Annotated in this window: 96 protein-coding genes, 1 other RNA gene, 1 pseudogene and 1 CRISPR repeat array (1 of these 99 running past the window's edge); of the genes and pseudogenes, 54 read left to right on the forward strand and 44 right to left on the reverse strand. The window is 34.7% G+C overall.

Translation table 11 applies throughout. The features are described 5' to 3' along the window. Positions 1 to 330: 330 nt before the first annotated feature. From H6F32_RS05825 to H6F32_RS05840, 4 genes are all read left to right on the forward strand, one after another. On the forward strand, positions 331 to 1,620 hold the full coding sequence (locus H6F32_RS05825; RefSeq protein WP_190368394.1) for a glucose-1-phosphate adenylyltransferase: 1,290 nt from the start codon (positions 331 to 333) through the stop codon (positions 1,618 to 1,620). A gap of 512 nt (positions 1,621 to 2,132) precedes the next feature. Then, positions 2,133 to 2,588, forward strand: a complete 456-nt coding sequence (locus H6F32_RS05830; protein WP_190368395.1) for an AAA family ATPase — start codon at positions 2,133 to 2,135, stop codon at positions 2,586 to 2,588. Between the two features lie 67 nt (positions 2,589 to 2,655). Next, the gene (locus H6F32_RS05835) at positions 2,656 to 3,879 is read left to right on the forward strand and encodes a bifunctional sterol desaturase/short chain dehydrogenase (RefSeq protein WP_190368396.1); all 1,224 of its coding nucleotides are present in this window, start codon (positions 2,656 to 2,658) and stop codon (positions 3,877 to 3,879) included. Between the two features lie 173 nt (positions 3,880 to 4,052). Then, positions 4,053 to 5,396 (forward strand): DNA methyltransferase, encoded by a 1,344-nt coding sequence (locus H6F32_RS05840; RefSeq protein ID WP_190368397.1) that lies wholly within the window; start codon positions 4,053 to 4,055, stop codon positions 5,394 to 5,396. Here the strand turns inward: H6F32_RS05840 and H6F32_RS05845 are convergent. Both H6F32_RS05845 and H6F32_RS05850 read right to left on the reverse strand, forming a co-directional pair. Beyond that, positions 5,386 to 6,084 (reverse strand): type I restriction endonuclease, encoded by a 699-nt coding sequence (locus H6F32_RS05845; RefSeq protein WP_190368398.1) that lies wholly within the window; start codon positions 6,082 to 6,084, stop codon positions 5,386 to 5,388. The two genes, H6F32_RS05840 and H6F32_RS05845, sit on opposite strands and share 11 nt — an antisense overlap. A 226-nt stretch (positions 6,085 to 6,310) precedes the next feature. Then, on the reverse strand, positions 6,311 to 6,943 hold the full coding sequence (locus H6F32_RS05850; protein ID WP_190368399.1) for a class I SAM-dependent methyltransferase: 633 nt from the start codon (positions 6,941 to 6,943) through the stop codon (positions 6,311 to 6,313). A 357-nt stretch (positions 6,944 to 7,300) separates the two neighbouring features. On the opposite strand from H6F32_RS05850, the gene H6F32_RS05855 reads away from it, so the two are divergent. Beyond that, a complete protein-coding gene (locus H6F32_RS05855) occupies positions 7,301 to 8,035 on the forward strand; it encodes a dienelactone hydrolase family protein (protein WP_190368400.1) in 735 nt (244 codons plus the stop codon). 100 nt (positions 8,036 to 8,135) lie between these two features. Next, on the forward strand, positions 8,136 to 9,041 hold the full coding sequence (locus tag H6F32_RS05860) for a S1 RNA-binding domain-containing protein (RefSeq protein WP_190368401.1): 906 nt from the start codon (positions 8,136 to 8,138) through the stop codon (positions 9,039 to 9,041). A 23-nt stretch (positions 9,042 to 9,064) separates the two neighbouring features. On the opposite strand, the gene H6F32_RS05865 is transcribed toward H6F32_RS05860, so the two are convergent. After that, positions 9,065 to 9,205, reverse strand: coding sequence for a hypothetical protein (locus H6F32_RS05865; RefSeq protein ID WP_190368402.1), 141 nt, complete (start codon positions 9,203 to 9,205; stop codon positions 9,065 to 9,067). A 706-nt stretch (positions 9,206 to 9,911) separates the two neighbouring features. Between H6F32_RS05865 and H6F32_RS05870 the strand changes: the two genes are divergently transcribed. After that, positions 9,912 to 10,838: a cobalamin-binding protein gene (locus H6F32_RS05870; RefSeq protein WP_190368511.1), complete on the forward strand. Its 927-nt coding sequence runs from the start codon at positions 9,912 to 9,914 to the stop codon at positions 10,836 to 10,838. 166 nt (positions 10,839 to 11,004) lie between these two features. On the opposite strand, the gene H6F32_RS05875 is transcribed toward H6F32_RS05870, so the two are convergent. The 5 genes from H6F32_RS05875 to H6F32_RS05895 all read right to left on the reverse strand — a co-directional run bounded on the left by H6F32_RS05875 (position 11,005) and on the right by H6F32_RS05895 (position 19,470). Then, entirely contained in the window at positions 11,005 to 12,204 is a 1,200-nt protein-coding gene (locus tag H6F32_RS05875; protein WP_190368403.1) for an argininosuccinate synthase, read from the reverse strand. 311 nt (positions 12,205 to 12,515) lie between these two features. Then, positions 12,516 to 14,861, reverse strand: coding sequence for a PhoX family phosphatase (locus tag H6F32_RS05880; RefSeq protein WP_190368404.1), 2,346 nt, complete (start codon positions 14,859 to 14,861; stop codon positions 12,516 to 12,518). Between the two features lie 367 nt (positions 14,862 to 15,228). Then, positions 15,229 to 16,767, reverse strand: coding sequence for a DUF1802 family protein (locus H6F32_RS05885; RefSeq protein ID WP_190368405.1), 1,539 nt, complete (start codon positions 16,765 to 16,767; stop codon positions 15,229 to 15,231). 6 nt (positions 16,768 to 16,773) lie between these two features. After that, positions 16,774 to 18,729 carry a P-loop NTPase fold protein gene (locus tag H6F32_RS05890; protein WP_190368406.1) on the reverse strand — a complete coding sequence of 652 codons (1,956 nt, stop codon included), beginning with the start codon at positions 18,727 to 18,729 and terminating at the stop codon, positions 16,774 to 16,776. Positions 18,730 to 18,789: 60 nt separating this feature from the next. Continuing rightward, on the reverse strand, positions 18,790 to 19,470 hold the full coding sequence (locus H6F32_RS05895; RefSeq protein ID WP_190368407.1) for a hypothetical protein: 681 nt from the start codon (positions 19,468 to 19,470) through the stop codon (positions 18,790 to 18,792). 512 nt (positions 19,471 to 19,982) lie between these two features. Here H6F32_RS05895 and H6F32_RS05900 point away from each other — a divergent pair. Further along, on the forward strand, positions 19,983 to 20,897 hold the full coding sequence (locus H6F32_RS05900; protein ID WP_190368408.1) for a glycosyltransferase family 2 protein: 915 nt from the start codon (positions 19,983 to 19,985) through the stop codon (positions 20,895 to 20,897). Between the two features lie 174 nt (positions 20,898 to 21,071). Here H6F32_RS05900 and H6F32_RS05905 read toward each other — a convergent pair whose 3' ends face one another. Then, positions 21,072 to 22,490 (reverse strand): 1-acyl-sn-glycerol-3-phosphate acyltransferase, encoded by a 1,419-nt coding sequence (locus H6F32_RS05905; protein ID WP_190368409.1) that lies wholly within the window; start codon positions 22,488 to 22,490, stop codon positions 21,072 to 21,074. 332 nt (positions 22,491 to 22,822) lie between these two features. Between H6F32_RS05905 and H6F32_RS05910 the strand changes: the two genes are divergently transcribed. After that, entirely contained in the window at positions 22,823 to 23,455 is a 633-nt protein-coding gene (locus H6F32_RS05910) for a DUF938 domain-containing protein (RefSeq protein ID WP_190368410.1), read from the forward strand. A 259-nt stretch (positions 23,456 to 23,714) separates the two neighbouring features. Beyond that, positions 23,715 to 23,978 (forward strand): DUF3146 family protein, encoded by a 264-nt coding sequence (locus H6F32_RS05915; protein WP_190368411.1) that lies wholly within the window; start codon positions 23,715 to 23,717, stop codon positions 23,976 to 23,978. 203 nt (positions 23,979 to 24,181) lie between these two features. Here the strand turns inward: H6F32_RS05915 and H6F32_RS05920 are convergent, their stop codons facing one another. From H6F32_RS05920 to ntcA, 3 genes are all read right to left on the reverse strand, one after another. Continuing rightward, complete coding sequence (locus tag H6F32_RS05920) at positions 24,182 to 24,607, reverse strand: pre-16S rRNA-processing nuclease YqgF (RefSeq protein WP_190368412.1); 426 nt, start codon at positions 24,605 to 24,607, stop codon at positions 24,182 to 24,184. A 61-nt stretch (positions 24,608 to 24,668) separates the two neighbouring features. Beyond that, the gene (locus H6F32_RS05925; protein ID WP_190368413.1) at positions 24,669 to 26,117 is read right to left on the reverse strand and encodes a DUF3084 domain-containing protein; all 1,449 of its coding nucleotides are present in this window, start codon (positions 26,115 to 26,117) and stop codon (positions 24,669 to 24,671) included. A 19-nt stretch (positions 26,118 to 26,136) separates the two neighbouring features. Then, a complete protein-coding gene (gene ntcA / locus H6F32_RS05930; protein WP_190368414.1) occupies positions 26,137 to 26,808 on the reverse strand; it encodes a global nitrogen regulator NtcA in 672 nt (223 codons plus the stop codon). Between the two features lie 408 nt (positions 26,809 to 27,216). Between ntcA and fabI the strand changes: the two genes are divergently transcribed. The 13 genes from fabI (at position 27,217) to H6F32_RS05995 (ending at position 43,308) form a co-directional block, all read left to right on the forward strand. Further along, positions 27,217 to 27,993 (forward strand): enoyl-ACP reductase FabI, encoded by a 777-nt coding sequence (gene fabI, locus H6F32_RS05935; RefSeq protein WP_190368415.1) that lies wholly within the window; start codon positions 27,217 to 27,219, stop codon positions 27,991 to 27,993. 188 nt (positions 27,994 to 28,181) lie between these two features. Then, positions 28,182 to 28,778 carry an imidazoleglycerol-phosphate dehydratase HisB gene (hisB, locus tag H6F32_RS05940; protein WP_190368416.1) on the forward strand — a complete coding sequence of 199 codons (597 nt, stop codon included), beginning with the start codon at positions 28,182 to 28,184 and terminating at the stop codon, positions 28,776 to 28,778. Positions 28,779 to 28,895: 117 nt separating this feature from the next. Continuing rightward, the gene (locus H6F32_RS05945; RefSeq protein ID WP_190368417.1) at positions 28,896 to 29,879 is read left to right on the forward strand and encodes an ABC transporter ATP-binding protein; all 984 of its coding nucleotides are present in this window, start codon (positions 28,896 to 28,898) and stop codon (positions 29,877 to 29,879) included. Positions 29,880 to 30,555: 676 nt separating this feature from the next. Continuing rightward, a CRISPR array of direct repeats spans positions 30,556 to 32,725; the repeat unit is 37 nt; unit sequence GTTAAAACGCGCCTTAATCCCTATTAGGGATTGAAAC. Between the two features lie 272 nt (positions 32,726 to 32,997). Beyond that, positions 32,998 to 34,431 carry a polysaccharide biosynthesis/export family protein gene (locus H6F32_RS05950; protein WP_190368418.1) on the forward strand — a complete coding sequence of 478 codons (1,434 nt, stop codon included), beginning with the start codon at positions 32,998 to 33,000 and terminating at the stop codon, positions 34,429 to 34,431. A gap of 234 nt (positions 34,432 to 34,665) precedes the next feature. After that, a complete protein-coding gene (locus tag H6F32_RS05955) occupies positions 34,666 to 35,256 on the forward strand; it encodes a TetR/AcrR family transcriptional regulator (protein ID WP_190368419.1) in 591 nt (196 codons plus the stop codon). Between the two features lies 1 nt (position 35,257). Continuing rightward, positions 35,258 to 36,547, forward strand: a complete 1,290-nt coding sequence (locus tag H6F32_RS05960) for an ABC exporter membrane fusion protein (protein WP_190368420.1) — start codon at positions 35,258 to 35,260, stop codon at positions 36,545 to 36,547. A 68-nt stretch (positions 36,548 to 36,615) separates the two neighbouring features. After that, the gene (gene devC / locus H6F32_RS05965) at positions 36,616 to 37,794 is read left to right on the forward strand and encodes an ABC transporter permease DevC (protein ID WP_190368421.1); all 1,179 of its coding nucleotides are present in this window, start codon (positions 36,616 to 36,618) and stop codon (positions 37,792 to 37,794) included. A gap of 125 nt (positions 37,795 to 37,919) precedes the next feature. Next, entirely contained in the window at positions 37,920 to 38,636 is a 717-nt protein-coding gene (locus H6F32_RS05970; RefSeq protein WP_190368422.1) for a DevA family ABC transporter ATP-binding protein, read from the forward strand. A gap of 58 nt (positions 38,637 to 38,694) precedes the next feature. Further along, entirely contained in the window at positions 38,695 to 40,053 is a 1,359-nt protein-coding gene (locus H6F32_RS05975; protein ID WP_190368423.1) for an OB-fold nucleic acid binding domain-containing protein, read from the forward strand. 481 nt (positions 40,054 to 40,534) lie between these two features. Further along, a complete protein-coding gene (locus tag H6F32_RS05980; protein ID WP_190368424.1) occupies positions 40,535 to 41,200 on the forward strand; it encodes a methylmalonic aciduria and homocystinuria type D protein in 666 nt (221 codons plus the stop codon). Between the two features lie 50 nt (positions 41,201 to 41,250). After that, positions 41,251 to 41,589, forward strand: coding sequence for a phasin family protein (locus H6F32_RS05985; RefSeq protein WP_190368425.1), 339 nt, complete (start codon positions 41,251 to 41,253; stop codon positions 41,587 to 41,589). A gap of 87 nt (positions 41,590 to 41,676) precedes the next feature. Then, a complete protein-coding gene (locus H6F32_RS05990) occupies positions 41,677 to 42,198 on the forward strand; it encodes an FKBP-type peptidyl-prolyl cis-trans isomerase (protein WP_190368426.1) in 522 nt (173 codons plus the stop codon). Between the two features lie 366 nt (positions 42,199 to 42,564). After that, positions 42,565 to 43,308: a TIGR00297 family protein gene (locus H6F32_RS05995; protein WP_190368427.1), complete on the forward strand. Its 744-nt coding sequence runs from the start codon at positions 42,565 to 42,567 to the stop codon at positions 43,306 to 43,308. Positions 43,309 to 43,482: 174 nt separating this feature from the next. Here the strand turns inward: H6F32_RS05995 and mutS are convergent, their stop codons facing one another. From mutS to H6F32_RS06010, 3 genes are all read right to left on the reverse strand, one after another. Next, entirely contained in the window at positions 43,483 to 46,032 is a 2,550-nt protein-coding gene (gene mutS / locus H6F32_RS06000; RefSeq protein WP_190368428.1) for a DNA mismatch repair protein MutS, read from the reverse strand. A 241-nt stretch (positions 46,033 to 46,273) separates the two neighbouring features. Then, the gene (locus tag H6F32_RS06005; RefSeq protein WP_190368429.1) at positions 46,274 to 46,435 is read right to left on the reverse strand and encodes a hypothetical protein; all 162 of its coding nucleotides are present in this window, start codon (positions 46,433 to 46,435) and stop codon (positions 46,274 to 46,276) included. Positions 46,436 to 46,659: 224 nt separating this feature from the next. Beyond that, complete coding sequence (locus tag H6F32_RS06010; protein ID WP_190368519.1) at positions 46,660 to 46,824, reverse strand: hypothetical protein; 165 nt, start codon at positions 46,822 to 46,824, stop codon at positions 46,660 to 46,662. A 34-nt stretch (positions 46,825 to 46,858) separates the two neighbouring features. Between H6F32_RS06010 and H6F32_RS06015 the strand changes: the two genes are divergently transcribed. Genes H6F32_RS06015 through H6F32_RS06025 form a run of 3 tightly spaced genes read left to right on the forward strand, consistent with a single transcriptional unit; the run spans position 46,859 to position 48,794 of the window. Further along, positions 46,859 to 47,218, forward strand: coding sequence for a hypothetical protein (locus tag H6F32_RS06015; protein ID WP_190368430.1), 360 nt, complete (start codon positions 46,859 to 46,861; stop codon positions 47,216 to 47,218). A gap of 3 nt (positions 47,219 to 47,221) precedes the next feature. After that, a complete protein-coding gene (locus tag H6F32_RS06020) occupies positions 47,222 to 47,692 on the forward strand; it encodes an NUDIX hydrolase (protein ID WP_242031064.1) in 471 nt (156 codons plus the stop codon). A 43-nt stretch (positions 47,693 to 47,735) separates the two neighbouring features. Beyond that, a complete protein-coding gene (locus tag H6F32_RS06025; RefSeq protein WP_199294491.1) occupies positions 47,736 to 48,794 on the forward strand; it encodes an AI-2E family transporter in 1,059 nt (352 codons plus the stop codon). A gap of 61 nt (positions 48,795 to 48,855) precedes the next feature. Here the strand turns inward: H6F32_RS06025 and sbcC are convergent, their stop codons facing one another. The 4 genes from sbcC to H6F32_RS06045 all read right to left on the reverse strand — a co-directional run bounded on the left by sbcC (position 48,856) and on the right by H6F32_RS06045 (position 54,801). Further along, positions 48,856 to 51,882, reverse strand: coding sequence for an exonuclease subunit SbcC (gene sbcC, locus H6F32_RS06030; RefSeq protein ID WP_190368431.1), 3,027 nt, complete (start codon positions 51,880 to 51,882; stop codon positions 48,856 to 48,858). 673 nt (positions 51,883 to 52,555) lie between these two features. Then, a complete protein-coding gene (gene gmk / locus H6F32_RS06035) occupies positions 52,556 to 53,164 on the reverse strand; it encodes a guanylate kinase (protein ID WP_190368432.1) in 609 nt (202 codons plus the stop codon). Positions 53,165 to 53,333: 169 nt separating this feature from the next. Continuing rightward, positions 53,334 to 53,600, reverse strand: a complete 267-nt coding sequence (remA, locus tag H6F32_RS06040; protein ID WP_190368433.1) for an extracellular matrix/biofilm regulator RemA — start codon at positions 53,598 to 53,600, stop codon at positions 53,334 to 53,336. A 406-nt stretch (positions 53,601 to 54,006) separates the two neighbouring features. Then, positions 54,007 to 54,801: an ABC transporter permease gene (locus H6F32_RS06045; protein WP_190368434.1), complete on the reverse strand. Its 795-nt coding sequence runs from the start codon at positions 54,799 to 54,801 to the stop codon at positions 54,007 to 54,009. Between the two features lie 192 nt (positions 54,802 to 54,993). Between H6F32_RS06045 and H6F32_RS06050 the strand changes: the two genes are divergently transcribed. Then, entirely contained in the window at positions 54,994 to 56,721 is a 1,728-nt protein-coding gene (locus H6F32_RS06050) for an ABC transporter ATP-binding protein (RefSeq protein WP_190368435.1), read from the forward strand. A 206-nt stretch (positions 56,722 to 56,927) separates the two neighbouring features. Here the strand turns inward: H6F32_RS06050 and rnpB are convergent. From rnpB to H6F32_RS06095, 10 genes are all read right to left on the reverse strand, one after another. Continuing rightward, positions 56,928 to 57,305, reverse strand: an RNA gene (gene rnpB, locus H6F32_RS06055) — RNase P RNA component class A. A 120-nt stretch (positions 57,306 to 57,425) separates the two neighbouring features. Then, on the reverse strand, positions 57,426 to 58,130 hold the full coding sequence (locus H6F32_RS06060; RefSeq protein ID WP_190368436.1) for a hypothetical protein: 705 nt from the start codon (positions 58,128 to 58,130) through the stop codon (positions 57,426 to 57,428). A 242-nt stretch (positions 58,131 to 58,372) separates the two neighbouring features. Then, positions 58,373 to 60,367, reverse strand: coding sequence for an NAD(P)/FAD-dependent oxidoreductase (locus H6F32_RS06065; RefSeq protein ID WP_190368437.1), 1,995 nt, complete (start codon positions 60,365 to 60,367; stop codon positions 58,373 to 58,375). A 221-nt stretch (positions 60,368 to 60,588) separates the two neighbouring features. After that, positions 60,589 to 60,927: a cell division topological specificity factor MinE gene (minE, locus tag H6F32_RS06070; protein WP_190368438.1), complete on the reverse strand. Its 339-nt coding sequence runs from the start codon at positions 60,925 to 60,927 to the stop codon at positions 60,589 to 60,591. Positions 60,928 to 61,081: 154 nt separating this feature from the next. Beyond that, positions 61,082 to 61,888 carry a septum site-determining protein MinD gene (minD, locus tag H6F32_RS06075; protein ID WP_190368439.1) on the reverse strand — a complete coding sequence of 269 codons (807 nt, stop codon included), beginning with the start codon at positions 61,886 to 61,888 and terminating at the stop codon, positions 61,082 to 61,084. Positions 61,889 to 61,927: 39 nt separating this feature from the next. Beyond that, a complete protein-coding gene (minC, locus tag H6F32_RS06080; RefSeq protein WP_190368440.1) occupies positions 61,928 to 62,896 on the reverse strand; it encodes a septum site-determining protein MinC in 969 nt (322 codons plus the stop codon). A gap of 157 nt (positions 62,897 to 63,053) precedes the next feature. Further along, positions 63,054 to 64,406: a four-carbon acid sugar kinase family protein gene (locus H6F32_RS06085; RefSeq protein ID WP_190368441.1), complete on the reverse strand. Its 1,353-nt coding sequence runs from the start codon at positions 64,404 to 64,406 to the stop codon at positions 63,054 to 63,056. A gap of 459 nt (positions 64,407 to 64,865) precedes the next feature. Then, positions 64,866 to 65,048: a zinc ribbon domain-containing protein gene (locus tag H6F32_RS20445; protein ID WP_313926474.1), complete on the reverse strand. Its 183-nt coding sequence runs from the start codon at positions 65,046 to 65,048 to the stop codon at positions 64,866 to 64,868. 24 nt (positions 65,049 to 65,072) lie between these two features. Next, positions 65,073 to 65,525: a helix-turn-helix domain-containing protein gene (locus H6F32_RS06090; protein WP_242031065.1), complete on the reverse strand. Its 453-nt coding sequence runs from the start codon at positions 65,523 to 65,525 to the stop codon at positions 65,073 to 65,075. A gap of 150 nt (positions 65,526 to 65,675) precedes the next feature. After that, positions 65,676 to 65,813: a hypothetical protein gene (locus tag H6F32_RS06095; RefSeq protein WP_395939577.1), complete on the reverse strand. Its 138-nt coding sequence runs from the start codon at positions 65,811 to 65,813 to the stop codon at positions 65,676 to 65,678. 693 nt (positions 65,814 to 66,506) lie between these two features. On the opposite strand from H6F32_RS06095, the gene H6F32_RS06100 reads away from it, so the two are divergent. After that, the gene (locus H6F32_RS06100) at positions 66,507 to 67,691 is read left to right on the forward strand and encodes a hypothetical protein (protein WP_190368442.1); all 1,185 of its coding nucleotides are present in this window, start codon (positions 66,507 to 66,509) and stop codon (positions 67,689 to 67,691) included. A gap of 368 nt (positions 67,692 to 68,059) precedes the next feature. On the opposite strand, the gene H6F32_RS06105 is transcribed toward H6F32_RS06100, so the two are convergent. The 3 genes from H6F32_RS06105 to H6F32_RS06115 form a co-directional block, all read right to left on the reverse strand. Beyond that, positions 68,060 to 69,544: a carotenoid oxygenase family protein gene (locus H6F32_RS06105; RefSeq protein ID WP_190368443.1), complete on the reverse strand. Its 1,485-nt coding sequence runs from the start codon at positions 69,542 to 69,544 to the stop codon at positions 68,060 to 68,062. 78 nt (positions 69,545 to 69,622) lie between these two features. Then, a complete protein-coding gene (locus H6F32_RS06110) occupies positions 69,623 to 70,444 on the reverse strand; it encodes a class I SAM-dependent methyltransferase (RefSeq protein WP_190368444.1) in 822 nt (273 codons plus the stop codon). Between the two features lie 25 nt (positions 70,445 to 70,469). Further along, a complete protein-coding gene (locus tag H6F32_RS06115) occupies positions 70,470 to 71,834 on the reverse strand; it encodes a folate/biopterin family MFS transporter (protein ID WP_190368445.1) in 1,365 nt (454 codons plus the stop codon). Positions 71,835 to 72,394: 560 nt separating this feature from the next. On the opposite strand from H6F32_RS06115, the gene H6F32_RS06120 reads away from it, so the two are divergent. From H6F32_RS06120 to H6F32_RS20450, 4 genes and pseudogenes are all read left to right on the forward strand, one after another. Further along, complete coding sequence (locus H6F32_RS06120) at positions 72,395 to 72,658, forward strand: hypothetical protein (RefSeq protein ID WP_190368446.1); 264 nt, start codon at positions 72,395 to 72,397, stop codon at positions 72,656 to 72,658. A 91-nt stretch (positions 72,659 to 72,749) separates the two neighbouring features. Then, positions 72,750 to 74,477 (forward strand): succinate dehydrogenase/fumarate reductase flavoprotein subunit, encoded by a 1,728-nt coding sequence (locus H6F32_RS06125; protein ID WP_190368447.1) that lies wholly within the window; start codon positions 72,750 to 72,752, stop codon positions 74,475 to 74,477. Between the two features lie 104 nt (positions 74,478 to 74,581). Beyond that, the gene (rnc, locus tag H6F32_RS06130) at positions 74,582 to 75,328 is read left to right on the forward strand and encodes a ribonuclease III (RefSeq protein WP_190368448.1); all 747 of its coding nucleotides are present in this window, start codon (positions 74,582 to 74,584) and stop codon (positions 75,326 to 75,328) included. Positions 75,329 to 75,364: 36 nt separating this feature from the next. Further along, positions 75,365 to 75,526, forward strand: a pseudogene (locus H6F32_RS20450) (gfo/Idh/MocA family oxidoreductase); the annotation flags it as partial. A 233-nt stretch (positions 75,527 to 75,759) separates the two neighbouring features. On the opposite strand, the gene H6F32_RS06135 reads toward H6F32_RS20450, so the two are convergent. Both H6F32_RS06135 and H6F32_RS06140 read right to left on the reverse strand, forming a co-directional pair. Continuing rightward, entirely contained in the window at positions 75,760 to 76,686 is a 927-nt protein-coding gene (locus tag H6F32_RS06135; RefSeq protein ID WP_190368449.1) for a hypothetical protein, read from the reverse strand. Between the two features lie 75 nt (positions 76,687 to 76,761). Then, positions 76,762 to 78,678 carry an ATP-binding protein gene (locus H6F32_RS06140; RefSeq protein WP_190368450.1) on the reverse strand — a complete coding sequence of 639 codons (1,917 nt, stop codon included), beginning with the start codon at positions 78,676 to 78,678 and terminating at the stop codon, positions 76,762 to 76,764. Positions 78,679 to 78,999: 321 nt separating this feature from the next. On the opposite strand from H6F32_RS06140, the gene H6F32_RS06145 reads away from it, so the two are divergent. From H6F32_RS06145 to H6F32_RS06155, 3 genes are all read left to right on the forward strand, one after another. Continuing rightward, complete coding sequence (locus tag H6F32_RS06145) at positions 79,000 to 79,725, forward strand: RibD family protein (RefSeq protein WP_190368514.1); 726 nt, start codon at positions 79,000 to 79,002, stop codon at positions 79,723 to 79,725. Then, positions 79,718 to 80,893 (forward strand): GNAT family N-acetyltransferase, encoded by a 1,176-nt coding sequence (locus H6F32_RS06150; protein WP_190368451.1) that lies wholly within the window; start codon positions 79,718 to 79,720, stop codon positions 80,891 to 80,893. The genes H6F32_RS06145 and H6F32_RS06150 overlap by 8 nt, the downstream gene beginning before the upstream one ends. A 132-nt stretch (positions 80,894 to 81,025) precedes the next feature. Next, a complete protein-coding gene (locus H6F32_RS06155) occupies positions 81,026 to 81,409 on the forward strand; it encodes a DUF4346 domain-containing protein (protein ID WP_190368452.1) in 384 nt (127 codons plus the stop codon). A 201-nt stretch (positions 81,410 to 81,610) separates the two neighbouring features. Here the strand turns inward: H6F32_RS06155 and H6F32_RS06160 are convergent, their stop codons facing one another. Both H6F32_RS06160 and H6F32_RS06165 read right to left on the reverse strand, forming a co-directional pair. Next, positions 81,611 to 82,630, reverse strand: a complete 1,020-nt coding sequence (locus tag H6F32_RS06160) for an ABC transporter ATP-binding protein (RefSeq protein WP_190368453.1) — start codon at positions 82,628 to 82,630, stop codon at positions 81,611 to 81,613. A gap of 320 nt (positions 82,631 to 82,950) precedes the next feature. Continuing rightward, positions 82,951 to 83,898 carry an NAD-dependent epimerase/dehydratase family protein gene (locus H6F32_RS06165; RefSeq protein ID WP_190368454.1) on the reverse strand — a complete coding sequence of 316 codons (948 nt, stop codon included), beginning with the start codon at positions 83,896 to 83,898 and terminating at the stop codon, positions 82,951 to 82,953. 176 nt (positions 83,899 to 84,074) lie between these two features. Between H6F32_RS06165 and purD the strand changes: the two genes are divergently transcribed. Next, a complete protein-coding gene (gene purD / locus H6F32_RS06170; RefSeq protein WP_190368455.1) occupies positions 84,075 to 85,355 on the forward strand; it encodes a phosphoribosylamine--glycine ligase in 1,281 nt (426 codons plus the stop codon). A 206-nt stretch (positions 85,356 to 85,561) separates the two neighbouring features. Here purD and trpB read toward each other — a convergent pair whose 3' ends face one another. After that, complete coding sequence (trpB, locus tag H6F32_RS06175; RefSeq protein ID WP_190368456.1) at positions 85,562 to 86,797, reverse strand: tryptophan synthase subunit beta; 1,236 nt, start codon at positions 86,795 to 86,797, stop codon at positions 85,562 to 85,564. A 388-nt stretch (positions 86,798 to 87,185) separates the two neighbouring features. Here trpB and H6F32_RS06180 point away from each other — a divergent pair, with 388 nt between their 5' ends. From H6F32_RS06180 to H6F32_RS06215, 8 genes are all read left to right on the forward strand, one after another. After that, entirely contained in the window at positions 87,186 to 87,506 is a 321-nt protein-coding gene (locus H6F32_RS06180) for a helix-turn-helix transcriptional regulator (protein WP_190368457.1), read from the forward strand. A gap of 263 nt (positions 87,507 to 87,769) precedes the next feature. Then, positions 87,770 to 88,828, forward strand: a complete 1,059-nt coding sequence (locus H6F32_RS06185; protein ID WP_190368458.1) for a PstS family phosphate ABC transporter substrate-binding protein — start codon at positions 87,770 to 87,772, stop codon at positions 88,826 to 88,828. Between the two features lie 13 nt (positions 88,829 to 88,841). Next, a complete protein-coding gene (locus H6F32_RS06190) occupies positions 88,842 to 89,852 on the forward strand; it encodes an ArsJ-associated glyceraldehyde-3-phosphate dehydrogenase (RefSeq protein ID WP_190368459.1) in 1,011 nt (336 codons plus the stop codon). Between the two features lie 152 nt (positions 89,853 to 90,004). Then, positions 90,005 to 91,261 (forward strand): organoarsenical effux MFS transporter ArsJ, encoded by a 1,257-nt coding sequence (gene arsJ, locus H6F32_RS06195; RefSeq protein WP_190368460.1) that lies wholly within the window; start codon positions 90,005 to 90,007, stop codon positions 91,259 to 91,261. A gap of 544 nt (positions 91,262 to 91,805) precedes the next feature. After that, the gene (hpsA, locus tag H6F32_RS06200) at positions 91,806 to 95,459 is read left to right on the forward strand and encodes a hormogonium polysaccharide biosynthesis protein HpsA (RefSeq protein WP_190368461.1); all 3,654 of its coding nucleotides are present in this window, start codon (positions 91,806 to 91,808) and stop codon (positions 95,457 to 95,459) included. 95 nt (positions 95,460 to 95,554) lie between these two features. Continuing rightward, entirely contained in the window at positions 95,555 to 96,262 is a 708-nt protein-coding gene (gene hpsB / locus H6F32_RS06205; protein WP_199294493.1) for a hormogonium polysaccharide secretion pseudopilin HpsB, read from the forward strand. 25 nt (positions 96,263 to 96,287) lie between these two features. Beyond that, entirely contained in the window at positions 96,288 to 97,277 is a 990-nt protein-coding gene (gene hpsC / locus H6F32_RS06210; RefSeq protein ID WP_190368462.1) for a hormogonium polysaccharide secretion pseudopilin HpsC, read from the forward strand. 21 nt (positions 97,278 to 97,298) lie between these two features. Then, complete coding sequence (locus H6F32_RS06215; RefSeq protein ID WP_190368463.1) at positions 97,299 to 97,847, forward strand: Tfp pilus assembly protein FimT/FimU; 549 nt, start codon at positions 97,299 to 97,301, stop codon at positions 97,845 to 97,847. Positions 97,848 to 97,986: 139 nt separating this feature from the next. On the opposite strand, the gene H6F32_RS06220 is transcribed toward H6F32_RS06215, so the two are convergent. Further along, positions 97,987 to 98,370 carry a hypothetical protein gene (locus H6F32_RS06220; RefSeq protein WP_190368464.1) on the reverse strand — a complete coding sequence of 128 codons (384 nt, stop codon included), beginning with the start codon at positions 98,368 to 98,370 and terminating at the stop codon, positions 97,987 to 97,989. Between the two features lie 519 nt (positions 98,371 to 98,889). On the opposite strand from H6F32_RS06220, the gene H6F32_RS06225 reads away from it, so the two are divergent. After that, positions 98,890 to 99,483 (forward strand): triacylglycerol lipase, encoded by a 594-nt coding sequence (locus tag H6F32_RS06225; RefSeq protein WP_190368465.1) that lies wholly within the window; start codon positions 98,890 to 98,892, stop codon positions 99,481 to 99,483. 68 nt (positions 99,484 to 99,551) lie between these two features. Here the strand turns inward: H6F32_RS06225 and H6F32_RS06230 are convergent, their stop codons facing one another. Then, positions 99,552 to 99,983, reverse strand: coding sequence for a VOC family protein (locus H6F32_RS06230; protein ID WP_190368466.1), 432 nt, complete (start codon positions 99,981 to 99,983; stop codon positions 99,552 to 99,554). Positions 99,984 to 100,585: 602 nt separating this feature from the next. Here H6F32_RS06230 and H6F32_RS06235 point away from each other — a divergent pair. From H6F32_RS06235 to H6F32_RS06265, 7 genes are all read left to right on the forward strand, one after another. After that, the gene (locus H6F32_RS06235) at positions 100,586 to 101,242 is read left to right on the forward strand and encodes a phosphoribosyltransferase (RefSeq protein ID WP_190368467.1); all 657 of its coding nucleotides are present in this window, start codon (positions 100,586 to 100,588) and stop codon (positions 101,240 to 101,242) included. Between the two features lie 110 nt (positions 101,243 to 101,352). After that, entirely contained in the window at positions 101,353 to 102,888 is a 1,536-nt protein-coding gene (purH, locus tag H6F32_RS06240) for a bifunctional phosphoribosylaminoimidazolecarboxamide formyltransferase/IMP cyclohydrolase (protein ID WP_190368468.1), read from the forward strand. 611 nt (positions 102,889 to 103,499) lie between these two features. Beyond that, a complete protein-coding gene (psbX, locus tag H6F32_RS06245) occupies positions 103,500 to 103,619 on the forward strand; it encodes a photosystem II reaction center X protein (protein ID WP_190368469.1) in 120 nt (39 codons plus the stop codon). Between the two features lie 285 nt (positions 103,620 to 103,904). After that, entirely contained in the window at positions 103,905 to 104,807 is a 903-nt protein-coding gene (locus H6F32_RS06250) for a Ycf66 family protein (RefSeq protein ID WP_190368470.1), read from the forward strand. A 179-nt stretch (positions 104,808 to 104,986) separates the two neighbouring features. Beyond that, a complete protein-coding gene (locus tag H6F32_RS06255; protein ID WP_190368471.1) occupies positions 104,987 to 105,541 on the forward strand; it encodes a PD40 domain-containing protein in 555 nt (184 codons plus the stop codon). A 104-nt stretch (positions 105,542 to 105,645) separates the two neighbouring features. Beyond that, entirely contained in the window at positions 105,646 to 106,167 is a 522-nt protein-coding gene (locus H6F32_RS06260; protein WP_190368472.1) for a PD40 domain-containing protein, read from the forward strand. 142 nt (positions 106,168 to 106,309) lie between these two features. After that, positions 106,310 to 106,453, forward strand: a complete 144-nt coding sequence (locus H6F32_RS06265; RefSeq protein ID WP_190368473.1) for a hypothetical protein — start codon at positions 106,310 to 106,312, stop codon at positions 106,451 to 106,453. On the opposite strand, the gene H6F32_RS06270 is transcribed toward H6F32_RS06265, so the two are convergent. After that, on the reverse strand, positions 106,434 to 107,462 hold the full coding sequence (locus H6F32_RS06270) for a succinate dehydrogenase/fumarate reductase iron-sulfur subunit (RefSeq protein ID WP_190368474.1): 1,029 nt from the start codon (positions 107,460 to 107,462) through the stop codon (positions 106,434 to 106,436). The two genes, H6F32_RS06265 and H6F32_RS06270, sit on opposite strands and share 20 nt — an antisense overlap. A 1,125-nt stretch (positions 107,463 to 108,587) precedes the next feature. On the opposite strand from H6F32_RS06270, the gene H6F32_RS06275 reads away from it, so the two are divergent. Continuing rightward, positions 108,588 to 109,007, forward strand: coding sequence for an AbrB family transcriptional regulator (locus tag H6F32_RS06275; RefSeq protein WP_190368475.1), 420 nt, complete (start codon positions 108,588 to 108,590; stop codon positions 109,005 to 109,007). A gap of 211 nt (positions 109,008 to 109,218) precedes the next feature. Next, a complete protein-coding gene (locus H6F32_RS06280) occupies positions 109,219 to 110,079 on the forward strand; it encodes a CPBP family intramembrane glutamic endopeptidase (protein WP_190368476.1) in 861 nt (286 codons plus the stop codon). 427 nt (positions 110,080 to 110,506) lie between these two features. Here the strand turns inward: H6F32_RS06280 and acsF are convergent, their stop codons facing one another. From acsF to H6F32_RS06300, 4 genes are all read right to left on the reverse strand, one after another. After that, a complete protein-coding gene (gene acsF / locus H6F32_RS06285; protein ID WP_190368477.1) occupies positions 110,507 to 111,583 on the reverse strand; it encodes a magnesium-protoporphyrin IX monomethyl ester (oxidative) cyclase in 1,077 nt (358 codons plus the stop codon). Positions 111,584 to 112,084: 501 nt separating this feature from the next. Next, positions 112,085 to 113,275 (reverse strand): FAD-binding oxidoreductase, encoded by a 1,191-nt coding sequence (locus H6F32_RS06290; protein ID WP_190368478.1) that lies wholly within the window; start codon positions 113,273 to 113,275, stop codon positions 112,085 to 112,087. Between the two features lie 45 nt (positions 113,276 to 113,320). Continuing rightward, positions 113,321 to 114,526, reverse strand: coding sequence for a DarT ssDNA thymidine ADP-ribosyltransferase family protein (locus H6F32_RS06295; RefSeq protein ID WP_190368479.1), 1,206 nt, complete (start codon positions 114,524 to 114,526; stop codon positions 113,321 to 113,323). A 106-nt stretch (positions 114,527 to 114,632) separates the two neighbouring features. Beyond that, a protein-coding gene (locus H6F32_RS06300; RefSeq protein ID WP_190368480.1) for an AtzE family amidohydrolase crosses the window boundary here: on the reverse strand, positions 114,633 to 115,343 show its 3' portion. It continues 672 nt past the right edge of the window; the window shows 711 of its 1,383 coding nt (coding positions 673–1,383); its start codon lies beyond the right edge, outside the window; the stop codon is at positions 114,633 to 114,635.

Here is a 115,343-nt window from a genome sequence, read left to right on the forward strand (position 1 = left end):
TAATGGAGCTTTGGGGATTTTCCTCAAGGCAATGTGGGATACCACCTTTATCAACTCAGTTGGTAATGTTGTACTGGACCTTCACGATATCTCAGATGTCAGGGAATGTCTCGGTTAAAAGTATCAGTTACTGTAGTAAAGCGATCGCTACCATGACTGGTCTGATTTTGAAGACGCATCAAAAATTCTCTGATAGATGGACTCCCACACAGGCTAACCCCTACATTTTCTCAAATTCTTCCCCAAGATTCTTTGATCCCCCCTTATCAGTGGCGACATTCAGTTCTAAACTGTAGATGAGAGAGTTGAAATGCTGTCAGGAGTAATTTTGTGAAAAAAGTTTTAGCAATCATTCTAGGTGGAGGTGCGGGGACTCGCTTGTATCCCCTCACTAAACTCCGCGCCAAACCGGCAGTACCCGTTGCTGGCAAATATCGCTTGATAGATATTCCTGTAAGCAACTGTATTAATTCGGAAATTTTTAAAATCTATGTGTTGACACAATTCAACTCGGCTTCTCTCAACCGTCACATTGCCCGCGCTTATAATTTCAGTGGTTTTAGTGATGGTTTTGTGGAAGTCTTGGCAGCCCAACAAACCCCAGAAAACCCTAATTGGTTTCAAGGTACGGCTGATGCAGTGCGTCAATATATTTGGATGTTACAAGATTGGGATGTGGATGAATTTCTGATTTTATCCGGTGATCATCTCTATCGTATGGACTATCGCTTGTTTGTTAATCGTCACAGAGAAACTAACGCCGATATTACTCTATCTGTAATTCCTATTGATGATCGTCGCGCTTCTGATTTTGGCTTGATGAAAATTGATAATAACGGTAGAGTAATTGACTTTAGCGAAAAGCCTAAAGGTGATGCTTTAGCTAAAATGCGTGTTGATACTACTGTATTAGGACTATCTAAAGAACAAGCTCAATTACAGCCATATATCGCCTCTATGGGCATTTATGTCTTTAAGAAAGATGTTTTAATTAAATTGTTGAAGGAATCTTTAGAACGGACAGATTTTGGTAAGGAAATTATTCCCGATGCAGCTAAAGATCATAATGTTCAAGCCTATTTATTTGATGGTTATTGGGAAGATATCGGAACTATTGAAGCATTCTATGAAGCTAATTTAGCTCTGACTAAACAACCTCAACCACCTTTTAGTTTCTATCATGAAGAAGCCCCCATTTATACTCGTGCCCGTTATTTGCCCCCTTCTAAATTGTTGAATTGTCATGTTACAGAATCAATGATTGGTGAAGGTTGTATTTTGAAAAATTGCCGCATTCAACATTCGGTCTTAGGTGTGCGATCGCTAGTTGATGATGGTTCTGTAATTGAAGAATCTTTATTAATGGGTGCAGATTCTTATCCCACATCTATCGAAAATAACCCAACATTAGATCATGGAGAAATTACCATAGGAATTGGCAAAAACACCATCATTCGTCGGGCAATTATTGATAAAAACGCACGCATTGGTTCTAATGTGAAAATCGTTAATAAAGATAATGTCCAAGATGCAGAACGAGAAAAACAAGGCTTCTATATTCGTAGTGGTATTGTAGTTGTTCTCAAAAATGCCGTTATTCCTGATAACACAATTATTTAGTTAGGAGTCAGCCGTCAATAGGGGTTTAGCACTGCTTATTGTTTCAATTTAAGCTACAAGTACTATAGTTTTAGCGTGGCTATCATAAAAATAAGCTACACCACGCTATAGACAAGCTTAGTACAAGTGGCTTATTTATTTAGCTTCCACACCTGTCTGAAAATAAATTTCCAGGCTAATAACCCAAGTTGCTAGTTATTAATTTTCGGATCTTTTGTAGTCTGTAGGGTGCGTCAGACAGAATAATTTAGGTTAAAATTACCAATTTTAAAATTCTGAAGCACCCTACTTCATTTAACTGGTAACTTACGTTAATAACCAAAGTTTACTAAGGTAAACTAAATAATGGAAAAAATAATTTAAAAAATTTTCTAATTATTTTAGTCATCTTGAGACAACTTTTTCTATGAGACAGAGGAATTAATTCCCAGTCAGGCTATATCAACACCATCAAGCAGTGCTAAACCCTTACATAGAATCACAATTAAGCTAATAGCTAATTACTAAAAATCATGACTAAGTTAATTTTGTTAATTGGTCTTCCTGGTAGTGGTAAATCAACTTTAGCTAAAAATTTACTGTTAGAATATCCCCAAATGCAACTAATTTCTACAGATGCTATTCGCGGTAAATTGTTTGGTTCTGAAGCTATTCAAGGTTCATGGTTATTAATTTGGCAAGAAATAGAACAGCAATTTCAAAAATGTGTGATATCACAAACATCCGCTATTTTCGATGCTACTAATGCCCAAAGACGTAACCGCCGAGATGTAATTGATTTAGCCCGAATTTCAGGATTTACTAATATTGTGGGATTATGGATAAAAACTCCAGTTTGGTTATGTTTATCACGTAATCAAAAACGCCAACGTCAAGTACCTCAAGATGTTATCCTGAAAATGCACCGACAATTACAAAATGCTCCCCCTAGCATGGATGAAGGAATGGATGAGTTGAATTGTATTTAATATCATCTATTCTGCATCTAAATAATATCAATAAATCAAAAATATCAAAAAATATTTTCCTAAAGTTATGATGTTCCTAGAAAATTTCACAGTTGATTGGATATTAATTAACAATTGTATTCAGTTTATGATTTGGGGTATTACTTCTCTGTTTTTAGCGGAAATAATTAGAGATTCTTACCATGCTTTATGTCATCAATTTATCTGGTTAGGAAAATGGCATAATAAACATCATGCCGCCTATCGTCGAGATTTAAGTTTAAGTTCTCAAAAGGCTTATGTAGAATCTCAATTGTATCATGATGTTGTGGAATCAGTGATTTTAGTAGTTCTATTAATTATCATTGCCTTAATAGTTCATCAATGGGGATTATGGTTAGGAGTAGTTTATGCTATCACCTTTTTATATGGCGCCTCTTTACGTTATTTTCAAGGTACAATAGACACAGACTACAATCATTTACCAGGACCTTTAGAAACTATTCCTTCTTTTTGGTTTGTGAATAGAACTTATCATTGGCGACACCATTTTGATGATGTTAATGCTTATTATAGTGGAGTATTTCCTTTGGTAGATAAAATTCTAGGAACAGCACTATCTTTAAAGGGTAAAACTATTGCTATAACAGGTGCTTCGGGAAGTTTGGGACAGGCATTAACTAGAGAATTATTAAGGTATAATGCTAAAATTATTGCCTTAACAACTAATCCTCATAACATTGAAAATAAACCAGGTGTAAAGGTGATTTTATGGCAATTAGGACAGGAAAAGGAATTGCGGGAAACTTTAGAAAAGGTGGATATTTTAATTATTAATCATGGGATAAATGTGTATAGCGATCGCTCTTCTACTGCCATTTACAACTCTTATCAAGTTAACACATTTTCCGCTTTACAACTAATAAATATCTTTTCGGAAACTGTCACAGGTCCAGATGCTAAAGCCACTAAAGAAATTTGGGTAAATACCTCAGAAGCGGAAGTTTCACCAGCATTAAGTCCCCTTTATGAACTTAGTAAAAGGGCATTAGGTGAGATAATTACCCTGAAAAGATTAGATCAAATTTGTGTCATCAGAAAATTAATTTTGGGACCTTTTAAAAGTTCTTTAAATCCCTATGGAGTGATGTCAGCATCTCAAGTAGCTAAGGGAATTGTATTTTTAGCAAAGCGGGATTTTAGAAATATTGTGGTTACTGTAAACCCTTTAACTTATGTACTATTTCCCATCAAGGAATTTAGTACCTGGTTATATTATCGAGTGTTTAGTAAAGGTGTGAAAAGTGAATAGTTGATGAATAATTGAAAAACAAAATCCCCATTTTATTGAATATTATTGAATAAATTGGGGATATTATAAGATATTATAAATATATTATAAATATTGTCAATATATGGATTTTATGCTAAATTAATTATTAGTTACTTATTAACAATGTTTTTTTAATTCATAATGTATTTATAATGTTTCAACAACTATCACTATTTGCAGAAAAAAACGATGATCATCTAACTAATGATCTGACTAAATGTTTTTACCAAAGCATTGCACAATCTGGTTTTAACTATGAAGAATTTGATATAGGAGATATTACATTTAAAGGAGGACAAAATGAATCTGTCCATAGATGGTATCGCTTAACTCCTAGTTATTCACCAAATTTAGTACGTTTTTTTATCAACAGATTTAAAATTACTAAAAATGATTTTGTGCTTGATCCATTTAGTGGTAGAGGTACAACAATCATAGAATGTCAAAAACATGGCATAAAATCTTTAGGAATTGAGATTAACCCCTTACTTCAGCAAGTAGGAAGTAAATCTCTATTATGGGATATTAACCATATTAATTTAGTGAATAATTACCTTGAGGAAATTTTAAATTTAATTACTAAATATCAAGAATATTCTTTAGAAGATATTATTAAAACATTTAATACTAGGATTCCTATTATTCATAATGTCTTTCGTTGGTGGAAAATTGATGTTTTAAAGAATTTAATTATCTGTCGTGAAGTCATGAACCAAGAAAAATATGATGCTATTCATGAATATACTTGGTTATCTATAAATAAAGCCTGTTTAGATTGTGCAAATATTCACAGAAATCACCCAACTATTACTTTTGATGATCATCATCAAAGAGAAATAGATGTTTATGCTGAAATTAGTAATAACCTCAAAAATATAATTGATGATTTACTAAGTTTGAATCAACAGCAAATTTCTTTTTCACAATTCAACTCGATTATAGTAGGCAATTCTACCAATATTCTGGAACAGAAAATAGATCATCCTATTGATTTTATCATTACTTCACCTCCTTATCCCAATAGATATAGTTATGTTCACCAAACCAGACCTCAACTACATTTTTTAGAACTATTAGAAGATGTTAGTCAAGCTACAGAAATAGATTTACAAGCTATAGGAGGAACTTGGGGAAGAGCGACTTCTGTTTTACAGAAAAATTTAATTATAGTTCCTGATGAAATTAAACCTTATCTTTCTTACTATCATGAACTGAAAAATCAAAATATCTTAATGTGTAATTATGCCACTAAATACTTTATAGATATGTGGAAACATATCAAATGTTTAAAACAGATGATATCAAATCATTTTCAAGGTGTTTATGTTGTTGGTAATTCAAGATTATCAAATGTAGAAATATTCACTGAAGTAATTTTAGGACATCTTTTTCAACATGAAGGTTTTGAGGTTGAAAAAATCATTTCCTTTAGAAAAAGAGGAGGTAAAAAACGCCTTTATGAAACAGGAGTATGTATTAAAAACATTAGAAATTAGTAAGAATATTATCTATCTCTTTTTTTAAACTTTCTGAATTTCTATTGAGAAAATCATAAAGATTAAAACCAGTCAGATCATTAACTAAATTAAAACTATTTATTCCTTCATAAAGTTCCCAACTTTTTGATAATCTAGCCACTGGACTTTTCAATGATGTATTGCAGAAAATTAACATTACAGGGAGAATTTTTGATGCTTTTAAGGCTAAGGACATATCATAATCAGCTTGAATCCTCTTAGAATCACCAATTTGATAACAGGAGCGAATTTCAAATCCTATACCTGCAAATTCTCTCCAATTCATAGGAATATTTTCATTAAACTTATCTTTTGTGATTAAACCATCAGTAGATCGAATTTGATAGCGATCGCCAATTTTCACACTAACATTAAAATGTAATTCATTATCCGTTAAATTAAAACTTTCTTTTAATAAATAGATAAATAAAGCCTCATACATATCACCTAGCTTACGATGTAAAGAAGTGATCAGGTTTCCTCCTACTCTAGCAATAATATATCTTTCGTCATCTAAACCTAGATAACCAAAAGCAGGATCATTAGCGATAAGTTCTTGAAATTGATCTCTATTTTTCACCCCTGGATAACTCTTATAAGGTTTAAATTCTAAAACTTTTCTAATATTTGTTATAGCTATATCAAGTAGTTCATCTTCATTGATCATTTTAATTTCTGTACCTCATAATAACGGAAACTGCTGTAAACTATTATCACTTAATAATAGCAAGACTAAATAAGTTGCGTGTTTAATTTCAATTAGATATGTAAGTAAGATGCTTACACTACTTTATTTTGAATCAGCTATGCAAGCAAGATGCTTGCACTACTTGATAATTTACCTGCATATCAACTTATTAATCTATAACTTATTAATCTATATTTTCATCATCCTATAAAATATTTTTCCTTGCTTGAATTACTTGCAAACTCCCCCCAGCATATAAAATAGGTGCATCCACATCAAAACCACATTCACCTAATAAACCAGATAAATCAACTTTTAATAATTGCCACGCTGTCTCGGTTTCAAATAACCAAAAAAACACCGCTAAACCGGGCCAAAAAATAGGATTTGTAGGTGCATGAAAATCTACTAAAGTAAACACACCACCTGGTTTTAAGACTCGATAAACTTCGGCAATTATTTTCTGTAATTGTTCATATTCCATTTCATGCAAAGCTGCACTAGTATGGACTATATCAAAAGTATGATCTGCTAAAGGTATATTTTCTGCAAATGCTTGAATATATCTAGCATCAGGTACATTTTTTCGCGCCCTTGCTAAGGATAAACTAGAAGCATCTAAACCTGTGACATTTTCCGAAAATTTGACTAGAAATTGAGTCACTTGTCCACTACCACAACATAAATCTAAAATCTGAGTATGTGAATTTATTTCTAAGTTGGAATATGCTAGTTGACGAAATTTTGTTTCCCCTCCTACTGCTAAAGCTGCTAACTTAGAAATGCCATCATATAACCATTGGTAGCGATAACTTAAATCTCTTAAAATTGTGGCCATAAGTTTTTATCCTCCCTGAAGATTAGTTTTTTTACTAATTTACTCAATCAATCTTATTTCTTGTATAGTTTCCATTGCTATATTTAACTATAAAACTGAGCTATAAAACTATTTATATAGAAGTAAATTAACTGGAAAAAATTACTGTACAATATTCACTTAGGAATTACGCAAATGTCACATCAATGTCACATCAAGAATATGTTGTAGTTGTAGGGTGTGGTTCGACAATCTCACCAACTACATTAAAACGCATAAATTATGCAAATAAACAGCTTATTGATATCTGACACACCCTACCAATGTGCTAGTTACGTAAGTCCTCTTCACTGTAAAACTAATGACGTTAATAAGTAAATGTATACTACAAAAGTTTATCTTTCTCAACCTGACTGTAATGTTGAGGCTTATTTAGCAAAACCAGAAACTCCTGGTGTTTACCCAGGTATTGTGGTTTTACAAGAGATTTTTGGCGTTAATGAACATATTAGAGATGTTACAGAACGCATTGCTAATTTAGGATATGTAGCTATAGCACCTGCTTTATTTCAACGTCAACATCCTGGCTTTGAAACAGGTTATACTGCTGATGCTGTGGAAATTGGCCGTAAGTACGCTTGGTCGGATTGTACTGCATCCCAGTTATTAAGTGATATTCAAGCTGCAATTAATTACTTAAAAACCCTGCCAGATGTTCAACAAGAAGGGTTTGGCTGCATCGGCTTCTGCTTCGGTGGTCATGTGGCTTATCTCGCGGCTACACTACCAAATATTCGCGCTACTGCATCTTTTTACGGTGCGCGTATCACTGATGCTACTCCTGGAGGAGGTTTACCCACAATTAAGGGCACAAAAGATATTAATGGTACTATTTATACCTTTTTTGGAGGTAAAGATGCGAGTATTCCCCAAAACCAGGTAAATGAAATTACCCAGGAATTAACAAAATATCATATTTCCCATCGTGTGTTTTGTTACAATGAAGCTGATCATGGATTTTTCTGCGATCGCCGTTCGAGTTATAATGCTCAAGCTGCTGCTGATGCTTGGGAGAAAGTACAAGAACTTTTTGCCAGTGTTCTTAAAAGTTAATCAAAGTCAAACAGTGGTAAATTAGCGGTAGAATATTCTATTAACTATTTTTCCTTAAAATAGCACTCCTACTAATCATAACAAATTTATCTTCAAACTCATGACTTCCGAATCAAAATCATCTCAAACAGCTAATTCATCTTTTTCTATGGATGATTTCGCTAAAGCCTTAGAAACACACGATTACCAATTTCAAAAAGGACAAATTGTACATGGTAAAGTTTTTCAATTTGACCATGACGGAGCCTATGTTGATATTGGTGGAAAATCGTCCGCTTTTCTACCCCGTGATGAGGCTTCTTTGAGAGTAGTAACTAATTTAGCGGATGTATTACCGATGAATGAAGAACTACAGTTTTTGATTATTCGGGATCAGGATGCTGAAGGACAAGTTACTCTATCAAGGAAACAGCTAGAAATTCAACATATTTGGGATAAACTGACACAAATGAAGGAAAATTCCCAAACAGTGGAAGCAAAGATAACAGGGGCAAATAAAGGCGGTGTGACGGTTGATGTTTTATCACTAAGAGGGTTTATTCCGCGATCGCAATTAACAGAACGTGATAACCTAGAAGCACTTAAAGGTCAAACTATTGTGGCTGGCTTTTTAGAAGTTAATCGTGAGACAAAAAAACTGATTCTTTCCCAAAAAGTAATTGCCCGTTCTAGCAACTTTAGTTTATTAGAAGTTGGTCAATTAGTCGAAGGCAAAATCACAGGAATTAAACCTTTTGGTGTATTTGTAGAATTGGATGGAATTAGTGCTTTACTACACATAAAACAAGTCAGCCAGAAATTTATTGAATCTTTGGATAAAGTATTTCAAATTGGTCAAGAAATCAAAGCAATTATTATTGATTTAGATGAAGGTAAAAATCGTGTAGCTATTTCTACTAGAGTGTTAGAAAACTTCCCTGGAGAAATGTTAGAAAATATGGTAGAAGTCATGAATTCAGCCGAAGCAAGAGCTAAACGTGCGGCAAATAAATCAATTGATGATTGATGATTGATGATTGTAAAATTTTATTAATTACAGCACATTCCATATTTATAAGGTAGAATATTAGCAGGCAAGATACCCTGCACTACAAGGGTATCATCATTAATATCTGTATCTTGTAAAACTGGAAAATGCTGTAACCTATCTTCCGCACTCTCAACTGTCACAATCGGTTTTTACCGTTTTTTATGATAACATGAGGTTGTATTGTATACTAATTCTCAGAAAATTAACGGATGTAGGATGCCAGAAAGGCATAATTTATATCCAAAAATTAAGAGAAAATTAAGTGATAATACCATGTGACACCCCAGGTTGCGGAATGTGGGATGCAAGCAAGATGCTTGCGCTACAGTAAATTTAGAATAATAGATGCAAGCAAGATGCTTACACTACAGTAGTGTGGATAATGGATGCAAGCAAGATGCTTGCGCTACAGTAAATTTAGAATAATAGATGCAAGCAAGATGCTTGTGCTACAGTAGTGTGGATAATAGATGCAAGCAAGATGCTTGTGCTACAGTAAATTTAGAATAATAGATGCAAGCAAGATGCTTGCGCTACAGTAGTGTGGATAATAGATGCAAGCAAGATGCTTACACTACAGTAGTGTGGATAATGGATGCAAGCAAGATGCTTGCGCTACAGTAGTGTGGATAATAGATGCAAGCAAGATGCTTGTGCTACAGTAAATTTAGAATAATAGATGCAAGCAAGATGCTTGTGCTACAGTAAATTTAGGTTTTTTAGTTATACAGTTTAGCTGCACATCAGCTTATCAATTCTCCAGATAGATACCCAATCATCAAAACAGTGTCAGAATAAGAGTAGGAACACCTTTGAAGGAGGTGGACTACTATGTTGAATAATACAATGTTGAATGATAAAATCAGAATAGTTTCTTTAATACCCAGTGGTACGGAAATAGCTGCTACATTAGGACTACAAGATAAAATTGTTGGGCGATCGCATGAATGTGATTATCCCCCAGAAATATCCCATTTGCCTATTTGTACCCAATCTCGTTTAGATATTAACGCCTCCAGCAATGATATTTACAATGAACTGCATAATTTATTACAATCTTCTCTCAGTATTTACAAAATCAAAGTTGATATCTTAGAGAAATTACAACCTACCCACATTTTAACCCAGGATCAATGTCATGTATCTGCTGTCACCTTACCAGAGATTAACAAAGCTGTAAACCAGCTTACCCATAGTTCACCATATATTATTTCATTGAAACCAAAAACATTGCGAGATGTTTGGGCAGATATTGAAAAAGTTGGTAATATCTTTGGTGTAGATTCAGTAAAAATACTAGAAAATCTCGAATCTCGTGTAAAAATCTGTCATAGAAGATTACAAGGATTATCCACTCCAGAATTACCCAGGGTTGTCTGTATTCAATGGACAGAACCACTCATGGTAGGTGCAAATTGGATACCCGAACTAGTCAAACTAGCAGGAGGACAAAGTTTATTTAGTCTTCTCAGTAAATCTAACACTCATGTTACCTGGGAAACATTATTAGCCAGTAATCCTGATGTGATAATTTTTATGCTCTATGGCTTTGATTTACAGAGAAATCACGAAGAAGCGGAAATATTCACCCATCGTCAAGAATGGCACAAATTACACGCTTTTCAAAGTGGTAGAGTCTTTGTCACTAACGGTAATTCTTACTTTAATCGTCCTGGTCCAAGATTAGTAGACTCGGTAGAAATTTTAGCAGAAATATTACACCCAGATATTTTTAACTATGGTTATAAAGGTGTGGGATGGGAAACTGTATAATTTGTTTTTGGGGAACAGGGGTATGCAGATTAGGATCTGATGAGGTACAGATGTTGATGATAAAATCCTTATAATGCGGGCATCTTGCCCGCTAACACTGTACCTCGTATAGATAGAATGTGATATAATTACAATTAATTATCCCAAATCCTAAAATACTATTTTATTACTTATTACCTTTCGCCCAAATGCGCGTAGGTAATCCCCAGACGTAAATAAAGCCTTCCGCAGCTTTGTGATCAAATTGATCTTCTGCGCCATAAGTAGCTAAATCAGGTGTATATAGAGTGTTATCACTCCAACGTCCGACGATAGTGGCGTTACCTTTAAATAGTTTAAGGCGTACTACTCCAGATACTCTTTCTTGGGTTTGTTGAATAAAAGCATCTAAGGCATTTTTTAGAGGACTATACCAAAGTCCGTTATACACAAGTTTAGTATAGGTTTCTTCAATGCCACGTTTGTACTGAGTTACGTCAGCAGTCAACGTTAAACTTTCTAAGTCACGGTGGGCGTTAATAAGAACTAGCATAGCTGGTGATTCGTATATTTCCCGTGACTTAATACCTACTAGACGATTTTCAATCATGTCTATGCGGCCAATACCATGATTACCAACAATGGTATTTAATTTTTGAATTAGTTCTACTGGGGTTTCGCTTGTACCATTAATAGTGGTGGGAAGACCTTTGACAAAACCAATTTCTATATATTCCGGTTCGTTGGGGGTATCCGCGATCGCCTTTGTCATTTCATAAATTTCTTCGGGAGGTTCATTGGCCGGATCTTCCAACGTTCCAGCTTCTATACTACGTCCTAACAAGTTTTTATCTATACTAAAAGGTGACGATTTTTTCACTGGTGCGGGAATACCAAATTTTTCACCATAAGCAATGGTTTCTTCCCGACTCATTCCCCATTCTCTAGCGGGTGCAAGAATTTTTAAATTAGGATTAAGTGCAGCACAGGATACATCAAAACGTACCTGATCATTGCCCTTACCAGTACAACCATGAGCGATCGCATCTGCACCATATTTAGCAGCAGCTTCTACTAATATTTTAGCAATCAATGGCCGAGCTAGGGCTGTTCCTAAAGGATAGCGATTTTCATAGAGTGCATTAGCTTGAATGGCCGGAAATGCGTACTCTGCGATAAATATATCCTTAACATCCGCTACCAGAGACTCACTTGCACCAGATTTTAGTGCTTTTTCTCGCACTGGTTCTAATTCATCTCCCTGACCCAAATCAGCGGCCAGGGTAATTACTTCTTCTACTCCCCATTCTTGCTTTAAGTAGGGAATACATACGGAGGTATCAACTCCACCAGAATATGCTAGAACAACCTTTTTGGCGCGACCCATTAATTTCTCCAGTTACCAATGAGGAAAATCATGAGTCATCATTATACCCCAAGGTTGGTTAATCTATAGCCATTCTGGTAAATATAGAGGCTTATAGCATAGGTTCTCCTTGACGCTAATAATATATAATGATAACTGCTAATAATCGCTTGAGTAAGGACAGCAAAAAATCACATAGTTTCTTAGGTATAAACTGTTTAGGAAATTGAAGCAGCTGGTCTTTTGCTTCATTAATACTTACGTAAATTTTGTAATGAATTATACATCAAAAGCGATCGCTCACAATAAATATATAACTAACATAAAATCATCTAAACAAAATTACCACCATCTTTCCGTCGAATACCAATAACGCAAGGACGGGGAATACCTGTTAAATTAGCATTACCACCATCAACAGTGGAAATATTACTCGGCCAACTACTACCACGAGGAATAGTACGACTTTGATTAAAAGTTGTACCGTCTAAATCCAATATCTCCAAGTCACGAGTTAAGATCGTACCATCATTAACAGGTGAATTTTCACCAGGATGTTGCACAGAAATAATTAAAGTATTACCCACAAATGTAGGTCCTGTCATTTCACACAACACTGGTCCATAACCAAAAGGTATGACTTTTCCCGCATTACTACCACTGGTAGGAATACAAAAAATCCAGTTGTTACCAAATACACCCGTTAAACTAGAAACATTACCCACACTTTGATGATTAACCGTGTTGCTAGTAGCACCATTTACACCATTAATACTCATCATATCAGTCACACCCCATATATTACCTTGGGTATCAAATACTAAATTATCAACATTGGCAAACCCAGCACCTCCCACAGTTCCAGCTTCTCCTCCTTGGACAAATTTTTCCCAAGTAAAACTTGTACCTGTACCATCACTACTACTTTCAATAATCTTATAAATTCCTCCACTGTCTTGAGTGCCGTTGATAGCTGGATCTAATTTTGCTACTTGAAAAATACGTGAATCTGCATAGCCATCACTACTAGGCGCACCATCTGTATAAGCAATAAAAACCTCTTTTGTATTAGGATGAATTTCCACATCTTCAGGACGTGCTGTAGGTGTACCTCCTACTAAATTAGCAGCTAAAAAAGCATCACAAAGTATTGCACCTTGAGATATATAAAAATCACTCAACTTTTTATTTTGATAATTTGGTAAGGTAGCTATTTCATTAAGTCTAGTACAAGCAAATACACCACCATCTGTCATTTCACCAGCTATACCCTTACGTCGAGGTAAAGGTAAAATCCCCTCTTTTTGTGCCGAACCTAAAGCCGTAAATTCCACAGAAGAAAGTACAGAAGGCGGTATGGGATTTGTGGGAGTATTTAATAATAAAGGTATCCATTCTCCCGTACCATCAGGATTAAATTTAGCAACGTATAAAATACCACTATTAAATAAATTGCTATTACTCTTAGCAGTAATGTTACTTACAATACCATTACTCACAAATTTATAAGTATGGCCACCGCGTCTATCATCACCCATATAAGTCACTAATTTCTTACCTGCTTCCACTCGTAAAGCCACATTTTCATGACGATAACGACCTAACCAGGTATGTTTTTTTGGTCTAAAATTGGAATTTGTTGGGTCAATTTCTACTATCCAACCATATTTTTCTCCCACTAGACCAAATATTTCGCCCACAGTACCAGGAATATAACCTATTTGTGTACCATTAGACTTGACTGCTTCTGTCACACCTATAACAGATGTACTACTACCTTGAAAATTCTCTTCTCCGCTTAAAATAGTGCCCCAGGGTGTTGTTCCGCCAGAACAGTTATAAGCAGTACCAATAATTTTGTTACCTAATCCATCACTACTAATAGTAAAAACTTCAGTTGCAGCAGGTCCAGTAGCTATTAAATAGTTTTCATCACCTTGTTGATAACTGAGTTTTCCCCAAGATGTAATTTTCTTATATCCATCTGTTCTTTGACCGTTAATTCTTAAGCCAGAAAGTCCATGAATACGACGATTTTTGACATCTTTAACTACGGTAAATCTTTGATTTTTCTGATCATGAGAAATGCGGACAATTGAACCCCCTAAATTATATAGAATTTCTCCATTTAACTCTATATTTCTCATCTGAGGTAAATCTCGTTTAACGATTTGAGAAAATGTACTTATCAACCCTTTTCTATGGTCAAAATTATCAGTTGTTGAGAGAGAAATTGCCGAACTAATATACTCATGGTTTACCCATAAATAACCATCTTGAGAATTTTTATTAAGGGGAATAAATCCTGTATAATCACAGTTACAACCTACATATTCATCAGGATTGTTAAATAATCTATCTCCCCAGCCTAATATTATATAACGTTCATATTCTGGAGGAATAACTACATCATCTATAATCTGATAATTAGTTAATTTAACATTATTTTCTGCCTTGATAATTTTTCCTTTTCCTATGGCTGTAGGTAAGAAACTATTAACTTCTTGATAAATGGGTAAAGGATGGGGTAAACGTACAGGGGTAAAACGGGTTTTAAAAGTAGGTTTTGCTTGCGCTTGGGCAATGTTATTTATATTTTCAAAAACCTGTTCTGCAAGCACAGAGGTAACTACTGTCGCTGAAAAAAATTTTAAAACTTGTCGGCGGTTAAGAGTCATTGAGTATTTCTCCTGAAATATCCTATAATTGCATTATGTGATTGTAGTAAAATTATACAGCAGTTTCCGTTCTTATAAGGTACAGCGATTTATAGTAACATCTTTGTAGCGCGGGCATCTTGCCTGCCATTAGCCGATCGCTATTTATAGTAACATCTTTGTAGCGCGGGCATCTTGCCTGCCACTAGCCGATCGCTATTTATAGTAACATCTTTGTAGCGCGGGCATCTTGCCTGCCATTAGCCGATCGCTATTTATAATAACATCTTTGTAGCGCGGGCATCTTGCCTGCCACTAGCCGATCGCTATTTATAGTAACATCTTTGTAGCGCGGGCATCTTGCCTGCCATTAGCCGATCGCTATTTTCTATAAATCTCGTAGGTAATAAAAGTGCTCATTTTGCCAACTATCTGCTTTAATTCTTCCTAAATAACCTGTTAATGGTGATGATAGTTCTATAAGAATATTATATAATTCTTGATCATCTAAGTTTTGTGGAGGATCTTGATAAAGATATGCTGTTATAAGTTCACTAACTTTAGCATCCTTGCTATCTGTTTTTTCCAGATGTTTTTTGACTACTTGGATAATGTGCGATCGCAATTTTATTTCTTTTTTTACTTGATCAATATATTCATTAATTTTATCATCAATTTGTCCTGGTTCTAAATATTGCTTTAACTCCATCAAATCTATAGCACCTGGATATTTTGCCTTTAGTTCTACTAATTTTTGTAATGTCATAGCTTTAATAACACTTGTTTGAGATAGTTTTGCAGATTTAATTAAAGTTTCTTTCAGTTGTTTTGTAGGTTCACCAGGTCCAATAATTAAGCGTACAGCTTGTAAATAATTTTCTTGTAGATGTCTTTTACCAATTCTATCTAATTCTTCCACAGCACGATCTGTAATACTTCTTCCTGCTTTGCATTCGCACACTAAAGGATAAGGCTGAGAACAATATAAATCTAAACCTCCCGCACCTCCTTTATAAGCATTTTCCACTTGAAAACCTAAAAATTCCAAACTTTGACGAGAGATATTTTCAAAGTCTGTACCTGCTTGATAATTACTTTTTTTCTCTTCAAATTCTATGCTTCTATTTCCTAAAGGTGCTATGGTTTTAATCCAAGACAAATCAGGATCTAGGCTATTTTTCCCAGGTTGGTTACTCCATCCTAAAAATACTCTAATTTCCTGTTCTAGTAGTTGTACTGCTGGGTTATTTTTAGCCATTGGTAATAATACACCTTGCAGTTCTTCCAGTTCAGGATGTAGGGGAGGTTGGCGGTTTTGTAGTTGTTGTTTGCGTTGTATAAATATCTGATCACTTAATAGAGGTTTAGATTCAGATACAGAAATATTATGAGGTAATGGGGCAAATTTTCCCAGTTTTTGTTGAATGTTGGGAATAGATGGAATTTCTAAGGGTTTATCTAAATGATGCACGCGCAAATAAGCTAGGAAAAAATGGGGATGTTTTTGTAATATTTCCTCAAATCTTTCTGCTTTCCAGATGGTTAATTGAGATAAAATATCTAGTGGTTCGGTTTTATCTAAAGTTCGACAAAATTCACATCTAGCCCATGCTTTAATTAAAACATTATTTTGAGATAAAGGTAATTGTAATTGTTTCTGGGTTTTAATTAAATTTAGTTGTTCTGGTTGTAATAAAATACCTGCTTGGTGAAATTTTTCCCATGCAGTTTTAGCAATGGGTAAAAAGTTTGTCCGGTAGTATTTATTAATTTCCACTGTAGACATTTCCACAGGATAAAAAGCGAATGTTTTTCCAGAATGAAGAAATGATTTAGGTAAAGCTACTATTATTCTTCCCTGAATTAGTGCTTCAATATCAGGAACAGGTAAACATAATACAGTAGAAATTGAAAAAGATTTATTCATAATTAATTAACCAAGTAAATCACTTAAATTATCTTCATCGCCAACTTCAGATATATCAACATCAATATCTTCGCTATCTCCAAATAAATCACTTAAATCATCTTCATCATCAACTTCAATAATATTACCAGATGGATCACTTAAAATTTCTTTAAGTAACAAATTATCAAAAGTAATATTATTTTTAGAAATAATTTCAAAAATCTGGTCTTCTGTTAATTGATATTTTTCCTTTTTATTATAAATAGCCAATATTACTATCAATGGACGAATTTGATTTTCTATCAAATCTACGTGTTCTCCTCCTTTTCTGACTATCAATTCATCCAGTAGTTTATATCCTTCTGATCTTTTCTTCATTTGTTCTATTTTTGATTTAGAACGCACTAAACAACCACGAGTTAAATCGAAAGTATGATAGTCATTTAACCTTCTTAAACAAGCATTTAATGTAAATTGAGAATCTTGGATAACTGCTACCCCAATTTTTACTTCTTTACCATTTTCATTACCGATGATTTTGAAGTTTATAAAATTCTTATTATGTGATTTAGGCTTGATATCATTTGTGATTTCTTCAATACTTACGCCTTCTAATGTTTGTCCTTTTAAAGTATTAAATCCAAAATAAAGAGCGTCAGCTATTCGAGAACCATCTTCTATATATTCTTCAAATTTTACGTCACTTTCCCTTGTAAATGCGATTTCAAACCTTTCAAATGGATCGGAAGGAAGTGGATCTTCTTCAATCTTAAAATTATCTGCACACCATCGTAAAGCCTCCCGAACTGTTGGTTTATTCTTACCATATTCTCTCAATTTACCTTCTTCAAATGGATACAGTGGATGAGGAGGAATTAAGTTTTTTGAACTATAATATTCCTGTAACCAAATAGTTGCTAATTGCACCATAGCATCAGCATTAAGAGGTTTTAGTTCTATAGGTTTGACTTGTGTATATTTTGAAAGCCTGTCTACTTTACCATCGTGTTGTTGATTAATAACATCTTTCCAGGTTTCTGATTTCATGACTGTGAGAATAACCACACCTTGACCAAGTTCTGAATTTTCCAAAGTATCATGGAGACGTTTTACAAGATCAGCAATTACTAATGGTGTTGTCAAACCATCCTCGTTACAATTATTTTCAATATCTATTTCATCAAAACAAATAATAACTGGATTATAGGAACTAACAATATTTAAAATTTGCTGAATTTTATTGAGTGCTTCTGCTTCTCTATCTTGATTAGTTTTAGAAAGATTAGGTAATCCTAAATCATTAGCATTTGATTGAGCTAATTCTTCACCAGATAACCATAATTTTGCAAAGGAAACTTGAATTTGTGAAAGTGTCCATAAAATAGCTCTAACAATATAAGGATCTGTACTAGGTTTATTTTTAATTACCTTGTTTTGCAAAACATCTATAAGATTGCTATTTCTAGCTAATCTCTTTTTATAAGTAGAGTCAAATTTTTTGACTAAATCTGCTGGAGATGGAGTATTTTTTTCTCCTTCACTAACCATAGCTGCGGCTACTTCTTGCCATTGCATCACTTCTTGACTTCCAGTTTTACTCAAACTGTCTGCTAAAGTTTGCTGTAATTGATACTTAACTAAATTTAAGTCTGTATAGTTATTAACACCTGAATAAACAAATAAAGCACCTCCTCTTTTTTCTAGTTCATGACGAATACGACTCAAAAGATGGGTTTTACCAACTCCCACAGGTGATGTGATGACTATTGAAGTCACTTTATCTTGATTGGATTTACTTTTGCGAACAAATTCAATTGCTTCAAAAACCTTGTTAGAAGCATGAGCATTTAAGGTTTGTACATCGGGAAATCCTTTTCCCCAAATATTCTGTTGTTGAGTAATTCCAGCATTAGTAAATGGATTATGACTATTGATGGCATTATTTACCGCTTCTATAGCGGAAACAGGGGTATTCGTCATGGTAATTTCTCAAGTGTAAGGAACGGAAAAGTTTAATGAAATAGTTGTCAAATAATGTGATTAAATCAATCGTTTAGCGTAAGAACGTAGTTGTGTACCAGGAATGGAAATTGAATCCTCTCTTTTGTCACTGGTAAAATCAGGTACTTCTCCTGTCATCAGTTGCAAAATATCATCCGCTTGCATTTCTACTAACCATGTATTAAATTTTTCACGGCTAACTCGTTTACCTATTTCTCTTCTAATGCGATAAATAGGTACTAAATCATCTAAATTGTAATCCTCGTTCAACTTATCATAAACATCCAACGCCACAGTTTTAAACTCCTCATAGGAACTAATAACCTCAACTTTAACCCCATTATCTGACACAACAGACGCAGGTACAACAACATCAACCTGACGGAACAATCGCAACAAAGAATTACCTACCCAAGCGCCAAGATTACTATTAAACTCAAACTCATCATTCCGTAAAGCAGCTTTTAATAAATTTAAACCTGTTGAAGAAGTGAGAGTATAAGTAATAGCCGATCCTTTTTTAGAAACAGTAATTGCGCCCTGATTCGTCAAATCATCTAAAATACCTTGATAATCAGTCATTTTCTGACCTTTAGGCACTATACGCTTACCTAACTTACCCCTAGCAACCTTTTCCTCACATCCCCCCAAATCCCACAACGCCAAGAGTAAACGAGTTTTAGCGTAACTTTCCTGTAAATCGTTAGTCTTTGAACTCATGGTAATGTGTGTTAAATAACTACTACTATTATAATATTGTAACTTTGATGTCACCACAATCAGAAAATTTATTGTATTTTTTTTTAAAATTGCTGATAAAATTCTCAAAATATCTATACAAAAATCAACAGAAAATTTACGTAACTTATCAAAAAATAGCAACTGGTTAAGTTTACGTAAGCAAAAACTAAAATTACTCTCCAGCCATGGAAGGGGCTAGGGGCGTTAGGTTTTCAATTCTCTACATAAAAAAATTCTCTACATAAAAATAATAATTGAAAACCAGAGATAACCTTAAGGGAATAGGGGATTTTGTCGTTGATAAATCATTTATAACTGCTATATTCACAGCATATTTTATGTCAATGCGGCACAAACACAAAATCATAAAACCCTTGTAGCACGGGCATCCTGCCTGTTAACCTTGTACCTCATAACGAGTGGAAACTACTGTAATATTTTATCCATAATATGTTATCATTCTATTTGATCATTAAATAATCATTAATTCTATGTTTTTTAGTGTTGTTATTCCCACTTATAATCGTTTACCAATTTTACAAAAGTGTCTCCAGGCTTTAGAATCACAAACTTTTACTGGTGATTATGAAATTATTTTAGTAGATGATGGTTCTACCGATGGTACAATTGATTGGTTACAACAAAATCAACAGAACTTTAATCATGTTAAATATTTTGTCCAAAATCATGGAGGTCCAGCGATCGCTCGCAATTTAGGCGTAGAAAAAGCCCAAGGTGATATAATCATTTTTATAGATAGTGATCTAGTAGTATTGTCTGATTTTCTCCAATCTCATTATCAGGCTTTAATTACTGGAAAACAAAAACTAAAAAGTGATAAATTCTTTACCTATGGTGCAGTAATTAACACTGCCAACTTTGAAAACCCCACATCTGAACCCTACAAAATAACTGACTTTTCCGCCGCATTTTTCGCCACTGGTAACGTCGCAATTCCTAAACATTGGTTAGAAACCGCAGGTTTATTTGATATCAATTTTCAACTTTATGGTTGGGAAGATTTAGAATTAGGAGTAAGACTAAAAAAACTTGGTTTACAATTAATTAAATGTCCCCAAGCAGTAGGTTATCATTGGCATCCTGCCTTTAATTTAGCACAAATTCCTAAACTAATAGACCAAGAAATTCAACGCGGTAAAATGGGAGTTTTGTTTTACCAAAAACATCCCACTTGGGAAGTAAAAATGATGATTCAAATGACATTCTTTCATCGTTTATTGTGGGGTATATTATCTTTAAATGGAATGTTAAATGAAAAAACAATGGCAGGTTTTTTGCAATGGTTAATAGACTCAGGAAAACCACAATTAGCCTTAGAAATTGCCAGAATTTTCTTAAATTGGTATAATGTTAATGCGGTTTATGCAGCTTATCAACAAAAGTAGAGAACAAATAGAAAAATACAGGAGGTTGTAATTCTAAAAACCGAGAAAATTCAAGAAAACAATCTCTATAAATGATAAATGTGATTTTTATGCTTGGGCTGAAGCACATATTAATCTATTATTAATCTATTATTAATCTATTATTAAATCTAATGATGACTTCATGGCATAATATCAATCATCAATCACGAATTCTTCTAACCTCTTAAATAAATCTTCTGTTAAATTACTTACCCCCTGTCTTAAAACCTGTTTATCCCCTTGACAACTTTGCCATCTTTCAGTTACAGAAATAGCTGTTCCGATAGTAATTTTTGCTTGTTTATAACCTAAATTTGGCCTTCCCTTAGAACTAGAATCTTTAATTCTTGATACCATATCAAACATCAATAATAGCGTTTCTGCAAATCTATCTGCTGTAGGGTTTTCTAAAATATAATTAGCTGTAACTGCGACAAAACTTTCTGCTATTCTCATGTGGTTCATTTTTAAAGATGCTTCGGCTGCTACCCAGTCAGCAAGCCCTTTTTGCAAAGGAGATAAATTATCAATATTAGTAATATCATCTCGATAAATATAATTCCAACCAGCTTCTTCTAGTTTTCTACATCTATCAATAAAATTACCCTGACATGGAACATTAAAATACTGTTCACATACGTTTAAAGCTGTATCCATTAACCTGTGTAATTTAATTATTAAAATCTCATTTTCATAGGTTTCTACTATCTCAATAACAGGAAATTTTTGATGATAAAACTTTTGATAGAAACCCTCCATTTCCGAGATTAAATAATTTGCTAAACGCAATATTCTCACATAAAGATGTTTCTCTCTTTCTTGATATTCGTAATTATCAGAACTAACAAATATTCCTAAACCACTATCAATTTCTAACCTACTTAATAACTGATTGATTTTTTGCCAAGGTGGATTAATATAACTATATTTAATACCCACTGGAATAATAAATACTTCTTCTTGTCTATGATTTTTTTCTATATCTTCTACACACCAAAAACCCAATTGAGATACTCCTGGTTCTAACGGACTGACTATACCACTATGTCCATTTGTACCACCTTCTGGCGCAACAGCGATCGGCATTTTCCCATTCATAAACAATTCTCTAGCGATTTGAATAGCATTTCTATCCGCCCTTTTCCCTCTACGAATGGGTATCCCTCCTGCACAAGAAAATAACCATCCTAACCAATCTCCAGCCCATATTGTCATACCACGTTCATACATAAAATGAGTATAAAGTGGATATTTTAAAGCAATTTGTTTTTCACGTGCTACCCTGGGAATAATACGAGATAGCAAATATAACATAGTTAACGGATCTTCCACTTCAGGATGACGAAAAGCTATTAAAAAACGCACCTTACCCTGTTGAAATTCCTGATATAATTTGGCTAAAATTTCTGCATTTTCCGCTTCTATCTGGGTAATGCCCGCAGGTAACCAAGGTTTAATTCTAAATCGGAGAATCAACGGTAGCATCCAAGATATAATTTGTACAACCCAAAGGTTAAATTTTTGGGGAATGAATTTTAAAGCTGGTTGGGTATTATATATAAATTTAGGCATTGAAGCGAGTTTTTCTCCGAGTATTATTGTGGATAAAGGTTTTATTAGTTTTATTAGTTTTATTAGTTTTATTAGTTTTATGGCGTTAGTGATTATGTCCCAGGTAAAAAATCTAACGCAGCTAAACGCAGCCAAACGCAGATTTTCTTGTAAGGTTTTAAATGCCACATCGGATAAGTGTTAATTTATTAGGTATGTCAGGTGTGTCAGATATGATAAATCTGTTGATTGATAGAATTTATAGAGTCTGACGTGGTTGGTGAGTTTGCCGAACCACACCCTACTTATCTTTTAATGCATTAAAATATTATTCCTATATCATCTATCATAATATGAATAAATCATCAGATCGACGAAAATTTGCCCCAGCAACTCAACGTAACCGTGAACCTATCTTAGAGATACTTTTACAGGTTTTACCAAAAAAAGGTACAGTTTTAGAAGTGGCTAGTGGTACTGGTGAACATGGTATATTTTTTTCTTACCATTTAGCACCGCGTATATGGCTACCTTCTGATCCTAACCCAGAAATGCGTGCTAGTATTACCGCTTGGCAGGAGTTTTTACCCTGTGATTATATTCTCCCACCTTTGGATTTAGATGCCAGTGCAGAATTTTGGCCGGTGGAAAGAGATTTTATACTAGAATCGCCTATTACTGCTATTGTCAATATTAACATGATTCATATTTCTCCTTGGTCCGCTTGTTTGGGACTTATGGCTGGTGCGGGACGAATTTTGACCTCTGGTGGTATTTTATATTTATATGGTCCCTATAAACAAAATGGTGACCATACTGCACCCAGTAATGCTAGTTTTGATGAATATTTGCAGTCTCACAATTCTGCCTGGGGAGTGCGTAATTTGCAAGATGTTATTGCAGCAGCAGCAGCAAATAATTTAAAGTTAGAACAGGTTTACTCTATGCCTGCTAATAATTTATCAGTGGTTTTTTCTCATCTTTAATAATTTTCATTCAATAGTTTTTACTTAATAATGAACAACCAGATCCCCGACTTTTTCAAAAAGTCGGGGATCTTCAACGTCTGGATTTACGTTATATTATCTATCATCTTATCATCTTAGGCATTTTTTAGTCCTCTCATTATCCACATCCCCTGATAAGCTAATGTGCAGCACTCACTGTATAATTAAAAAACCTAAAGTTACAGTAGCACAAGCATCTTGCTTGTACTAATTATTCAAGTTAAAAGCACAACAGCTTATGACTTATAAACGTCTTCCAGAAACCACTGCTTATGTGAAAATCACCAGTCAATCTTGGGAATTTGGCTTTTTTGAAGGTGAAGTCACCGCAGGTAGCTATAATTGGCATTTTAAATGGCATTTCCGCCAAAGTAAATTAGTGGTTAAACCCTCTCAAGGTCGTGCTTTAATTAAAGAACCTTTGGGGCGTTTTTTGGAACAAAGGGATTATCAATTAGAGCCTGGAGGAGACTATAATTTTACTATTCGGGCAGAATTGTAACGTGCAGATCAAGGAGTCAGAATATCAAGAATTAAAAAATAAGAATTTTCAATGTTGAATTTTTATTAGGATCCTTAGGATCGTTTTCCTTTATTGCTGTCACCTATTAAGCTGTTGTGCCTTTAACTTGAATAATTAATACAAGCAAGATGCTTGTGCTACTGTAACTTCAGGTTTTTTATTTATACAGTGAGTGCTGCACATTAGCTTACCTGTAATTTCAATTTCAAATATCTTTCAATTAATAATATAGCTACTATGTCATCAATAGGCCTAGGAGGTTGTCTCATTCCTTGAGGTATGAGTTTTTTTATTCCTTGGGGTGGATACATTTGCCAATAGCGATCGCGTGCTTCTAATGTGCTATTTCTTTCATCTACCAATACAATTTTCATGGCTTTATTCAATTCTTGATCCAGTTTTTTTCGCCATTTTTTTGATGTGGTTTGATCTCCCATTACTAATAAGTCAACACCAAATTTTTCACACCATTTATCAATACTTACTATTGCTTCCTCTGCTAACACCACTTGATGATCATATAATGTCTGATCTGTTCCCATTACCGCTAAACCACATTTATCTTTACCAGGATCAAATCCTAAAATTATCATTTCTGTATTTTTCATCTTTGTTAGTTAATTTTTCTGTTAATCTTCAAAATCTTCAATTATCAACTATTCATTAATCTTACGTACTTAAAATAACTTCTCCCCTGACAATAGCTAATAATTTAACTTTCAATGGACCAACTGTATAAGTATCTTCTGCCGCAACCGCTTTAATTTCTACTTCTTCTTTTATCTCCTGTAATTCTGTCACAAATTTAACAAAATTTCCATCTATTTGTACTGTTTCAACAATACGAGCATTTCGAGCGCGAAATTCAGAAGCAGAGATTAAGTAATCCAATTTTTGACCTAATTCCTCTAATGTCATATTTTTTAAATCTGCTATGGTTGTGGCTACTATTTGCCCAGAATAAAATACCAATTGATTTTTAGCTACATCACTAAAAAATTCTATTTGTTTTTCGCCTCTTACATAATTACCAGCAGAAAATATCCTCACTACATATTCTTTGCCATCCTGAATTTGTTTAGTTAATTGTTCCACTTTATCTTTAGTTATTCTTAATATTACGTCATTCCTAGGATTTGTTCCAGGTTCAGTTAATTGAATATTAGCATTGCGATTGGCATTTTGTAAAATTTGTACAACTACTTGTTGGGCAATTTCTGGTTTATTCACTTTAGTTACAGTAGAACTAATCACTTGATTTCTCACTAAACCTAATTTACCTAATCTTAAATCACGATACGATTGATAATATTTTTCTAATCTTGCTACTTCCTTTTCTAAAAAACTTTGTTGTTTTTCTAATTCTTTTAACCGAGATTCTCTCGTAGCAATAATTTCTTCCCTTTGTTTAATTTCTAAGTTACGATTCTGAATTAATTGATCTAATTTGGTAATTTTGCGATCGCGTTTTTCAATTGCTGTTTTTGCTTCATTAATTGCTACTTGTGCTTCTTTATATAATTTCTCTCTTTCAGCTTTTAATTCTGTTACTACTCGTTGTAATGTCTCTCTTTGATTATATAAACTTTGTAACTCATTCCTTGCTCTTTGATATTGAAATACTGTATCACCTAACTTTTTTTGGCTATCATTGAGTTGAGATTGAGTCTTAGCTTGTTGTGTTAAAGTCTTATTTAATCTGGCTTGGGTCGCTTTTTGTCTAGCATTAGCAGCTTTTAACGACTGATTTATGTCTTTTAATTCCTCCTTAGCTTTATTTTGTTCTAACCTCGCATTATTTAATGCCTTCTCTACTTGACTCTTTTGAGTTTCTGTAATTTTTAACTGTTCCCTTTTATCTCTTAAATCTTTTTGGATATCTTCTAGCTCAAACACACCCTTACGTAAACCCTCATCTGCCGCAAATAAAATTGCTAAAGTAGATGCCGAAATTAAACCTCCTGTAAAAATTGTGACTATTACCGCCGTCTTTTTCGGACGCAAGTTAAAAAGTGAGAGGCGTGCCTTGCCAACCCGTGTGCCAATTCTGTCGCCCACGGTGGCAATAACACCTCCCAAAATTAAAATTGCTGCTATCAGAATATACCCAGTAGTCATTCAATAGGAACTTATGGGTTTAAGTAAACTGTTTGCTTAATGTAACAGGTTTATGCACAGTAATTTTCTTTTTGTGAATAGAAATCATTTTTTTCTCGCGGAGATCCCCTAGTAATCTAGTAACAGTAACACGAGTAGAACCAATAGCTTCAGCGATCGCCTGATGAGATAATTTTAAATCTATGGTAATCCCATCAGCACAAGGAACACCAAAATCTCGACACAGAATTAACAGAAAACTGATTAAACGGGAACCCATATCACGATGTGCTAGAGTTTCAATCATCATTTCTGTTTGTAAAATTCGTGAAGATAACCCCCGCAACATTAACATTGATAATTCTGGATTTTCTTTTAAAGCTTGTTCAACTTGTTCAATCGGCGATGACAATAGCTCCACCGTTGTAAAAGCCACCGCATGGTAAAATCGATCTGACTTATTGCCCGTCAATAAAGACAAGACGCCAAACACACTATTTTCCCGCAGCAATGCCACCGTTATTTCTTCTCCTGCTTCATACACCCTGGAAAGTTTTACCGCACCCGTGAGAAGAAAATAAACTCTTTCAGCCGGATCACCAGGAAAAAAGATCGTCTTATTGCGTTCAAACGTCTCCACAACTGGAGGAAACGCCCCAGTTGCCATTTGCCGAAACACATTTGCCAGGGCTTTATCTTGTGTCACAATCATCTCCCTTCCCCTACCCAATGCCAAAGAACAGAACTAATTACCTAAGAATACACCTGAAAAATCAATAAATCACCGTCAAGGTTTCTCAATATTTCTGTTTTTTCCGATACTCAAAGCCTTAATTTCTGATTCTTCCTGTATTTATGATACATCATTATTGTACAATTGATCTAGTAATTTTTGATAAGTGGTTTCACTAATTGTCCTCCCTAATTTTTTCTCTGTTCATCTGCTATGTTTTGACAATTATTGAGAATATTTATAATGATTCTGACCCATTTTATGCTATTTGATATCAATTTTTCCCACCTTGCCCAAAATCATTTATCCAATCACAGGCTAACAGGTGTCAGATTCTAGTAAGCTGCTAATGATCTAGATCACTGTCGTCCATCATTGAGAATTTTTATGTTGAATCTCGCTGGAAAAAATGCCTTAGTTACAGGTATTGCTAATAACCGTTCTATTGCTTGGGGAATAGCCCAACAACTCCATAAAGCAGGTGCTAATTTGGGCATTACCTACTTACCCGATGACAAAGGAAAATTTGAAAAAAAAGTTTCAGAATTAGTAGAACCCTTACAGCCAAGCCTTTTCCTGCCTTGTAATGTGGAGAATGATCAACAAATTCAGGACACTTTTCAAACTGTCCAGGAAAAATGGGGTAGATTAGATATTTTAATCCATTGTTTAGCCTTTGCAAATCGAGATGATTTAACAGGCAACTTTAGCCAAACCTCCCGTGCTGGTTTTCAAAAGGCTTTGGAAGTTAGCACTTATTCTATGATTCAGTTAAGCGGATCCGCAAAACCTTTAATGACAGAAGGTGGAAGTATTATTACGCTCTCATATTTAGGAGCAGTGCGGGCAATTCCTAATTATAATGTTATGGGTATAGCTAAAGCAGGATTAGAAGCAAGTGTACGTTATTTGGCAGCCGAAATGGGTCCTCAAAACATTCGGGTTAATGGTATTTCTGCAGGACCAATTCGCACCTTAGCATCATCCGCGGTGGGGGGAATATTAGACATGATTCATCATGTGGAAGAAGTAGCACCTTTACGTCGTACCGTTACCCAATTAGAAGTAGGTAATACTGCGGCATTTCTATGTAGCGACTTATCCTCTGGAATTACAGGACAAATTATCTATGTAGATGCAGGATATGAAATGATGGGAATGTAATTTTTAGGAGATCGAGGAGTCAGAAGGGTGCAGAGAGCGAAGTTGGGAATTAGTAAAATTAGTCGCTTTTAACCGACTTGAGCTTTTAGACAAGGAATTTATTCCCAGGTTTATATTCAGAAGTCAGAATAAACAATTTTTTCCTCTGCACCCTGCACCCCGCACTGTGTTATCCAGGAGATTAATAAATGACAAATCAACGTATTGCTACAGTTAGCCGTACCACAGGAGAAACCAATGTACAAGTAACAATAAATTTGGATGGTACTGGTACTTGTAAATCTAATACAGGCATACCTTTCTTAGATCATATGATTCATCAAATTGCCTCCCATGGACTCTTTGACTTGGATATTCAAGCTAAAGGAGATTGGGAAATAGATGATCATCACACCAATGAAGATGTAGGTATTACATTAGGACAAGCATTACATCAAGCATTAAGTAATAAAAAGGGTATTGTCCGCTTTGGCCATTTTATCGCACCATTAGATGAATCCTTAGTACAAGTGGCTTTAGACTTTTCAGGAAGACCACATTTGAGTTATGGTTTAAAAATTCCTGGTCAAAGAGTGGGAAATTATGATACTGAATTAGTCAGGGAATTTTTTGTCGCTATAGTTAATCATAGTCAGATGACCCTGCATATTCGCCAATTGGATGGTATCAACTCCCATCATATTATTGAAGCAACATTCAAAGCGTTTGCAAGAGCCATGAGAATGGCTATAGAGATAGATCCCCGACGAGGGGAAATTATTCCCAGTTCTAAGGGAGTTCTGTAAAGTGTAGGGGAGCAGAGGAAGAAGTTATTTATTCTCACTCCTGTACAGGCGAACGGCCGTTCGCCACCTCCTGATTCTAATTTTAACGATTTATAATTTTTATAATTATTTCAAGCCATGAATTGTGTTGTTAATAACTCTGATCATTCAAAAAATCCCCCAACTAATCAACCGGTAGTATTAACTTCTGAATTACAAAAAGTTTATCGTACCGGATTTTGGTTAAATCAAAAAATTGTCTCTTTACAAAACTGTTCTTTACAGGTTTATGCAGGAGAAACTTTTGGTTTATTAGGCCCAAATGGTGCAGGAAAAACTACTTTATTAAAATTATTGTTAGGGATTATTCGCCCTACGGCTGGTAGAGGTTTATTATTAGGAAAACCTTTAGGCGATCGCTCCGTTAAACAACGTATTGGTTATTTACCAGAAAATCCCTATTTATACGAGTATCTCACAGGTTGGGAATTTTTAGAAATGGCCGCAGGTTTATTTCAAATTCCTGCTAATATCCAACGTCAACGTATTCCCCAACTCCTAGAATTAGTAGGTTTATCTCAAACTGATGCCAGAAAAAAATCTATGGGGCGTTATTCTAAGGGTATGCTTCAGCGAGTGGGTATGGCACAGGCGTTAATTAATAATCCTGACTTAGTTTTTTTAGATGAACCTATGTCTGGACTTGATCCTCTGGGACGTTATCAAATGCGGGAAATTATTTTATCTCTAAAAGCATCGGGAAAAACCATCTTTTTTAATAGTCATATATTAAGTGAAGTAGAACAAATTTGCGATCGCGTCGCTATTCTGGCTAAAGGTAATTTAATTTGTTCTGGTTCACTAGATCAATTATTAGGAACAGAAACAACATATCATATTAAAGGTCAAGGAGGAGATATAGAAGTTCTCAAAAAATGGATTAATAATTTACAATACGAACCTAACGGATCTTGGCGAGGTCTTCTTCAAGAAGATTACTATGATTTCATTGCTAGTTTGCGGTTAATGGGAGGTAAAATTATCACTATGAACTTATCACGTCAATCATTAGAAGAGTTTTTCATTCAACAAATTCAAACCCAAAATCATCCTTTAAACTAATTGATTTATGCGGCCATAATTTGCCATTTCTATGAAGGCTTTCCTGTGACACTTTAATAAGCCAGGACTTACGCAACTGGCACATTGGTAGGGTATGGTTCGACAAGCTCACCAACCACGTCAGACTACAGCAGTTTCCGTTATTATGAGGTACAGATGTTAATGATAAAACCCTTGTAACACAGGCATACTTCGACAAGCTCAGTACAAGTCTTGCCGTGTTCACGGTGTACCTCATGTAGATGGAATGTGCTGTAAATCATGTAAATAACTAAATTGTTCATATCTGACGCACCCTACAACAGATTTTTTAGTGTGACACTTGCGTAAGTCCTATAAGCTAATAAACAAGGATATGTAATAGTATCCGCTTTTATTAACTTTTTGCTTTCTGTTACGCTAAGATGCTAACAATCAGTCCTAAGATTCAGATCATTTTCTTGGCTGGATGCGCGGATGGGGGGGTGTAAAAATTTCCCGTGAACAAAAAATGTCTGGAATCTTGTCTACATCAGCTTTTGATGGATTTTATCAAAGTTACCCACCCGCGCACCTTACACTGTAACCTTTTCAGTCATTTTCCCTCTTGACATAATTCCTGAAATCAACTATGATTATTACATTCGCGCAACCGAACCTTGAAAACTAAATATACCAAGGCTTTCAGAACCCCGCAGTTAAAACGCGCCTTAATCCCTATTAGGGATTGAAACTCAGTTTCCTTCCACTTCCTTCAAAGAATATCGGATAAGTGGTTAAAACGCGCCTTAATCCCTATTAGGGATTGAAACTTCACTTCTACCTCCGCTTTGTACGTCTTGATATAGTTAAAACGCGCCTTAATCCCTATTAGGGATTGAAACAAACTCCAGATGATTACTGGAGAGGTTTGGAATAAATGTTAAAACGCGCCTTAATCCCTATTAGGGATTGAAACCTCTATAAATTCCTCAAAAAACTCCTCAAATCCATCAGTTAAAACGCGCCTTAATCCCTATTAGGGATTGAAACTTCATAATATTTCCTTATATTACATTAAAAGGTGTTAAAACGCGCCTTAATCCCTATTAGGGATTGAAACCTGGAAAGAGAATATTTCTGGTGTTGTCCCTGATGGTTAAAACGCGCCTTAATCCCTATTAGGGATTGAAACAAACTTGGTATCCTCAAAATTGTAAGGCATAGATTTGTTAAAACGCGCCTTAATCCCTATTAGGGATTGAAACTGTACAATAGCTCCATTACCATTGACCTTTTCCTTACGGAGTTAAAACGCGCCTTAATCCCTATTAGGGATTGAAACTACTCAGGCAAACTTTGATGGATATCAGAGTGCCATAAGTTAAAACGCGCCTTAATCCCTATTAGGGATTGAAACAAATAAGAATGCCACTCTTGCCACCGCGTCAGCGCGCTGGCGGTTAAAACGCGCCTTAATCCCTATTAGGGATTGAAACGTGATTTTTACTATTGCTTTCCTTAAAGGATCATGTTAAAACGCGCCTTAATCCCTATTAGGGATTGAAACAAGGTGCGGGTAAAACCTACACATCAGCCGCAGTAGTTAAAACGCGCCTTAATCCCTATTAGGGATTGAAACTTCCCTCCCTGGCCACCATATAACCGCAATCTCGTTAAAACGCGCCTTAATCCCTATTAGGGATTGAAACATAACTAGCTAATGTATTTAAGACAAGCCAGGCATGGTTAAAACGCGCCTTAATCCCTATTAGGGATTGAAACTAAGGAGTTTCTTTGGTGAAGACTGGGACGGAAGTTAAAACGCGCCTTAATCCCTATTAGGGATTGAAACTTTTGTCTTGTGGACTGCTATAAACTACACCATGTTAAAACGCGCCTTAATCCCTATTAGGGATTGAAACTGCGCACTTCAAATTTCTCTAAATTTCCTGCGAAGCTGTTAAAACGCGCCTTAATCCCTATTAGGGATTGAAACAATGAAGGTGTTTGATAAGTATTTAGAATTTGAAGTTAAAACGCGCCTTAATCCCTATTAGGGATTGAAACATCTTGTAGCTATAGAACCAATCAATCAAAGATTAGTTAAAACGCGCCTTAATCCCTATTAGGGATTGAAACAGTGGCCGCCTTCACCTTTGACTTTACCCCACCAAAGTTAAAACGCGCCTTAATCCCTATTAGGGATTGAAACTATCTTCTAACTTCCAATTGTAAAAATCAGGAATTTTTCGTTAAAACGCGCCTTAATCCCTATTAGGGATTGAAACGAGGTAGAATCGGTTGTAACAGAAGAAGAGGCTCAAGATGTGTTAAAACGCGCCTTAATCCCTATTAGGGATTGAAACAATAGCCCCAACAATTGAAGGTACTTACACAGAAGTTAAAACGCGCCTTAATCCCTATTAGGGATTGAAACGTGATATAGCCGCAATCTCTAACGATCTTAGCTAGGGGATTGGTTAAAACGCGCCTTAATCCCTATTAGGGATTGAAACCTGATTCTGATTGTGGTGGTGTTGGTTCTGGTTTAGTTTCAGGTTAAAACGCGCCTTAATCCCTATTAGGGATTGAAACTTTTTGTTAATAGCTAAATCCTTAGAGTCGGAGGCGTTAAAACGCGCCTTAATCCCTATTAGGGATTGAAACATAGGATTGGACTGAGAGTAAAAAGTATTCCAGACTTGTTAAAACGCGCCTTAATCCCTATTAGGGATTGAAACCGATCCTGTATCCACCACTTTGTGTTTTTTCTAGCCGTTAAAACGCGCCTTAATCCCTATTAGGGATTGAAACATCGTAACGAATTACAAACTGAGTTTCTGAATATGTTAAAACGCGCCTTAATACCTAATAGGGATTGAAACTGTATCGTCCTGATAAATGAAAAATGATGAGAAAATAAGATTGTTGAGCTATTTGTATATACTTTTAGATATTATGAATATGCTCACAGTTATGAAATTTACTAATTTAATTAGGAAATGAAATTATGGTAAAAGTTAGTAGCAGTATTGAAGTGCAGAGTGCAGAGTACAAAGTAAAAATTCTATCTCCTGACTTCTTGATATCCTGACTCCCACTATAAAATGTTTAATCAACAGCCTCAATATTTTCCCATTCACATCTTCAGGTAAATATGCTTAATAAAGATTTAAGAAAATTTCTCACTCATTCAAGTATAGCTATGGTTGTATTAACTAGCGTTAATACCATGTTACCCTCTATAAGTTTAGCCCAAACACAAACAAATATATCCAGTAACATACTCACTACAGACTACCTACTAGGAGGAGGAGACCTTATTCGTGTCAATGTATTTGAAGTTCCCGAATATACAGGAGAATATCAAATTCCTCCTGGTGGTTCAATTAACCTGCCATTAATAGGTAGCGTACCCATTTCCGGCTTAACCACTGAACAAGCAGCAGATACCATTGCTAAAAGATATTCTCGATTTCTCAAACGTCCCCTTATTTCTGTCAACCTCTTATCACCTCGTCCTATAAACGTATTAGTAGCAGGAGAAGTCACTAGACCAGGTGCTTATACCCTCAGTTTACAAGGTGGGGCCGGTAATAGTCCAGGGGTGCAATATCCCACAGTCATGGCCGCCTTAACCATTGCCCAGGGAGTGACTTTAGCCGCAGACGTGACTAAAGTAGAATTAAGACGTAAAGTAGGACGTTCAGGGGAACAAACAGTGAGTGTAGACCTAAAGACACTGACTCAAACTGGTAGAATTAGTCAAGATATTACTTTAAGAGATGGTGATACTATATTTGTTCCCACAGCAGCGAGTCTCAATATAGCTGAAGCAAGAAACTTATTTTCAGCTAACTTTGCAGCGAGTCAATCAGCGCCGCGTACAGTCGTAGTTATTGGTGAAGTTAATCGCCCTGGTTCTTATTTAGTCACCGCGGGAGCTACAGGAGGTGGAGATGGAGGTGCGAGTGGTAGTGGACTGCCAACAGTAATGCGGAGTTTGCAATTAGCTGGAGGTATTACATCTCAAGCTGATGTGCGGAATATTAAATTACGTCGTCCCACCAGAACTGGTACAGAACAGAGTATAGACATCAACCTGTGGGAATTATTAAAAACAGGTGATATTAATCAGGATATTATTGTTCAAGATGGTGATACCATTGTTATCCCTACTGCTACAGGTATCTCAGCCTCTGAGGCTACCCAATTAGCTACCACTACTTTATCGCCTACAAGTATTGAAGTTGGTGTGGTTGGTGAAGTAAAAAGAGCAGGTCCAGTCAAATTACAACCTAACAGTTCTTTAAACCAGGCCTTACTTGCTGCTGGAGGCTTTAATGACAGTCGTGCTAGTAGAGGACAAGTAGAATTAGTTCGTCTCAATGCCAATGGTACTATTACCAAACGTGCTATTAAAGTAGATTTATCTAAAGGCATTAATGAAGAAACTAATCCAATCATGAAAAATAATGATGTGATTATAGTCGATCGCAATAGTCTAACTAAAACCGGAGATACCGCAACCTCTATATCTGGTCCTTTAGGGACAATCTTAGGTATTATCAGATTATTCGTTGGCTTTTAGGTAATTAAAAATACGTTAAAATAGGGAGAATAATCTCCCTAAATTAATATCAGATTATTCGTTGGCTTTTAGGTAATTAAAAATACTTGTAACTGGATCCCCAAATTCTTGAGAAATTTGGGGATATATTGACAAATTATCCCTAATTATTTTATTATTTCTTTAGTATTTTCTATAACGGTTGTTCGATATAAAAAACTAGTTATGTTTAAAAATGACTAATTACGCCAAAATATGCCAAAAATTGTTGATCATGAACAATATTGTCAAGAGTTAATTAGTAAGTGTTTTGATTTATTTGCTGCCAAGGGATATGCTGCTATTACCATGCGGCAAATTGCCCAAGGTTTAGAGGTTTCTACGGGAACATTGTATCATTATTTTCCTTGTAAACAAGCATTATTTGTGAAATTAGTGGAACAAATTAGTGAAAGAGATGTTACAGCAGCCTTAGTAGAATTAGGAGGGAAAAATAATATAACAGAAGCGATGGATGCTTTAGCAGCGTACCTAATTAAGAATGAAAAATATTTAATTAAATGGACTTACGTTTGGGTAGACTTTTGTCAGCATCAAGATAGTAAAAACCTATTGAATGATACGACGGTTTTTAAACGTGCCAATAAAAGATATCAACAAGCAACTTGTGATTTTTTAGGAATTGAAGATGAAGAGGTAGCATCTTTTGTACTAAGTTTTGTGAATGGGTTAATTTTAGAAAAATTATGGGGAGATGAAACTATTGATTTTCGTAAACAATGCCAAATTTTAGGAAAAATGTTGACGTTATATATTAACAATCAAAAAATAAGTGAGGCGAAGTGAAATGAACTTTCAACTATTATTAAAACGCAAAAATCAAGGATTGATGATTTTATTGATGGTAGCAACAGCAATTACTGGGGGAATTGCTATTTATGGGATTAAAAATTTTGGACAATTAAGTGATAAACAAGCAGTAGACATAGTAGAAAATCCCGTAGTTCCTCAAGAAGTTTCAGCATTAGGAAGACTAGAACCAGCATCAGAATTAATTAAGATATCTGCACCTTTGGCATTAGATGGCGATCGCATTTTAGAATTACCAGTTAAGGAAGGAGATCGGCTCAAAAAAGGAGATATAATTGCTATTTTACAATCTAAAACTAATTTAGAGAGTTCGTTATTACAAGCCCAAAAACAGGTAAAAGTTGCCCAGGCTAAATTAGCACAAATTAAAGCTGGTGCCAAATTAGGAGAAATTAAAGCCCAAGCAGCATCAGTAGATAGAATTAAAGCCCAATATGCAGGGGATAGAAAAACGCAAGTAGAGAATATCAAAAGATTAGAATTACAATGGGAAAGTGATAAAATTGCCCAACAAGCAACTATTGATAAAATAGCAGCAGAATTAAAAAATGCTCAAGGAGAATATGAACGCTATCAGAAATTATTTAGTGAAGGTGCTATTTCTAGTTCTATTATTGATAATAAAGGTTTAATTTTAGAAAGGAGTAAACAGCAATTAAACGAAGCAAAAGCCATGTTAAATAGGATAAATTCCACTGCTAAAAAAGAAATTGCCAAAGCAAGAATAGAGTTAAACAGAATTGATAATACCAGCAATGAACAAGTCAAAGAAGCAGAAGAAACCTTAACTAGTATTGCCGAAATACGTCCCGTAGACGTGCAATTAGTCCAAAGTGAAGTAGAGAGTGCGATCGCTAATTTAAAACGGGCAAAAATCGAATTAGCAGGGGCTTATATTCGCGCACCAATGGATGGTACAATTATCAAAATTCATCATCGTCCTGGGGAAAAAATTACAGCATCGGGAATTGTAGATTTTGCCCAAACTGACAAAATGATTGCTGTAGCAGAGGTTTATCAAACAGACATTAGTAAAGTCAAGATAGGGCAAAAAGCCTTGATTACCAGTCAAGGATTTACAGGTAAATTACAAGGTACAGTCCAAGAAATTAGTTTACTAGTTAGTCGTCAAAATGTATTTAGTGATAAACCAGGAGAAAACCTTGATAGTCGAGTTGTAGAAGTTAAAATTCTCATCAATCCTCAAGATAGTAAAAAAGTTTCTGGTTTAACTAATTTACAGGTACAAACGATAATTCAACTGTAAAGTCAAGATCCCCGACTTTTTTTGAAAAGTCGGGGATCTGTAAAACTTACTTAAAGGTAAATATAACCATGATCAAAATGTTGAAAAAAACGCCCCTAGCTTGGCGACAATTAATGAAAGAAACTACTAGATTAGCAGTAGCAGTAGCAGGAATAAGTTTTGCCGATTTATTGATATTTATTCAAATGGGTTTTCAAAATGCCTTATTTGATGCTGCGGTTAAACCTCATCGGAATTTACAAGCAGATTTAGTATTAACAAATCCCCAATTTCAAACCCTATTTTCTGTGAAAAGTTTTTCCAGAAAAAGACTATATCAAACATTAAGTTATCCCGGAGTAAAATCCGTGAGTTCTGTTTACATTAGTACCGGATTATGGCGAAATCCAGAAACTAGAGAAGATCGGGCAATTTTAGTTTGGGGAATAGATCCTGGTTTACCAGGATTAAAATTTCCTGAAGTACAAAAAAATCAAGATGTTCTTAAACCAATGTATCAAGCAATGTTTGATATTGCAGGTAGACCAGAATATGGAGATGTCAAAAAAGTATTTGCAGAAACTGGAGAATTTAAAACAGAAGTTAGTGGTAAAGCCATCGCTGTCAAAGGGATATTTACTAATGGTGCTTCCTTTGCTGCTGATGGTAATGTAGTTACTAGTGACTCCACATTTTTACAAATATTTCCTAACCGCAAACCAGATCAAATTGAAGTAGGATTGATTAATGTTGAACCTGGTACTAATGTACAAAAACTCAAATTACAATTACAAAAAGGCTTAAATCCTGATCCTAAAAATCCCTTTGTGGAAGTAGGGACAACAGAAGATTTCGCCCAAAAAGAAAGGAATTATTGGGCAAATAGTACAGGAATTGGATTTATTTTTGGTTTAGGAGTAGTAGTAGGTTTTATTGTGGGTATTGTGATTGTTTATCAGATTCTTTATTCTGATGTGTCCGACCATTTACCAGAATATGCCACATTAAAAGCTATGGGTTATACAGATAATTATTTATTAGGAGTGCTATTACAAGAGGCTTTATTTTTAGCAGTTTTAGGTTATTTACCTTCATTTTTCCTAGCATTTGGATTATATAGATTAACTTTTGCAGCCACATTATTACCAATAGCAATGGATGTAAATAAGGCAGTAAATGTATTTATATTAACAATAATTATGTGTACTACTTCAGGAGCGATCGCTATGAGAAAATTAAGATCAGCAGATCCAGCAGATATTTTTTAAGAACAATAGCAAGATCCCCGACTTCTAATATCAGTTGATAGTTTATGAACAATACTAATAAGTGGGGGATCTGAAAAATTCCCTACTATAATTAATCAAGCAAATATCCTTGAGGATCAAAAATTATGATATCCAGAGAAAATACAATCATTTCGGTTTCTGAACTTAATCACTATTTTGGACATGGAGGCTTAAAAAAGCAGGTTTTATTTAATGTTAATTTACAAATTAAAACCGGGGAAATTGTAATTATGACAGGTCCATCTGGATCGGGAAAAACCACATTATTGTCACTATTAGGAGGTTTACGTTCAGCCCAAAAAGGAAGTTTAAAAATCATGGGTAAAGAAATGAGTGGGGCTAATAAAAAAGAATTAACTATTATGCGTCGTCAAATAGGTTATATTTTTCAAGCTAATAACTTAATGACCTTTTTAACAGCTAAAGAAAATGTGAGAATGTCCTTAGAATTACATGATAAATTCTTAAATGAAGATATTAATAATAAAGCCATCGCCATGTTAGATCATGTAGGATTAGGAGATAGAATAGACTATTATCCAGATAACCTATCAGGAGGACAAAAACAACGGGTAGCGATCGCTCGTGCATTAGTCAGTCATCCCCAAATAGTATTAGCAGATGAACCCACAGCCGCACTAGATAAAAAATCAGGTCGTGATGTGGTAGAATTAATGCAAAGATTGGCTAAAGAACAAGGTTGTACAATATTACTTGTTACCCACGATAATCGTATTTTAGATATAGCTGATAGAATTATTTATATGGAAGATGGGCAATTAATTAATGATAATATTGAGGCCACTGCTAAAATGCAATAATTAAAGAATACAAAAACCATGCCGGTATATTAGATTCTGATCAATGGAGGTTAATCAAATGGTAAAAATTATTAGTCGTCAATATATTGGTACAGAAAATGTTTATGATATTGGCGTAGAAAAAGATCACAATTTTGTCATTAAAAATGGTTTTGTCGCCTCCAATTGTTTTAATAAATCTCACTCCACAGCCTATGGTTATGTAACCTATCAAACAGCATATTTAAAGGCTAATTATCCTTTAGAATATATGGCAGCACTATTAACAGCTAATAGTGGTGATACTGATAAAGTCAAAAAGTATCTGGATAATTGTGAGAAAATGGGCATTACTATTTTACCACCAGATATTAATCATTCAGGTTTAGATTTTACTCCTGTAGATGGTAAAATATTATTTGGATTTTCGGCAGTGAGAAATGTGGGAGAAAATGCGATCGCCTGCATTTTAGAAGCGAGAATGGAAAATGGTACATTAAAAGAATTTCAATCCTTAGGTGATTTTTGCGATCGCGTAGATTTAAAAGCATTTAATAAACGTACTTTAGAATCATTAATTTGCTGTGGTGCCTTCGATAAAATTAACCCTAACCGTCAACAATTAATGCACGATTTGGAATTAGTTTATGAATGGGCGCAATCTCGCGCGAAAGACCGTGCAAGTGGTCAAAAAAACCTCTTTGATTTATTAGGAGGTAGCGGTATAAGTAACAACAATCAAACATCAAAAAATAACTTTGAATCAGCACCAAAAGCACCACCAGTACATGACTTTCCACCCCAGGAAAAACTGAAAATGGAAAAGGAATTATTAGGATTTTATTTATCAGATCATCCCTTAAAATCTATTAAACAGTCTTCATCAGTGCTTGCGCCTATTAATCTTTCTCAACTAGGAGAACAAAAAACTGATACTGTGATTTGTGTCATAGTTATGTTAAACCATGTAAAAAAAGTTGTCACTAAAAAAGGTGAACAGATGGCTATTTTAAATATTGAAGATTTATCAACAGCATTAGAAGCTGTGGTTTTTCCTAAAACCTATGAAAGAATTAGTGACTACTTAAATATTGATACTCAATTAATTATTTGGGGTAAAGTAGAACGTCGAGATGAACAAACTCAATTAATAGTAGAAGATGCGGAAAAAGTGGATCAAGTAACTATGGTATTAGTAGAATTAACTCCTCAACAAGCAACAGCCATTGAAGAACAAAATCGTTTAAATAACATTTTACAATCTCAAGCAAAGGACAAAGATAATAGAAAAGTACCCGTAATTGGTATTGTGCAAGCGGGAAATTATCGAGAAGTAGTCAAGTTCGGTAGACAATTTTGGGTACAAGATTCTGCCATTGCAGTCCAAGCATTACAAAATGCTCATTTTCGGGCTAATATTAAACATTTAACACAGTAATCTGATGTTAGATACCCGACTTATTAAAGAAGTCGGGTATGTTGTTGTTCATAACTCATTTAGAGTTAATGTTATGAAGTTTTCCTTGCAAGTGGGTGAAATTAATGATTAAAAAATTGTATCGTGCCTTTTGCAAATTACCAATTACCCATTACCAGTCTCAACAGATATCATAAGTATTAAACCGGAAATGAGATGATTTTAGTATCATTAATGCTAAATGTAATCTCCTTAATGAGATACTGACGCGATCGCAGATTGACAACTTGGCCAGAGGAAAGGGTAGTAATTGACATAAATTTATATACTGTATATTTTATGAAATAATTTTTGAGATTTTATCTAAGAATTTAGAGACCAAATAAAAGAACAAGTTAAGATTTGTCCAATAACAAAACTTTTATAGTTAATAGTTGACTAATTATAGGTGACAACTTCTGTAAAATCAAAAATTGATGATTGATTTGTCAGATTAGGAGTTATGATTTTTATTAAAGATAACTTTAAAAACAATCATAATATCAATGTGGCTTACTATTCACCAGTTTACACCTCCCAAACCATTAATCCTCTATACTTAGTTAGCAAAACCGGACAAGGAGTAGAGATTTCCATACATACCCCCAGTCCCTATATTTGTGCTAACTGCGAACGGATATTACCAGACTGGAAACAACAACAATTCCTATGGGTAATAATTGTATTACAACAGTCAAAATACCCATTAGAAGAAATTACCACCGCCACGGAAATAGAAAAAGAAAAATTGCGGGAAAAATTTATGCGTTTTGCTTGTGACGTGGCTTTTAATTTACGCGATCGCGGTTACATAACAGACCTCATAGATCCCCGTACAGGATATCCCTTATTATCTCATTCAGGCTTAATTGCCCATGATGATACAGCAGTAGCCCAAGCATTACTAAAATATCCTACCATTGAAAATAAATGTCATGTTCTGATTCATCCACAATGGGGAAGTGCAGTTTATCCTAGTATTATGCTTTCGGAAGCACCTCCAGAAATGCTGGAGTTAGTGATCAAGTCCATAGCACCCATGCACGGATGGATAGAGATAGGAGATCCACAAGTCAGGAGATCCACAAGTCAGGAGATCCAAGATCAGGGAGAAAATTCTTTATTCTGACTTCTTAAACCCCGCACACCGCACCCTATATTTAAACTTACAGGAAAAATATGGATAACAACAACTGGTTACAACAATTAATGATACTTGGCTTGGGTACAACTTCTTTAGTTGCAGATAAACTCAAACAAGTGAGTGATGAATTAGTCAAAGATGGTAAACTTCATCCAGAACAAGCAAAAGAAGTGATAGACGATTTAGTAAAACAGTTACAATTAGAACAACAACAACAACAACAAGGTAGCTGGGATGAACAAATGCAGCGCCAAGTGAGAAATATCATGCAAGACTTAGGTGTTGCACGTCAGTCAGAAGTAGATGAATTACGTGGTAGAATAGACCGTTTAGAGCGACAAGTGCGAGATTTAGAAAATAAAATTTGGCGATAACTTAGGATACTATGGCATTTTTGATTTAAACTAAGGTTTGTCCTGTAGGTAATGCCATTACCACATTCCTAAATTAAGGGGTTAATTTTGAAAGCAATTTTCCTCAGTGCGGTATTAGTCCTGGTATGTATAGCAGTTTTGGTATTTTCTCAACTTAGCGGTGGAAAAGATACAGCCATTGCTGCTCAACCTAACCAAACCATACCAGTTAATACCACCATTTCTGAAAACAATACTTTAATAGCGAGTAATATTATGTCACAAGAGAATGTCGTTACTACTTCCTCTGGACTCAAGTACGTAGAAATTACAGAAGGAACTGGTGCGACTCCTGTAGCTGGACAAACCGTAGTCGTTCACTACACTGGTACTTTAGAAGATGGGGAAAAGTTTGATAGTTCCCGCGATCGCAAGAAACCCTTTAGCTTTAAACTGGGTATTGGCCAAGTAATTAAAGGTTGGGATGAAGGACTAAGTACCATGAAAGTCGGTGGCCGTCGTCAATTAATTATCCCTTCAGAATTAGGTTATGGTGCCCGTGGCGCTGGTAATGTTATTCCTCCCTATGCTACTCTGATTTTTGACGTGGAACTGTTAGAAGTTAAGTAAGCTAATGTGCAGCACTCACTGTATAATTAAAAAACCTGAAGTTACAGTAGCACAAGCATCTTGCTTGTATTAATTATTCAAGTTAAAGGCACAACAGCTTAGAACTTAGGGGTTTAGGGGCTTGGGTTAATTGGATCTAATATATGAATATAATAAAACAACTAAATACAACTCAACGCATTGCTGCCCTTGGGCTTTGCTATTACCAATAGCGCGATTTGTTGAAGCAATTAAACTTAATAAACTTAATAGCCATATCTGATAGTTCAAATAATTGACAGATAACATATAATTAGTAAATCACTATCCTGAAAATAGTAAAATCCTGGATATCTTGATTCAGATAGATACTAATAAATTATCACCATGTTATCTTTAATTGATTTTACAAATCCCTGGTTAATAGGCACAGTATTAAACATAATTCTGTTAACAATAGTGGCAATATTGCCCAAAAAATTGCTCACTACTGCTGGTATATTTAATGCTGGATTATTAGGAGTAATTATTTGGGGAACATTAGGTTATCCAGGATATTTAATAGTAGCATTTTATTTTATCATTGGATCGGCAGTAACTCGCATTGGTATAGCTGAAAAAGAAGCAGCAGGAATAGCAGAAAAACGATCTGGTGCGCGAGGACCTGAAAATGTGTGGGGATCGGCTTTAATTGCTGCTATTTGTGCTTTAGGAGTGTTATTTTTCCCAAGTTTTAAATATTTGTTATGTTTGGGATATGTAGCCAGTTTTAGCACAAAACTAGCAGATACAACTGCTAGTGAAGTAGGTAAAGCCTATGGTAAAAGTACATTTTTAATTACGACATTAAAACCTGTACCCAGAGGAACGGAAGGAGCAGTAAGTTTAGAAGGAACTGTAGCTGGTGTGGTAGGATCAATAGCGATCACTATTTTAGCATATACTGTTAATTTAATTAACCATGAGGGTATTATTTTCTGTGTAATTGCTGCTTTTATTGCCACTAATTTAGAAAGTGTTATTGGTGCAACTTTGCAGTCTAAATTTACTTGGTTGACTAATGAAATAGTTAATGTAATTAATACTTTAATTGGTGCAATTGTGGCTATATCATTAGCTATATTAATTTAGTGAGAATTTAGCCACATGAATTGTACATCTAATAAGCTGTTGTGCCTTTAAATTGAATAATTAATACAAGCAAGATGCTTGTGCTACCGTAACTTCAGGTTTTTTAATTATACAGTGAGTGCTGCACATTAGCTTAGTATTAATAGTATGTGGCTACTAAAATTTAGTTAATACTTAATCCTCAAAACCTTCGCGTAAACCAATGGCAATTTTACTATGTTTTTCTATTTGTGCCATTACTTGTTTTGCCCTATTAATTACTACTGTGGGTAGGCCAGCTAACCTACCAGCTTCTATACCATAAGACTTATCTGCACCTCCTGGTTGGACTTGATGTAAAAAGATGATTTCCTCCGCTAGTTCTCTGACTGTAACTTGATAATTAGCCACATTATTAATCATACTGGCCAGTTCATTTAATTCATGATAATGAGTTGCGAAAATAGTACGAGATTTAATTTCTACTGCTAAATATTCTGCCACAGCCCAAGCAATTGATAAACCATCAAATGTGGCTGTTCCTCTACCAATTTCATCTAATAATACTAGAGATTTGGCTGTTGCATGATTTAAGATATTGGCAGTTTCATTCATTTCTACCATAAATGTAGACTGTCCTGTGGCTAAATCATCTACTGCACCAACACGGGTAAAAATGCGATCGCATACTCCTAATTTTGCTGACTTTGCAGGAACAAAACTACCAATTTGTGCCATTAATTGTATTAGTCCCACTTGTCTTAAATAACAACTTTTACCACTGGCATTTGGTCCTGTTAATATTACTAAGTCAGGTGATTTATTGTTATTTGATAAGTTCCCTAATTCAGTGGAATTAGGCACAAAAAACCCCGATGGTAATGATTGTTCTACCACAGGATGACGACCATCTACAACATTTATTTCTCTAGTTGTTAACATTTCAGGACGGGTATAACCCTGTTTAACTGCTAATTCTGCTAATCCACATAAAACATCAGCCGCAGCTACAGCGCGGGAAGTTTGTCGAATCACTTCCGCATTTCTACCCACTTCATCCCGTAATTCTACAAATATATCATACTCAATTTGGTTTAAATCATCTCTGGCTGTTAATATTCTTGCTTCTCGTTCTTTTAAATCTGGTGTAATATATCTTTCTTCATTAGTTAAAGTTTGTTTGCGGATATAATGGGCAGGAACTTGATCAGCTTTAGAACGAGGAATACTAATATAATAACCAAAGGTTTTATTAAATCCTACTTTGAGATTAGATATACCTGTTTTTGATTTTTCATCAATTTCTAAATTTGCAATCCATTGTTGATCTGCTTCTACCGTTGCTTTTCTATCATCAAGAGTAGGATTAATACCAGGACGAATTAAACCTCCTTCTTTGAGGTGTATTGGTGGTGATTCTACGATGTGAGAATGTAACTTTTCTGCCAATTCTTCTAGAATCGGAGGTACTTTTTGCAATGTTCTTAAAAAGGGAGAATTAGCATTTTCTACGATTTGCGATAATTGGGGTAAACGTTCAAAGGAGTCAGCTAAAGCGAGTAAATCCCTAGCATTAGCTGTTCCTGAACCCGCACGAGTTGTCAACCTTTCTAAATCGTAAATTTGCTTGAATAATACTCGTAAATCTTGCCTTAATGATGTATTTTCCACCAATTCCTCAATAGTATCTTGTCTAGCTTTAATACCTTTAATATCAAGTAGCGGTTGTAACAACCATCTTCTTAAAGCCCGACTACCCATTGCGGTACTGGTTCTATCTAAAGCCCATAGTAAAGAACCATGAAATGTACCATCACGTACTGTTTGGGTAATTTCTAGATTACGTCGACTTTGATAATCTAAAATTAAATAATCTGTAATTGTATAGGTGCGTAAAGTTTGCAGAGGTATTTGATTAACTTTTTGAGTATCTTCAATGTATTCTAATAGACCTCCGGCTGCGCGAATTGCCAGGGTCAGACCTTCACAACCTAAACCTTCCAGGGATTTAAGTTTAAAAGTTTCTAACAATTTACTCCTAGCTTCTGCTTGAGAAAAGGGGACTTGCGATCGCAAACTATAGCAAAACGTAGGTGGTAAACATTGGGGTAGAGATGGGGATGTTTCCCCAGGTCGTAATAAAGCACCTAAATCTGGAGCATTTGTAGGAAATAATACTTCAGCAGGCTGCAACCGCATTAATTCCTGGGTTAAGTGTTCTAAATCACTTCCTTGAGTTGTGAGAAATTCACCAGTTGAGATATCCGAATAGGATAAACCCCAATGATTGCCTGTAATTACCACAGCAACTAAGTAATTATTGCGACTTGCTTTTAACATAGCTTCTTCTAACACTGTACCTGGTGTAAGAATGCGAGTCACTTCCCGTTTAACCAAACCTACAGCATCAGCAGAATCTTCTACTTGATCACAAATAACTACAGCATAACCTTTTTCTACTAATTGAGTAGTATAGCGTTCCCAAGCGTGATGAGGTACACCTGTCATAGCTACACGACCTACATCTCCTCCATGTTTACTAGTTAATACTAGTTCTAATTCTGTGGAGACGGTTACAGCATCTTGAAAAAAGGTTTCAAAAAAATCGCCCACGCGGTAGAGTAATAAAGCATGGGGGTATTTATCCTTCATGTCTACATAATGCTGATACATTTTACTCAGCTTATTACGATCCTGAATGAGATTAGTATTAGTAAGAGGTGTATTTGTAGATGCTGTGTTCATAAGTAATTAGTGATTAACAATTAATAATTAAAAAAGCTATTTAATTTAAGAGACAATATTAGATAATAGCGTGATTTTGAGAAGAGAGAGCGATCGCTTAAAGTTTATTTATAGTTTTTGAGAGTTGCTGGTTGATACATTCATTATAGCTGTTAGAGTTGTAGGCAATGTCTAGAATAAGGAAATACTTGAAGAACCTTAACTGCATCTAGTAATTGCAATAATTGATAAACATGATTTATTATGTATTAATAATTGGTATCACTGATTTAGCAGCTAAAAGTAAAGAATTAGTAAAATTAGTATATCCATGAGGACAAGCTAGTTTTATCATCGCTAAATCAATTTTCTCAGCTAAATTCCATCGAATTTGTAAAGGACGTTGATTATTACTTTTTTGCAAAAAATAGGATGATTTGTTAATTGCAGCATCTAAAATATCCTTGATATTTTCTAAAGTTTATAAATTGTCTATCTAGATTTACTCCAAACACATTTGTCAACCAAAGTTCACTTAATTCACCATCATACACTTCCAAATCCTTTTGAAACCGTATAGAATGAATAGGCAATTTATGTACTTGAGTTTTACCTTCCTGATCTTTTAACCAAACGGTTAGCACCAATTTATTTTAATATTTTTACTAATAAAGCAGCACGGGAAGGATGCACAGCATTATCTATTTCTTCTATCACAATTTGACTACCTTGAGGACGGGTGATCTTAACATACAACCTCACATTATTGATTTTATCGCTGTTTTTTGCTAAAACAAAGAGTATAATAAACATTAACGACTGATCAACTACTCCAGTTCTTCTATTTATGCCACTAGTACAAAATTCTGCTTTTAAACTATTAAATCTCCTTTATGGTATATTGCTGATCACTGGACTTTATAGCTGTGGTAATAGTACCAAAAATCTGAACATTACAGAAATTAAGACAATTAATACACAAAGAAAAGATGTTACAGTTTACATTCAGGGTAAAATAGAAAAAGTAGCACCCCTAATCAAACAAACAGCATATCAAATCAATGATTCTACTGGTAAAATCTGGGTAATTACTCATCAAACTAATCTCAAAATCGGAGATCAGGTAGTGTTAAAAGGTCAAGTACAATACCAAAGTATCCCCATAGCTAATCAAGAATACGGTGAAATTTATTTAGAAGAAAAGTAATTTATGAATCATCAAATGACTGTTAAACTTAATCCTCAAGCCATTCATATTGCTGTAGTCATTCTCTATCAAAATAAAAAATTTCTCATGCAATTACGTGATAACATTCCTAATATTATTTCCCCAGGTTGTTGGGGTTTATTTGGTGGACATCTTGAACCAGGAGAAACTCCAGAAAAGGCAGTACAAAGAGAGGTTAAGGAAGAAATTAACTATGAATTAACCAACTTTGAAAAATTCAACATTTATGCTGATGAAAAAGTCATTCGTCATGTGTATCATGCTCCCTTATTGGTAGAATTAAATCAATTAGTTCTTGAGGAAGGTTGGGATATGGCCTTATTAACATCACAGGAAATTTTGCTGGATAAGTGTTATTCTGTAAAAGCTGGAGAAATTAGACCTTTTGCACCAAAACCTCATCAAATCATGATTGATTTTATTAACTCTGATTTCATTAAATCTATTAATTAAATCTATTCAATAATAATCTTTTTTATCACATCATCAAACACCTATGCAACCTATTACTCAACTAGCCAAATTACCGAAGTGGTTAAACATTGGATTGGCTTTTCCTCTGATTATCCTCAATGGTTGGTTATTAATTCAATTTATTAACTTTTTTCAACCTTTAGTAAATATTGTTTCTATAGCTATTCTCTTATCTTTTGTTTTAGATTATCCTATTCAATTATTACATCATCGTGGCCTACCTCGCAACCTAGCAATTATTATAGTTTTACTATTATCCATAGTTATTTTAGGTGCTGTAGGAGTGATTTTAATTCCTTTAATTGTTGAACAATTAAATGAATTAGCTAACCTACTTCCCCGTTGGATAGAGTCAGGTTCTCAACAGTTATCAGATTTACAAATTTGGGCTTCTACTCAACAGTTACCTATTAATTTAAGTGGCTTAATCACAGAAACTTTTGATAAAATATCGAGTCAATTACAATCATTTACTGGAAGAATATTAGGCTTTGCTTTTGATACCATTGGTACTTTATTTAATGTAATTTTAACTATCGTAATTACAGTTTATTTAGTATTAAATGGTCGAAAATTATGGGATGGAATCTATTCCTGGTTTCCTGATTATATGGGTACAAAGGTGAGAGAATTATTAAGGGAAGATTTTCAGAATTATTTTATTGGCCAAGCAACCATAGGCGCTATTTTAGCGGTAATTCTAACTTTAGCATTTGTAGCGATGAGAGTTCCTTTATCATTACTTTTTGGTTTAGCAATTGGTGTATTTTCTTTATTTCCTTTTGGTACAGGAATTGGAATTACTGTTGTTAGTTTATTAGTAGCTTTAAAAGATTTTTATTTAGGAATAGAAATAGCTATTATTGCTGTAGCTATGGATCAGGTAAATACTAATATTATTGCTCCCAGAATTATGGGAAATTTAACAGGTTTAAATCCTGTTTGGGTGGTAATTTCTTTATTATCGGGAGCAAAATTAGGCGGAGTTTTAGGTTTATTAGTTGCTATTCCTTTCGCTAGTTTTATTAAAGATTTTGCTGAGAGTTGGCGTAATGGTGAATTAAATAAACCTAATATCTAATATTAATTAATTCCCATTAGATCCCGGACTTCTTAAAGAAGTCCGGGATCTGAGATTGAGATTAAGTTAATAATTGCAATTGTGAACCTTGTTGGTTTTTACTAACTTCTATTCTCGCTTGAAATGCTTCTTTTAAATGGGGGATATGTGTTACTGTTAAAATACAAGCAAAGTCCGCAGAAATCGCATTTATGGCTGCTATTAAGCGATCGCATCCTTCCCCATCCTGCGTTCCAAAACCTTCATCTACCACTAATAATTGTAATGCTGAACCTGCCCTTTGTGCCAATAATTTCGCCAATGCTAACCGAATAGCAAAATTAATTCTAAATGATTCCCCTCCTGAATAAGTCTCATAGGATCTTGTTCCCCTCGCATCAGCAATTAATATATCTAAAGTATCTATTAACTTAGCATTTTTTCGCGTCGACTTTCCACTTCTTCCTGATTTTTGCGTCACAAATTGTACATGAAATTGATTTGCACTTAACCGCGAAAGTAGACTATTTGCTTCTGCTTCCAATTGCGGTAATACATTTTCAATCATTAACGCCTGAATCCCATTTTTACCAAAAGCTAAAGCTAATTCTTGATATACTCTTTGTTGCTTTTTACAATTTTCTAACTGTTCCTTTTCCTGATCATACTGCTTTTGTAAACTCTCCAGTTGATGCGTCATTTGTTCTAATCTTCCTAACTGGGCAATTTTTTCATCCAACTCTCGACGACGTTTATCTATTTGTAATTGTAACTTCTCAATCTCTTGTTTAGGATTAGCACTATCGGATAATTTATGTACTAAGTTATTAATTTGTTGTTGCACATTTTTTAAATTATCTCCTCTGGTTAAAATTGCTTCTTTTAATTCTTGATATTTGGTTTCTAATTCAGGATATTGTGACTTTGCAGCTAATAAATTTTGATGTTTTAACTCCCAAGATTGACTTTTTCTTACATTTTGTCTTAAATAATTATGCTGTTCCACACTATAACCAATTTCTGCAATTTCCTTAGTTAAATCTTCAATTTCTACCGCTAAAATTGAATTTATTTTTAATGCTTGAATTTGTAATTTACACTCCTGAATATTTGCAATTAACTCCGGTTTTTTAGCTGCTAATTGTCCTTGACGCTTTATTGCATCCTTGATTTGTCCTTGTTTAATTTCTACCCATCGCCATCTATCTACTTCATTTCTCGCTAAAGCATGATCTTGAGGATTATAATTTAATTGCTGTAAATATGCGTCTAATTCAGCTATTTCTCTTTGTTTGTCTGGTAAATAATCTCCTGCTTGTAAAGAATTTTCTAAATGTTCCCTCTCACTAGCAACTTTTTCTAATTCTTTTTTTACATAACTAGTTGCATCTAATTGTGCTGATAATTGTCCTCTCTGTTCTAGCAAAGCGTCATAACCAGATAAATTTTGCAAGATTTCTTTATATTCCTGTCTTAATACCTGAATTTCTCGATCTGATACCGCTATTTGTTCCCGCACTACCCAAAATTGTCCTTGAATATCATCATAATCCGTTTGGGTTTTTCCCACCACTCGACTCCAATAATGTTCATTTAAAGGACGTTCACACAAGGGACAAGGCGCGTTAGGATTATGTAACATTTGCAGTTTATTTTCTAATTCTTCTAAAATCTTTTCATATTCTCTTTGTTGGGATTGTAACCGTTCAATAAAACTTTTACGCTCCTGACCTTTATCCTTAACTCGTTGCAGATAAACCTTTTTTTTATCCAATTCTGCAATCTGCATCCCCACTTCCATTAATGCTTGTTGTAGTTGCGGTTGACGATAATACTGGTTTTGCAACTCATTTTCCTTAACCTGTATTTGATCTAATCTTGCCACCAAATTAGCATAAGCGCGATCTATTTGACTTTGCAAACTCGTCCGTTGTTGTAATAACGGTGTTACCTGCATTTGTAACTCATCTAACTTGGCTAAATGTTCACGGGCTGCATTTAATTGTAATAAAGCAGATTCAATATTACCAGTTTTAGTTAAAGTTTCTTTAATTTCTTCCTCTTGTTTTTCTAAAGCTAATAATTCAGCCTCAATTTGTTGTAATTTTCTTTCTAAATCTTGAATTTGCTTATCTAAAAAACGCTGTTTTTGTTCTTTTAAATTAGTAGCGCGAGTATGTTGTTCAAACTTATTAGTAAACAATTCTTCTTGAGATTGAAGGTTTTGATATTCTGCATATCCTACATTAATTTCTCTTTCTTGATGGAGAATTTTTTCTAACTCTCCTAATTGAGATTTTACAGCTAATTGATCTTTTTGTAAGCGATCGCTATCTTGAATTAAATTTTGTTCTTGTTGTCTAGTAAAACCCAATTGTTGTTCCCAATTTTGTCTTTCATGGGCAATTACCTGTAAACTTTGTAATTGAATATTATCCAAAGCCTGAGTTTGTTGTAAATTATTTAATTGTAATTCTAAATCAGTTTTTTGTGATTCTGTCATCTCTTTTTGTGACAATTGTAAAGTAATAGATTCTAAAGATCGTTCTAATTCTTCAACTCTACCCTTATATAATTTAGCAGTATCCTTAGCCTTTTCTTCCAACTCATCATACTGATTTAACTTTAACAACTCCGCTAAAATTTCCTTTCTTTCTCCTGGACGTTTTAGCATAAACTCATCAGCTTTTCCTTGACGTAAATAAGCCGAATTAATAAAAGTGTCATAATCTAATTTAATATGTTGTAAAATCACATCTTGAGTAGCTTTTAACCCCTTTCCCGTCAGAGGACGAAAACCACTAGGAGTCTCAATTTGAAATTCTACAATGCTTGTACCACCTCTGACACGATTACGAATAATGCGATAAACTTGTTCATTGGTTTGAAAAGTAAAATCAACCCTTACTTCCTTCGCACCAGCATGAATAATATCATCTTCCACAGTAGCGCGACTTTGCCCCCAAATCACCCAAGTAATAGCCTCCAATAAAGAAGACTTACCAGCACCATTAGCACCACAAATACACGCCGTATGTAACCCGCTAAAATCTAAAGCAGCATCACGGTAACTGAGGAAATTTTTAATTAATAGTTGGATGGGAATCATTCTGTTATCAAAGCATTATCACGATTTTTGTTATTTACAGTACAGATGCACTTTTTGTAAGTTTAGCCATGTATTAAGCACATTTCTAGTTTTAAAGACAGAATTTTTACAAAAATTTACAATCTTTAGTAAGCTAATGTGCAGCACTCACTGTATAATTAAAAAACCTGAAGTTACAGTAGCACAAGCATCTTGCTTGTATTAATTATTCAAGTTAAAGGCACAACAGCTTATCATTTAGTATGGTATACCCAATAGATAAGCTAAACTTAATCATCTTGTTCTTAATAACAATGCTTTCTCTATTCTCTATTTGTGTAAAACTGAGTGTTTCCCTGTATACTAATTTTTACACAAATACTTATTAATAGCGACGGATGTACAAATAAAGACAAAACCTTGATAAATCAAAGGTTTACAGCGATTTTCATGTAGTTAAGCCAGAAAATTTACAATCCCTCAATGAAGCAATGACAATCGCAGTTAATTATATTACAGAAGATGATACCTTCAGCTGGTTCAACCACTGTAGCTTATGTAGCTTACTTACCTGAAAACTGCTGTAAGTTGTAGGATGAGTCAGATATCAACAATTTGGTTATTTACATGATTTATACTGTCTGACGCACCCTACAACAGATTTTTTAGTGTGACACTTGCGTAAGTCCTATAACTAGCTAATTTCCTTAAAAATTGCCTTTTCAATTTCACTTAACGCTGTTTCTAAATCATCATTAATAATTTTTAGATCAAATTCTGCGGCAGCAGCAATTTCTTCTTTAGCACGATTTAACCGAGATGCGATCGCTTCTTGAGTATCCTGTCCCCTTCCCCGAATCCGCTTTTCTAATTCTAACAATGAAGGTGGTAAAATAAAAATCCTCAAAGCGTTAGGAAATACTTTACGAATTTGTCTGGCTCCTTCTAATTCTATCTCTAATACTACTAATTTCCCCTCTTGAATATCATGGAGTACACTATTACGTAGTGTCCCGTAATAATTACCCGCAAATTCAGCCCATTCTAAAAATTCACCCTGGGTAATAAGTTCCTCAAACTCATCACGAGTAATAAAGTGATAGTTTTTACCATTTATTTCCCCAGGACGCGGAGAACGGGTAGTGGCTGATACTGAATAATGTAATTGAGGATAACGTTCCAGCAGAATTTTCAGTAGAGTTCCTTTACCAACGCCACTGGGACCGGTTAAAACGATTAACTGGCCTAAGGATGGAGTTGCTGTGGTATTTGCACCATTGTGAATAGGTAAAACTTGCGTCATCTGTTTAATGTGTGAATTTATGAGTATAATTTATTTACTAACTTATTCAGCAAGAACGGCAATTGAAAGTTAATAAATTTGTAGCACTAGTGACAGAATACTGTAATTCATGAAGTTAAACCAAGATGGTGCAAATTAACGGATCTAACTAAATCTATTACTTGATGATTTAATTTTCTACTGGATGATGATCGCGGGTAATTACAAAGCGATTGGCTACCGTTTCTGGCTGAATAGCTGATAAAATTACATGACTAGAATCAGTGATAATTACTGCTCTAGTTCTTCTACCATAGGTAGCATCAACTAATTGGCCTCTATCCCTAGCATCAGTAATAATCCGCTTAATAGGAGCAGATTCGGGACTGACAATGGCAACTACACGGTTTGCCGACACAATGTTACCAAAACCGATGTTGATTAACTGAATATCCATAAAACAAGGGAACTAAATGAATGATCAAAAGCTACTTGTAACTTTATTTCCATATTATCGCTAAAGAATGAGAGTTACAACGATTTAGACTGAGAAAGTTAGAGTTTTTTCATGACAAGTCCTTTTTTTTTAAGGGTTTATCAAGTATTTGTTCCAAAAATATCCCCCAGGATATATGCAGCTTTATAGTGAAACAAGTATTAAACTAGTAGATTATCAGCCATCTCCTATGATATGCAGAAAAAATAGGTTTTTCTTCTAAGAGAACTGTACTTTTTTTGACGTTCTTCAAATGTCTGCTTTTTGCGTTAAATCATTTCTCAAATACTTCGCCTCCATAACATATTATCAATTTATATGTTCTATTTTGGAGGTGTTTATTACAGAAAATTGCTATATATTTATATTAACTAGAAGCACTAGTATAAAATCTTAAAGCAAATCTCCAAAATTGAGTAGAAATAAATAGGAGAATTATTGATAATAAAAATGCCCCTATTAACCAGGTAAATTCTATTTTACCTAACATGGTTTGGGCAGGAATTGTAGTTAAGAAAGCCACAGGTACTATAAAAGTGAAGAAAAAACGATAAACTGCTGGATAAGCAACTATCGGATATCTACCTGCTTCTAATAGTCCACGTAATACTTCTGTGATGTTGTAGATTTTCACAAACCAAATACTAGTTGAACCTAACATAAACCACAGACTATAAAGAATAATTAAACCACAAGTTAAGGGGAAAATACTTAATAGATATTGATCAATTCTTAATTTTAGTTGTGTTCCTGCATAGAAAATTATTAATAATCCAAAAATTATATCTGGTGTTCCCCAAGGTGAAATGGTATGAATAGATAACCAGAATTGACTACGAATGGGTTTTAATAATACGAAGTCTAAAGTTCCTTGTTGTACATGATGAACGATCCGATTAAGATTAGGCGCTAAAAATGTGGCAGAAAATCCTTGAAAGAATGTGAAAATTCCTAATACTAATAATGCTGCTGACCATGGCCACCCAGAAAATGTATAACCATTACGGTAAAATAATGATAAGCCAAATATGCTACCTGTTAAATTAGTTAAACTACTGATGGCAGCAATGATAAAATTGATTCTATATTCCATTTCCGAGGCGATCGCTGCACTCCAGAATAGCTTTAATACTCGTATATATCTGCCTAAACGTTGACTCATTTTTTCCTCTTGCTAACAAGCTGACTAACAAAATTTACTTAAGGTAGATGACAATATAAAGTGCTATAATTCAAAAAAAACTAAAAAATTGACAATTGATAATTTTATCACAATATTGAGATCCTCCACTGATCAAAGATGTGGTAGATATTTTGCAAACAAAATCATGAGATATTCTTGGGAAGTTAAAAATTGAAAACTCGATCTAATTATTGGCAAATTTTACCTTATATCCGTCTCCAATGGGCAACTATTATTAAGGGTTTTATAGGAATACTTGGATATGTTTTAGCTACTTTAACTTTAATTAATCTCGCTGGTAAATTAGCTGTTCCTTTTGGTCAGGGTAATGTAATAGCGATCGCTCAATTAACAGCTATTTGTGCTTTAATATTTCTTATGCGTGGTTTTTTTCAATCGGTACAAGATTTATATATGGCTAAAGCTGCTTTAAGGGTAGCTTTTTTATTGAGAAAAGAAGTTTATACACATTTACAAAAACTAAATCTCAGTTATTTTGAAACAGCAAAAGCTGGAGATTTATCTTACAGATTAACAGAAGATATTGATAGAATTGGAGAAGTTGTTAATAAGTTATTTCATGATTTTTTACCCTGTATTTTACAATTAATTGCCATTCCTATTTATATGATTTACTTAAATTGGCAATTAACATTAGCTATAGTAATTATAGCACCATTAATGGCGATTATTATTGGTTGGTTTGGAGAAAGATTAAGAAAATACTCATTAAAAAGTCAAAATCGAATTTCTGATTTATCAGCTATTTTAACAGAGGTTTTTAGTGGCATTAGATTAATTCAAGCCTTTGCGGCGGAAAATTATGAAATCGAAAGATTTAGTCAGGAAGCAAAAAACAGTTATAAAGCGAAATATTCCACTGAACAATTAAAAGCTGTACAAATTCCCATTGTGGGATTTTTAGAAGCTATGAGTGCTTTATCACTATTGATAGTGGGAGCATGGCAAATATCGCAAAATAATTTAACCGTAGGTGAATTTTTTAGTTATTTAGCCGCAGCCGCATTATTAATTGATCCTATCGGTCATAGTACTAATAATTATAATCAATTTAAGGAAGGAGAAGCATCGGTTGATCGGGTTTTTGAATTATTAGCAATTCAACCCACTGTATTAGAAAAAAAAGGCGCGATGGCATTACCTCATGTGACGGGAAAAGTAGAATATCGTGATGTAAGATTTGCTTATAAACCGGGAGAAATTGTTTTAAATAATATTAGTTTAATGATCAAACCAGGAGAAGCGATCGCTATTGTAGGTGCTTCTGGAGCAGGAAAAACTACTTTTGTCAATCTGCTTCCAAGATTTTATGATCCTGAAAATGGCGACATTTTTATAGATGAAATCAACATTAAAAACGTGACATTAAATAGTTTAAGAAAACAAATTGGTATTGTACCTCAAGAAACAATTATGTTTTCGGGAACTATCGCTCAAAATATCGCTTTTGGGCAAAAAAATTATGATATGCAAGCAGTAATAGAGGCTGCTAAAATTGCCAATGCTGATCAATTTATTCAACAATTACCAGCAGGTTATGATACTTGGGTAGGAGAAAGAGGGGTAAATTTATCAGGAGGACAAAGACAGAGAATAGCGATCGCTCGTGCTATATTATTAAACCCCCAAATTTTAATATTAGATGAAGCCACCTCCGCTTTAGATTCGGAATCAGAAACTTTAGTACAACAAGCATTAGAAAGATTAATGGTTAATAGAACAGTGTTAATTATTGCCCATCGTCTATCAACTGTGAGAAAATGCGATCGCATTTTAGTATTAGAAAAGGGGCAAATTATCGAATCAGGAAATCATCAACAATTATTAGATTTACAAGGAAAATATGCCCAATATTATGCACAACAATTTTCATCTTAGTAGATCCAGGAGTCAGTAAGGGCAAAGCAAGAAGTTATAGCCAAAAGCGATCGCTCATTCAAAAATATAACAAAAATAAGACTTACGCAAAATTGGACTCAAAACTTGACTTTTGTGTGGGGGTTAATTAACAGTAATTCATGCTGTTTTGTGTAAGTGCTGAAAAATATAAGATTCATGGAAATTCCAGAAAATCGCCATAAAAATAGAAAGAGCAGGTAGTAAGCCGGGTTCTGTTCTCTTGCGAGGGCAGTTATCTATCTGGGATGCTTGTTACCAAACACCTCTAGCGGCTCTTAATTGCGGAACTGGTAAAAGACCAACCATAGTTCCTTCCGGCCTTGCTCCCAACCGGGGTTTACCGAGCCAGTACCTCTCGATACTGCTGGTGCGCTCTTACCGCACCTTTGCACCCTTACCAATCAATTTCAACTAATTTGAACATGATTGGCGGTATCTTTCTGTGGCACTATCCTCACGATCGCTCGCACTGGACGTTATCCAGCAAGTTTGGTCTTTCGGGAGCCCGGACTTTCCTCAAATCAGTGTTAATTGCTGATCTGCAACTGCCTACGCCTACTCTCTCTTAAATGATTTTAACACAGAATAGATCATGGTTAATAGGGAGCGGGGAAAATAATTAAACTCCTCAAGTTATCCTCAAATTAATTCCTGATATTGGACTAATAGCTACAAATTACTGATTATTTCTTATTCCAAGGTAAAGCATAAGTCCAAGGTAATTTATGAATGGTGAAAGGACAATTAATAATAGAAACTGGCGGTACATTTATACCGGGAGAAATTCCCACTCTCATTTCCGAAATTCTTAATACTAATTGTAAGGAAAATTCCAAATCTTTCTTGCCATCCATAAAATCTTTATACAACTTTTTATTCCCTTTCACACCTGCTACATTAATTAACGGAGAAACAGGTTTATAAATTCCTGAATCTTTATCTCTTTGAAAAACATCTTCAGCCGTAACATTTTCTGAAATTGTCTTTTTAGGAGCAATAATTGTTGGTACTTGTGGAATTGCTAAATCGCGGGTTAAGTCTGGAGATTTACGAATTACTCTGCGAGATTGTTTACTATGTTCCACCACTAAAGAACTATTATCCCAATCCACATATATAGCAATGCTTTCTGATTTATTTTCAATACTCATAGATAATTCTTTCAAATCATCTTGCACTTTAGCTAAACCATAAGTACCTGTTTTAAAAGAAATTCCCACAGTATCTTGTAGATTTTGTTTTTTCAACTGTTCATCAACAGCAGCTCTTTGAAAATCAACTTTTACCATATCATCTATAGATTCAATCATGCGATTGAATGTGTACCAAACACCGAGTACATAAACCATCAATACAATCAGGTTTTGATCGCCATTTTTAATTGTCATAATCTGTAAATATACCTAAATATCAATTTCTACTGGAACCTGTGTCAAATATTATATAGGACGATTTCACATTCTCAACAAAACTATACTAAATACGGCTTGGGTGTGGACTTGTCCAAAATCACGAAAAACCCATATCTGTAGGGGTAATTCATGAATTACCCCTACTTTCCTTCTGTTTTGCGTCAGTCCTGCATAAAATAGCAACACAAGTTAATACTGAATAGTGTCCAACTGTGAACTTAAACAATTGGTTTATCTACAGAAATAGCATAATTAATGGCTAATAATCGTAACCAGAAACTAGGAAAACGATTTTCTAACCAATCTTGACTAAATTTCACAAATTGTGGCAACCACCCACCTAATACAAATTTAACTATGGCATGGGAGGTAAAACTGACATAGTTGGCTAACCATCTTAGCAGATCTTGCCAACCTGCTAATTGCCAAATCCATAATAACAAAGTGGGATTTTTGATTGCTGCTTGTAATGCTAGACGATTAAATGTTAGCCAATTAAATCTATCTTTAATAAAATTATTGGCTATTTGGGAAGGTTCTGCTGCTAATAAACCAAAGAAGGTATTTAACATGGAATTAATGGTTTGTGGGGCAATAAATTTATCTGTGGGTACCATCATTCCCTTAGAAAATAGCCAAGTTACAGCTATATTGCTTTGAAAAGCCCTAATTTTATTTAAGTTTTGAAAATCCAGTAAATCGTGTTTTAAGGCCACATTTAATAATGTAGTTAATCTTTCTAAATTTCTGACTAATGAACCAAAACCAGTAAAGACTAAGGGAGATTGTAAAGATGCTGCATCACCAATAGACATAATGCGATTATAAGCTATGGTGCGATCGCTGCTACTCGTACTAAAATGACCAGGAATATAACCAAAAGTCGGCTTTTTCCACACTAATTTATCCACATCACAACGACGATATTCTGGTAAAATTGTGAAAAAATCTTCATACATTTCTAACAATGAACCGGGGTTTTTAGCATTCACTTGATGATAGTGAAATAAATAAATTGTTAACTCTTCATTTTCTCCAGGAAACAATTCCCAAATTAATTGTCTTCCCCTAGAAATATCACCATGACTATTGAGAACATCACCATATTTATTATCCCACACACCAGGTTCAAAACCACTTTCAATTACTGCCCCTACTGTGGGACACACACTATCAAAAGCCCTATTACCATTTAATTGCCAAGCAATAGGTGAAGCTGTTCCCATAGCATCTATTAATAATCTACCTGTTACCTGTTTTCTATCACCATCAGGTAAATTTTCCACATAGACATTAATATGAGAATCATCAACATCTACTTTAATAAATTCAGTTTCATCCCAAATTTTTCCTCCAGCAGCTATCAATTTTTCTCCACATAATTGTAATAACTTTTCTGAGTTTAAAGCAATATTTAAAACTGTGGGAGTATGTAAAATTGGTGATTTTAAATGGTCAGGATTATTGGCATCAAAAAATTTATTAAACCCGTCTATATATTCCCTAGAAATTATTGTTTCTACTTCATTATTTGTCAATAAACCTAGTTTGACTAAACTTTGAATTTCCTCACGAGAAATATTCCATTCTCGGTTCATTTTGCCGAAGGGTAATCTTTCTATTAATAATACTTTATAACCTAATTTTGCCATGACAGCCGCATGAATTGAACCTAAAGCTCCACCAATATAAATTATGTCGTAATCTATGGTAACTGTTTTTCTGATTTGTTGATTAAAGATGACTTGGCGTGGTTCTTGGGGATTATTTACACCTTCACGCCACTTTTTTTCCCACCAATAAGCCCGGTTTAAATCATATTCTCCATTAGGCATTTTTTGGAAATATTTCACTGTTAATGGATAGTATTTTTCTAATTCTGTAAAAATTGATTTCTGCGAATCAATAATTGGTGGTTGAGGATATTCATGAGGAAATTTATTTCTAATTTCCTGGGTTAAATTTTTGAGAATTGTTTTTTCTTGGCTAAAAGATTCCTTACCCCATCTAAATACTTTTAAATAGGTTGTACGTTGTAATTGCCACACAAATAGCGATAGTTCACTAGCTGAGTTTTGGGGTGGGTTTCGCAGCCGAAAACCATGAGGAGTGAGGAGTTTTTCGCAATTTTCCACGATAAAATCATCATGTAACCAATTACAGACGGCCGCAGTGTCAGGAGTAGGAATTTCTAAATACAGAAGTTCTTGCATAGTTTTGAGATCCTGTTTACATCTAAATAATTTACTATCATTATTTTATAAGTATTCAGCTATCAGTTAACAATCAGAATAGCAACATAAATACAGCAGTTTCCGATATTATGGGGTACAGATATTAGGACGTATCTTACCCGATAATGGTATACCTCATACAAACGGAAGGTACTATGGTATCTTGCAAATGTCTATCTATTTGTCTATAAAGTTGTTAACTAGGAAATATCTGTTGTTTCATCTACTGATGTATCTAATGATGTATCCACTGATTCACTTATATTTTCATTTGTTAAATCCAGAATGCGACGGATAGGTAAGTTAGCAATTAAGGCAGTGGTGCGTTGATTACTTTCTAAACAAAATTCTAATTTTTCTATATCTACTTCTACATACCTACAGACTACTGTTAAAATTTCCTGACGCATTTTTTCTAGTGTTTGCGGATCTAAATCAGCCCGATCATGGGAGATAACTAATTGGAGACGACGTTTAACATCATTGCGGCTGTTATCGGCGCTGCGAAGGAAAAGTTTTTCTAAAATTTCCAAAATCATTGTAATTATGTTTAAGAAAAAGACTAGGGAGGGTGATAAATCTAAGGAAAATTGATTAACACAATAACTTGCAAAAATAACTTTCAAACTTAGGTTTTAATTTAGTTTCAGTTGATTTGTGAACAAAGTTAAAGAAAAAGTGACAAAAGTTAACCTACAAAATTTTTGACCACAATAATTTTTTCAAACGAGAGAAAATACTATTGTTGGATGTATCAAGATTGAGAAATTCAACAGTTTCTCCTTCTAATCTCCGGGCAATATTTTCAAAAGCTATGGCGGCCAGTGATGGAGTTTCTGATAATACTAAAGGTTCGCCTTTGTTCGTAGAAACTATGACTCGCTCATCATCAGGAATTACTCCAATCAGAGGAATGGCCAATAGTTCTTGTACATCATTTACTGACATCATATCATTGGCTTTGACCATTGCTGGTCTAATTCTGTTAACTATGAGTTGAATTTTCTTCACACCTTGGGCTTCTAATAACCCTACTACCCTATCAGCATCACGCACAGCGGATATTTCTGGAGTAGTTACTATAAGTGCTTCTTTGGCTGGCGCTGTGGCATTTTTAAAGCCCATTTCTATGCCTGCCGGGCTATCTATGAGAATATACTGGTATTTTTGCGCCAGGGCATTTACCAGGAGTTTCATTTGATCTGGTGTTACGGAGTCTTTGGCGCGGTTTTGGGCTGCTGGTAATAATACTAGGTTGGGTTGACGTTTATCTTTGACTAGGGCTTGTTCTAAACGACATTCTCGGGCTAAAACTTCTACTGCGGTGTAAACAATACGGTTTTCTAATCCTAGTAATAGGTCTAAATTTCGCAGTCCAAAGTCAGCATCTACTAAAGCTACTGATTTGCCAATTTTAGCTAATGCCATACCTAGATTTGCGGAGGCTGTGGTTTTACCTACTCCTCCTTTACCGGAGGTAATAACAATAATACGACTCATGATGATGTTGTATACGATTTAGAAGTTCACAAAATGAGATCAGACTTTTATTTGACTGATTTGACTACGAGAAAATTCATTAGCTTTGACTATATTTATTCCTGTGGTTGTGATATAAGCAACTTCAGGAAGGTATTGACTTGGTGGTGTTTCTGGTAATCTGGCAATGGTGTCAGCAATACGTAACTGTGTTGCTTCCATTTGCAAAGACATGATTAAACAATTATTGTTGCCATTAGCACCTGCATGGGCGACTCCTCGTAAGCGCCCCCATACTAGAATATCGCCATCTGCCACTACGATACCACCTGGATTGACATCTCCTAGGATGATTACTGTACCAGGATGACGAATTTCTACACCGGATCTGATGGTCATTTCCAGATATAATGGGTCAGCTAGGGCAGGAGTGGTGACAGGAAGATCGAAGTTCAGGGCTGTTTGCAGTTGAGTTTGTTCTACTGAATAACCTAGAGTACAGGCGGCGATCGCTGTTTGTCTACGACTAGTAGTTACAGATTTTAATTGTAATTGATATGTGCTTAAAGTTTCCTCTAATTCCTGTAATTGTCTGCTATCTAGTAATCTATCTTTGGCAATAAGATATAATGGTGTATCAGTTTGACGCAGGCGATCGCTGGCATTAAGTCTTTGTTTCATTTGTTGCCAAATCTCGTTCCAGTACAATTCTGATGACGGTATTTCCCTTTCTGTTGGTAAAATTAATAATAATTTGCCATCCTCACTTTTTAACTGTACTTGTATATTACTAGGAATCAGGTTTTCTGGTAATTCTAACTGAAATTGAGATTCCACTTCCATATTTTCTAACTCATCATCAAAATTTGCTTTTTCAACTGCTGAGTTACGCTCCAAATTTGCCGGTAAAGAACTTAGTTCTCCATTAGTTTCTCGATTTTCTACTTGATCATCCTTTTTCTGATTGGGTATATTTAAACTTAGCTCTGTTTCTAAGTTTTGTGGTGTATTTTGAGAGTTGGCATTCATTGGTGATTGGTGATTGGTGATTGGTGATTGAATGCAGATAGAATATATATACTATCATCTACTAACATTCTGATCTAGAGTGTGTCAGACAGCATAAATCAGGTAAATAAAAAGATACTTGCTAACGCACCCTACTAATGTACCGGATGCGTAAATTCTAAGAGTATTTTGTAGCCGTTAATCTTTGGTAAATTGTCGCTAAAGCATCAGCATTACCCACATTACCAGGAAATAATACCACTGGTAAATTAGGAAATTGGGGATGATCTTTGGCAGTAATTACCATAGAACAACCTGCTAAAATTTGTCCTAATAATCTAGCAGAAGTTAAAGCTAAACCTGTACTTAAAACATCGTTAGATGTAATACCTCCTTTACTAATTAAAAAGCCTATTTCTGATGGTAAACCTTGGACGATATCCATTAATAAAGCAGAAACTTTCGCACCAAAATCTAATCTTGTTTTCACATCTGTGAAAGTCAATTCTTGACGACTGGTATAAATTACTGGTGTTTTACCATCATCATGTACTTTCTTGATTTTTGCTAAACTTTCTTCTAAAAGTTCATTTTTGCTATTTTCTTCGGCATCAAGTAACCGAGAAACTGCAACTTCAATACCTACTGTTCCTGGAGTTTTTAATAATGATTCTAACTGTTGAGTAGTCTTTTTCACATGAGAACCAACTATTACCGCTCCTGGTTTACCGTTTCGCACATATTCCGCCATATTTTCCGATGGAATTGGTTGAGGAGGTAAAGCAGCTAAAGCTGTTAAAATACTAGCAGCAGAACGGAATAAAAAGCGTTTTCCTTGACTTGCCGCTTGGAGAATATCCGACGCAAAATTCTTAAAATCCTGTTGATTTTCGCCATCAACTACACAACATTGATTATCATGAAGTTGCAGTAATTTTGTTAAACTATTTTGGCGAATATCGGCCAATAAAAATCTAGTAACTTGATTTTCTGTGATCCGAGATTGAGTTTTTTCTTCCACATATTTGGGAAGATAACTGTAATTGTAACTAAAGACAGAATCACGAGCAAATTCTGTTTCATGTACTGGAGTGGGTAGACCATCAATGATTAAATAATGAATACTATCCCGGGTAATTCTTCCTCCTTCAAAAAATGCAGGTACAAGAAAATGCGCGTCAAATGGTCCTAGTTCTTGTGCTATCACATCAGTTTCTATGGGATAATGTCCCCGTAATGTGGAGTCAGAACGACTAACTACCAAAAAATCAGTAATTTGTTCTACTGCTAAGGCAATTTTCAGGTTATGACAAACTTCTCTAGTGACATTAGCTGCTGATTCTGGAGTCAGAGAACGAGTATTAGTTAAAATAAAGAAAATGGGAGCATTATCTTGTAATCCTAAACGTAAAGTTTCCACATCCCACTTCATTAATAATAGACAACTATGGACCGTTTGAGAACCAGTAGGATCATCATCTAAAACGACTATTTTGGGTTGGTTTTTGGGTTTATTTATGATTTGATTCATAGATTTATTTATGAGTAAGTTAAGGGTGGAAATTATGGTAAATAGTCTACATCTAAAATTTGCTCAATGGTATAAGGGCAAATTTGAGGAAAACATAGAGAAAAAGAATTGAAACCACTTTTTTTCTTGGCTTGTCATGCAGCATCTTTATAAATTTCATCCTGGGTGAATTATAGATTAAGGTTTACGAGGATGTTTGTAAAGTCTAAATTAATACGAAAATCGGCGATTAGAAATTGCGTCTACACAGGCAAAACCTGCCTACGTAAGTGGACTTTGTTTGTGTAGTAGTGAATTATATTCGTCTAATACCTTTAAAACATTCTCTAAGCTATAATTAAATTTTTCTTAGTTCTCCGATACAAAAAAGCCAACTAATGCTAACAAAAGTTCTCTTTTTCTTCCTGCTTTATCCTAGAAGTGTCGGCACTATCTAGTCCACAGACTAACACGGTTAATCTAACCGCAGTTCGACAAGCTCACTGACCACTTCTTTTTTTTTAAATTCGTTGCCGCGTTTAAATCTCTGTCACACTCAAAACCGCATTTACCACATTTAAACACTCTTTGTGATAGTGGTAATTGAGATTTTTTCTCTCCACAATCAGAGCAAGTTTTACTGCCAGGATAAAATCTATCCACAACTACTAACTTACTGCCATATAGTTATGTTTTATATTCTAACTGCCTTCTGAATTGATCACATCCCATATCCGCAATAGCTTTTGATAACTTACCATTTGCCAACATTCCAGATACATTCAAATCTTCTATCCCTATTACCGCGTGGTTTTTGCTGATACAAGTAGTGATTTTGTGTAATGTATCTTTCCTGATATTAGCTTCTGACAGATATCTTAATTCGTATTGAGGGGTGCATTTTGATACTTGATAATACCAAGGATGACAAGATTTAACTGCTGCTACTAACCATTTATGTAAATCTATGGCTGTGGGAAATTTAATCTTATCTTGAGGATTAAGTTTGTTATCTATAAGAACCTGTTGACATAATGCTAAACCTTGATTCCAAGCCTGTGTGGCTACCCCTGCGTGTTGTTCCAGTAGTAGTCTTTGTTGCTTGTTTACCTTGAGTTCGGTCTTGAATCCTAGTAGCATAAGGATATTTTACCACAAAGTTCCAATATTGTTACCATAGAGGTGTGACTTTGTACAGAAAGTATAAGTATGTAATTGTTAGTAATTGTTAGCTTTTTCAGCTACTGTTAATTAACCCCATGATGATTGTACATCTAAAACAATTTTTAATCATTGATTTAAAAATTTTCCGTATTCACTAGTTTGATTACTTACTTGTAAGGTTTGCAGGTTAGCTAAATTATTAACTAAATCTTGATTTTGAGCAAGTAAGTTTTTATTATCACGCAAAATACGTTCACTTTTCAAGGCACGAACTAAATCTTATCAAATCAGTTGTAGTGTAGATACAGCAGATTCCATCTAAATGACGTACACTATGAACACAGAAAGATGTATGTGTTACAAGGGTTTTATCATTAACATCTGTACCTCATAATAGCGGAAACTGCTGTGTTACCTGGTTTTTATCGTTAATGTTACTTTCGCTATTACCAGATGTGACAAGTTGATAGTTAGTATATATAGTTTAAATATTGTTATAATATTTTTAACTTTGATTTAAAATTATTTTAGATGCTGGGGAATAAGTAAATTTTCCCCAGAGCGACCTAGGCATCGCCCTAGAACCATAATAACGGGACTTAAACAAAACATCATGAATTATCAGAATCAGGTTTTTAATTACTTCATCCGTGAGTTGTAAATAAAAGGTATAATAACCCAAGTTGCTATTTATAACCATATTTCTTTATATGCGCGTAGCATAACGTAAGCGATGCCCTAAAACACTCCTTCGATGGCAGAGGGTTTTCATTGTCGAAAATTTAGCAGAAGAAAGAGTAAAACTTTTACTTTTATTGCTGGTTTATTTTGTTCTTAAAAGTAAATATTTTATTTTCTTATTAGCTATTTTTACTGATTTTTCACATAAAAAACCTCTGATTGCTTGATTGACAATAAGATTCCGTATCATAGGATTATTAAATAGGAAATAAAAACATGAACATGAACATTAGCATATTATTAATCTTAATAATTCTATTATTAGGATTGTGCCTTTATAAAATTTATAATTATTATCTATTTAGTAGAACAAAATTAAAAGTTAAGAAAATTGTCAATGATATTGACTTAATAGAAATGAACCCTGAAGATGTGAGCAATTATGACAGATTTATTAAAATATGGAAAAAATCTGGATATATTGAACCTAAAGAATTTGTAAATAAAGGATATTATCATCGTATATTAAGAATATGTGAAGAAAACTCTAGCAATGTTCAATCTTGGCAATTGTTCAAAGAAGTTTTCACAGAATGTTTAGTTTTCTTAGAAGATGCTGAACAATCAGAAACCTTGAAATTATTGATGAATATCCTTAGCAAAGAATTTAATAATCCACCAATTAAGGAAAAAATCATCAGAATTGTGATGCTGTTGATTCATAAAAATAAAGCAAAAATGCAATTTATCAGTCATTGGTTTTCCAGAACCATAATGATCTTAGATAATATCGCGCCAAACACCTATATGATTGATCTACCAGTAAGAATTTATAATTTGGCTAAATATCATAGGAGAACTAAAGTAAATATTGATCTTATCTCTTTGGAAATTTTGGATAATGGTTTCAAGATCACTAAAAATACAATTATTCATGAATTTTCAGAATTATTTGAAATCTTTTTGCAAGCAGTAGAAAACCATGAGGCGCAAATTTCAATAAACTTGCTACCCAGAAAGTTGTTAATTTATGATTTTGATGATTTGAGAATGTCAGATATCAAATATTTACAGAGTTGCTCTTATCAATACATAAAGATTGAAGATGATCTGAAAAAAGTTGATAGTGAAATCACCAAAACTGAGTTTTTAATCAATATGCTTGAAAGGTCTGGGTTAGATCAATATCAGAATAAGATAGATAGATATCAAAGACATCTCAATCTACTCAGTGATACAAGTTTAAAAGGAACTTATGTCAAAAATAAAAGTTCTCAATTTATGCAAGACTGTATGTTAAGTATATATTTGGGAAATATTGAACCTAATTTACTTAATTTGGAAAATAAAACAGCTAGTTTGGACGATAAGTACGAATCCCTACAAAAAGACTATGATTTTTTCCAAAGTATGATAGAGCAATGTAATCAGATCGAATATCAATCACACGCCATTGTTTAGACAATAACAGGAGTTACGCAACTGGCACATTGGTAGGGTGTGGTTCGACAAGCTCACCAACTACGTCAGACAGCATAAATCATGTAAATAACCAAATTGTTCATATCTGACGCACCCTACAACAGGTTTTTTAGTGTGACACTTGCGTAAGTCCTAAATAAATTTTAGATCCCCTGGGTATTAACCCTCTTCCATTAAACTGGGAATCACCCAAATAATTTCCTAATTTTGAAATCCAGATGTGATAAAGGTTTGAACATTTTATTACTAACAAAATATGGCGAATATTGAGAAATATTAATAAATCGCCAAAACCCTTGTTAAATAAACGTTTCAAATTTTGCGTTACCTAGAGTCATGGAAGAGGGTTAAATGAATATTTCTGGGGTGAAACTTCCATGCAGGCCATAAGGAATATGATTTTTCAAATGCAATGTGGCCACTGCACCTTTTTCTAAATCTCTAGCATCTAAAATCACTACATCTGAACAATTATTTTCTGCATTATATACCACTGTAATTAACCAACCATCATCTTCTGCTGAAGAATTAGCACGAGGAATAAAAACGGGTTCTCCAGTAAAACCTCGTGGTGCTGCACTCCAAATTTGTCTTTTTCCTGATGCTAAATCTACCTTAAAAATGGCTTGTAAGGGGGCATTTCCTATGTCATAATGTGTCGCAGACGTATAGAGAAAACGATAGGGTTTACCGACGTTATTAGGGTTAATGGTGGGAAATTCTACAGAACGTTTATCTATTAACTGACTTTCTACTTTGTCTTGGGATAAGTTAATAGTAAATCTGTATAGTTGTCCTGGTGAATTATTGTCAAAGTTAGTATAACGATAATCGCTCTTTGGTTCTACAGTTGTTAATGATTCATAACAAATGGAGTCTACTATTAGTTCATTAGCAACTTCAAAAGCATTGACATGATGAAAAATAAAACCTGCTTTGGTTTCTAATATTTGCATTTTATCATCTTCACTTGTACTATGTCGAGGAATAATGATAATTTTGCTAGGTTGATATTTTTGCAGTTTAATACATTGGGATGCACTAGATATTCCTAATAAAAAAGGTATGGGATTAAAGTTGACAGGGTTTTGAAAAAAGATGCAGTATTTTTCTGTAATTAAAAAGTCATGAATGAAGCAAAAACCAGGAACTTGATAATTTTTCTTACTCTTCATTTCACCACTTTGGTTAATTTCAAAGATGGTAATTGTGGTTTTTAGTCCTGGTTTAATAGCAAAGTTCACTAATGTGCCATTGGTATCAATGCGGGGATGGGCACTAAATGCTTCTTTCTGGGATAAACTACCATTAAAATACTCATTTCCTATGGTTTCTAAGGTGTATGGATTGAGTAAATAGGGTTCTGCTGCTTCCCATAATGCTAGGAGTTTCTTACCCCAATAAATTACGTTTGTGTTAGCAATATGTTTGATTCTCAAGTCGAATATATTTGCTAATAAACCTCCGGGTTTTTGTGTACCAAATACTCCCCGATACAGAATTTTACCTGCTTTTTTTTCGGCTAAATATCCTTCTGTTTCTACAAATTTGTTGCGATAATGGGCGCGTCCATTGATAAATGTTATTTTATTAATCATACCATCACCATCAAAAGGATGTGGCAATATTTCGCCGTTTATATCTAATAAACCTGGTCCGTTTCTAAATAATGTCCCGTGCAATTCTGGAGGTATTTCTCCGGTAATATTATCTATCCAGTAATCATATTCTTGTTTTTGTGATTGATAGCCTTTTTGCCAATCTTCTATGGTGTAAGATATTGGTAAAGCTTGATTTTTTGTTGTTTTTTCTTGTGGTTGTAAATTTGTCATGGTTGTGTTTTTTGATAAGAGAATTTTGCCGTTAAGTTGTTCAGATGAAACGTTTATTTTCTATAAATTGTATCATAATTATATCGCTTTTTCTCCACAGGCCATAAACATGAACATTAATATAAATGGATGGGGAGATTGCAAAAATTTATCTATGGCGTTAATGGTATTTTCTGCTTCGGTTTTTGATAGCATTCCTAATTTAGATAGATGTAATAAGTGTTGGGGTTTAAATTGTTGTAAAAATGGTTCTATTCCTAGTTCTTGGCTGTGATAATTGATGGTTTGTAAATCAATTTTGCTAAAGTTAGCTATTTGTAAAAGTTGGGTAAATTTCCTAGCTAAATAGGGATCTCCTCCTCGTTTAATTTGAAATTCTATAGCTTTTTGGTTGATCATTTCAAACTCAGGAAATGTGGGGTTTGTTAACATCATCATCTGTCTATCACCACCAATTAGGACTAGTTTACCTCCTGGTTTTAAAATACGCCATGTTTCTTTAAAAGCGATTTCTGGTTGAGAAATATGTTCAAATACTAAGCGAGCGATCGCTATATCAAAACTATTTTTTGGTAAATTAGTATTGAGTACAGAACCTGGGACAATTTTTAATCTATTTTCACAGTAGTTTTGTAAATACTTTTGCGAATATTCAACTAAAACAGGATCAATTTCTAAAGCTGTAATTTGACTATGGGGCAGCAAATTCAACAGTTGTTCTGTATAAAATCCTGGACCACTACCTAATTCTATAATGGAAATTTGATCTTGCACACCAAAATATTTTAATGTCTGGGCTTCTTTTTCCCAACTTAAAATAACTTGTGAATGCAATCTCTCAATTTCTTTTTCTACAGTGATGTTCTGAATACTCACATTATAAGAACCTGAAACTGTCATAAAGTCTCAACTTTGTTATATTGTTTTATCCACCTAATACTTGATTATTATTTGGTTTATTATCTGAAAAATTATTATCATCAAGTCTTGGTTCTGGTAGCCATTTTACAAATAAAACTGGCAATAAATTACTACCATTAGCAATGATAATCAATAACCACAAATAATCAAAATTATGTTCTGTAATACCTAACCATTGCATGATTAATGATCCTAAACCATAGGATACTGTACCACCTAAGTTAAGGATTGACATTAATAAGGCAAAAAATGTGGCTTCAATGCCAGGAGGGCAAAGTTTAGTGGCTAATACTAGCACTGGCATAAACACAATTTGCCCAATGACAGCAATAATTAAATTGTCACCTAAACTAAACCAGTGATCATCTATTCCTAGCATTCTATTAGTATGGGTAACTAATATTAATGTTGTCATTCCTAATGATGTGCAAATTAATATTCCCCAAGTAAATATGACTTTGAACGGAATTTTTTTAAAGTATTTTTGGAAAGCCCACACTCCTATCAAAGAAGCTACACTTGTCACTAACCTGACTCTACCTAAAAATTCGGGATCAAAATGTAATTCGTTGGTTGTAAAGTAAAAAAATGCTGATTCAGAACTGGGGGTAGAGTGCCAAAGAAAGATAAATAGAGTCGGTATCCAAATAGATTTTTGGGTGATTCCTTGACCAATTAACTGTATTTGTTGTTTAATACTGGTATTGTTTTTTTTCTCTTCTTTGTTAGTAGGATTTTCATTAATTAACAACCCTACTGATGAAATAATTAGGGGAAATATTGCGGTAATTAAAAAAACTGTGCGGGTACTAAAATATTCTAATAATAAACCACTGAAATAGGCAGTACACAAACTTCCAATGGCGTTACTACCCCAGGATAAAGACTGTAAAGATCCTATTTTTGCATCTGATTCTAATCTTGCTCTTTCGACTACAATAGAGTCTATTATCACATCACTAATGGCTACGGAAATGGACGATAGTAAAATCATGATGGTGGCCATCCCACCATCATGAACAATAGTAGCTAAACTGATCCAAGCTGCTGATCCTAATATTCCCGAAAGAATAATATAGGGTTTGCGATGGTAGCCCAGTATGGGTAAGCTATCGGATATAAACCCATAGAAGGGTTTAATCATCCAGGGTATGGTAGCGATTCCTATTATGACGGACATTTGCGCGGGACTGAATAATAGTTCGTCTTTCAGGAAAAAACTAACGGCTAAACGAGATAGTGATAATACACCTTGGATAAAGTAAATGGTAATAATTGCGATTAATTCAGGACTAGGTTCATTCCCTAGCAGGATTTGTCTGGTTAATGCGTGCTTAACCTTGGATAAACCAGGGTAATAATTTAACATTCTTGATAATTTGATAAATTGGTGTGACTTTTGGACATTTTCGTTTTATGAACTTTTCTTATTATACAGGTTTAGGAAGTTAAGAAATCACGAATACGACTTAATCGGGAAATATCTCCGTGGTAAACTTGTAAATTTAATAATATCGGACTGACACCTTGACACTACTTGACACTACTTGACACTATTTGTAGGGTAAACTATAAAGCTAACGCACCCTACATATCTTTCAACAATCAAATATTAACGTAAATTGCCAGTTAGATGAAGCAGGGTGCGTCAGAATCTTAAAATTGGTTTAAAATTGGTAATTTTAACCTAAAAACCTAAATTATTCTGTCTGACACACCCTACAACAGATTTTTTAGTGTGACACTTACGTAAGTCCTAATCAAATGAAGAATCAAATATAACCTGTGTCAGATAGGGGCGCTGGTGTAACTTGGGTTAGTAGCAAATATTAAGTAATATTACAAAATTTGGAAAAATATTGAGAAATTGTACACCTGACAAACATAGCTCTAAGGTAGAAGGTATATCAGAAAATTGAGGATCATCTCATGAATAGCAATAATATTCAAAACTATCGGTTTGTCTGTACATTAACTTTTGGTGATATTTACGGTCAAATCGTTATTTGGCTAATTACTATTACTATTAGTTTGGCTTCGGCTTTGGCATTGATGGGTGCAAGAAGACCAGTTTATGCTCTGGCTACAGTAGGTCTTGTGGTGCTCCTATCTTTACCTTTCTTGCTGTTTACTTTTGTCACTACTTTATTAAATCATATTGAATTAAACGTTATAGAACCAGGTACAAAATAAAGAATAGGTGATTGGTCATTGGTCATTGGTCATTGGTCATTGGTAAAATAATCTTCCGACTCCTGAGTCCTTGATATACTAACCTAAAAATATGCTAGAACATGATGTAATTATTGTTGGCGGTGGCTTGGCTGGATGTCGTGCTGCTTTAGAAATTGCTCGTATCAATCAGAATGTAAGTATTGGGTTGGTAGCAAAAACTCATCCTATCCGCTCCCATTCTGTAGCTGCTCAAGGTGGTATGGCTGCATCTTTAAAAAACGTGGATGATACGGATAGTTGGGAGGCTCACGCTTTTGATACTGTTAAGGGTTCCGATTATTTGGCGGATCAGGATGCTGTCGCTATTTTAACTCAGGAAGCTCCTGATGTGGTGATTGATTTGGAACATTTAGGGGTGTTATTTTCCCGTTTACCTGATGGGAGAATTGCTCAACGGGCTTTTGGTGGACATTCACACAACCGCACTTGTTACGCTGCTGATAAAACTGGTCATGCTATTTTACATGAGTTGGTTAGTAATCTGCGCCGGTATGGTGTGCAAATTTACCAGGAATGGTATGTAATGCAACTGATCTTAGAAGATGGTCAGGCGCGGGGTATGGTGATGTTTAACCTTGTAAATTCCAGGGTTGAGGTGTTACGAGCTAAGGCGGTGATGTTTGCTACTGGCGGCTATGGTCGTGTATACAATACTACTTCTAATGATTACGCATCAACGGGGGATGGTTTAGCCATGACTGCTTTAGCTGGTTTACCATTACAAGATATGGAATTTGTTCAATTTCATCCTACTGGTTTATATCCTGTGGGGGTGTTAATTTCAGAGGCGGTGAGAGGGGAAGGGGCGTATTTAATTAATGCTGATGGCGATCGCTTTATGGCAAATTATGCTCCTAGTCGGATGGAATTAGCTCCTAGAGATATTACTTCACGAGCGATCGCCTATGAAATTAGAGCAGGTCGTGGTGCTAATATAGATGGTAGTCATGGCGGACCTTTTGTATATTTAGATTTACGTCATCTGGGTAAAGAAAAAATCATGAGTCGTGTTCCCTTCTGTTGGGAAGAAGCCCATCGTTTAGTAGGGGTAGATGCTGTGACTCAACCGATGCCTGTACGTCCGACAATTCATTATTGTATGGGTGGTATTCCTGTGAATACTGATGGTAGGGTACGCTATGACGAAGATAGTTTTGTAGAAGGTTTTTTTGCGGCAGGAGAAACTGCTTGTGTATCTGTCCATGGTGCGAATCGTTTGGGTAGTAATTCACTGTTAGAATGTATAGTTTATGGTAGAAGAACAGGACGAGCGATCGCTGATTATGTCGAAAATCGTCCTCTACCAAATGTTAATGAACAATATTACATTGATCTAGCTGAGGCAAAAATCAAACAGCTAATACAACAACCAGGTAAATATAGAATTAATCAAGTCCGTCAAAAATTCCAAGACACAATGACAGAATACTGCGGAGTTTTTCGCAGTGAAGAACTGATGAACCAAGGTTTAGAGAAAATCAGCGAACTAAAACAGCAATATGCAGAAATTTACTTAGATGATAAAGGTAATAAATGGAACACTGAATTAGTGGAAGCACTAGAATTAAGAAGTTTAATGGTAGTGGGAGAAACAATTTTGACTTCAGCATTACAACGCCAGGAAAGTAGGGGCGCACATTTTCGAGAAGACTTTCCACAACGGGACGATAGTAAATTTTTACAACATACAATGGCTAGATATTCTCCTACAGGAATTAATATTGAATATCGTCCGGTTACAATTACAATGTTTGTACCCCAAGAAAGAAAGTATTGATAGCTGTTGTGCAGTCAGCTATCAGCCGTGAGCTTAAAAAATTGACTGCGTATAATTTAATGTTAAGTTAAAAGTTATCAGCCCTTTTCGCCATCTGTTACCTAATGTCTCGTGTTTATCCTCGCCGTCATCGGCAACTTGAAAGTTTTGTCCAAAAATTAGGTTTGTCCCTTAACATACCTATTAAGTGGGAATTGTTAGACTTAGCACTCACTCATCCCACTGTTTCCGATTCAGCCAATTATGAACAGTTAGAATTTGTTGGTGATGCTGTAGTGCGATTAGTAGCGGCAGTGGTTTTATGGGAACATTACCCTGATTGTTCTGTGGGTGATTTTGCGGCTATCCGGTCAGTATTGGTGAGCGATCGCATTCTTGCTCAACTTGCCCGGGAATATGGTTTAGAATTATACTTACTAGTTGCTGGTAGTGCCACTGCTGATCATATTGGCCAAGAATCACGGTTAGCAGACTCTTTTGAAGCTGTATTAGGCGCACTTTATCTGAGTACAAATAATCTTAATCTGATTCGTCCTTGGTTAGATCCTCATTTTCGCACATTAGCTAAAGAAATCCGTCTTGATCCGGCGAGACTTAATTACAAAGCAGCCTTACAAGAATGGACTCAAGCACAATTTAAAGTATTACCGGAGTATCGCGTGGTGGAAATTAATCAACCAAATCATACTCAAGAGCGCTTTTTCGCGGAAGTGTGGCTACATGAGAAAATGTTAGGACAGGGTAAAGGACGTTCTATCAAAGCGGCGGAACAAGCAGCAGCAAAAGAGGCATATTCAGCAATTAATAAACAAATTGATAAACAAGCAAATAGTCAAGAATCAATGATCTAAAATCAGTAACAAATTAGAAACAATTGTTTGACAAAATGGGTAAAATTAACTTATCCTGATAATTTTGAAGCAAATATTCATCTTTGTTGATTAAATAATGATAAACAAAGAAGATTAGGAATCGTGGGTAGTAAAGAAACTTTAATTTTTGATGAAATGTTACCTAATCCTTTAACATATTCCTATGGCGTTGCTGAACTCAGGCATGAAATTGAGAAATTCAAAATTGCAAACCTTATTTGAAACTTTGCGTCAACAGTTTGGTTATTTACATGATTTATACTGTCTGACGTGGTTGGTGAGCTTGTTGAACCACACCCTACCAATGTACTAATTGGGTAAGTTCTGATAAAAGTGGACAACCAGTAAAAATCAAGTAGTTTCAGGTAGTTTCAGATCCCCGACTTCTTTAAGAAGTCGGGGATCTAAAATTACTTAACGTTCACCCAAAAATCCGCAGTTTTCACATTACCATTACGTTGAAATTGTAACCACATTTTATAAGTTCCTGCTTGGGGAAATTTAGCATGAAAATCTATTTCTCCTGGAGCAGAATCTTTCATCCCATGAGAATGAATATAATCAGCATTAGTTAAAGGAGATGAACTTTTAATAGTCACTAAATGCGCCTTTTCTCCTAAATAGGGTTGTAAATCTTTAATAGGTTGATTTTTATTATCTACTAACTTAAATTTTAACATGATATCTTTACGAGCTTTTAAACTAGCATTATCAACATTTAGAGTTACTTTAGTATCAGATAAAGTTTTAGTTTGCTCGAATTTTTCTAAACTTTTAGGTAAAGGAATTGTACCTTTAATGCTAGTTTTCATTACCGAAACACGCTCATTTGATTCCGCAGGTTTATAATCACTAAATAATGTATATTCTCCCCCAGCAGGAAAAGTATATTTTACCTGAAAACTGCCATTGCCATTATTTTTATAATCTGGATGTACATGATCAAAAAATCGTAAATCATCACTAACAATAATTAAGTGCATGATTTTTTCTTGAAATTTATCAAATTTATTAATCGCTTTACCTTGAGTATCTGTAATATCAATTATTAAATTTACTGGTTTATTAGGAGTAACATCTTGAGGAATATTCAATTTTGCTTGAGTATTTATAGACTTTTCTTCTTTTCCTTCTTGATGATTTTGATGTTGGGAATGTTCATTATTTTCAGATGTTAGTGATGTAGAACTTGTAGGGCTTGAATTTGGAGTTAAATGTTGATTATGATTTGCTGTATGAGGTGATGTTGTGATTGCAGTTAGAGGAGTTTTTTGAGAACAACCTTGAATTAAAGTTAAAAGTGTAATTACAGAGATTCCTAAAAGTGAATTTTTCATAGTGATAAAGATTAAGGTACTAAAATACTGATTCCTTGTAGGGGTTTAGCAGTGCTAAACCTGGATGCTGTTAAATTATCGGATTTTTTGCTTCATCATATCTTTTTTTTGCACATTTGTCAATAAAGCTATATCAATTAAAGGTAATTTAATAGTAACTGTTGTACCTTGATTTAAACCTAAACTATGTAAATAAATTTTACCTCCCATTAATTCAATTAAATTACGAGAAATAGCTAAACCTAAACCTGTACCTTCAAATTTTCTCGTAGTTGTACCATCAACCATGACAAAAGGTTTAAATAATTTACCCTGTTGATTAGCTTCAATTCCTATTCCTGTATCTTTAATGATTACTGATATATAAGGTTTATAATCCATTAAAGTGGTTTCTGTGGTAATGGTAATATTGCCTTCATCTGTAAATTTTGTAGAATTACTAATAATATTAATTAATACTTGTTTGAGTTTCATCACATCGGCTTTTATTGGTAATGGTTTATCACCGATTTCGCAGATTAATTGTAATCCTTTTTTCTGAACATTGACGGATTGTAAATTAATCACATCTAACAGTAAAATTCGCAAATCTAAAGGTGTAATTACCACAGAAAGTTTACCAGCTTCAATTTTAGAAATATCTAATAAATCATTGATAATTCCTAATAAATGAACTGCGGTTTCATCTGCTCTTCTTAAAAATTCTAATTCCTCTTCTCGACTATCGCACAAACCTTCATGTACCAAGCGTACTGAATTAATAATAATATTCAAAGGATTTCTTAATTCATGAGATGTGGTAGCTAAAAATTCACTTTTTAATTGATTAGCTGATTTTGCTTCTTTCCAAGCAATTTCTAATTCTTCAGCCCAACTTTTTAACCTTTCTACCATTTGATCTAATGCTTGTGCTAATTGATTAAATTCTCTAATTTTAAAGTTACGGGGTATAGGTTGTGCTGCATGATGACTATGCAAATTTACCGCATAATCTCGCAACTCTTCCACTGGGTTAGCTAAATAAGGAACTAAATAAAATGATGCTAATAAACTTGCTGCTATTAACCCTACAGTTAGTACAATAAGAATTAGTTTAAATTCCTCAATTCCCCATAGAGCATTCTGAATAGTTGTTGCTGCTAAAATAATCCATTTTCCTGGTTTTTGCGAGTTAAGAGGATGATAAATTGCTGTATAACCTACAACTAATTCTTGATGATCTTGAAAATATAAAATTGCTGAGTTATTTTGCCCAGAAATAGCATTTTTCAATAGACTTTTGATTTGCTCTCCATCAGCATTATTATAGATAGAAGTACCAATTTTTTGGGTTAATGGATGAGCTAATATTTTACCATCTTCGCTAATAACTATTAGTGAACCAGTAAGTGAACCTGGATATTTTTCACTTTGTTGATATAAGGTAGTTTTCAGAAGTAAACGATAAGCTAAATTTCCCCGACGGTTAATTACCGGAATAGAAAATAGTAATTGTAGTTTATTTTCATTATTTTTTTGACCTGTTTTTCCTTCATTGATGGATAATATGACTTGAGTATTAATATCAGTATCAGCAGGATTAATGTTTTCATTGTTAGGTAATAAATTGGTGGAGGCAATTTGTTGATCACCACAACTACTAGCAATAATATTGCCTTTTTTGAAATTAATTAATTGCAAACAATCTATTTTATCGGGTTGTTTCTTTTGCAAATCAATGAGTAATTCTTGAAGTTCTTGTTCAGAACCAGACTGCATAATTTTTAGTTTACTATTAGCAATTAAATTTGTTTTCAAATTAGTAATATCATCACGAAGTTTTTCACTTTTAATAACGGCACTTTCTGTTAAATTTTGTCTAGCTATATTTAAAAGGCTAGAACGAGCTTTATTGAGAGCGACAATTTCCCCTATCAATAAAACCGGGAAAAATACTAACAGTATTCTGGTGACTAAAATTTGCCGAAATGAAGATTGACTAAAACTGGCCATCTATGATCTCGCTTTGTGTCTGCAAACTATAATATTTACAATTAATAACCCAAGTTGCTAGTTATTAATTTTGGGAGATTTTGTAGTCTGTAGGGTGCGTCAGACAGAATAATTTAGGTTAAAATTACCAATTTTAAGATTCTGACGCACCCTACTTCATCTAACTGGCAACTTACGTTACTAATTCAATTTATGAATTAAAACAAATTAAAGGCATAAAAATGCTGATAACTTAATAAAATAGTAATGAAAGTTAGTTGTATGAATTTTGCCATTTATCCAGAACAATATCCAAAATATGAACAATATCCTGGGAGAAAAATGTTGAAAAAACGTCCTCATACTACAGTGATTTTAGCCATGAGTGCAGATGGCAAAATAGCAGATTTTGAGCGATCGCCTGCTCGTTTTGGCTCAAAGAATGATAAAATACACCTGGAACAACAAATTGCTGCTTCTGATGCTGTAATCTTAGGTGCTGGTACTCTTCGTGCTTACGGTACTACATTAACTATCACTCAGGCAACTCTCTTGCAACAGCGAATTTCAGACAATAAGCAACCCCAACCAGTTCATATAGTGATTTCTCATTCTGCTAACCTTGATCCGGACATTAAATTTTTTCAACAACCGGTAAAACGTTGGTTACTGACTACTTCTATTGGTGCTTATTTTTGGCAAGAACGTCAAGAATTTGACCAAGTTTTAATATTTGAAACAGTCAAGGGAGAAATTGATCTGGTTAATGCTTTAGAATATTTAGCAAGTTTAGAAATTTCCCGTTTAGCTATTTTAGGAGGTGGTAATTTAGTTGCATCTTTTTTAGAATCTGATTTAATAGATGAATTATGGTTAACTATTTGTCCCTTAATTTTAGGAGGTAGTATCGCTCCTTCTCCTGTAAATGGTACAGGATTTTTAGCTGATTTTGCTCCTAAGTTACAATTACTAGAAGTATCTACAATTGAGCAAGAAATTTTTATTCGTTATTGCTTAAAAAGAGATCCTGAAGTTACTTTGATTTCCACAAATATAAACAATGATTAAACCACATAAATCTCATTATTCCATTGTTTGGATTCAGACTATTGCTGATATTCCCCAAAGTGCTTGGGATGCTTTAGCTACACCTTTAAAAACTCCTTTTTTAGAGTGGAATTGGTTACATAATTTAGAAGTTTCCCATAGTGCTACAGCTAATGCTGGTTGGTTGCCAAATCATTTAATTTTATGGCGAGAAAATACCTTAATTGCAGCTGCACCTTTATATTTAAAAGGTCATAGTCAAGGGGAATTTGTATTTGATCATCAATGGGCAGAATTAGCTTTTCGTTTGGGAATTGAATATTATCCTAAGTTATTAGGAATGACTCCTTTTACGCCAGCAGAAGGTTATCGTTTTCTGATTGCACCAGGGGAAAATGAGGAAGAAATTACCGCAATTATGTTACATGAAATTGATAGTTTTTGCATGAAACATAATATTTCTAGTTGTCATTTTCTCTATACTGATCCCCAATGGCGGCCAATGTTAGAAAAACAAGGTTTTTCCACTTGGCTACATCATAGTTATATTTGGAAAAATGATAATTTCACCAATTTTGATGATTATTTACAGGTGTTTAATGCTAATCAAAGGCGTAATATTAAAAGAGAAAGAAAAGCAGTAGAAAAAGCAGGTTTAATTTTAAAACCAGTCACAGGAGAGGAAATTTCTAAATCTATGTTTTCGTTGATGTATGATTTTTATGCAGATACCTGTGATAAATTCGGTTGGTGGGGAAGTAAATATTTGACTAAAAGATTTTTTGAATTATTGCATCATAATTATCGTCATCGTGTGGTATTTTTTGCGGCTTATAGTGAAGCAGAAAGACAAAAACCTATGGGAATGTCTTTTTGTTTATTTAAGGAGGATCAACTTTATGGACGTTATTGGGGTAGTTTTCAAGAAATAGACTGTTTACATTTTGATGCTTGTTATTATGCACCAATTGAATGGGCGATCGCACATAATATTCAAACTTTTGATCCTGGTGCTGGTGGCCGTCACAAAAAACGTCGAGGTTTTCCCGCAACTCCTAATCATAGCCTCCATCGCTTTTATAATAATCGTTTAGGGCAAATTTTGCGATCGCACATTTTACAAGTTAATCAAATGGAACAACAAGAAATAGATGGTATAAATGCTGAATTACCATTTACCAATAAGTAGTTGCGCTTCAGTACGAATTAGGGCTAAAGCCCAACTACAAATATTTTTTACTTTCCCATCAATGTGTGATCTGATCCTGCAATCTAAAAAAGTATTAAAATATTCTTTTGTTAATCCTTGTTAATCATAACTATGAACTTATTACTTGACGATTTGACTGCTATTGATCATAAACTTTCTCAGCGTCATATTGACCTTGATCCCAGTGGTTATTTTATCATTTACATTGACCGTAATGAACGCTTAATTTATGCCAAGCATTTTACTAATATCATTGATGAACGGGGTTTATCTGTAGATCCAGAAACGGGTAAGGTTATTCCTGCACGGGGTAAAGTAGAAAGAACTCATACAACGGTATATAGTGGACGCACAGCTAAGGAATTATGCGTGAAGATTTTTGAAGAAACTCAACCCTGTCCCATTAGCTTTTTCAATCATGCTGCTTATTTAGGTCGTGAATTTGTTCGCGCTGAATTAGCTTTGGTATCAGGGCAAGAGTATATTCAAGATTGAGTCATAATGGCAATACAATAGAATAAAATTATAGGTGATTCTTTGGTTATAATAGTTTTGTAATAGTGATTAATCTATTTATCTATTAGACATCTGGTAAGAATTAAATTTGCCTCACTTTAAACCCTTGTAGAGACGTTCCATGGAATGCCTCTACAATCTTTTTCACCAGATGTCTATTGATCACCTATCACTTTTATTCTACCGCATATTTTGTTTTTTCTCAGCTTTAGGATCTCTATTAGCTACAGCTGCTAATTCCGCATCCATTAAAGTTTTACCCGTTGCTGCTAAATAAACATCATCTAAACTAGGCCGAGATTGGGCAATTCCAAAAATAGGTAAATCTGCATTTTTTAATGCTTGCTGAATAGTAATTAAGGCATCATTTTGTGGTGTGACAACTAAATTTAAAGAGTTACCTTGGGCATGATTAATAATAATTTCCTGGACAAAAGATAACTGTTGTAAAATACTTTTGGCTGTATCCGCTTCTGCCATTGGTGAAAATTCCCTAATGCGTAAAGTTATGCGATCGCCTCCCACCTGATTTTTTAATTGAGAAGGTGTACCACTAGCAATCACCACACCTTTATCTATAATTGCTACTCGATCTGCTAAAGCATCAATTTCTTCTAAATAATGACTGGTTATTACCACTGTAGTTCCTGCATCCCTTAATTTTCTTAGAAATTCCCACACCACAAAGCGGCTTTCAATATCTAAACCTACCGTTGGTTCATCTAAAACTAATACATCCGGTGCATGAAGTAAACCAGCAGCTAAATCTAAACGTTTACGTAAACCGCCGGAATAAGTACCAGTTTTCTTGTTGGCATATTCTTGTAAACCTAATAAGTCTAAAACTGCATTAACGCGATCTTTAATTATGCGTCGAGGAAGATGATAAAGATCCGCTTGTAATTCTAATAATTCTTTACCAGTTAGCATTTTATCTAAAGCCACTTCCTGCGCGACATAGCCCAATTTTTGCCTAGCTAACTTAGGATTATCCACAACTGAAATACCCGAAACCTCTATCTTACCAGCATCAGGAGTAGTTAAGGTACATAAAGAACGAAGCGTAGTAGTTTTACCAGCACCATTAGGACCAAGTAAGCCAAAAATTTCCCCTGGTTGTACTTGAAAAGAAACATCCTTAACGGCTTCTACTTTCTTGTAGCATTTTTTGAGATTTTCAATGAAAACGGCGGCTACCATAACTGCTATAACCCTAAATATACAATTCTTAATAATCTATCTTTATAATATTGTAGGAGTTGCAGGTGAACTAATTGTGAAAATTTATAAATTTTTATAAATTTTCATAAATTTCTGTAAATTTTATAGATCAGTTCCAAGATCAGATTGGGGGATATCGGTTAAAAAGCGATCGCTTTTTATAGCTTTTTACCAATTTTACAGCAGTTTGCGTTATTATGAGGTACAGATGTTAATGATAAAACCCTTGTAACACAGGCATCTTGCTGTGTTCATAGTGTACCTCATGTAGATGGAATGTGCTGTAAATTAATACAAGATTAATATAAAGATTGTATCCATTCCCATTCCTGGTTTAAACCTGAACGCAAAGATACCTGGGGTTGATAACCTAAAATACGTTGTGCTTTAGAAATATCAGCCGCAGTATGACGTGCATCCCCCAGCATTTTTTCTATATAATGTCGTTTAATTGGTCTACCAACAACTTCTGCCATCGTCTCCAAAACTTCTGTTAAAACCACATGACTACCACCACCAATATTAAAATTTTCTCCCACAGCATCAGGTACAATAGCCGCAGCTAAATTAGCAGCCACAATATCAGCGACAAAAGTAAATTCTCTAGTTTGTTTACCATCACCATAAACGGGAATTGCCTGATCATTTAATACAGCTTTCAAAAACTTATGAAATGCCATATCAGGCCGTTGTCTAGGTCCATAAACTGTAAAATATCTCAAAGAAACATACGGTACACCAAAATTTTTATAGTATATGCGACATAGATTTTCTGCGGCCAATTTCGTAATACCATAAGGTGATACTGGCAAAGGTGTAATTTCTTCATTAGTAGGTAAACTTTCCGCATCACCATAAATACTAGAAGATGATGCAAATACTAATCTTTTCAGACTTTTAGCATCCTTAACAGCCTCTAATAAAACCTGAGTAGCGTTAATATTCCGTTCTGTATAAGCTGCAAAACTTTTACCCCAACTTGACCTAACTCCTGCTTGCGCTGCTTGATGATAAATAACTTCCACATCTTCTAAAAGTGGTTGCCATTCTAATGATTGAATATCACCTTCTATTAATGTAAAATTTGCTAAGTTTTGAAAATTACTAATATTTTTCCACTTGAAAAAAGGATCATAATAATCATTAAATTGATCAATACCAATTACCTCATTTCCTTGTTTTAATAAAGCCTCTACTAAATGAGAACCTATAAAACCAGCAGCCCCAGTGACAATGATTTTATTCATGTTGTTGATATTTTATAATTTTGTTTGATACTTTTCCCTAGCCTAATCATAACAAATCATAGCTTATTCTCGCTCAAGATAGATTTTTTTATCCATAGCTTTTGAAGAAATCAATGATCTATCGTATGATCAAAAACACGACAAAAATTTACAGTTTCATAATTACGAGGATATCAGTGAAAGTTTTAGTTATCGGTAATGGGGGACGTGAACACGCTCTTGCGTGGAAATTACTACAATCAGATAAAATTAAGCAGGTTGTTTGTATCCCCGGTAATGGTGGTACTGCAACTATGAAAAATTGTCAAAATATACCTTTAGCACTAAATGATTTTGCGGGTATTAGTAAATTTGCTATAGAAAATGCTATATCTTTAGTAGTCGTTGGCCCTGAAGTACCTTTAGCAGAAGGTATTACAGATTACTTAAAAAGTTCTGGATTAAGAGTATTTGGTCCGAATAAGGCAGGAGCGCGAATAGAAGCTAGTAAGGCTTGGGCAAAAGAATTAATGGTTAAAGCAGGAGTTCCCACTGCTAAAGCCGCAGTTTTTACAGAAGTTACTCCTGCAAAAGAGTACGTTAAATCTCAGGGCGTACCCATAGTTATCAAAGCTGATGGTTTAGCTGCTGGTAAAGGAGTTACTGTAGCAGAAACCTTAACTCAAGCGGAAAATGCCATTGATGCTATTTTTGATGGCCAGTTTGGTAGTGCGGGAAGTTCAGTGGTAATTGAGGAATGTTTACTAGGAGAAGAAGTATCAGTTTTAGCTATAACTGATGGGATCTCCATTCGTCCTTTATTACCTGCTCAAGATCATAAACGTATTGGAGAAGGTGACACAGGTGAAAATACAGGAGGTATGGGTGCTTACACTCCTGCGCCTATTGCTACACCAGAATTAATGGAACGGGTACAAATTGAGGTATTAGAAAAAACTATCACAGCTTTACAAGATCAGGGTATTGACTATCAGGGTATTTTATATGCTGGGTTAATGATTACACCTGATGGCGATTTTCGGGTTTTAGAGTTTAATTGTCGCTTTGGTGATCCAGAAACTCAGGTAATTTTACCAATGTTAGAAACGCCTTTAGAAGATTTAATGTTCGCTTGTATTGAAAAACGTTTAGGAGATATGCCTCCTATTGTTTGGAAACAGGGTTTTTCCGCCACTGTGGTAGCTGCTGCGGGGGGTTATCCTGGTAATTATGAAAAAAATGACCTAATTACAGGTTTAGCCGATGCAGAAGGCACAGGAGCCAGGGTATTTCATGCTGGTACAAGGTTAAATGAACAAGATCATGTGGTGACTAATGGAGGTAGAGTATTAAATATTACAGGAACAGGTAGGGATTTTTCGCAGGCGATCGCTCAAGCATATTCAGGTATTGCACAAATTAAATTCAATGGAATGTATTATCGTCGAGATATAGGTCATAGACTGAAAAAACAGTAGGAGTCAGGAGTCAGCAGGGGTTTAGCAGTGCTAAACCCCTAGTACCGCAGGGCGGAAGTCATGCATTCAAAAGTCATGTATTCAAAACGAAGACAGTATAGGCTTTTGGACGATTTAGAATGGTTGGTTTATTTACGCCAATCTCTCCTAGAGGGACTCAGTAGTCAGTATTTGTAAAAGTTAATAGCTGATTACTGATAGCTTACTTAAAAATTCAACACCTTAGCTGCTGTTTGTACATCTTTATCACCACGTCCAGAACAGTTAATAATTATTTTTGGACTACCTGTAAGCTGTGGACAAAGAGTTTCTAAATAAGCGATCGCATGGGAAGTTTCCAAGGCTGGTATAATACCCTCTAACTTAGATAATCTTTGAAAAGCATCTAACGCTTCTTTATCCGTCACGCTATAATACTCAGCCCTACCAATATCCTTCATATAACTATGTTCCGGTCCAACCCCAGGATAATCTAAACCAGCACTAATGGAATGAGGTTCAATTACCTGTCCATCCCCATCTTGCAACAAATAACTCATAGAACCATGTAATACTCCTATGCGTCCCTTGGTTAAAGTTGCAGCGTGTTTATTAGTATTGACACCTTCACCAGCCGCCTCAATACCAATTAATCGTACCGATCCTTCTCTGACAAAATCATGAAACAAGCCCATAGCATTAGAACCACCACCCACACAAGCCATGAGGATATCTGGTAAACCTCCCCATTTTTCCATAGCTTGGGCGCGGGTTTCCTCGCCAATAACTGCATGAAAATCTCTAACCATCATTGGATAAGGATGAGGTCCAGCTACAGAACCCAGGATATAATGGGTACTTTCCACATTTGTTACCCAGTCACGAATCGCTTCTGAAGTAGCATCTTTTAATGTACCTGTACCAGCTTCTACAGGACGTACTTCCGCATCCATTAAACGCATTCTAAACACATTCAGGGCTTGACGTTCCATATCATGGACACCCATATAAATTACGCATTTTAACCCAAAACGGGCGCAAACTGTAGCTGTCGCTACTCCGTGCTGTCCCGCACCTGTTTCAGCAATAATACGCTGCTTACCCATACGTTTAGCTAACAATACCTGCCCTAAAGCATTATTGATTTTATGTGCGCCAGTATGGTTTAAATCCTCGCGTTTTAAATATATTTGTGGTCCAGTACCATCAGTCCGAGAATAATAACTAGTCAGACGTTCCGCAAAATATAAAGGTGTCGCACGTCCTACATAATCTCGCAATAATTCTTGTAATTGCGCTTGAAATTCCGGATCTCGACGATATTGCTGATAAGCTGTTTCTAATTCAGCCAAAGCAGGCATTAATGTTTCAGGAACATATTTACCACCAAAACGGCCAAAACGTCCTAAATTATCAGGAACAGAAGTAGTGGTAAGGCTAGGAGAAAAGGGAGTAGTAGTCACAGATTAACTTTTAGATAATATCACCAACCTAATTTTACCTAAATTTGGCACAATCGGGAAATCACTAGTACCGCAGAGCGGAAGTCATGCATTCAAAACCAAGACAGTATAGACTTTTGGACGATTTAGAATGGTTGGTTTATTTACGCCAAGCTGTACTAGTCATTGCCATAATATTTTTGGTTTTGAAGATTTAGCCAATGTTGGAGATAAGGATGATAATAATGTAATTATATCTAGCTCAATTAACTGTGATTTAAGAGATTGAGATCCCCGAATTCTTCAATAAATCTATGATCCTGTGATTGATTGAGTACACAAATTAAGCTATAATCTTAAAGTTTTGATATTTGTTGTGTATCATCCCTTTAAAACTGCCTTATCAATCATGATAAATACTATTGCTAGTAATAAATTAATCATAGAAGGATTTCATGCTTTATCTGATCCTATTAGAATCAAAGTCATAGAATTATTGCATCAACGAGAACTTTGTGTATGTGACTTATGTGATGCTTTAGAAATAACTCAATCTAAATTATCATTTCATCTCAAAAATTTGAAATCAGCAAATTTAGTAAATGCTAGACAACAAGGAAAGTGGATTTATTATAGTTTGAATTTATCACAGGTACAAATATTAGAACAATATTTAGGTGATCTTCACCGTAATTCTATTATTTATCCTCCTCGTTCTTGTTGTGATTAATTGTTTCATCCAAGATCCCCGACTTCTTAAAGAAGTCGGGGATCTGAATATCTTAACTGAAAATTAATCTTGCGTTAATTTTGAGTTAATCTTTGTTTAATTTTTAGTTAAACATCTCATAGCGGACTTATTAACTGATATTAATTAGCAATTTTCTTGATCAATTCCTGTCTATTATGCTATTGTAAATCTTGACATATCAATTTTTCTTGAAATGATGAATACATCAAATTACACAAACATTAAATATACAGGTCAAACCAATGAAAGCAACAGTAAACAAACTAGTCCTCACAGTGACAATGTTAACATTGGCCACTAGTTGTAGTAATACACAAGAACCAATAAAAAAAATTCAGCCATCACAACCAGTAACAGAAATTACTAAATCTCCAAAATCAGTCGTAATTAAAATTGACGGTTCTAGTACGGTATATCCAATTACCAATGCTATAGCCAAAGAATTTGAAGGAGACTCTAAAAATAACGCTCAAATTCAACTTAGCATTTCTGGTACTAGTGGAGGGTTTGAAAAATTCTGTGCTGGAGAAACAGATATTACTAATGCTTCTAGGCCAATTAACCAGTCAGAAATGACAATTTGTAAAAAAAATGGCGTGGGATATATGGAATTACCCATAGCTTTTGATGCCTTAACTATTGCTGTTAACACCCAAAATAACTGGGCAAAGGACATTACAGTAGAAGAATTAAAAACACTGTGGCAACCTGAATCTGAAAGAAAAATTACTAAATGGAATCAAGTACGCAGTTCTTGGCCAAACCGCCCCATTAAATTATACGGTGCGGGGGATAAGTCAGGGACATTTGACTACTTTACTGAAGCAATTGTTGGTAAAGCTAAAGCCAGTCGTAAAGATTATACAACCAGCGAAGATGATGAAGTCTTAGTTGCAGGTATCAATAAAGACCCAGATTCCTTGGGTTATTTTGGTTATGCTTATTACGAAGAAAATAAAGACAAGTTAAAAGTTTTAGCAGTGAATAACGGTAAAGGGGCTATTTTACCATCACGAGAAACCGTAGAAAAAGCCCAATATCAACCACTTTCTCGACCTTTATTTATCTATGTCAATGTTCGTTCTAGTAAAAATAAAAGTGTAGTTTACAAATTTGCAGATTTCTACATTAAAGCAGCCGCAAAAACGGCTATTTCTGTGGGTTATGTTCCTTTACCAGAGGAAATTTCTAAACTTAATTATGTCCATCTATACAATGGCAAAATAGGAACAGTATTTGCTGGTAAGTCACAATTTGACTTAACCATTGACGAATTATTGCGTAAACAAAAACAATTTTAGGGATGAGTAAATCATGACAATTAGAGTAGGAATTAATGGTTTTGGACGCATGGGAAGATTAGCCGTTCGTGCGGCTTGGGATTGGTCAGAAATAGAATTTGTACATATCAATGAAGTTAAAGGTGGTACGGAAGCAGCAGCGCATTTACTAAAATTTGATTCCGTACATGGACGGTGGGAAAAAGAAGTTACATCTACAGAAAATCAAATTTTTATTGATAGTAAATCTCTGACTTTTAGTGAATATTCCCAACCAGGAGCAGTCCCTTGGCAAAATTTTGATGTTGATATTGTCTTGGAATGTTCAGGAAAATTTAGAACTACTTCCACCCTTGATCCTTATTTTCAAAAAGGTGTGAAAAAAGTAATTGTTGCTGCACCAGTAAAAGAAGGTGCTTTAAATGTTGTGATGGGAGTAAATGATCATCTTTACGAACCTAATAAACATCATTTATTAACAGCAGCTTCCTGTACTACTAACTGTTTAGCCCCAGTAGTCAAAGTAATTCATGAAGGGTTAGGAATTAAACATGGAATTATTACTACAATTCATGATAATACTAATACTCAAACCATTGTAGATGCACCCCATAAAGATTTACGTCGTGCGCGAGCTACAAGTATGTCATTAATTCCCACTAGCACAGGTTCAGCTACAGCTATTGGTTTAATTTATCCAGAATTAAATGGTAAATTAAATGGTTTAGCAGTGCGTGTACCATTGTTAAATGCTTCCTTAACTGATTGTGTTTTTGAAGTTGCACGTTCCACCACAATAGCAGAAGTTAATGGTTTATTAAAAGCGGCTTCTACCCAAGAACCATTAAAAGGAATTTTAGCTTATGAAGAACGTCCTTTAGTTTCCATTGACTATAAAGATGACCCCCATTCTGCAATTATTGATGCCCTTTCTACGATGGTTGTAGATGAAACTCAAGTGAAAATTTTGGCTTGGTATGATAATGAATGGGGTTATGCTAATCGCATGGCAGAATTAGCGCGAAAAGTAGCTTTAAGTCTCTAAAATACTGGCTAAAATAATCCTCCTTTTTGACTTTTCATAATCATTATAGGGGGATAAGCTCTTGTGCTTTTAATTTGGATAATGAATGCAAGCAAGATGCTTGCGCTACTGTAATTTCATGTAGTTAAATTGTAGTTGTTTAGAGATAAATTATGGTATCTACTTCTAGTGCAAATTTAAAAAATTACGCCTTAGTTACCCTAGCTTATTGGGGTTTTACTATTACTGATGGGGCATTAAGAATGCTGGTTTTATTGTATTTTAATAAAATTGGTTATACACCTTTACAAATCGCTTACTTGTTTCTTTTTTATGAAATTTTTGGTATTGTTACTAATTTTTTAGGCGGTTGGATAGGTTCACAATTTGGACTAAAATTAACTCTTTATAGTGGTCTGGGTTTACAGATTTTTTCTTTGGTAATTTTATCATTATTAAACCCTAATTGGCCACAGTTTATAGCAGTTTTTTATGTGATGGTAGCACAGGCATTATCTGGTATTGCTAAAGATTTAACTAAGATGAGTTCTAAAAGTGCCATCCGTTTAGTTGTTCCCCAAGATGCCCAGTCATCTTTGTTTAAATGGGTAGCAGTTTTAACAGGTTCTAAAAATGCCTTAAAAGGAGTTGGTTTTTTTGTTGGTAGTGCTATTTTATCTGTATTTGGATTTGTAAATGCTTTGTTAATAATGGCTGGCGGACTACTTTTAATTATGTTCACAGGATTATTATTACCTAAAGGAATGGGCAAAATTAAGCAGAAAGTTAAATTCAGTCAATTGTTTTCTAAAAGTCAGGAAATTAATATTTTATCGGCTGCAAGATTCTTTCTTTTTGGTTCACGAGATGTATGGTTTGTTGTAGCTTTACCTGTGTTTTTACGTCAAACTTTAGGCTGGTCATTTTATCAAGTGGGAGGCTTTTTAGCTTGTTGGGTAATTGGCTATGGAATTGTGCAATTTTTAGCCCCTAATTTAATGCGGAAGTTTGGCTCTAATGATCCGCCAAAATCTAAAACTATTCAATTTTGGACATTTACTTTAACTATTGTTCCTTGTGCGATCGCTCTTGCTTTACAACTTGGTTTACCTGCTAATATAGTTATCATCAGCGGACTACTTTTATTCGGTATTGTCTTCGCTTTTAATTCTGCTGTTCATTCCTATTTAGTATTAGCATTTACTGACGATGATAAGGTAGCTTTAAATGTTGGTTTTTATTACATGGCTAACTCTGGAGGTCGTCTAGCAGGTACAGTATTATCTGGGTTAGTTTATCAGTTATTTGGTTTAGTCGCTTGTCTGTGGACATCCATGTTTTTTGTGTTAGCAGCAGCTTTAATTTCTTTAAAATTACCTAACCCTCAACCCACTAAAAATATTATTTGGAAAGCTGGAGACGGAGACTAATTGTATAGTGCATTATAGCAAAACAATCTACTTATTTGTAGATTGTTTCACTATTTTACACTTATTTTACACTTATATATTAGTAATTGAATTATATCTGTTTTTAATTACAGCAGTTTTCGTTATTATGAGTTAAATATGTTAATAATAAAACCCTTGTAACACAGGCATCTTGCCTGTTCATAGTGTATCTCATATAAATGAAATGTGCTGTAAAATAGTTCTAATCAAGAAATACACATAATTAGCTAATGCGATACTAATACAAAGGGACAATTTAATTAATTTTCCCCCTTTTTAGAAACAAGGGCGATTCAGGGTGCCCCAAAAAGTTTATAGTTATAACTAAACTGATGTGTAGCACTCACTGTACAATCAAAAAGGCTGAAATTACAGTGGCGCAAGCATCTTGCTTGTACTCATTATCCAAATTAAAAGCACAACAGCTTAATAACCTAGGTTAAGTATATAAAACTTACGCACTGTAGAAATACACCATCATAAAACTCAATTTAACTTATCTAATATTGAAAGTGAATCAGCTATGTTTCCAAAGTGTTACCTATTAGCAGAAATAAAAGCCAATTCGACTAAAATTATTCGCAAATTTCTAAAAGTAGCTAAAAAACAACTAATTTGGTTACTAACAACCATATTTCTTACCAATAAGAAACAGCAACTAGCAACAGCAGGTTTTGTATTACCTACAGTAGTAATGGTATCTGTAGTAGTAGTTTTACTAACTGCTTCTATTATACTACGTTCTTTTAATCGGGCTCAAAATGCTAGTAATATTCGTATTAATCAAGCTCTTCTGAGTTATGCCATGCCAGCAATAGATAGAGGGAGAGCGAAAATTAATCAACTGTTTAACGATAGAAGTTTACCAAGAGTAATACCTAGGGATCAATCTTTATATAATGTTATTAATAATAATATAGGAAAATATACCTTTGGTGATGAAACACCATTGCAAATAACCTTTGATATTAATAAAAACAATACAATTGATCAACCAACAACTAGCACCAAAATATATGACAATGAAACCTTAAACACAGCTTGGAGATTTCCCATTGATACCAATAATAACGGTAAATTTGACAGTTACAATATTTATGGTATTTACTTCAGAACACCATCCGTAAATAGTGGCGGTAAATATACTCGCAGTCGCAACCCATTAGAAGCAAGAACGTTACCCATGTCGTCAGGAAACTTGTCAGCTAAGTGTAGCAGAAATACTAGCACCACATTAGTGGGTAATACAGGATGGGTTCAACAAAACAACAAGTTCCACAAATCTTTTTTTATTTATACAGCGATCGCACCTATTACCAGCACTCCTACAGATACAACTAATTATGAAAAATATCAAGGCAATAAAGCATTTACAGCAGTAGAATATCAACAGGATAGAACGCAAATACCTCCAAATAATCATGCTTTAGTTTATGAAGATGATATATCACTCACTCCTCAAGCAAATTTCCAATTAAATGGAGCAATATTTACCAATGGCAACTTTTTAACTTCTGACATCCAGGGAGGTGCAGTTAGATTTTACCAGGTTAGTAGCCCATCTTCCTGTTTTTATGAAGCTCATAATGCCAAAATTACTGTAGGAGGTAATATAGCCTTAGGAGGGTTCACCTCCACAAACAGTCAAGGAAATGCTACGGTCGACTTATTTAAGGGTCAAGATGCAAATGTTGGTAGTGTGTTTTGGAATAATTCAATTAGTAATTTGAATACACCAGCAAATATAGCCTACAACAACTTAGCTTATATTAGACGCATCAATCAACTAGTCAACGCCCAGATATCTAATAGTGAAAGTACAGATCCATCCGAGGTAACTACAGGCCTAGCAGCAAAACAACAGGCATTAGGTATCACCCTAAACGAAAAAGAAAGAACTAAATATCGTCGTCAACAATTACAAATTTACTTTAAAAAACGGACTCGTCGTGTACCTTATACAGAAGTTGCTGCCGATGCTACAGAAACATATCCTAGCACATTACTGCAAGGATCCGGTGATACTCTGCGCCCCATTGATAATTGGGTTTATCCAACAGACCCCACAGACGGTAAAACCGGTACTGGTTATACTAACCTATCACTCAATATTACCGGAACATCCCTAGAACCAAAAGCTACAGAACCTACATCCCTAAAAAATAGTGGTGGGGTAGAAGCACTTTTAGGAGACAGAGTATTACTAGGTAATAACCTACCCCAATTGTGGTGGGATACAACTAAAGCAGCATTTGTAAGTTCTGGTATCAATGATACTCAAAACATTAGCGGAATTAAATGGGATGCTGGAAATACAGACAAAACTCGCACGCGACGTTCCTTAGTCCAAACATTAGCAGATATAGGATCTACAGATAGAGATGGAGAATGGGAACTAGCAGCAGCTAAAGTACCCAGTGAACCCACTGACGGAGTAGGAGGGTTACGAGTTGTTACGGGGGCGGGAGTTTATTTGAGAAAAAATGATACTCTTAGTAGTATTAGCACAAACCCACCAAACCCAATATTGCCTGATACTCAAGGAATGTCTGATGATACAAATACAAAACCTTATCTAAAAATGAGGGCTACAGCAGTTTATCACTACAAGTCTACTGGCTACGATGCCCAAACGCCTAAACCCATAGCTTGTGTGAGTAGTTATTATGACCCTACTGATAGTAATAGCTACAAAAATATGGAAAGTTTACCAGATGCTTTTAATCTTGAAAAACCCAAAAATAGTAAACCTAACAGTACATCTAACAATGGTATAGTTTATCCTGCACCTACTAAAACAGTTAATGATTATTCAACAGCTTTGGAATATCTATCTAAGTTAAAGTATCAGTTTAGTTATACAGTTAGTGATTATTCAACAGCTTTGACATATCTATCTAAGTTAAAGTATCAGTTTAGTTATACAGTTAGTGATAATAAAATTTTAATAGAACGTTTAATAGATGATGGATTACTAGCTAGAGCATTAAACAAACCAGCACCAGATAGAACTATATCAGAACAGTCTGCTATTGATGCTCAGATTTGCGCTCTACAAATTATAGAGGGTAGTCTTCTGCCCGTCAGTAATAATCCCGTGATTCCCCATGGTGCAATTTTTGAAACCTTCTTTTCTGACCAGAGAGAAAAACTTTTTTCTAACGATCTAAAAACACTCTTTCCTGGCCAGCAAGATCAAAAAATTCGCGCTACAGTTTTAGACTTGGATCTACTACGGGGAAAAACCATTGGTGATTCAGAATATTTATTACCCAACAGCGGTATTATTTACGCGACTCGTGATGATGCTTTACCAGATATCAGTGCGGGTAATACCGACGCTGGAAAACTTGAAAGTCCTGTAGATTATGTAGATGACACCACACGCCGTCCCAGTGCCATTTTACTCATTAATGGGGAAAAACTGTGGCGAACAAATACCTACAAAGAAGAAGAAAAGGGGTTAACTTTAGCTACCAACTTACCAGCATATATTAAAGGGGACTTTAATTTACACACTCAGGAAGAATTTACAGAAACACTCCAAGATGGCTGGAGTAACTTTTATGGTCGTACCCCTCTTAATAATAACTTTGCTTGTCGTTCTGGTGACCCCAGATTTCCTGATTGTACCACCGGTGATGAATGGCGACCTGCAAGTATTTTAGCAGATGCCGTTACTTTGCTTTCTGGAAACTTCGACTACTTCACAAAGGAATTGGGTTATACAATAGGTAACCAACAACTTGCTAATAAAGATACTACTTTTAATCTGATTATTGCTGCTGGTGACAATCCTGCTAAACCTACGCAAGATAATGGTGGTCTAAATAACTTAGTTCGCGTTATAGAAAAGTGGGATAGTAGGAAAATCAAACTAAATGGGGCTTTCATGCAGGTAAAAAAGAGTGCCTATGCTACAGGGACAAATTCACCTCAAACACTTGATAATACCCTGACAAGACAGTGGAGTTATGATGTCGGACTTTTATCTCAAATACCTGATTTATTTGCGAGTAAATTGATGCTTACACCTCCGGACTTACCTAATGAGTATTTACGCGAAGTTAGTCGAGATGATGCCTGGATACAAAAGTTATTATGCGCTAAAGATACCACTTCTGCTAGTAATTATGCCATAGATCAAGATCAGCGTCCTTCTATATGTCAATCATAAACATCGAGTTATCAGCTAATAATGTCTCAATAGCGGAAATAGCAAAAAACTCTTTTTAGAACTTGTTAAATAACTTTTTCAACAGGTGATAATTTATGAAAACAATTCTCAAAATTAAACAGTATTTTTCTATTAATAATGCTGGTTTTACAATTATTGAATCAGTGGTTAGCATGATAACCTTAGCAATTTTGTTAAGTGCAATATCACCAGTTTTCGTGCTGTCCGCTGCTATGAGAGTACAAGCTAAAAGAATGGAAAAAGCTACTCAAGTGGCAGATACATTTATTGATGGGGTAAGGGATAATTCTATTACACCACCTGGTAAATTAATTGAATTACAACCAGCTAATAAAAATACTCCCACAAATCTTGATGATAACTTAATTACTATTACAGAAATGCCTGTACCTAACCAAAATTCTGTTAGTAATATCAATAAAGATTTTTATTTATCTAAACAAGATGCTACTATTTGTTTGGTAGGAAATAACTGCACTAGAGATCCTGAAAATTCTATAGATGAATTTTATATTCAAGCTGCTCAAATTAAGGTCACAAATAGCAGATCAACAGCAGGTTATCGTTTAGCCATCAGAATTTATCGAGCAGATATTGATCTGAGTAAAACTGTTTTAACTAGTATGGATACTGACAATAATAATAATACTTATAGTCTTCTGGGGAATAAACAAATGCCAATAATAGAAAGAATAGTGGATATTACTGATATCAATACGACATTTCAAGATTTATGTTCTCGTCTTGGTATAGCTTTACAGCAACAAGATTGTCCACAGTAATCATTAATTAAACAGGTACAAAGTGATGATGAAAATAACTGATTTTATTGGTTTTATTTCTAAAAATAAATATAGAAACAACCAAAAATATGATCAATATCATCAATATCAAGGTTTTACTTTAGTAGAATTATTAGTAGGTTCAGTAATTGCTGTTTTAACTATTACACTATTGCTAACTTTTGTTACCAGTATTATGAATACAGAAAAACAAGAACAAGCAAAAGCCAATACAGAAGATGATATTCAAACAGCAATCAATTATATTGCTCGTGATTTGCAACAAGCTATTTATATTTATGATGCTGATGGAATTGAGGCAATTAAATCAAAATTACCTTATCCTAATAACAGCAATAAAACGCCTATTTTAGTTTTTTGGAAACGTGATTTTGTGAGTAGTGTAATGTCTACAGCATCAGGTCAAGATGACTCTTTTGTGTATTCATTAGTTGCTTACTATATAGATGATTCTAGTAGTGATATTTGGTCTAAAACTGCTAGAATTAGTAGGTGGGAAATTAAAGATGGTGTAGAATCTTCTGATGGAGTAGCTTGTACTGGATATACAAAAAAGTACGTTAATAATAATTGCCCTGATCCTGGTTTTGCTCCTTTTAGTGATTATTTTAAAGTAACAGATAGTTTGGATATGGGAATGAAAAAATGGAAAAAAGCATCAGCAAATTATACTAATGATAATGATGATATCGTTTTAATTGATTTTGTTGATCAAAGTACCAGTTCTCCTCCAGCAGCTGTTTGTCCTCCAGATGTAGTAGATCCTGATGATAATACTAAAAATATTCTAGAATGGTCTTTAGTAAAACCTACAAGTATGACAGGTTTTTATGCCTGTGTAGATAGTATTAATAATGCTCAAGCTCAGGTGTTTATTCGCGGTAATGCTTTAGCTAGAGTTACAAATAATTCTCAAACTTATACTGATAGTAATAAATCCTATTTTCCTGCTATTAATGTTAGGGTAAAAGGTACAGGTTTTTTAAATAACTAAAGATGGTACTTAGGAAAAAATATGATGATTGTTGACAAGAGAAATAGGCCTAAAAATAATATTTTTGATAGTGGTTTTACATTCTTAGAAATGATCGCAGTTTTATTAGTAATTGGTATTTTATCTGCCATTGCCACGCCCAGTTGGTTAGGTTTCATTAATAATCGTCGTTTAAGCATAGCTGAAAACCAAGTATATCAAGCCATGCGTCAAGCCCAAAGTCAAGCTAAAAAAGAGCAAGTCTCATGGCAGGCTAGTTTTAAGGAAGAAAATAACAGATTACGGTGGTCTGTACATCCAACAAATGTTGATTCATCCCAGGCTAATTGGTATGATTTAGATGAAAATATCCAATTAGATGCAGAAACTACCTTACCATTAAGTGATGGGGTCAGAAGGGTAGAATTTGATTATTTAGGTAGCGTTAAACCACCTTTGGAAAGAATTACTTTATCTAGTAAGTCGGGAGGAGCAAGTAAGCGTTGTGTATTTGTTTCCACTATTTTAGGAGCTTTAAGAACAGCAAAAGAAAATAATAAACCTGACGAGAAAGGAAATTATTGTTATTAAAGGGTGTTTGAAAAGTTTTGGATCGTGATTTTAGGCACTTTTAATTTGGATAGTAAATACAAGCAGGATGCTTGCGCTACGGTGAGTGCTACACATCACCAAGTCCAAAATAATAAGCAGGCAAGATGCCTGCTCTACATTAAGCAGCAGGAAGTTTAACCTCACGTGCCATATCTAAAAAACTATTCATATTTGCCCCTGGACGACGACGTTCTCCACTGCTAGGCCAAATTAGATATTTTGTAGCAAAATTAGTTTCTTTTGGTACATTTAACTTAGGTGTTACTGGTGTTGATGCTTTAGCTGGTGCTGGTGCTGGTGCTGGTGCTTTAGCTACTACTGCCGGTGCTGTTTCTGTTACTACTGGTGTTGTTACTACTGGTGTTGTTACTACTGGTGTTGTTACTACTGGTGTTGCTCCTGCTTCCTCTTTTAGTTCTAAGTAATAACCACCATCTTTTTTACCAAATAATCCGGTGATAAAACTGATGATACTACCAATCAGATTCTTGATCAAACCCATAAAAAATGCTCCTTATGAATACTTTTGAATTTGTAAGCGCGATCGCAGTTATGAAATAATTAATACGCAATCTTAAGCCAATATTAATTTTAATTGCTAATTGCGATTTTTTTATGATCAGTTTTTAAACTGTTGACTTGCTAGTCAATAACCTCTAACTAATACTTACAAGTATTTTCAGGGTTTTTATTCTCAGTCTGTGAACTGCGTAAATACTAGCAAGTGATTATCAAACCTTATGATAATTATAACAATTTATCGCATTTCTTGATAATTCTTAATAATTTTATCATAAAGATCCCGGAATTGTTCAAGAAGTTGGAGAACTGATAGTGTTGCAGTTATGTGTAAAATGATGTTTTAAAAGACTAGTCGAATACAATTCGTGACTAAACAAGTGAATTCCACCTGCGTGGACTAATGAAAAACCAAGGATTTTTATTTACCTGTTTAGACGCGATTTATACCGTCCTATTTTAGTTAATTTAGACTTTATAAACATCCTCTAATAAAAGAATTATGACAACAGCAGATATAAGAAAATATCCCCTGATATTAGTACATGGAATTAATGATACAGGTGCAGTGTTTGATAAAATGGCAGATCATCTCAGAAAAAAGGGACATTTAATATATATATTAGACCTCATTCCTAATAATGGTTCTGAGAGTTTAATTAATCTAGCAAAACAGTTATATAGTTATATAAATAGGACATTTAATAGTCATCAAATAATCAATTTAATAGGTTTTAGTATGGGGGGAATTGTCAGCAGATATTATATTCAAAGATTAGGAGGAATAGAGAGAGTCGAAAAATTTATCACAATTTCTTCACCACATCAAGGAACAATAATTGCCTATGGTTCATGGTTAAAAGGTTGCATGGAAATGCGCCCTAATAGTGCTTTTTTACAAGATTTGAATAGTGATATAAAAATGTTAAATAAATTAAAATTTACATCAATTTGGACACCTTATGATTTAATGATTATACCAGCCACAAGTTCACAAATTGGTATAGGTCAAGAAATTACTATACCGATACTTTTACATCCTTGGATGTTGACAGATCAGAGAATTATAGATATAGTAGCAGAACAAATAATTTAGTGGTAATTAAGCAAAATCTCCGACTTATCTAAGAAGTTGGAGATATTTTTGTTCACACTGCTTATAACCTAAATTCTATCTCCAATTGTAGTATATTCACAATTACCAAAAATAGCTTCTGGATGACGATAATATTTTAACTCAATTAAATTGAAAAAAGGATCTTCTAAAAAGAAAGTCCGATGTTCTAAAGGCAAATTAGTAAAGCGGTATTTAGGTCTTTCTCTAAAATTGAGATGTTGATTTTCCGCCCTTTTTAGTAATTCTTCCCAGTCTTTTTCATCATGAAATATTAAACCAAAATGGCGCGGATAAATGGCTTTTTGAGGTGTTAAAATATCCGTAGTTATATGGGCAACTAATTGATGTCCATAGAGATTGAGAATTAAAGCATGGGATGTTTCTCTTCCTGGTATACAACCTAAACCATCAATGTAAAAAGTTTTGGTTTGGGGAATGTTATTAACGGGGAAAGCGAGATGAAATATAGGTTGATTCATGATGGTAGTTGGGATAATATAAATTAGGGATAATGAACCACAAGATCCCCCACTGCTTCAATAAACCCAAGTTGCTATTTATAAATATCAACCTTTTTTATCCCCTAAATCCCCATTAAAAAGAACTTTGACTGATTTTCCCCCTTTTGAACCTGGGGGAGCAAGGAGGGATCTAGTTGAGGAATAAAGCTAATTATTTGTAACTAGCAAATTAAGTAAGAAGTTAAGGATCTAACTATTCTAAATATGTCGTCCCTAAATAGTAGCACTTTACATGATTTACGAGATATGCTAGATGGTGAATTAGTTTTAGCTGACATTAATTATTGAATCCTATTTAATTGAATTACCACTAATACTAGCATCCATTAAATCGGCAATTGAAAATAAAAATATTGTTAATGGTCAACTATTAGCTAATATTAAGGCATCCACACATAACTTAAAATTTAGTGGTGCTTCCTTGGCTGATACCACAGTTGCTGATATCTGTAAGCAAATAGAATAAAAAGTTAGCTAGAAGAATTAATAGCATAACTCAAAGGAGAACATATAGAACTGGAAGCTGATTTAAAGAGATTACCATAAGTACAGTCAAAACTATGAGCAATAAATTCCGCGATCGCACCCAAGCAGGACAAATATTAGCCCAGGAAGTACAACAATACATCCACAAAGCTAATATTAACCATCAAAATATATTAGTATTAGCTTTACCGCGTGGTGGAGTACCCGTAGCTTTTCCCGTAGCTAAAACCTTGGATGTTCCCCTAGATATCTGTATAGTTAGAAAACTGGGAGTACCTGGACATAAAGAACTAGCTATGGGTGCTATTGCGGCTCATGGAGTGATCATATTAAATCATGATGTTATTGAAACTTTAGCCATTAGTCAAGAAACAATTGACTTAGTAGCTGCTGAAGAATTACAAGAATTATCACGTCGAGATCATGCTTATCGAGGAGATAAACCACCTATAAATGTTCATCAAAAAACAGTAATACTAATAGATGATGGTATAGCCACTGGTTCAACAATTCGCGCTGCTATAACTATTCTCAAACAACAACAACCTGATAAAATTATTATAGCCACACCCATAGCACCCCCAGATGTTTGTCAACAATTACAACTAGAAGTGGACGATGTGATTTGTTTACAAACTCCAGAACCAATGTCAGCGATCGGTTTATGGTATGATGACTTTACCCAAACTACAGACGATCAAGTTAGAGAATTATTAACTGGTAGTTGGTAACTAACTATGGATAATTATCATTCAGGCAAAATTATTGTTATATAATAATCCTGGAAATCCTTAAATCCTGGAAATCCTGATTCAGACAACATCAAGGACATTGGAAAATTATGGCGCATCTAGCCTTATTGAGTGTATCTAACAAAACTGGTATTATTGAATTAGCCCGTACCCTCGTCACAGAATTTAACTTTGATATTATCAGCAGTGGAGGAACAGCTAAAACCCTTAAAGATGCAGGTATTCCCGTTACCAAAGTTTCAGAATATACTGGATCTCCTGAAATATTAGGTGGACGAGTCAAAACCTTACATCCACGCATCCATGGTGGTATCCTAGCGCGTAGAGATGAACCCCAAGATATTACAGACTTAGAAAATAATCACATTCGTCCCATAGACTTAGTAGTAGTTAATCTTTATCCCTTCACAGAAACTATTGCTAAACCTGATGTTACTTTACCAGAAGCAGTAGAACAAATTGACATTGGCGGACCTGCTATGTTACGCGCATCCTCAAAAAACTACGCCCATGTTACAGTATTATGTAATCCTGACCAATATCCAGAATATTTACAACAATTACGGGAAAATGGTACACCTTCCCTACAATTCCGCCAAAAATGCGCACTCAAAGGATTTTTACACACCGCAAGTTATGATAATGCTATTGCTACTTATTTAGCAAACACAGAAGATGCCACTTTACCACCAACATACAGCATATCTGGCACACAAATCCAATCCTTGCGTTATGGCGAAAACCCCCATCAACCCGCAGCATGGTATCAGATAGGAAATAAACCTACAGGATGGGCATCCGCTACCAAACTACAAGGCAAAGAACTTAGTTATAATAACTTGGTAGATTTAGAAGCAGCACGTCAAATTATCGCAGAATTTACTGAAAGTCCCGCAGCAACAATTATTAAACATACTAACCCCTGTGGTACTGCGGAAGCTGATACTATTTTTGAAGCCTATACTAAAGCCTTTAACGCTGATTCTACATCTGCCTTTGGTGGTATTGTGGCTTTAAATCGTCCTATTGATGCTGCAACAGCTAAGGAATTAACTAAAACTTTTTTAGAATGTGTGGTTGCACCTGGTTGTGATCAAGCGGCACAGGGCATATTAACTAAGAAAGGAAATGTCAGAGTGTTGATTTTACCAGATTTGTTAACTGGATTTCCAGAAACCCTGCGAGCGATCGCTGGAGGTTTATTAGTTCAAACGTCTGATGATATTATCGCAGATCCCAGTAAATGGCAAGTTGTCAGCGAACGTCAACCCACCCCCAATGAATTAGCAGAATTACTATTTGCTTGGAAAGTATGTAAGCACGTCAAATCAAATGCTATTGTTGTCAGTAAAGACCGGACAACTTTAGGCGTAGGCGCAGGACAAATGAATCGCGTCGGTTCAACAAAAATAGCAATAGAACAAGCTGGAGACAAAGCTCAAGGAGCTTATTTAGCTAGTGATGGATTTTTCCCTTTTGACGATACAGTCAGAACTGCTGCGGCTGCCGGAATTACCGCTATAGTCCAACCAGGAGGAAGCTTACGCGATCAAGATTCTATTAAAGCCGCTAATGAATTAGGCTTATTAATGCTAGTCACTGGTATCCGTCACTTCTTACATTAGAGTTGATAACTTGAACTTATTAAACCTATACTTTTTAATAAGTTTTTTTTAAAAGAAAAAACCTAAATTTTGAGTTGTGTGTGCCGGTTTTCGTGGTATTGTAGTTAGATACTAATATAATGGAATATGACTATCAAAATTTTGATGATTATACCCAATTATAAAAATAGTATTCTCAGAATGTATCATTGCCCTAGAAAAAAGTCAACAGTAAGGCGCGGCAAATTTGCAAAATTTTGCAAATAATTCCTGACTCCCTGTAGGAGTTTAGCACTCCTAAACCCCACTAATTTGTGACTTCTAAATCCTAACTAGCAACTTAGCTTACATAGGGCTTACATAGGAGGCATTGGTGAACTCAGGTATGAAATTGAAAAATTCAAAATTTGAAACTTTGCGTCTAACGCAAGTGCTTCTCTGATGGGCGAAATGCGTCAGATATCAACAATTTGGTTATTTACATCACTTATACTGTCTGATGCACCCTACCAATGTGCCAGTTGCGCAAGTCCTGAAAGATCAAGAATTTAATCAGAAGCACTCATTAAAAAGTTGTTTTTATTTTAAGATAAAGATTGGATTAGCCTACAGTGTAAAAAAGGTTGAGAATTATGACACCATCTTTAGCAAATTTTCTTTGGAGTCTTGTTTGGGGTACTGCAATTGTAGTTATTCCAGCCACAGTTGGTTTAATTTTCATTAGCCAAAAAGATAAAATCAAACGTTTTTAGTTAGCTATCGGCTATCAGCTATCAGCTTAAAATAAGACAAACTGACGGCTGACGGCTGTTAAATACTAAAATAGTAATATTAACTATTAAGTCGCTAACATAAGTCAATATCCAACAGTAGGTTGGGTTGAGGTACGAAACCCAACAAATGTATTAGGTTAACTTACCAACTTAAATAAATGCGTTGGGCTGCGATACCGCTTAACCCAACCTACGACAAATGGACAAAATTATTGATTGATAACTACCATAGATTTATTGACTTTATTTACTGGGAAAACAGCAATGATCAACTTTGGGCTGAACTCAGCCAGTATTTTAGCTCAGGTAAATGTAGGAACGAACTCAGCCAGTATTCTGGGAATTTTTCTAGCTGTCGCTGGTGCTGCTTTGTATTTCCTGCGTACTGTGCGCCCTGAACTCTCACGAGATCAAGATATCTTTTTCGCCGCAGTTGGTTTATTATGTGGTTTTATCCTTATCTTCCAAGGATGGCGTTTAGACCCTATTTTACAATTTGGACAGTTATTATTAGTTGGTTCTACTGTATTTTTTGCTGCGGAAAGTATTCGCTTACGCAGTATTGCTACGCAACAAGCTAAACGTAATACTCCTATTGTTGATGATGAACGCGAAGTTAGCCGAAAGTATTCCTATTCAGAACGTCGTAATTATCAAGCAGAAATGGATGCGGATTTAGAAACGCTACCTTATGAGGATGAAGAACCACCTCCACGTGCTAGAATTCGCGGTAGTCGAGATGAACGCTCTACCCGTGATGATTATGATGAGGAACAGCCACCACGCCGATCAGAACGTCGTAATCGAGAAAAACCCGATAATACTGAAAGAAAACGCCGTCCTACCCGTTCTAGTGGTCGCTCCATTGATGTTTATGATGATGAGAATTGGGATTCTCGTCCTAAAGAAACAAGAAATATTAATGATGACTGGGATAGTAACCCAGGGGAGGTAAGACGGCCATCACGTCGTAATAATTCTCGGCCACAACGTCCAGAAAGTCGTGAAGATGATGTTACTCCTCCTAAAACCAGAAAACGTCGTCCTGCTAGTGATGTTCCTGTTTCTCGCAAGGATGATGATGAGGTAATTTCTACTGATTATGTACCATTTAATCCCATTAAAAAACCTAGTGGTGATAAGGATGATGATTTTGATAATGTTTAAATAGCTTTCAGTAGCTATAAGCATTCAGCTTTTAGGATTTATAAATCGTGATAAAGTAGCCTTTTTTATTTATAAATTGTGCTAAATCATAACTACGTTTAATAAATTTAGAGGTGGTGCTAAAGCACAACTACGTTTAATAGGAGTTTATGAATTACGGGTAATGGAAATTATTCAATGTGAAAATATCAAACTATATTTTCAAGCTACACAGGTCAATAACTTGGAGCTTAATCTTTGCTTTAATTAGTCTATTAGTTGCTTGCACCTCTAATAATGATGTCCCTCTAGGTACTGCTTCTTTAAATAGTCGCTATACCGAAGAACAACCAGCTTTGAGTGGTAACGGTCGTTTTTTGGCTTTTATCTCTAGTCGTAATCGTAATCATCAATTGTTGGTTTATGATCTGGAAAGTCAAAGTTTTATTGCTACTCCAGGTTTAAATCGTCAAGTAACTATTACTGAAAGTCCTAGTTTAAGTTTTAATGGTCGTTATATTTGTTATGTGACTAATGACCGAGGTAGACCTGTTATAGCATTATATGATCGGGCTAATCAACAGTCCCAAGTTCTTACTCCTAATTATAATGGTTTAGTCAAAAATCCTAGTATTAGTCCTGATGGTCGTTATGTGGTTTTTGAAGGTGCTAGTCGTGGACAATGGGATATTGAAGTTTTAGATCGTGGTCCTACTGTGGAGTTGGATGTTCCTAATGGTACACTAGTTAATTGATAATTGAGAATTTTTGGTTGTAAGCGCTAAGTGTGGAGTCAGAATTTTGAATTTTGATTTTTGACTTCACAAAATGCGCTCCTTACTCCTCGATCGCCTTTTATATGTATAAATCATTAATTATTGTCTTATTATGTTCTGCTTGTTTAACTGGGTGTTTTGGTTATCCTCGGTTACTTAGTTATCCTTTTGATCCTGGTGGTAGAAGTTTAAATAGTTTATCTGTTGATGCAAATCCTCATATTTCTGGTAGATATATTGTATTTACTAGCGATCGCCGAGGTAGTCAAGATGTTTATATGTTTGATACTATATCTACTAATTTGGTAGACTTACCTGGCTTAAATTCTTTTGATACTATTGCATCTCATCCTAGTGCTTCCGCAAATGGTGATTTTATTGTTTTTAGCGCTAGTCGTCAAGGTCAAGCAGATATTTTTTTATATGATAAGAGTACGCGACAGTTAAGAAATTTGACTGCTAATTTAGAAGCAGAAGTCAGAAATCCTAATATTAGTGCTGATGGTAATAGAATAGCTTTTGAATATAGTAATAATGGTCAATGGGATATTTTAGTTTATGATCGGTTTGGTGCAAAGTTAAATATTCCCCAAGATCCCAGTTAAAGGAGTCAGGAGGGGTTTAGCAATGCTGATATGTTATTTGTTTGGCGGATAAACCCGCCTGGAACTGAGGTTCCAGGCTAATAACTAAAGTAAGTTTCTGTAGTCGTCTTGCTGATAAATTTTGCTATTAGACACACAGAATATGGCTTACTTCTGCGCTATCATTCCTAGTCGGGCTATGGGTTTTACGTTAAATTTACACAAAACTCTTGCTTTATCCCACAGTGAGCGAGAATTTTCACTCCGCACTTCCAACTCCCGACTCTCTACTCGTGACTCCCTGTAACTTTTTGTACAGAGTCAATCAGCGATCGCACTTCCTTAGCACCTAGAGACGCTTCAAAAGTGAAAGGAAATTTGCCTGTTAATAGCATTCTTAAACCCAAAGGTGCAATACTAAGTAATCCTTTTAAATCACGAAAATAATTACCAACTACCTGCACTCCAAACTTTCGTTCATCAATCCAACCATCTTGTTTCACTAATTCTACCAGTACCTTCCGATGACGAATCGCCCGACTAGCAGTTTTTTCTCGATGTGCTAAAATTTCTTGTTTAATTTTCGTAATTTGTTCTAAAGGTGCTACTTCCATCGGACAAACATGATCACAATATAAGCAACGAGTACAACCCCACACTCCTTGAGTATCCAAATTATATTTTTCTAATCGTTCTTCTGTTTGATCATCACGAGAATCTGCTATCATTCGATATGCTTTAGCTAGAGCATGAGGTCCAACAAAATTACTATTTACTTCTCGCGCATTACATTCTGAATAACACGCTCCACACATAATACAATTACCCGTCTGATCCAAAAGCGATCGCTCTTCGGGAGTTTGTAAAAATTCTCTTTCTGGTATTTTTCGTGCTACTGTACTGACATAAGGTGTCACAGCCTCCAAATTATTCCAAAAATCATCCATATCCACAACTAAATCCTTAATTACAGGCATATTACCCAAAGGACTTACCGTAATTTCTGGAATTTGATCTGACTCATTTACATCAGATGAAGATAATGATGAACAGGAAGAAATTTTTGCTAGTCTAGCTAATTCACTCCCCACATTTTCCTTGCAAGCTAAAGCCGAACGTCCATTAATGCGTACTGCACAACTACCACAAATGGTATTGCGGCAATTTTTTCTAAAAGCCAAAGTTCCATCCTGTTCCCACTTAATCTGATGCAAACAATCTAAGATTGTATTACCTGGTTCTACCTGTAGTCGGTAACTTTTGATTATTGGTTGAGAATTTGCTTCTTGTCGGGTAATCTTAAAAATAACTTCCATTATTAATAACCACAGTGGTGAAAATCTAAACAGTCAAAAAATTCCACAAATTTTTCTTGTGCGCCTATAAGCAGTAAAGCATATTTTCAGCAATACTTTTACAATTATCCCAGATATTTAATACTTCTTTAGAAAAGGGCTAGAGATCCCAGGCTTGATATCCCCGACTTCTTTAAGAAGTCGAGGATCTTTTTAGATATATCATGGTAAATAGATTCTTCCTCCAGATAGAAGTATAGAACCTGCCCTAGTCTTTTCTGATAGACTTGTGATTTGCAGTTTTGATCAGACTACCACAAAAACCCCAAACTTTAACCTAGATAGTCCCCCATAGCCACTCTCAATTCTATTAACTTTTATAAAACCCTTGACAACATCGTTGTTACAGCATAAAGTACCCTCTTTAAATCTTCCCTAGTTTCCAGATCCTCAACTTCTAGGATGAAAATAAAATTTCCCCCAAATAAAAATTAAAATTAAAAAAATTTTTGGAAAATATTTTGTTATTATGATTTTATGCTATTATTTAATAGAAAATTACGAATTGACAAAACCAGTATTTATAACCGTATAAGCACGGACTCTAATGCTTAGTTGATTCGTAATGTAGAGACTAAAAAATCAATGTCTCTACAGACAGGATAAAAGGGTGTAAGTCCACAATACCTGATAAAATACCATGCTGTCTGGAACTAAAGATGAAAAGTAGGTAATCACCTATAAATCAAGAAGAACAAAGACAAGCAGTAAAGGTAGAAACCTTGTAATTTAACGAATCTACGACTTTTTTGTAGTAGAACTAACCGGACTTTTAAAGTTAGCTTTAAGTTACACGGCCACTGTAACACCCAAAAAAAATAATTTAATTTCTGATGGCTGATGATGATTAAAGCCGCAGTAAAGTTATGGTAATTAATGTTATGGCAACCATAACCAGAAGCTCTATTGTCTAAACAATAGGCTAAATTTTGGCTGAAATATCAGAAGTAATTCATCAGTAATTTAGCATCACATCCCAGTGGAAGTTAGTTTTATGCGCTAGTTAAAAGCCACTTAAAAACCTAAACACTGGCATGGGAAGACGTTTTTAATTGATTTCGAGAGATTAAGGAAAATTGAAACATTATGAGCGAAACTGCAACTGCCCCCTTAACAGGAAAAGCACTATTGGCTAAAGTTAAAGAACTGTCCAATTTACCCCGCCGGGAAAGAGCCAAACAGTGTGGATATTACACCGTTACTAAAAATAGTCAAGTACGGGTTAATCTCACAGACTTTTATGATGCTTTATTATCAGCTAGAGGTATTCCCCTCAGCCCAGAAACACCAAAAGATGGGCGTGGCCGCGAACCGACATACAGAGTAAGTGTGCATCAAAATGGACAAATTGTGATTGGTGCAACCTACACTAAAGCTATGGGCTTAAAGTCAGGTGATGAATTTGAAATTAGACTAGGTTACAAGCATATTCATTTAATTCAACTGGGTGAAAGTGAAAAATCATTAGTTCCCCCTGATGAAGATGAAGAAGCAGATGATGAATAAATTTTGATGTCAGCTATCAGCAGTCAGTAGTCAGCTATCAGCAGTCAGCTATTAGTAATTTCAAGACAATAGTTAATTTCTGCTAATTAACAGTTGTAAGTGATTTCTATGTAAAATATTAGCTGAATGCTGACATTTTTCATCAAACACTCTCAATCCAGTAGTTAGTATTGAGTAATCACCAAGAAATACATCTTACTGGAAAAGTGTCATGTTTTTGCTATTAAGTTCACAATTGTTTTTACAGCCATTAGCAAATGGTCTAAGGTCGTTTCTACAGGATACACCAGTAGTTTCGATCATGGCTTTTTTTGCTATTTGGGTAATGTGTTGGTTGCCACTAGTAGCAATTCTATTCATGGCTTTTAAGTGGGAATTTAATAAATTTTTACAATTAAAACCAGAACAAAAAATTCCCCTTTTGGTATCCCTTTATATATTAGTACCTGTGATTTTATGGGGATATCAACAGTTAAATTTAGGGTCATTTACGGAATATGGACTAGTAGCTAAATTATCTCTATTGAGTTCTTTACTATTAGGTTTGAGTTTAGGTATCATAGGAATAGTTGTAGTATTTTTCCTGCAATATATTTGTGGTTGGTGCTACTTAGAAACTGCTAATTTAAAATTAATTCCCGCAATTTCGCTACCAATTTTTTTTGTAGCCTTATTTGTGGGAGGTATAGAAGAATTAGTATTTCGCGGGTTTTTGTGGACTAAGTTACAGGAAATGTGTCCCATTTGGTTAGCAGCAATTATATCTAGCTTGGTTTTTGCTGTATTACACTTAGTTTGGGAACAAACAGAAACCATACCGCAATTACCGGGGTTATGGTTAATGGGAATGGTGTTAGTATTCGCTAGAATCGTAGATAATAATTATTTAGGGATAGCCTGGGGACTTCATGCAGGTTGGGTATGGGCGATCGCTATTGTAGATACATCAAGTATAATTAGTTACACAGATAAAATCACTGACTGGGTAACAGGTAAATACAAAAAACCCCTAGCTGGTTTAGCAGGAGTAAGCTGTTTATTAACAACAGCAGGAGTATTATATTTGCTTTAGCTGTATGGCAAAATTCGGCTAATTTCTCCACGAAAAGCTACACTTATAGCAATTTTCAGGTAAATGAACCACATTTTGATTCTGGTTTCGCGCAAAGACGCAAAGGAAGACTAAAATTAATTTAAAGTGTGGTCTAAATACATCAAAACTGCTGTAAAGAAAGGAGGCAGTATTATAAATATCTGCTGTATAAAACCTAGACAAAACTAGACTTTACTTTTTGCTTCAACGGGGCGCATGGGAGCAGCTATCTATCTATCTATAGACTTACACGCTGTAGCCCGACGCGTCTTTCTTTTACGAAGATTCTTAAAAATGTAATTTTGGGGACTCAGGAGTCAGGAGAAGGAATTGATAATTGATAATCTTACCAATTACCAATTACCAATCACCAATCACCAATCACCAATCACCTGTTCCCTAAATATTAACGTGCTTGACCATGAGCGATCGCTGTATCAATGGGTTTCATTAAATACAGGTTTAACAACTGCCAACCGTGAGAAATGTAAATAGGCAGTTTTTGGAAGAATTGTAAGAACTTAGGAGTATGAGAATTAGAAATTGCCGACAACTTCTCATTATTTCTGACGCAAATATCTAAACGTTCATAAAACTCTGGGTTATCCACATCCAAAATTACAGGGAAAACTCTACCAGCAGTTTCATTAGTCTTTTTAATTACGTGAATATCATACTCCCGCGCATCCAAACCTAAAGCAGCATAAAAACCCTTACGTTGGATGTCATTGAGATACATAGTAGCAAACACTGACAACAGGAAAAAGCGACTCCAAAGTTTAGCCCTCCAGTCATTCAGCATTTGTGGTTGCGCTCTCATAACCGCATCAAAAAAGTCACCATGACGGTTTTCATCTTGACACCAGTTTTCAAAGAAACGGAAAATGGGATAAATGCGATCTTCAGGATGAGACTCTAAATGACGATAAATCGTGATGTAACGCCAATAACCAATCTTTTCCGAGAGATAAGTAGCGTAAAAGATGAATTTAGGCTTAAAGAAAGTATAACTGCGGCTCTTGGTCAAAAATCCTAAATCTAAGGAAAGATTAAAATCTGACATAGCCTTATTCAAAAATCCTGCATGACGAGCTTCATCTCGTGACATCAGGTTAAAGCATTCCGCCAAAAGAGGGCTTTTATCCTTTAAGCGACGGCCAAGTTCTTTATATAATAAAAAGCCGGAAAACTCCGCAGTACAAGAGCGCTCCAAAAATTCAATGAATAACTGACGAGTTTCTCCATCAATATGATCCCAAGACTGTTCAAATTCAGTATCTCTAACAAAGTGATGGCGGTTATAATCAACGCGAAACTCTTCTAAAATGGCTCTTAACTCATCCTCATTTACAGAGATGTCCATTTTAGCCATCTCATCAAAATCTGTGGTGTAAAACCTGGGTGTTAAAAGGGTTTCTTTAGCTGGGGTTTTAATACCGGGACGAATTTCGTCAACGCCAGGTTTAGTTGGGGAATTTACCATGTTTCGATTGTTCTCTTATCTTGTTTATCTTGAGTACACCAACAGAGCTATATTTTAGCTTCTCACAAGGTGTTGACTACATTATAAATTTGTATGAAGTTTAGTGTATCAAGATTTCGGTGATAATTGCAGATTGTAAATATATTGTAAATATTAAGATTTACAATGAAAATTGGCAATTACAACCATATACATATTTATGTTTTTTTGTCAATACTCAAATCCTGAACTTTCATAAATATAGTTATTTTATTGTAGCGCAAGCATCTTGCTTGCATTTATTATCCAAATTAAAAGCAAAACAGCCTAGTTATTTATAGTTACTTATAGTTAATTGTGCATCACACCGTATCAATACTGCAAATACATAGATAGTTGATAAGCTGTTGTGCCTTTAACTTGAATAATTAATACAAGCAAGATGCTTGTGCTACTGTAACTTCAGGATTTTTAATTATACAGTGAGTGCTGCACATTAGCTTAGTTGATATCTAATGCACCCTAGCGCTCAGGAGACAGTTGGGCAAGTATGTCATCTTTTTTACCAGATATCCATTTTGCAAATCTTACAGCTAAAGGTGGAACAATCAATAAAGGACTACTAAAACCAGAAAATATATGTAATCCTGAAAATTCAGGAATAGCGCCAACTAAGGGTAATTTATCAGCAGTAAAAGCCACTAAACAATGATGCCATGTTCCTGGTACATTAGCTAAACTGGGTAATATTTGCGTGATACTTTCTCGTAACCATTTCTCACTACTTGTTGAATTAGTTGAATTAACTGTTATTTCCGGTGTTGTGAAAATTCGGCTAATTTGACCTATACACAAACTACCATCAAGAAATTGTACCACACCTGAATCTAAAATTGGTGGCACTATTTCATAATTTGGTTGATTCCATAATTCCTCAGTGTGAGTAGATGCCATTTCCAACTGCAATCTTTGTAAATTTGCAGGTAATACCAAACTATTTAACTTAATATATACAGGTGGTGTTTTAATCATTTCCGCATGGGAGAAATATATTTTATAACCATCATAAGAATTAGAATAAATACCCATATTTTGTAATAAATTACGACTAATTCCACCTGCACAAACAACCACGTTATCACTAGAGAAAGTTGTGTAATTCGTTTTGACTCCCGTACATTTTTTTGTAGCAGTAGTTGTCAACTCTAAAAATTGTTGAAATTGTATTTCTCCACCTAAATTCAGCATTGCTTGAATGTATGCTTGGGCAGTTTTTTGGGGGTGAATATGACCATGTTTAACAGTTAATGCACCAGAGAGAAAATCACCATGCAATAAAGGTTCTAATTTACAGGCTTCCTGTACAGTCAATAACCCAGGAGGAATAGCACATTGTTGATAGGATTGATGAATAATTTCTGGATTAATATCATGAGGAATAGTTAATATTAAATCTAATTCTCGAAACTGAGTATCTGCCATTAATTCTTGAGAAAGAAGACGATGACGGGTAATACCTTCCTTATATAATTTTTGAGTAATGGGTGTATTTGCTGCCCAATAAGGAAGTCCACCATAACTGTAAACAGTGGCATTGTCTGTGATTTGATTTTGTTCTAATAACAGTACAGAACATCCTATTTTTGTCAATTCATAGGCTAAAGCAGTTCCTGTAATTCCTGCACCAATAACTATCCAATCGTAATTTTTCATAGTTTAGTAAAAATCCAATGATTAAATAAATATTATACCTTACATTCAATTTAATGAAAGTAAAAATTCTCTTGTGAGAAATTCATCAGCAATTTTTCCATCAGTGGGTAAATATATACAAACTCGAATATCTAAATCTTTTAAAAACTTGCACATTAATGGACCAACATCTTGCCATTGCAAATTACCCAGTCCACAACCCAAAGCAGGCATAGCTAAAGATTTTATCCCTTGTTGTTTATAATTATCCTGAATCCATTTTAATCCAGTTTCAATTCCCTGAATATCGGCATGATTTTTCCAATGTTGTTTGGTAGGAAACAACAGAAACCATGTCTCTCCATTCTCATAAGGTAATGATGTTGTATCTTCTGCTAATTGATTAAAAATTGAAGATTCCCGTTTATGTAATTGAGGTTTACCCATTTGCAAGATTTTCTTTTTACATAAATCTTCATAATGAACATACATATCAGGAAATCTATATTTAGCAGTGGAAGCTAATCCTTTACCCATTACCCCGACACAGTTTACACTAATAGTAAGTGTTTGCATTCGAGAGAAAAACATATCCCCTTCTACTAAAGAAACTGTGTTGGTTAATGCTATTCTCCTTACAGGTAAAAAGAAGATATCTGGTTCTATACTTATTGGGGGCTTAACTAAATTTTTGGATTCAGATTTTTCTATCAATTCCTCTAACTTTTTGGCAATATTTTCTGTGGGTACATAAATAGCTTGAATTAAATCAGGTGTAACTTTATTAGGTACTAAACATTCAGCCATAATTTTTCTTTTTGTGCCATCTTCTTCTTTCCACCATTCAATATCTATGCCTTTGATTATTTCAGTGATAATCTCTCTTTCTTTATATCTACTTGCTGGTAAAATGTGAGATGTACTACTAGCTGCATTTCCAGTAGTTATAAAAGCACCTTGACTATTTAAGATGCTGGGTTTTATAGATAAAACAACTATGCCATTATCTTTATTTTCATTCATAACCCTATATAACATTGGGTTTCTTGGTTGAAAATAGAAATTAGCATATTCCCATAAACTTTTCCCATCCGGTGTTAATCTATCACTGCGATTCTTAACTATTTGTTTATCATAGATAGGTACAGGTTTAATATTTTCTCTATCAATAACTCCATGGCATAATATTCCTCTCTTGAGGATAGAGGGTACATTATGTATATGTGTAATATAATACAAGCTGTCAATTGTTTTTTTGCGTTTCGTAGTCATAAGCTGTTGTGCTTTTAACTTGAATAATTAATACAAGCAAGATGCTTGCGCTACTGTAACTTCAGGTTTTTTAATTATACAGTGAGTGCTGCACATTAGCTTATAGTTAGATTTTGATGTTATGATTATGGTATCTTTTCTCTAATACTCGTGCAACCTGTAGAATTAAACTCTCATGATAAGGTGCTGCTATCAATTGTACTCCTAACGGTAAGGAATTTTCCTGAAAAATAGGAACTGACAACACAGGTAAACCAATAAAAGATAAAGGTTGAGTAAATAACCCTAAATGTGGACGAATCAAGATTTCCTCCCCTGCTAAAATCATTGTTTCTTGGCCAATTAATGGCGCAGTAATTGGTGTAGTTGGGGCAATAATCATATCTACCTGAGTAAATAATTCCCTGATTTTATCTCTATACCATCTTCTAAAACGTTGGGCTTGTAAATACCATTGGTTAGGAATTAAAGCACCTGCTAAAAATCTATCTCTTGTAGCTACATCAAAATCCTGTGGCCGAGTTTTTAACTTTTCTAAATGTAAATTTGCTCCTTCACAAGCTGTAATTACAAAAGCCGCAGCGCGGGCAATTTTCGCCTCTGGTATTGTTATATATTCTTTAACATTTAAGGTATTAGCTACCGTCTCAACAGCTTGTAAAGCCTCTATCTCTGCTTTTTGAGTAAAATAATCATCCGCTATGGCAATTCTAATTTTATTGATATCAAATGAGCTATCATTTATTTGTGGTAAACATAAATCAGGTGGAAGTTTTGTACAAACTGGATCTTTTTCATCTCCACCTTGTAAAAGATC

The organism is Anabaena sp. FACHB-1237 (genome assembly GCF_014696225.1).
Classification (GTDB): domain Bacteria; phylum Cyanobacteriota; class Cyanobacteriia; order Cyanobacteriales; family Nostocaceae; genus FACHB-1237.

Excerpts from the sequence above, each read along its gene's own strand:
- H6F32_RS05995 (WP_190368427.1), top strand. The coding sequence starts at position 42,565 with ATGTTATCTTTAATTGATTTTACAAATCCCTGGTTAATAGGCACAGTA.
- H6F32_RS05900 (WP_190368408.1), top strand. The coding sequence starts at position 19,983 with ATGTTTTTTAGTGTTGTTATTCCCACTTATAATCGTTTACCAATTTTA.
- minE (WP_190368438.1), bottom strand. The coding sequence starts at position 60,927 with ATGATTTTGGAAATTTTAGAAAAACTTTTCCTTCGCAGCGCCGATAAC.
- H6F32_RS05855 (WP_190368400.1), top strand. The coding sequence starts at position 7,301 with ATGTATACTACAAAAGTTTATCTTTCTCAACCTGACTGTAATGTTGAG.
- H6F32_RS06115 (WP_190368445.1), bottom strand. The coding sequence starts at position 71,834 with ATGTTAAATTATTACCCTGGTTTATCCAAGGTTAAGCACGCATTAACC.
- H6F32_RS05895 (WP_190368407.1), bottom strand. The coding sequence starts at position 19,470 with ATGAGTTCAAAGACTAACGATTTACAGGAAAGTTACGCTAAAACTCGT.
- H6F32_RS05970 (WP_190368422.1), top strand. The coding sequence starts at position 37,920 with ATGATATCCAGAGAAAATACAATCATTTCGGTTTCTGAACTTAATCAC.
- rnc (WP_190368448.1), top strand. The coding sequence starts at position 74,582 with ATGTCTCGTGTTTATCCTCGCCGTCATCGGCAACTTGAAAGTTTTGTC.
- H6F32_RS06085 (WP_190368441.1), bottom strand. The coding sequence starts at position 64,406 with ATGAATCAAATCATAAATAAACCCAAAAACCAACCCAAAATAGTCGTT.
- H6F32_RS06280 (WP_190368476.1), top strand. The coding sequence starts at position 109,219 with ATGTTTTTGCTATTAAGTTCACAATTGTTTTTACAGCCATTAGCAAAT.
- H6F32_RS05885 (WP_190368405.1), bottom strand. The coding sequence starts at position 16,767 with ATGAATAAATCTTTTTCAATTTCTACTGTATTATGTTTACCTGTTCCT.
- acsF (WP_190368477.1), bottom strand. The coding sequence starts at position 111,583 with ATGGTAAATTCCCCAACTAAACCTGGCGTTGACGAAATTCGTCCCGGT.
- H6F32_RS06015 (WP_190368430.1), top strand. The coding sequence starts at position 46,859 with ATGCCACTAGTACAAAATTCTGCTTTTAAACTATTAAATCTCCTTTAT.
- H6F32_RS06100 (WP_190368442.1), top strand. The coding sequence starts at position 66,507 with ATGAACATGAACATTAGCATATTATTAATCTTAATAATTCTATTATTA.
- H6F32_RS06155 (WP_190368452.1), top strand. The coding sequence starts at position 81,026 with ATGAACTTATTACTTGACGATTTGACTGCTATTGATCATAAACTTTCT.
- devC (WP_190368421.1), top strand. The coding sequence starts at position 36,616 with ATGATCAAAATGTTGAAAAAAACGCCCCTAGCTTGGCGACAATTAATG.
- H6F32_RS06215 (WP_190368463.1), top strand. The coding sequence starts at position 97,299 with ATGATGATTGTTGACAAGAGAAATAGGCCTAAAAATAATATTTTTGAT.
- H6F32_RS06010 (WP_190368519.1), bottom strand. The coding sequence starts at position 46,824 with ATGTTTATTATACTCTTTGTTTTAGCAAAAAACAGCGATAAAATCAAT.
- purH (WP_190368468.1), top strand. The coding sequence starts at position 101,353 with ATGGCGCATCTAGCCTTATTGAGTGTATCTAACAAAACTGGTATTATT.
- H6F32_RS06225 (WP_190368465.1), top strand. The coding sequence starts at position 98,890 with ATGACAACAGCAGATATAAGAAAATATCCCCTGATATTAGTACATGGA.
- H6F32_RS05835 (WP_190368396.1), top strand. The coding sequence starts at position 2,656 with ATGATGTTCCTAGAAAATTTCACAGTTGATTGGATATTAATTAACAAT.
- H6F32_RS05880 (WP_190368404.1), bottom strand. The coding sequence starts at position 14,861 with ATGACTCTTAACCGCCGACAAGTTTTAAAATTTTTTTCAGCGACAGTA.
- H6F32_RS05960 (WP_190368420.1), top strand. The coding sequence starts at position 35,258 with ATGAACTTTCAACTATTATTAAAACGCAAAAATCAAGGATTGATGATT.
- H6F32_RS05830 (WP_190368395.1), top strand. The coding sequence starts at position 2,133 with ATGACTAAGTTAATTTTGTTAATTGGTCTTCCTGGTAGTGGTAAATCA.
- H6F32_RS06295 (WP_190368479.1), bottom strand. The coding sequence starts at position 114,526 with ATGACTACGAAACGCAAAAAAACAATTGACAGCTTGTATTATATTACA.
- H6F32_RS06220 (WP_190368464.1), bottom strand. The coding sequence starts at position 98,370 with ATGGGTTTGATCAAGAATCTGATTGGTAGTATCATCAGTTTTATCACC.
- H6F32_RS05955 (WP_190368419.1), top strand. The coding sequence starts at position 34,666 with ATGCCAAAAATTGTTGATCATGAACAATATTGTCAAGAGTTAATTAGT.
- H6F32_RS05870 (WP_190368511.1), top strand. The coding sequence starts at position 9,912 with ATGTTGAATGATAAAATCAGAATAGTTTCTTTAATACCCAGTGGTACG.
- H6F32_RS05925 (WP_190368413.1), bottom strand. The coding sequence starts at position 26,117 with ATGACTACTGGGTATATTCTGATAGCAGCAATTTTAATTTTGGGAGGT.
- H6F32_RS06150 (WP_190368451.1), top strand. The coding sequence starts at position 79,718 with ATGATTAAACCACATAAATCTCATTATTCCATTGTTTGGATTCAGACT.
- H6F32_RS05915 (WP_190368411.1), top strand. The coding sequence starts at position 23,715 with ATGACTTATAAACGTCTTCCAGAAACCACTGCTTATGTGAAAATCACC.
- H6F32_RS05980 (WP_190368424.1), top strand. The coding sequence starts at position 40,535 with ATGATTTTTATTAAAGATAACTTTAAAAACAATCATAATATCAATGTG.
- H6F32_RS06250 (WP_190368470.1), top strand. The coding sequence starts at position 103,905 with ATGATCAACTTTGGGCTGAACTCAGCCAGTATTTTAGCTCAGGTAAAT.
- H6F32_RS06190 (WP_190368459.1), top strand. The coding sequence starts at position 88,842 with ATGACAATTAGAGTAGGAATTAATGGTTTTGGACGCATGGGAAGATTA.
- H6F32_RS06145 (WP_190368514.1), top strand. The coding sequence starts at position 79,000 with ATGTTGAAAAAACGTCCTCATACTACAGTGATTTTAGCCATGAGTGCA.
- H6F32_RS05950 (WP_190368418.1), top strand. The coding sequence starts at position 32,998 with ATGCTTAATAAAGATTTAAGAAAATTTCTCACTCATTCAAGTATAGCT.
- arsJ (WP_190368460.1), top strand. The coding sequence starts at position 90,005 with ATGGTATCTACTTCTAGTGCAAATTTAAAAAATTACGCCTTAGTTACC.
- H6F32_RS06275 (WP_190368475.1), top strand. The coding sequence starts at position 108,588 with ATGAGCGAAACTGCAACTGCCCCCTTAACAGGAAAAGCACTATTGGCT.
- hisB (WP_190368416.1), top strand. The coding sequence starts at position 28,182 with ATGACAAATCAACGTATTGCTACAGTTAGCCGTACCACAGGAGAAACC.
- H6F32_RS06180 (WP_190368457.1), top strand. The coding sequence starts at position 87,186 with ATGATAAATACTATTGCTAGTAATAAATTAATCATAGAAGGATTTCAT.
- hpsB (WP_199294493.1), top strand. The coding sequence starts at position 95,555 with ATGAAAACAATTCTCAAAATTAAACAGTATTTTTCTATTAATAATGCT.
- H6F32_RS06125 (WP_190368447.1), top strand. The coding sequence starts at position 72,750 with ATGCTAGAACATGATGTAATTATTGTTGGCGGTGGCTTGGCTGGATGT.
- H6F32_RS06160 (WP_190368453.1), bottom strand. The coding sequence starts at position 82,630 with ATGGTAGCCGCCGTTTTCATTGAAAATCTCAAAAAATGCTACAAGAAA.
- H6F32_RS06290 (WP_190368478.1), bottom strand. The coding sequence starts at position 113,275 with ATGAAAAATTACGATTGGATAGTTATTGGTGCAGGAATTACAGGAACT.
- H6F32_RS05985 (WP_190368425.1), top strand. The coding sequence starts at position 41,251 with ATGGATAACAACAACTGGTTACAACAATTAATGATACTTGGCTTGGGT.
- hpsC (WP_190368462.1), top strand. The coding sequence starts at position 96,288 with ATGATGAAAATAACTGATTTTATTGGTTTTATTTCTAAAAATAAATAT.
- H6F32_RS05920 (WP_190368412.1), bottom strand. The coding sequence starts at position 24,607 with ATGAAAAATACAGAAATGATAATTTTAGGATTTGATCCTGGTAAAGAT.
- gmk (WP_190368432.1), bottom strand. The coding sequence starts at position 53,164 with ATGACGCAAGTTTTACCTATTCACAATGGTGCAAATACCACAGCAACT.
- H6F32_RS06060 (WP_190368436.1), bottom strand. The coding sequence starts at position 58,130 with ATGACAATTAAAAATGGCGATCAAAACCTGATTGTATTGATGGTTTAT.
- H6F32_RS05845 (WP_190368398.1), bottom strand. The coding sequence starts at position 6,084 with ATGATCAATGAAGATGAACTACTTGATATAGCTATAACAAATATTAGA.
- H6F32_RS06235 (WP_190368467.1), top strand. The coding sequence starts at position 100,586 with ATGAGCAATAAATTCCGCGATCGCACCCAAGCAGGACAAATATTAGCC.
- H6F32_RS06025 (WP_199294491.1), top strand. The coding sequence starts at position 47,736 with ATGCAACCTATTACTCAACTAGCCAAATTACCGAAGTGGTTAAACATT.
- H6F32_RS06135 (WP_190368449.1), bottom strand. The coding sequence starts at position 76,686 with ATGAAAAATTCACTTTTAGGAATCTCTGTAATTACACTTTTAACTTTA.
- psbX (WP_190368469.1), top strand. The coding sequence starts at position 103,500 with ATGACACCATCTTTAGCAAATTTTCTTTGGAGTCTTGTTTGGGGTACT.
- H6F32_RS06065 (WP_190368437.1), bottom strand. The coding sequence starts at position 60,367 with ATGCAAGAACTTCTGTATTTAGAAATTCCTACTCCTGACACTGCGGCC.
- H6F32_RS05890 (WP_190368406.1), bottom strand. The coding sequence starts at position 18,729 with ATGACGAATACCCCTGTTTCCGCTATAGAAGCGGTAAATAATGCCATC.
- H6F32_RS06110 (WP_190368444.1), bottom strand. The coding sequence starts at position 70,444 with ATGACAGTTTCAGGTTCTTATAATGTGAGTATTCAGAACATCACTGTA.
- minC (WP_190368440.1), bottom strand. The coding sequence starts at position 62,896 with ATGAATGCCAACTCTCAAAATACACCACAAAACTTAGAAACAGAGCTA.
- hpsA (WP_190368461.1), top strand. The coding sequence starts at position 91,806 with ATGTTTCCAAAGTGTTACCTATTAGCAGAAATAAAAGCCAATTCGACT.
- fabI (WP_190368415.1), top strand. The coding sequence starts at position 27,217 with ATGTTGAATCTCGCTGGAAAAAATGCCTTAGTTACAGGTATTGCTAAT.
- minD (WP_190368439.1), bottom strand. The coding sequence starts at position 61,888 with ATGAGTCGTATTATTGTTATTACCTCCGGTAAAGGAGGAGTAGGTAAA.
- H6F32_RS05850 (WP_190368399.1), bottom strand. The coding sequence starts at position 6,943 with ATGGCCACAATTTTAAGAGATTTAAGTTATCGCTACCAATGGTTATAT.
- H6F32_RS06140 (WP_190368450.1), bottom strand. The coding sequence starts at position 78,678 with ATGGCCAGTTTTAGTCAATCTTCATTTCGGCAAATTTTAGTCACCAGA.
- H6F32_RS06090 (WP_242031065.1), bottom strand. The coding sequence starts at position 65,525 with ATGCTACTAGGATTCAAGACCGAACTCAAGGTAAACAAGCAACAAAGA.
- H6F32_RS06105 (WP_190368443.1), bottom strand. The coding sequence starts at position 69,544 with ATGACAAATTTACAACCACAAGAAAAAACAACAAAAAATCAAGCTTTA.
- ntcA (WP_190368414.1), bottom strand. The coding sequence starts at position 26,808 with ATGATTGTGACACAAGATAAAGCCCTGGCAAATGTGTTTCGGCAAATG.
- H6F32_RS06265 (WP_190368473.1), top strand. The coding sequence starts at position 106,310 with ATGGCTTACTTCTGCGCTATCATTCCTAGTCGGGCTATGGGTTTTACG.
- H6F32_RS05905 (WP_190368409.1), bottom strand. The coding sequence starts at position 22,490 with ATGCCTAAATTTATATATAATACCCAACCAGCTTTAAAATTCATTCCC.
- H6F32_RS05975 (WP_190368423.1), top strand. The coding sequence starts at position 38,695 with ATGGTAAAAATTATTAGTCGTCAATATATTGGTACAGAAAATGTTTAT.
- H6F32_RS05945 (WP_190368417.1), top strand. The coding sequence starts at position 28,896 with ATGAATTGTGTTGTTAATAACTCTGATCATTCAAAAAATCCCCCAACT.
- remA (WP_190368433.1), bottom strand. The coding sequence starts at position 53,600 with ATGGATATTCAGTTAATCAACATCGGTTTTGGTAACATTGTGTCGGCA.
- sbcC (WP_190368431.1), bottom strand. The coding sequence starts at position 51,882 with ATGATTCCCATCCAACTATTAATTAAAAATTTCCTCAGTTACCGTGAT.
- H6F32_RS06020 (WP_242031064.1), top strand. The coding sequence starts at position 47,222 with ATGAATCATCAAATGACTGTTAAACTTAATCCTCAAGCCATTCATATT.
- mutS (WP_190368428.1), bottom strand. The coding sequence starts at position 46,032 with ATGAACACAGCATCTACAAATACACCTCTTACTAATACTAATCTCATT.
- H6F32_RS06045 (WP_190368434.1), bottom strand. The coding sequence starts at position 54,801 with ATGAGTCAACGTTTAGGCAGATATATACGAGTATTAAAGCTATTCTGG.
- H6F32_RS06120 (WP_190368446.1), top strand. The coding sequence starts at position 72,395 with ATGAATAGCAATAATATTCAAAACTATCGGTTTGTCTGTACATTAACT.
- H6F32_RS05860 (WP_190368401.1), top strand. The coding sequence starts at position 8,136 with ATGACTTCCGAATCAAAATCATCTCAAACAGCTAATTCATCTTTTTCT.
- H6F32_RS06270 (WP_190368474.1), bottom strand. The coding sequence starts at position 107,462 with ATGGAAGTTATTTTTAAGATTACCCGACAAGAAGCAAATTCTCAACCA.
- H6F32_RS05910 (WP_190368410.1), top strand. The coding sequence starts at position 22,823 with ATGAATAAATCATCAGATCGACGAAAATTTGCCCCAGCAACTCAACGT.
- H6F32_RS05840 (WP_190368397.1), top strand. The coding sequence starts at position 4,053 with ATGTTTCAACAACTATCACTATTTGCAGAAAAAAACGATGATCATCTA.
- H6F32_RS06185 (WP_190368458.1), top strand. The coding sequence starts at position 87,770 with ATGAAAGCAACAGTAAACAAACTAGTCCTCACAGTGACAATGTTAACA.
- H6F32_RS05875 (WP_190368403.1), bottom strand. The coding sequence starts at position 12,204 with ATGGGTCGCGCCAAAAAGGTTGTTCTAGCATATTCTGGTGGAGTTGAT.
- H6F32_RS06230 (WP_190368466.1), bottom strand. The coding sequence starts at position 99,983 with ATGAATCAACCTATATTTCATCTCGCTTTCCCCGTTAATAACATTCCC.
- H6F32_RS06260 (WP_190368472.1), top strand. The coding sequence starts at position 105,646 with ATGTATAAATCATTAATTATTGTCTTATTATGTTCTGCTTGTTTAACT.
- H6F32_RS06165 (WP_190368454.1), bottom strand. The coding sequence starts at position 83,898 with ATGAATAAAATCATTGTCACTGGGGCTGCTGGTTTTATAGGTTCTCAT.